The organism is Mesorhizobium captivum (assembly GCF_033977165.1).
Taxonomy (GTDB): domain Bacteria; phylum Pseudomonadota; class Alphaproteobacteria; order Rhizobiales; family Rhizobiaceae; genus Mesorhizobium; species Mesorhizobium captivum.
On record NZ_JAVIJB010000009.1, the window covers coordinates 1 to 114,676 of the forward strand.

Annotated in this window: 100 protein-coding genes and 1 pseudogene (1 of these 101 cut by a window edge); 54 read left to right on the forward strand and 47 right to left on the reverse strand. The window is 63.8% G+C overall.

Translation table 11 applies throughout. The features are described from left to right. Positions 1-184: 184 nt before the first annotated feature. Both RFM40_RS10115 and RFM40_RS10120 read right to left on the reverse strand, forming a co-directional pair. A complete protein-coding gene (locus RFM40_RS10115) occupies positions 185-1,690 on the reverse strand; it encodes an HAL/PAL/TAL family ammonia-lyase (RefSeq protein ID WP_320277468.1) in 1,506 nt (501 codons plus the stop codon). Continuing rightward, a complete protein-coding gene (locus RFM40_RS10120) occupies positions 1,687-2,688 on the reverse strand; it encodes an ornithine cyclodeaminase family protein (RefSeq protein WP_320277469.1) in 1,002 nt (333 codons plus the stop codon). Before RFM40_RS10120 ends, RFM40_RS10115 begins: the two co-directional genes overlap by 4 nt. 112 nt (positions 2,689-2,800) lie before the next feature. Here RFM40_RS10120 and RFM40_RS10125 point away from each other — a divergent pair, with 112 nt between their 5' ends. Both RFM40_RS10125 and RFM40_RS10130 read left to right on the forward strand, forming a co-directional pair. Next, on the forward strand, positions 2,801-4,246 hold the full coding sequence (locus tag RFM40_RS10125; protein WP_320225349.1) for a DHA2 family efflux MFS transporter permease subunit: 1,446 nt from the start codon (positions 2,801-2,803) through the stop codon (positions 4,244-4,246). A gap of 58 nt (positions 4,247-4,304) precedes the next feature. After that, positions 4,305-4,550, forward strand: a pseudogene (locus RFM40_RS10130) (carboxymuconolactone decarboxylase family protein); the annotation flags it as partial. 170 nt (positions 4,551-4,720) lie between these two features. Here the strand turns inward: RFM40_RS10130 and RFM40_RS10135 are convergent. From RFM40_RS10135 to RFM40_RS10185, 11 genes are all read right to left on the reverse strand, one after another. After that, positions 4,721-5,608 carry an amidohydrolase family protein gene (locus RFM40_RS10135; protein WP_320277470.1) on the reverse strand — a complete coding sequence of 296 codons (888 nt, stop codon included), beginning with the start codon at positions 5,606-5,608 and terminating at the stop codon, positions 4,721-4,723. Continuing rightward, complete coding sequence (locus RFM40_RS10140) at positions 5,608-6,744, reverse strand: VWA domain-containing protein (protein ID WP_320277471.1); 1,137 nt, start codon at positions 6,742-6,744, stop codon at positions 5,608-5,610. The genes RFM40_RS10135 and RFM40_RS10140 overlap by 1 nt, the downstream gene beginning before the upstream one ends. 226 nt (positions 6,745-6,970) lie before the next feature. After that, positions 6,971-7,852, reverse strand: coding sequence for an AAA family ATPase (locus RFM40_RS10145; protein ID WP_320277472.1), 882 nt, complete (start codon positions 7,850-7,852; stop codon positions 6,971-6,973). 7 nt (positions 7,853-7,859) lie between these two features. Further along, a complete protein-coding gene (locus tag RFM40_RS10150) occupies positions 7,860-8,864 on the reverse strand; it encodes a xanthine dehydrogenase family protein molybdopterin-binding subunit (RefSeq protein ID WP_320277473.1) in 1,005 nt (334 codons plus the stop codon). Between the two features lies 1 nt (position 8,865). Next, positions 8,866-10,233, reverse strand: coding sequence for a xanthine dehydrogenase family protein molybdopterin-binding subunit (locus RFM40_RS10155; RefSeq protein ID WP_320272277.1), 1,368 nt, complete (start codon positions 10,231-10,233; stop codon positions 8,866-8,868). A 9-nt stretch (positions 10,234-10,242) separates the two neighbouring features. Further along, on the reverse strand, positions 10,243-10,725 hold the full coding sequence (locus tag RFM40_RS10160) for a (2Fe-2S)-binding protein (RefSeq protein WP_320219506.1): 483 nt from the start codon (positions 10,723-10,725) through the stop codon (positions 10,243-10,245). 59 nt (positions 10,726-10,784) lie between these two features. Then, positions 10,785-11,579 carry an FAD binding domain-containing protein gene (locus RFM40_RS10165; protein WP_320277474.1) on the reverse strand — a complete coding sequence of 265 codons (795 nt, stop codon included), beginning with the start codon at positions 11,577-11,579 and terminating at the stop codon, positions 10,785-10,787. 11 nt (positions 11,580-11,590) lie between these two features. Then, positions 11,591-12,034, reverse strand: coding sequence for an SRPBCC family protein (locus RFM40_RS10170; protein ID WP_320219504.1), 444 nt, complete (start codon positions 12,032-12,034; stop codon positions 11,591-11,593). A gap of 193 nt (positions 12,035-12,227) precedes the next feature. After that, positions 12,228-13,055, reverse strand: a complete 828-nt coding sequence (locus tag RFM40_RS10175) for a helix-turn-helix domain-containing protein (RefSeq protein WP_320277475.1) — start codon at positions 13,053-13,055, stop codon at positions 12,228-12,230. Between the two features lie 178 nt (positions 13,056-13,233). After that, entirely contained in the window at positions 13,234-14,232 is a 999-nt protein-coding gene (locus tag RFM40_RS10180) for an ABC transporter permease (RefSeq protein ID WP_320277476.1), read from the reverse strand. A 55-nt stretch (positions 14,233-14,287) separates the two neighbouring features. After that, the gene (locus RFM40_RS10185; protein ID WP_320272394.1) at positions 14,288-15,031 is read right to left on the reverse strand and encodes an ATP-binding cassette domain-containing protein; all 744 of its coding nucleotides are present in this window, start codon (positions 15,029-15,031) and stop codon (positions 14,288-14,290) included. 449 nt (positions 15,032-15,480) lie between these two features. On the opposite strand from RFM40_RS10185, the gene RFM40_RS10190 reads away from it, so the two are divergent. Together RFM40_RS10190 and RFM40_RS10195 are read left to right on the forward strand one after the other, a co-directional pair. Next, on the forward strand, positions 15,481-16,470 hold the full coding sequence (locus RFM40_RS10190; protein ID WP_320219502.1) for a sugar-binding protein: 990 nt from the start codon (positions 15,481-15,483) through the stop codon (positions 16,468-16,470). Positions 16,471-16,639: 169 nt separating this feature from the next. Then, the gene (locus tag RFM40_RS10195) at positions 16,640-17,404 is read left to right on the forward strand and encodes a FadR/GntR family transcriptional regulator (protein ID WP_320277477.1); all 765 of its coding nucleotides are present in this window, start codon (positions 16,640-16,642) and stop codon (positions 17,402-17,404) included. Between the two features lie 24 nt (positions 17,405-17,428). Here the strand turns inward: RFM40_RS10195 and RFM40_RS10200 are convergent, their stop codons facing one another. Next, a complete protein-coding gene (locus tag RFM40_RS10200) occupies positions 17,429-18,367 on the reverse strand; it encodes an NAD(P)-dependent oxidoreductase (protein WP_320277478.1) in 939 nt (312 codons plus the stop codon). A 159-nt stretch (positions 18,368-18,526) separates the two neighbouring features. On the opposite strand from RFM40_RS10200, the gene RFM40_RS10205 reads away from it, so the two are divergent. Beyond that, positions 18,527-19,423: an NAD-dependent epimerase/dehydratase family protein gene (locus RFM40_RS10205; RefSeq protein ID WP_320277479.1), complete on the forward strand. Its 897-nt coding sequence runs from the start codon at positions 18,527-18,529 to the stop codon at positions 19,421-19,423. 100 nt (positions 19,424-19,523) lie between these two features. After that, the gene (locus tag RFM40_RS10210) at positions 19,524-20,300 is read left to right on the forward strand and encodes a FadR/GntR family transcriptional regulator (RefSeq protein ID WP_320277480.1); all 777 of its coding nucleotides are present in this window, start codon (positions 19,524-19,526) and stop codon (positions 20,298-20,300) included. 195 nt (positions 20,301-20,495) lie between these two features. On the opposite strand, the gene RFM40_RS10215 is transcribed toward RFM40_RS10210, so the two are convergent. Next, positions 20,496-20,957, reverse strand: coding sequence for an Lrp/AsnC family transcriptional regulator (locus RFM40_RS10215; RefSeq protein ID WP_320219497.1), 462 nt, complete (start codon positions 20,955-20,957; stop codon positions 20,496-20,498). Positions 20,958-21,096: 139 nt separating this feature from the next. Between RFM40_RS10215 and RFM40_RS10220 the strand changes: the two genes are divergently transcribed. Next, positions 21,097-22,089, forward strand: coding sequence for an ornithine cyclodeaminase family protein (locus RFM40_RS10220; RefSeq protein ID WP_320277481.1), 993 nt, complete (start codon positions 21,097-21,099; stop codon positions 22,087-22,089). Here the strand turns inward: RFM40_RS10220 and RFM40_RS10225 are convergent. Beyond that, positions 22,086-22,373 (reverse strand): DUF3175 domain-containing protein, encoded by a 288-nt coding sequence (locus tag RFM40_RS10225; protein ID WP_126099173.1) that lies wholly within the window; start codon positions 22,371-22,373, stop codon positions 22,086-22,088. The genes RFM40_RS10220 and RFM40_RS10225 overlap by 4 nt on opposite strands. 217 nt (positions 22,374-22,590) lie before the next feature. Here RFM40_RS10225 and RFM40_RS10230 point away from each other — a divergent pair, with 217 nt between their 5' ends. From RFM40_RS10230 to RFM40_RS10275, 10 genes are all read left to right on the forward strand, one after another. Next, positions 22,591-23,760, forward strand: coding sequence for an MFS transporter (locus RFM40_RS10230; protein ID WP_320277527.1), 1,170 nt, complete (start codon positions 22,591-22,593; stop codon positions 23,758-23,760). 233 nt (positions 23,761-23,993) lie between these two features. Further along, positions 23,994-25,076 (forward strand): substrate-binding domain-containing protein, encoded by a 1,083-nt coding sequence (locus RFM40_RS10235; protein WP_292233035.1) that lies wholly within the window; start codon positions 23,994-23,996, stop codon positions 25,074-25,076. An 82-nt stretch (positions 25,077-25,158) separates the two neighbouring features. After that, positions 25,159-27,408, forward strand: a complete 2,250-nt coding sequence (locus RFM40_RS10240; protein ID WP_320277482.1) for an ABC transporter permease — start codon at positions 25,159-25,161, stop codon at positions 27,406-27,408. Beyond that, entirely contained in the window at positions 27,401-28,183 is a 783-nt protein-coding gene (locus tag RFM40_RS10245; protein WP_320225363.1) for an ATP-binding cassette domain-containing protein, read from the forward strand. The genes RFM40_RS10240 and RFM40_RS10245 overlap by 8 nt, the downstream gene beginning before the upstream one ends. Before the next feature lie 193 nt (positions 28,184-28,376). Then, positions 28,377-29,405 carry an HTH-type transcriptional regulator GntR gene (gene gntR / locus RFM40_RS10250; RefSeq protein WP_320277483.1) on the forward strand — a complete coding sequence of 343 codons (1,029 nt, stop codon included), beginning with the start codon at positions 28,377-28,379 and terminating at the stop codon, positions 29,403-29,405. A gap of 284 nt (positions 29,406-29,689) precedes the next feature. After that, positions 29,690-30,814: a sugar ABC transporter substrate-binding protein gene (locus RFM40_RS10255; RefSeq protein WP_320225365.1), complete on the forward strand. Its 1,125-nt coding sequence runs from the start codon at positions 29,690-29,692 to the stop codon at positions 30,812-30,814. Positions 30,815-30,887: 73 nt separating this feature from the next. Next, positions 30,888-32,435, forward strand: a complete 1,548-nt coding sequence (locus tag RFM40_RS10260) for a sugar ABC transporter ATP-binding protein (RefSeq protein ID WP_320277484.1) — start codon at positions 30,888-30,890, stop codon at positions 32,433-32,435. Further along, on the forward strand, positions 32,432-33,412 hold the full coding sequence (locus RFM40_RS10265) for an ABC transporter permease (RefSeq protein ID WP_320277485.1): 981 nt from the start codon (positions 32,432-32,434) through the stop codon (positions 33,410-33,412). The genes RFM40_RS10260 and RFM40_RS10265 overlap by 4 nt, the downstream gene beginning before the upstream one ends. Continuing rightward, positions 33,409-34,395 carry an ABC transporter permease gene (locus tag RFM40_RS10270; protein ID WP_320225368.1) on the forward strand — a complete coding sequence of 329 codons (987 nt, stop codon included), beginning with the start codon at positions 33,409-33,411 and terminating at the stop codon, positions 34,393-34,395. The genes RFM40_RS10265 and RFM40_RS10270 overlap by 4 nt, the downstream gene beginning before the upstream one ends. Before the next feature lie 50 nt (positions 34,396-34,445). Then, the gene (locus RFM40_RS10275; RefSeq protein ID WP_320277528.1) at positions 34,446-34,913 is read left to right on the forward strand and encodes a gluconokinase; all 468 of its coding nucleotides are present in this window, start codon (positions 34,446-34,448) and stop codon (positions 34,911-34,913) included. Here RFM40_RS10275 and RFM40_RS10280 read toward each other — a convergent pair. The 10 genes from RFM40_RS10280 to RFM40_RS10325 all read right to left on the reverse strand — a co-directional run bounded on the left by RFM40_RS10280 (position 34,910) and on the right by RFM40_RS10325 (position 50,673). Beyond that, positions 34,910-36,058, reverse strand: a complete 1,149-nt coding sequence (locus RFM40_RS10280; RefSeq protein WP_320277486.1) for a hypothetical protein — start codon at positions 36,056-36,058, stop codon at positions 34,910-34,912. The genes RFM40_RS10275 and RFM40_RS10280 overlap by 4 nt on opposite strands. A gap of 95 nt (positions 36,059-36,153) precedes the next feature. Continuing rightward, positions 36,154-36,603: an RrF2 family transcriptional regulator gene (locus RFM40_RS10285; RefSeq protein ID WP_320225370.1), complete on the reverse strand. Its 450-nt coding sequence runs from the start codon at positions 36,601-36,603 to the stop codon at positions 36,154-36,156. A 247-nt stretch (positions 36,604-36,850) separates the two neighbouring features. Then, entirely contained in the window at positions 36,851-37,837 is a 987-nt protein-coding gene (locus RFM40_RS10290; protein ID WP_320225371.1) for a sulfate ABC transporter substrate-binding protein, read from the reverse strand. 202 nt (positions 37,838-38,039) lie between these two features. Next, complete coding sequence (locus RFM40_RS10295) at positions 38,040-39,083, reverse strand: sulfate/molybdate ABC transporter ATP-binding protein (protein WP_320277487.1); 1,044 nt, start codon at positions 39,081-39,083, stop codon at positions 38,040-38,042. Positions 39,084-39,096: 13 nt separating this feature from the next. Continuing rightward, the gene (gene cysW / locus RFM40_RS10300) at positions 39,097-39,981 is read right to left on the reverse strand and encodes a sulfate ABC transporter permease subunit CysW (RefSeq protein WP_320277488.1); all 885 of its coding nucleotides are present in this window, start codon (positions 39,979-39,981) and stop codon (positions 39,097-39,099) included. Next, positions 39,974-40,825 (reverse strand): sulfate ABC transporter permease subunit CysT, encoded by an 852-nt coding sequence (gene cysT / locus RFM40_RS10305; protein WP_320277489.1) that lies wholly within the window; start codon positions 40,823-40,825, stop codon positions 39,974-39,976. Before cysT ends, cysW begins: the two co-directional genes overlap by 8 nt. A gap of 109 nt (positions 40,826-40,934) precedes the next feature. Next, positions 40,935-41,963 carry a sulfate ABC transporter substrate-binding protein gene (locus tag RFM40_RS10310; RefSeq protein ID WP_320277490.1) on the reverse strand — a complete coding sequence of 343 codons (1,029 nt, stop codon included), beginning with the start codon at positions 41,961-41,963 and terminating at the stop codon, positions 40,935-40,937. 200 nt (positions 41,964-42,163) lie between these two features. Continuing rightward, positions 42,164-42,868 (reverse strand): M15 family metallopeptidase, encoded by a 705-nt coding sequence (locus RFM40_RS10315; protein ID WP_320277491.1) that lies wholly within the window; start codon positions 42,866-42,868, stop codon positions 42,164-42,166. Between the two features lie 40 nt (positions 42,869-42,908). After that, a complete protein-coding gene (pbpC, locus tag RFM40_RS10320) occupies positions 42,909-44,999 on the reverse strand; it encodes a penicillin-binding protein 1C (protein WP_320277492.1) in 2,091 nt (696 codons plus the stop codon). A 178-nt stretch (positions 45,000-45,177) separates the two neighbouring features. Beyond that, positions 45,178-50,673, reverse strand: coding sequence for an alpha-2-macroglobulin family protein (locus RFM40_RS10325; RefSeq protein WP_320277493.1), 5,496 nt, complete (start codon positions 50,671-50,673; stop codon positions 45,178-45,180). Between the two features lie 278 nt (positions 50,674-50,951). On the opposite strand from RFM40_RS10325, the gene RFM40_RS10330 reads away from it, so the two are divergent. The 6 genes from RFM40_RS10330 (at position 50,952) to RFM40_RS10355 (ending at position 65,551) form a co-directional block, all read left to right on the forward strand. Beyond that, positions 50,952-52,880 carry an autotransporter assembly complex protein TamA gene (locus RFM40_RS10330; protein ID WP_320225379.1) on the forward strand — a complete coding sequence of 643 codons (1,929 nt, stop codon included), beginning with the start codon at positions 50,952-50,954 and terminating at the stop codon, positions 52,878-52,880. A 2-nt stretch (positions 52,881-52,882) separates the two neighbouring features. Beyond that, the gene (locus RFM40_RS10335) at positions 52,883-58,942 is read left to right on the forward strand and encodes a translocation/assembly module TamB domain-containing protein (RefSeq protein WP_320277494.1); all 6,060 of its coding nucleotides are present in this window, start codon (positions 52,883-52,885) and stop codon (positions 58,940-58,942) included. A gap of 276 nt (positions 58,943-59,218) precedes the next feature. Beyond that, on the forward strand, positions 59,219-60,871 hold the full coding sequence (locus RFM40_RS10340) for an ABC transporter substrate-binding protein (protein ID WP_320225381.1): 1,653 nt from the start codon (positions 59,219-59,221) through the stop codon (positions 60,869-60,871). 220 nt (positions 60,872-61,091) lie between these two features. After that, positions 61,092-62,126 carry an ABC transporter permease gene (locus tag RFM40_RS10345; protein WP_320225382.1) on the forward strand — a complete coding sequence of 345 codons (1,035 nt, stop codon included), beginning with the start codon at positions 61,092-61,094 and terminating at the stop codon, positions 62,124-62,126. A 12-nt stretch (positions 62,127-62,138) separates the two neighbouring features. Then, positions 62,139-63,296 (forward strand): ABC transporter permease, encoded by a 1,158-nt coding sequence (locus tag RFM40_RS10350; protein WP_320219476.1) that lies wholly within the window; start codon positions 62,139-62,141, stop codon positions 63,294-63,296. A gap of 44 nt (positions 63,297-63,340) precedes the next feature. Next, entirely contained in the window at positions 63,341-65,551 is a 2,211-nt protein-coding gene (locus RFM40_RS10355) for an ABC transporter ATP-binding protein (RefSeq protein WP_320225383.1), read from the forward strand. A 33-nt stretch (positions 65,552-65,584) separates the two neighbouring features. Here RFM40_RS10355 and RFM40_RS10360 read toward each other — a convergent pair whose 3' ends face one another. Beyond that, positions 65,585-66,175 carry a transglycosylase SLT domain-containing protein gene (locus tag RFM40_RS10360; protein WP_126099198.1) on the reverse strand — a complete coding sequence of 197 codons (591 nt, stop codon included), beginning with the start codon at positions 66,173-66,175 and terminating at the stop codon, positions 65,585-65,587. Positions 66,176-66,196: 21 nt separating this feature from the next. Continuing rightward, entirely contained in the window at positions 66,197-66,478 is a 282-nt protein-coding gene (locus RFM40_RS10365) for a hypothetical protein (RefSeq protein WP_320225477.1), read from the reverse strand. Between RFM40_RS10365 and RFM40_RS10370 the strand changes: the two genes are divergently transcribed. Together RFM40_RS10370 and RFM40_RS10375 are read left to right on the forward strand one after the other, a co-directional pair. Further along, the gene (locus RFM40_RS10370) at positions 66,387-67,925 is read left to right on the forward strand and encodes a trimethylamine methyltransferase family protein (RefSeq protein ID WP_320225384.1); all 1,539 of its coding nucleotides are present in this window, start codon (positions 66,387-66,389) and stop codon (positions 67,923-67,925) included. The genes RFM40_RS10365 and RFM40_RS10370 overlap by 92 nt on opposite strands. A 244-nt stretch (positions 67,926-68,169) precedes the next feature. After that, on the forward strand, positions 68,170-70,596 hold the full coding sequence (locus RFM40_RS10375; protein WP_320277495.1) for a GcvT family protein: 2,427 nt from the start codon (positions 68,170-68,172) through the stop codon (positions 70,594-70,596). Between the two features lie 20 nt (positions 70,597-70,616). Here RFM40_RS10375 and RFM40_RS10380 read toward each other — a convergent pair whose 3' ends face one another. Then, positions 70,617-71,015 (reverse strand): DoxX family protein, encoded by a 399-nt coding sequence (locus tag RFM40_RS10380; protein ID WP_320277496.1) that lies wholly within the window; start codon positions 71,013-71,015, stop codon positions 70,617-70,619. Between the two features lie 197 nt (positions 71,016-71,212). Between RFM40_RS10380 and RFM40_RS10385 the strand changes: the two genes are divergently transcribed. Continuing rightward, a complete protein-coding gene (locus RFM40_RS10385; RefSeq protein WP_320272245.1) occupies positions 71,213-71,701 on the forward strand; it encodes a hypothetical protein in 489 nt (162 codons plus the stop codon). 37 nt (positions 71,702-71,738) lie between these two features. On the opposite strand, the gene RFM40_RS10390 is transcribed toward RFM40_RS10385, so the two are convergent. After that, on the reverse strand, positions 71,739-72,512 hold the full coding sequence (locus tag RFM40_RS10390; RefSeq protein ID WP_320277497.1) for a VOC family protein: 774 nt from the start codon (positions 72,510-72,512) through the stop codon (positions 71,739-71,741). A 335-nt stretch (positions 72,513-72,847) separates the two neighbouring features. Between RFM40_RS10390 and RFM40_RS10395 the strand changes: the two genes are divergently transcribed. From RFM40_RS10395 to RFM40_RS10415, 5 genes are all read left to right on the forward strand, one after another. Continuing rightward, positions 72,848-74,212, forward strand: a complete 1,365-nt coding sequence (locus tag RFM40_RS10395) for an NAD(P)-dependent oxidoreductase (protein WP_320225389.1) — start codon at positions 72,848-72,850, stop codon at positions 74,210-74,212. Positions 74,213-74,214: 2 nt separating this feature from the next. Then, complete coding sequence (gene preA / locus RFM40_RS10400) at positions 74,215-75,528, forward strand: NAD-dependent dihydropyrimidine dehydrogenase subunit PreA (protein ID WP_320225390.1); 1,314 nt, start codon at positions 74,215-74,217, stop codon at positions 75,526-75,528. Between the two features lie 114 nt (positions 75,529-75,642). Then, on the forward strand, positions 75,643-76,161 hold the full coding sequence (locus RFM40_RS10405; protein ID WP_320225391.1) for an RrF2 family transcriptional regulator: 519 nt from the start codon (positions 75,643-75,645) through the stop codon (positions 76,159-76,161). 41 nt (positions 76,162-76,202) lie between these two features. Beyond that, positions 76,203-76,661: a carboxymuconolactone decarboxylase family protein gene (locus RFM40_RS10410; protein ID WP_320277498.1), complete on the forward strand. Its 459-nt coding sequence runs from the start codon at positions 76,203-76,205 to the stop codon at positions 76,659-76,661. 175 nt (positions 76,662-76,836) lie between these two features. Continuing rightward, entirely contained in the window at positions 76,837-77,331 is a 495-nt protein-coding gene (locus RFM40_RS10415; protein ID WP_320272242.1) for a DUF3592 domain-containing protein, read from the forward strand. Between the two features lie 12 nt (positions 77,332-77,343). On the opposite strand, the gene RFM40_RS10420 is transcribed toward RFM40_RS10415, so the two are convergent. Continuing rightward, a complete protein-coding gene (locus RFM40_RS10420; RefSeq protein ID WP_320225394.1) occupies positions 77,344-78,066 on the reverse strand; it encodes an SDR family oxidoreductase in 723 nt (240 codons plus the stop codon). Next, positions 78,063-78,908, reverse strand: a complete 846-nt coding sequence (locus RFM40_RS10425; RefSeq protein ID WP_320225395.1) for an SDR family NAD(P)-dependent oxidoreductase — start codon at positions 78,906-78,908, stop codon at positions 78,063-78,065. The genes RFM40_RS10420 and RFM40_RS10425 overlap by 4 nt, the downstream gene beginning before the upstream one ends. A gap of 103 nt (positions 78,909-79,011) precedes the next feature. Between RFM40_RS10425 and RFM40_RS10430 the strand changes: the two genes are divergently transcribed. Then, entirely contained in the window at positions 79,012-79,884 is an 873-nt protein-coding gene (locus RFM40_RS10430) for a helix-turn-helix transcriptional regulator (protein WP_320225396.1), read from the forward strand. Between the two features lie 299 nt (positions 79,885-80,183). On the opposite strand, the gene RFM40_RS10435 is transcribed toward RFM40_RS10430, so the two are convergent. Continuing rightward, a complete protein-coding gene (locus tag RFM40_RS10435) occupies positions 80,184-80,813 on the reverse strand; it encodes a TetR family transcriptional regulator C-terminal domain-containing protein (RefSeq protein WP_320225471.1) in 630 nt (209 codons plus the stop codon). A 356-nt stretch (positions 80,814-81,169) separates the two neighbouring features. Between RFM40_RS10435 and aptA the strand changes: the two genes are divergently transcribed. The 4 genes from aptA to RFM40_RS10455 all read left to right on the forward strand — a co-directional run bounded on the left by aptA (position 81,170) and on the right by RFM40_RS10455 (position 85,718). Next, positions 81,170-82,498, forward strand: a complete 1,329-nt coding sequence (gene aptA, locus RFM40_RS10440) for an omega-aminotransferase AptA (protein ID WP_320225397.1) — start codon at positions 81,170-81,172, stop codon at positions 82,496-82,498. A gap of 69 nt (positions 82,499-82,567) precedes the next feature. Further along, a complete protein-coding gene (locus RFM40_RS10445; RefSeq protein WP_320225472.1) occupies positions 82,568-83,818 on the forward strand; it encodes a Zn-dependent hydrolase in 1,251 nt (416 codons plus the stop codon). Positions 83,819-83,886: 68 nt separating this feature from the next. After that, positions 83,887-85,338: a dihydropyrimidinase gene (hydA, locus tag RFM40_RS10450; RefSeq protein WP_320225398.1), complete on the forward strand. Its 1,452-nt coding sequence runs from the start codon at positions 83,887-83,889 to the stop codon at positions 85,336-85,338. A gap of 2 nt (positions 85,339-85,340) precedes the next feature. After that, on the forward strand, positions 85,341-85,718 hold the full coding sequence (locus RFM40_RS10455) for a hypothetical protein (protein ID WP_320225399.1): 378 nt from the start codon (positions 85,341-85,343) through the stop codon (positions 85,716-85,718). 23 nt (positions 85,719-85,741) lie between these two features. Here the strand turns inward: RFM40_RS10455 and RFM40_RS10460 are convergent, their stop codons facing one another. Next, positions 85,742-86,146, reverse strand: coding sequence for a cupin domain-containing protein (locus RFM40_RS10460; protein ID WP_430691659.1), 405 nt, complete (start codon positions 86,144-86,146; stop codon positions 85,742-85,744). Positions 86,147-86,265: 119 nt separating this feature from the next. Here RFM40_RS10460 and RFM40_RS10465 point away from each other — a divergent pair, with 119 nt between their 5' ends. From RFM40_RS10465 to RFM40_RS10490, 6 genes are all read left to right on the forward strand, one after another. Beyond that, positions 86,266-87,057: an ABC transporter ATP-binding protein gene (locus RFM40_RS10465; RefSeq protein ID WP_320225401.1), complete on the forward strand. Its 792-nt coding sequence runs from the start codon at positions 86,266-86,268 to the stop codon at positions 87,055-87,057. Further along, the gene (locus RFM40_RS10470) at positions 87,047-87,562 is read left to right on the forward strand and encodes an endonuclease domain-containing protein (RefSeq protein WP_320277499.1); all 516 of its coding nucleotides are present in this window, start codon (positions 87,047-87,049) and stop codon (positions 87,560-87,562) included. Before RFM40_RS10465 ends, RFM40_RS10470 begins: the two co-directional genes overlap by 11 nt. Next, positions 87,563-88,441: an ABC transporter permease gene (locus RFM40_RS10475; RefSeq protein WP_320277500.1), complete on the forward strand. Its 879-nt coding sequence runs from the start codon at positions 87,563-87,565 to the stop codon at positions 88,439-88,441. Beyond that, positions 88,438-89,592 carry an ABC transporter permease gene (locus RFM40_RS10480; RefSeq protein ID WP_320277501.1) on the forward strand — a complete coding sequence of 385 codons (1,155 nt, stop codon included), beginning with the start codon at positions 88,438-88,440 and terminating at the stop codon, positions 89,590-89,592. Before RFM40_RS10475 ends, RFM40_RS10480 begins: the two co-directional genes overlap by 4 nt. Positions 89,593-89,631: 39 nt before the next feature. Beyond that, a complete protein-coding gene (locus tag RFM40_RS10485; protein ID WP_320219452.1) occupies positions 89,632-90,603 on the forward strand; it encodes an ABC transporter substrate-binding protein in 972 nt (323 codons plus the stop codon). Positions 90,604-90,768: 165 nt separating this feature from the next. Continuing rightward, positions 90,769-91,215 (forward strand): CHRD domain-containing protein, encoded by a 447-nt coding sequence (locus tag RFM40_RS10490; RefSeq protein WP_126099220.1) that lies wholly within the window; start codon positions 90,769-90,771, stop codon positions 91,213-91,215. A gap of 48 nt (positions 91,216-91,263) precedes the next feature. On the opposite strand, the gene RFM40_RS10495 is transcribed toward RFM40_RS10490, so the two are convergent. The 3 genes from RFM40_RS10495 to RFM40_RS10505 all read right to left on the reverse strand — a co-directional run bounded on the left by RFM40_RS10495 (position 91,264) and on the right by RFM40_RS10505 (position 95,160). Next, complete coding sequence (locus RFM40_RS10495; RefSeq protein WP_320225405.1) at positions 91,264-92,913, reverse strand: thiamine pyrophosphate-binding protein; 1,650 nt, start codon at positions 92,911-92,913, stop codon at positions 91,264-91,266. After that, positions 92,910-94,085 (reverse strand): CaiB/BaiF CoA transferase family protein, encoded by a 1,176-nt coding sequence (locus RFM40_RS10500; protein WP_320277502.1) that lies wholly within the window; start codon positions 94,083-94,085, stop codon positions 92,910-92,912. The genes RFM40_RS10495 and RFM40_RS10500 overlap by 4 nt, the downstream gene beginning before the upstream one ends. Before the next feature lie 142 nt (positions 94,086-94,227). Next, entirely contained in the window at positions 94,228-95,160 is a 933-nt protein-coding gene (locus RFM40_RS10505; protein ID WP_320277503.1) for an alpha/beta hydrolase, read from the reverse strand. Between the two features lie 194 nt (positions 95,161-95,354). Here RFM40_RS10505 and RFM40_RS10510 point away from each other — a divergent pair, with 194 nt between their 5' ends. The 6 genes from RFM40_RS10510 to RFM40_RS10535 all read left to right on the forward strand — a co-directional run bounded on the left by RFM40_RS10510 (position 95,355) and on the right by RFM40_RS10535 (position 101,506). Continuing rightward, positions 95,355-96,071: an alpha/beta fold hydrolase gene (locus tag RFM40_RS10510; protein WP_320225408.1), complete on the forward strand. Its 717-nt coding sequence runs from the start codon at positions 95,355-95,357 to the stop codon at positions 96,069-96,071. Next, a complete protein-coding gene (locus RFM40_RS10515; protein WP_320225409.1) occupies positions 96,068-96,517 on the forward strand; it encodes a MarR family winged helix-turn-helix transcriptional regulator in 450 nt (149 codons plus the stop codon). Before RFM40_RS10510 ends, RFM40_RS10515 begins: the two co-directional genes overlap by 4 nt. A gap of 129 nt (positions 96,518-96,646) precedes the next feature. Further along, a complete protein-coding gene (locus tag RFM40_RS10520; protein WP_320225410.1) occupies positions 96,647-97,657 on the forward strand; it encodes a ribonuclease T2 family protein in 1,011 nt (336 codons plus the stop codon). Between the two features lie 151 nt (positions 97,658-97,808). Then, positions 97,809-99,458, forward strand: coding sequence for an energy-dependent translational throttle protein EttA (ettA, locus tag RFM40_RS10525; protein WP_320225411.1), 1,650 nt, complete (start codon positions 97,809-97,811; stop codon positions 99,456-99,458). A gap of 36 nt (positions 99,459-99,494) precedes the next feature. Beyond that, positions 99,495-100,262 (forward strand): trans-aconitate 2-methyltransferase, encoded by a 768-nt coding sequence (gene tam / locus RFM40_RS10530; protein WP_320225412.1) that lies wholly within the window; start codon positions 99,495-99,497, stop codon positions 100,260-100,262. A 122-nt stretch (positions 100,263-100,384) separates the two neighbouring features. Next, positions 100,385-101,506 (forward strand): beta-ketoacyl-ACP synthase III, encoded by a 1,122-nt coding sequence (locus RFM40_RS10535; protein ID WP_320225413.1) that lies wholly within the window; start codon positions 100,385-100,387, stop codon positions 101,504-101,506. 7 nt (positions 101,507-101,513) lie between these two features. Here RFM40_RS10535 and RFM40_RS10540 read toward each other — a convergent pair whose 3' ends face one another. From RFM40_RS10540 to RFM40_RS10550, 3 genes are all read right to left on the reverse strand, one after another. Then, positions 101,514-102,080 (reverse strand): methyltransferase family protein, encoded by a 567-nt coding sequence (locus RFM40_RS10540; RefSeq protein WP_320225414.1) that lies wholly within the window; start codon positions 102,078-102,080, stop codon positions 101,514-101,516. A 111-nt stretch (positions 102,081-102,191) separates the two neighbouring features. Then, positions 102,192-102,590 (reverse strand): VOC family protein, encoded by a 399-nt coding sequence (locus RFM40_RS10545; protein WP_320225474.1) that lies wholly within the window; start codon positions 102,588-102,590, stop codon positions 102,192-102,194. A gap of 29 nt (positions 102,591-102,619) precedes the next feature. Next, positions 102,620-103,039: a tautomerase family protein gene (locus RFM40_RS10550; protein ID WP_320225415.1), complete on the reverse strand. Its 420-nt coding sequence runs from the start codon at positions 103,037-103,039 to the stop codon at positions 102,620-102,622. 102 nt (positions 103,040-103,141) lie between these two features. Between RFM40_RS10550 and RFM40_RS10555 the strand changes: the two genes are divergently transcribed. Then, the gene (locus tag RFM40_RS10555; RefSeq protein WP_320225416.1) at positions 103,142-103,831 is read left to right on the forward strand and encodes a TetR/AcrR family transcriptional regulator; all 690 of its coding nucleotides are present in this window, start codon (positions 103,142-103,144) and stop codon (positions 103,829-103,831) included. After that, positions 103,806-104,423, forward strand: coding sequence for an MOSC domain-containing protein (locus RFM40_RS10560; protein WP_320277504.1), 618 nt, complete (start codon positions 103,806-103,808; stop codon positions 104,421-104,423). The genes RFM40_RS10555 and RFM40_RS10560 overlap by 26 nt, the downstream gene beginning before the upstream one ends. A 96-nt stretch (positions 104,424-104,519) precedes the next feature. Here RFM40_RS10560 and RFM40_RS10565 read toward each other — a convergent pair whose 3' ends face one another. The 3 genes from RFM40_RS10565 to tsaA all read right to left on the reverse strand — a co-directional run bounded on the left by RFM40_RS10565 (position 104,520) and on the right by tsaA (position 106,418). Further along, entirely contained in the window at positions 104,520-105,383 is an 864-nt protein-coding gene (locus RFM40_RS10565) for an aminotransferase class IV (protein WP_320277529.1), read from the reverse strand. Positions 105,384-105,600: 217 nt separating this feature from the next. Then, positions 105,601-105,915 (reverse strand): DUF2293 domain-containing protein, encoded by a 315-nt coding sequence (locus RFM40_RS10570; RefSeq protein WP_320225418.1) that lies wholly within the window; start codon positions 105,913-105,915, stop codon positions 105,601-105,603. After that, positions 105,912-106,418 carry a tRNA (N6-threonylcarbamoyladenosine(37)-N6)-methyltransferase TrmO gene (gene tsaA / locus RFM40_RS10575; protein ID WP_320277530.1) on the reverse strand — a complete coding sequence of 169 codons (507 nt, stop codon included), beginning with the start codon at positions 106,416-106,418 and terminating at the stop codon, positions 105,912-105,914. Before tsaA ends, RFM40_RS10570 begins: the two co-directional genes overlap by 4 nt. 150 nt (positions 106,419-106,568) lie before the next feature. On the opposite strand from tsaA, the gene RFM40_RS10580 reads away from it, so the two are divergent. Both RFM40_RS10580 and metF read left to right on the forward strand, forming a co-directional pair. Further along, positions 106,569-107,576 carry an ArsR/SmtB family transcription factor gene (locus tag RFM40_RS10580; RefSeq protein WP_320225420.1) on the forward strand — a complete coding sequence of 336 codons (1,008 nt, stop codon included), beginning with the start codon at positions 106,569-106,571 and terminating at the stop codon, positions 107,574-107,576. Then, positions 107,576-108,493: a methylenetetrahydrofolate reductase [NAD(P)H] gene (metF, locus tag RFM40_RS10585; RefSeq protein ID WP_320225421.1), complete on the forward strand. Its 918-nt coding sequence runs from the start codon at positions 107,576-107,578 to the stop codon at positions 108,491-108,493. Before RFM40_RS10580 ends, metF begins: the two co-directional genes overlap by 1 nt. 423 nt (positions 108,494-108,916) lie before the next feature. Here the strand turns inward: metF and RFM40_RS10590 are convergent, their stop codons facing one another. Continuing rightward, positions 108,917-109,837: a DMT family transporter gene (locus RFM40_RS10590; protein ID WP_320277505.1), complete on the reverse strand. Its 921-nt coding sequence runs from the start codon at positions 109,835-109,837 to the stop codon at positions 108,917-108,919. A 210-nt stretch (positions 109,838-110,047) separates the two neighbouring features. Between RFM40_RS10590 and RFM40_RS10595 the strand changes: the two genes are divergently transcribed. After that, complete coding sequence (locus tag RFM40_RS10595) at positions 110,048-111,268, forward strand: alanine racemase (protein ID WP_320225423.1); 1,221 nt, start codon at positions 110,048-110,050, stop codon at positions 111,266-111,268. A gap of 98 nt (positions 111,269-111,366) precedes the next feature. Here RFM40_RS10595 and RFM40_RS10600 read toward each other — a convergent pair whose 3' ends face one another. Next, on the reverse strand, positions 111,367-112,098 hold the full coding sequence (locus RFM40_RS10600) for an SDR family oxidoreductase (RefSeq protein WP_320225424.1): 732 nt from the start codon (positions 112,096-112,098) through the stop codon (positions 111,367-111,369). Between the two features lie 85 nt (positions 112,099-112,183). On the opposite strand from RFM40_RS10600, the gene RFM40_RS10605 reads away from it, so the two are divergent. Then, positions 112,184-113,122, forward strand: coding sequence for a LysR family transcriptional regulator (locus tag RFM40_RS10605; protein WP_320225425.1), 939 nt, complete (start codon positions 112,184-112,186; stop codon positions 113,120-113,122). Positions 113,123-113,164: 42 nt separating this feature from the next. On the opposite strand, the gene RFM40_RS10610 is transcribed toward RFM40_RS10605, so the two are convergent. Further along, on the reverse strand, positions 113,165-114,343 hold the full coding sequence (locus RFM40_RS10610) for a lytic murein transglycosylase (RefSeq protein WP_320277506.1): 1,179 nt from the start codon (positions 114,341-114,343) through the stop codon (positions 113,165-113,167). A 181-nt stretch (positions 114,344-114,524) separates the two neighbouring features. Next, positions 114,525-114,676, reverse strand: the 3' portion of a protein-coding gene (locus RFM40_RS10615) for a glycoside hydrolase family 25 protein (RefSeq protein WP_320225427.1). The gene runs 640 nt beyond the window's last position; the window shows 152 of its 792 coding nt (coding positions 641-792); its start codon lies off the right edge, out of view — the gene reads right to left on this strand; it ends in the stop codon at positions 114,525-114,527.

Here is a 114,676-nt window from a genome sequence, read left to right on the forward strand (position 1 = left end):
CTAAAGCAGGTCGCGTGAAAAAGGATTCACGCGACCTGCTTTAGGTTCTTGATTTTAAGCATGTCTTTGTCCCGAAACCGGGCCCACTTTCGGGAGACATGCTTTAAGCTGTGAGTGCTTTAGGTTTTTGATTTTTACGCATGTCTTTGTCCCGGAACCGGTTTCCGCTTTCGGGAGACATGCTTTAGACGCGCAGCGTTTGGTGCACCGCAGGGTGCCAATACCCGTCGGCGAGCACCGAGTGCAGCGCATCGGCATTGGGGCCGAGCGGCCTGTCTTGCTTGAGCGTCGGCACGTGGGCGCGGACAGCCGCGTGGATCGCTTCGGTGGCGGACCCCAGCGTCAGCCCTTCGCGCAGGTCGATCGCCTGCGCCGCCGCCATCAGCTCGAAGGCGATCAGCCGCCGCCACAGCACGGTCATCTCGGCGCATTTCGCCACGGCGAGGGGAGTCTGCGTCGCATGATCCTCGACGCCTTCGGATACGGGCAGGAAGTCGAGCATCACCGGATTGGCCTTGTGGCGGATCGCGGCCAGGATCGCCGTCACCGTCTTCTGCAGCGGCACGAAGCCGGCGGAAGCACCGCCGACCGGCGAGAGGTATTTCGGTAGGCCGTTACGGCCTGAACCGGTGAGCTGGACGAAACGGGCGGCAGTAGCCGCCGCGCACTGAGCGATCGCCAGCCCCAAAGTCTCGAAAGCCAGCGCGAGCGAGGCGGTGTGGAAATTGCCCGTCGACAGCACCAGCGCATCGTCGGCGAGCACCAGCGGATTGTCGGCGGCCGCGTTGAGCTCGATCTCGACGGCGAGCCGCGCATGATCGATCGCCTGGATCAGCGCGCCATGGATGGAGGGCATGCAGCGGATCGACAGCGGATCCTGAATGGTGGTCGGTGCCGGTGCGTCGTCGCGGGCGAGCAGGTCGCGCAGCGCCTTTGCCGCCGCTTGCTGGCACGCCGCGGGCCGCGCGGCATGGAGGCGCGGATCGAGGATAGTGCGGTTAGCGCCGAGCGCCTCCATGGTCAGCGCGGCGGCCTGCTGCTGCTGTTCGAGCGCCGACAACGCGTCGACAAGCGCCAGCGCGGCGGCGCCGGTGGAGACTGCCGAGGCGTTGATCAGCGACAGGCCGTCCTTCGGCGCCAGGCTGACCGGGGCAAGACGCGCCATCATTAGCGCCTTGGCCGACGGCATGCGCCGGCCCTGGTAGTCGGCATCGCCTTCGCCGATGAGCGTGTGGGCGATCGCCGCCATCAGCACCAGGTCGCCGGCGCCTATCGAGCCGAGCGAGGGCATCGCCGGATGGACGCCGGCGTTGAGCGCATCGACGAGCGCGGTGAAGACATGCGGGGACAGGCCGGAACCACCCGCCGCAAGCATTGCGATGCGGGCAAACATCGCCGCCCGCACGATCTGGATAGGCAGCGTCTCACCCACCGCAGCGCCGCGCCCGTCGAGAAGCTGGCGCTGGAAGGCGCCGGCATCGCCTTCGACGGCCGTGCCGAGATTGGCGCCAAGCCCGGTGTTGAGCCCGTAGATATGCTGGCCACCGGCGGCGGCGTCATCCAGCGCCTTGCGCGCCTTGCCGAGCTTCTCGATGACCGTCGGCGTGACCTCGATCTTGCCCGCATCGCGCGCGACAGCCGCCACGTCCTCGATGCTGACGCCGGCGCCGGTGAGAACGAGCGGGGTCATGCGAAGCGCAGCCTCTGGCCGATACCGTTTTCGCCGGCCTTGGCGAGCATCGCCTTGCCCAGCGCGATATCGGAGAGCGACAGGCCGCGGTGCCAGAACAGGATCGTCTCGCCATCGCTTTGTCGGCCCGGCTTGAGGCCGGCGGCGATCTGGCCGAGTTCGGCGTGCAGCGTCGCCTCGCTCAACCGCCCCGTCTCGACATGGGCGCGCAGCGAGCCGAACTTGCCGGTCTTGCACTGGCCCCAATCGTCGACGACGATCTTTTGCATGATGTCGGTGAGCGACAGTTCGACCGCGCTCATCGTGCCATAGGGCACGACCAGCGCGCCGCGCTTGATCCACTCCGTCTTGAGCAGCGGCTGCGGATCCGGCAACCGCGAGGCCTCAACGACGATGTCGGCGCCTTCGACGCAACTTTTCCAGTCAGCCACGGCCATGATCGGCTTGCCGAGATCGGCGGCAAGTTTCGCGACAAAGGCGTCGCGACTTTCCGGCCGGCGCGAATGGACGCGGATCTCATCGAAGTCGAAGAGATGGTCGAGCAGCCGCACGTTCCAGTAGGCGGTGCCGCGCGCGCCGATATGGCCGAGCACCCTGGATGACTTCTTCGCCAGATGCTTGGCGCCGATGGCTGTGACCGCGCCAGTGCGCATGTCGGTGATGACGGTGGCGTCGAGGATGGCGCGCGGCGTGCCGGTGCGCGGGTCGAAGAGGTTGAGCATACCGAATTCGGACGGCAGCCCGTGCAGGTAGTTGTCGACATAGTCGCCGACGATCTTCACGCCGGCCGCATCGAGCGGCGCCACATAGCCGCGCAGCACGTTGAAATGGCCATGAAAGGACGGATCCGGCTCGAGATGGACACGCGGCTCGATCACGGTCTGGCCGTTGCCCTGGGCGACGAGCCCGGCTTCGACGGCGCCGATTATCTCGGCATCGGTCATCGCCAGCGCCTCGATGTCGAGGGCGTTGAGATAGTCGATATAGATGGGTTTCATCCCGTTTTTCCCCTCCCAAGCCCACCTCTCAATAACAGGCGGCGAGGCGACACGAAAGTTTGTTGGTTAAACTCTGGACCGGCTCAGCCTTTTGCTGTTCAACCTGCGCGTCATGAGCAGCATTCCCGACAACGAGGCATTGTCCCAGTCCGTGCCGATGGCGGCGCGCCAGGCGCGGCGCGTTGCGCTGATCGTCGCCGTCGCCTTCTTCATGCAGCTGCTCGATTCGACGATCATCTCGACGTCGCTGCCGCAGATGGGTCAATCCTTCGGCGTGCCGGCGGTGGCGATGAGCATCGGCATCACCGCCTACATGCTGACCATGGCGGTGTTCGTGCCGCTGTCGGCCTGGCTCGCCGACCGGTTTGGCGCGCGCAACATCTTCCTCGGGGCGATAGCGCTGTTCACACTGGCGTCGATTGGCTGCGGCTTCTCCCAGAGCCTAACCGAGTTTGTGGCTGCCCGCATCGTGCAGGGCCTGGGCAGCGCGCTGATGACGCCCGTCGGCCGCATCCTGGTGCTGCGCAACGCCGCCAAATCGGAATTGCTGAACGCCACAGCGCTGATCACCTGGCCAGCTCTGTTCGCCCCGGTTGTCGGGCCTGTGCTCGGCGGTTTCATCACCACCTATCTCTCCTGGCACTGGAATTTCTTCATCAACGTCCCGCTGGGACTGGCCGGACTGCTCTTGGTCGCGCGCTTCGTTCCGGGAGATCGCGACTCCGAGGCAAGGCCACTCGATTGGCCGGGCTTCTTCGTAACCTCGCTCGGCCTCGCGGTGATGCTCTACGGCCTGGAGCGCCTTGCGCATCCCGAAAACGGCATGCTGCCGACAGCGGGTCTCATTGCCGCCGGCGTTGCGATCGGCTGGATGGCAGTGCGCCAACTCCTGCGCACGCCGCATCCGCTGCTCGACCTCTCCGCCTTCAAGGTGCTGACCTTCGCCGTCTCGACGCTGTCGGCAGGCACGATCTTCCGCGTCGCGATCAATGCCACGCCCTTCCTTTTGCCGCTGCTGTTCCAGGTGGGCTTCGGGATGCGGCCGGTCGATGCCGGCTTGCTGATCCTGGCCTATTTCCTCGGCAATCTCGGCATGAAGGCGGTGACCACGCCGACGCTGAGGCGCTTCGGCTTCCGCCGCGTTCTGATCGTCAACGGGCTGATCGCCTCGCTGGCGATCATGGCTTGCGGGGCGATCTCGCCGCAGACGCCGCTGGCGCTGGTGGTGGCGCTGATGCTGGTAGCCGGGCTTTCGCGCTCGATGCAGTTCACGGCGCTGAACACGCTTGCCTTCGCCGATATCGGCGGTGCGCAGCGCAGCTCGGCAGCAACGCTTTCCAGCATGCTGCAGCAGATATCGATGCTGTTCGGCGTGGCGATAGCGGCGGCGGTCCTCAACCTGTCGCAGATCGCCAGAGGCGAAGAGGCGCTCGATCTCGTCGATTTCAGAATCGCATTCATCGCGATCGGCCTGATCGGACTCGTGGCGTCGTTCCGGTTCATGGTCCTGCCGCCATCCGCCGGAGCCGAGGTCTCGGGTCACTCGACGGACAATTGACATCGCGCTTACCGCGTTTTGCAGATGTAAATTCCGCCGGCCTCGCAGGCTCGAACACGAGCAGCTCAAGGCGGTGATGGTCGCCGACAGCGATCCGCTGACCAAGGAGATGATCTATATCGCGGTCTCGACCGCCAACGGCTGTTCTTATTGCATCCATTCACACACGGCTGCCGCCCGCGCCAAGGGCATGACCGATGCGCAGCACGGAGAGTTGGTGTCGATCATCGGGCTCGCCGGCCAGACCAACCATCTCGTCACCGCGATGCAGATTCCGATCGATCCGCAGTTCGAGGTGAAGTGAGGCGCGCCGGCTCTCCCTTCTCCCCTTGTGGGAGAAGGGAGAGCCGAAGGCGACGGATGAGGGGTGTTCCAGGGAACGCCAGCGTCTCACTCCGCTGGAACACCCCTCATCCGTCTCGGCGCTGCGCGCCGATCCACCTTCTCCCACAAGGGGAGAAGGAGAGGTCTGTGCTACACCGGCCGATACACTCTTTCCGCTGTGTTCCAGAAGATGTCCGCCTCGGCCGCCACTCCATGCCTCGCCACCGCCGCCCTGTGTGCCTTGATCAGCTCGGCATGGCTGGTCCAGAGCTTCTCGATCGGGAAGTTCGAGCCGAACATCAGCCGATCGCTGCCGAGGATTTCGATCGCGTTGTCGACGATGTAGCTGATCAGTTCCGGATCGTTGGCATGCGCGAAGGTGCCGAGCCCCGACAGCTTGGCGTAGAAATTTGGTGCCGCCGATAACGTCTGCAAGCCGGCTTTCCACGCTTCGGTGGTTTCCGGCTCCATACCGGTCAGCATGCCGGCATGGGTGAGGACGAAATTCGTCTGAGGGTTTTCCCCGACCAGCGCCAGCCCGTCCTTCATCTGCGCCGGGAAAAGCTGCAGATCAAAGGAGAGGCCATAGTCCTTCAGCCGCGCCACGTTGGCGCGCACCTTGGGATCGATCACCTGGTCGGCCGAGGCGGCGAAGCGGAAGGCGGGCGTCTCATGCCAGTGGAGCTGCATGCGCACGCCGCGCAGCATCGGATAGTTTTTCAATCGGTCGATCTGTGGCCGGACATCATCGACCGTCATGTCGGCATAGCCGACGATGGCGTGCGGCCAGCCGGTTTCGTCGGCGGTCTGTTGCAGGAAGGCGACCTCTTTTTCGAAATCCTCCTTGGCCCAGTTGGTCTGGACGTAGACGGCCTTCTCGACGCCGGAGCCCTTCTGGTCTTCGAGGAATTCACCGATCGGATAGTCGCGGCGGATCGGCTCGTAAGGGCCGAAGATGCGCGGCACCATCGGCCCGACCAGCCAGGGCTGGTCCTTCTGGCGCCAGATATGGAAATGCGCGTCGATCGCTTTCTGCATCACGATACCCTTTGCCAGATGGCCGCGGCCGCCGGAGCAGGGCGGGCGAGCGACAGAATGAAATCGGTCAGACTCCTGAGCGACGAGCCGTCGATCAGATCGTCGAGCACCGGCAGGATGGCGCGGAGCGCTGCGGTCGCCGGCCGGAAGCGCGGGTCGCTGGCGAGCGGCGTCGCCAGCGACAGCCGGAAGGCGCGGGCGCGGAAGCGCCGCATCGCGGTTTCGAGATCGGAATGGTCGCCGCGCTCCAGAGCATCCGACAGGATCACCACCGCAGCGCCGCGCGCGAAGGCGGAGAAGCGCGGCACCGAGAGGAAGGCAAGCAATGTCGGCCCCATGCGGGTGCCGCCGTCCCAATCGTCGACCAGCGCTGCCGCGCGCGCCAGCGCCTGGCCGCAATCGCGGTTGCGCAGCGCCGAGGTGATGCGCGTAAGCCGCGTGCCGAAGGTGAAGACTTCCGCGCGGTCCGCGCCTTGCACCACCGCGTGCGCGAGCTTGAGGTAGTCGGCGGTGTGCAGCTTCATCGAGCCGGATACATCGATGAGCAGTAACAGCTTGCGCGGCACGGTCTGGCGGCGGCGGAGCTGTGGCAAGGGGATGTCGCCATCGGCGCTGACGATCTCGCTCAGCGAGCGGCGGAGGTCGAGCGTGCCACGCGAACGGGTGCGCGCGGTGCGGAAGGAACGGCGCGCGGGGAGGGCGGAGGCGAGCCGGCGACGGAACGAGCCGAGGCCGTCGGGATCGCGCTGGAAATCGCGGCTGCTCAGCTGCTCGAGCTCCGAGGATAGTTCGCCGCCTTTCTCCTGGCGAACGGCCTGGCTTTCTTCCTCGCGCATGCCGCGATCGTCCTTGATGCGGGTTTCGACGTCCTCTTCACCGCCGATGGAAGGCTCGGCATCGCCGTAGAAATGGTTGCGGAAATGCGCGTCGAATTCGCCGCGACGATCGGGCGGGGGCGCCAGCGTCGCAAGTGCTGCCTCAAGGATGTCGTTCATCGAGCGCGGGCCGAGCAAGGTGACCGCTTGCATGAAGCTGGTGATCTGTTCCGGCGCGATGGCGAAGGCGTGACAGCGCAACAGCCGGGCAAAGCCCAGGAACGGCATGGTGGGATGGGGCAAGCTTTCCCCACGCATCATTCCTTCGCGCCCCCCTCTGTCCTGCCGGACATCTCCCCCTCCAGGGGGGAGATTGGCAGCTTGGGCGCTCCGCTCAATCCTGCGACGTTGAAGATTGGCGAAAGCCGGCGGGACGTCTGATCTCCCCCCTTGAGGGGGAGATGTCCGGCAGGACAGAGGGGGGTGCTGTCCCGCCAGCGTCGCGCATTAACCCTGGGGTATCGCGCTAGTGCGTTGCGATTGCTCATCACGCCAGCGCCTCCTCGACAATCCTGCCGAGTTCCGGCGCGATCGAGGACAGATCCTCCTCGTCCTTGATCAGCACGCCGATGGCGCGGCGGAAGGCTTCCGGCCACGGGCTGCCGCCTTTTTCGAGAATGGTCGCGGCATTCGCCCATTCGACGGCTTCGGCGATGCCCGGCGGCTTGGCCAGCGGACGGGCGCGGATCTGCTGCACGGCCTTCGCCACCGCGCGCGCGGTCGCCTCGACGACGTGGCCTGAGCGCAGCATGATGATCTCGGTCTCGCGCGCGGCGTCGGGATAGCCGATCCAGTGATAGACGCAGCGCCGGCGCAGCGCCTCGGCAAGCTCGCGGGTGCGGTTGGAGGTCAGGATGACGATCGGCTGCGTTGCGGCGCGGATCGTGCCGCGCTCGGGAATGCTGATCTGGAAGTCGGAGAGGAATTCGAGCAGCAGCGCTTCGAATTCATGGTCTGAGCGGTCGATCTCGTCGATCAGCAGTACGCGTTGCTCCGGCGCGCGCAGCACCTGCAGCAGCGGCCGCGCGATCAGGAAGCGGTCGTCATAGATGTAGATCTCGTGCTCGCCGGCGTGGCGGATGGCAAGCAGCTGGCGCTGGTAGTTCCATTCGTAAAGCGCATGCGCGGCATCGATGCCTTCATAGCATTGCAGGCGCACCAGTTCGCGGCCGAGCAGTTCGGCAACAGCCTTCGCGGCCTCCGTCTTGCCGACGCCCGGCGCGCCTTCGAGCAGCAGCGGCTTGCCGAGACGGATCGACAGGAAGATCGCGGTGGCGAGGCTATCGTCCGCCAGATAGCGCGAAGCGGCAAGGCGCGCGGCCACCGCTTCCGGCGAAGCCGCGACCTCTACGGCGTCGGCGCGGGTCATCGTCTGCTCACCCCGCGGCCTGCGTCTTCAGCGCGCGCAGGATGCGTTCCGGCGTGATCGGCAGCGTGTCGATACGCACGCCGACCGCGTCGAAGACGGCGTTGGCCACCGCCGGGATTTGCGGGTTGGCGCACATCTCGCCCGGTCCCTTGGCGCCGAACGGCCCGTCGGCCGACGGGCGCTGCAGCACGATGATTTCGGTCTCGGCGAGATCGCCAGGCCCCGGCATCAAATACTGGTTGAAGTCGGTGCCGCCATGGTCGCGGCTTGGGTAATAGGGTTCGGTCGTCTCGTAGAGCGCGTGGCTGATGCCCATCCAGGAGCCGCCGACCAGCTGCTGCTCGACCATCTTCGGGTTGAGCGCGCGGCCGATCTCGAAGACGTTCTTCACGGTCAGCACCGTCACCTCGCCGGTCTCGTCGTCGACCTCGACCTCGGCCATGGTGCAGGCATGGGCATAGCAGGTGGAAGGCTTCATCGCGCCGGTCTCCTTCTCCGGATAGGAGCGCGGGATCAGGAACATGCCGCGCCCGGAGATCGAACGGCCGAGTTTGAAATGCGCGGACAAAGCGACATCGAAGATCGAGATCGACTTCTGCGGCGCGCCCTTGACCAATATGTTGCCCTCGCCGTCGGTCTCGAGGTCCGAGGCGTTCACTTCCAGCTCCTCGGCCGCCACTTCCAGCATCACCTGGCGGGCTTCCTTGGCCGCCTGGATGACGGCGTTGCCGGCGCGGTGCGTGCCGCGCGAGGCGAAGGTGCCCATGCAGTGGGGGCCGGTGTCGGTGTCGGCGGTGTCGATGACGACGCGGTCGGTCGGCACGCCGATGGTCTCGGCGCAGATCTGCGCCATGATCTGCTTCATGCCCTGGCCGAGATCGACGCTGGACAGCGTGACCATGAAGTTGCCGGTCGGCGTCGAGTGCACCAGCGCCTGGGTCGGATCGCCGCCGAGGTTCATGCCCGTCGGATAATTGATCGCGGCGACGCCGCGTCCGCGCCGTATCGCCATCTCAGGCTCCCTTCTTGTAGGAGGACATCGCCATGTATTTCTCCGCCACCGGCCAGTTGGCGGCGCGCGAGGCTTCCTGCATGCACTCGATCAGCGCCGCGCCCTCGGTCGGCTGGCGATGTGCCTTCATGTCGCCGTCACGATAGGCGTTGATGAAGCGGAATTCGAGCGGATCCATGCCGATCAGCCGCGCCAGCTTGTCCATCTGCACCTCCAGCGCAAAGTCGCCGATGGTGACGCCGAAGCCGCGCATGGCGGAAGAGGGCGTGCGGTTGGTGTAGACGCAATAGGTGTCGATCCAGACATTCGGGATCGTGTAGGGCCCGGGATAATGCGCGGCACCCTTCTGCGCGCCATAGGGCGAATGGCGCGAATAGGCGCCGGCATCGGTGTATCCGGTGACCTTGCGGGCGACGATGCGGCCATCCTTCATGACGCCGTCCTTGATGACGACCTTTTCGGCGGCGCGGGGCGACGAAATCTGCATCTCCTCCTCGCGGCTATAGATGAAGGAGATGGGACGGCCGGTGAGCTTGGCGGCGAGGATGGCGATCGGCTCGACGATGACGTCGACCTTGCCGCCGAAGCCGCCGCCGACGGTGCCGCCGACGAAATGCAGCTTGCTGCCCGGCATCTGCAGTATGATCGAGGTGTTGTCGAGGGTGAAAAACATCGCCTGCGTGTTGGTGTAGCAGGTGAAGCGGTCGTTGCCTTCGGGCGCGACCACGCAGCCCGTGGTCTCTGTCGGCGCATGCTCGATCGGCGAGGATTGGTAGCTTTGCTCCAGGATATGGTCGGCCTGGGCAAAGCCTGTCTCGACGTCGCCGAAGCGCACCTTGCGGCACTCGCCGCTGTCATAGAGGTAGTAGTTCTGGCCGTGATATTCGTTGACGAGCGGCGCGCCGGGCTTCAGCGCTTCCTCCATATCGAAGACGGCCGGCAGCACCTCGTAGTCGACCTTGACCTTGGCGGCGGCTTCCTGCGCCGCGCGCTCGGTCTCGGCCAGTACCGCCACCACGGCCTCGCCTTTCCAGCGCACCTTGCCGTCGGCAAGCACCGTCTCGTCCTCCGGGCCGATCTGGATCAGGATCAGGATGGTGTAGACATTGTGCGGCACGTCCTTGGCGGTCAGCACGCGCACAACGCCCGGATGTTTTTCCGCCTCGGAGGTGTCGATCGAGCGGATGCGGGCATGGTGGTGCGGGCTGCGCACCATTTTCAGATGCAGCATGCCGGGAAAATTGCGGTCGGCGAAATAGGCTGTCTTGCCGGTGACGTGTCCGGGGGAATCGAGCCGCGGTCTGGGCTGGCCGATCTCGTGGAGGCCGTCCTTGCGGACGTCGGCGAAATAGTCTTTGCGCAGTTCCATGGCTAGTCCTCAGGCGGCGTTCTGCGAGTTGGCGCGCGCGGCGGTCAGCACCGCCTGGATGATCGGCTCGTAGCCGGTGCAGCGGCAGATGTTGCCGGACAGCGCTTCGACCACATCCTCGCGGCTCGGGTTCGGCGTGCGGTCGAGCAACACCTTGGCTGCCATGATCATGCCCGGCGTGCAGAAGCCGCATTGGGTGGCGAAGGCATCGAGGAAGGCGCGCTGCAGCGGATGCAGCACGCCGCCTTCGGCCAGGCCGGCGGTCGTTTTGATCTCGGCGCCGTTGCAGGTCTCGGCCAGCGTCAAGCAGGAGAGCTTCAGCTCGCCGTCGATGATGACGGAGCAGGCGCCGCAGGTACCCTGATGGCAGCCGCCTTTCGGCGAGGTGTCGCCGATCTTGTCGCGCAGCGCGTTGAGCAACGTCGTGCCGCTCTCGACGAATTCGGCCTTTTCGGAGCCGTTGAGCGTGAATTGAACCGGAACCTTCGCCATTCTTTCCTCCTTGCGCGCCTGCCCGGATGGCCGGACAGACGCGCATCCCCCAACGGTGGTTAACTCAGCAGCAGCCGACCGAGGTGGACCGGCAGGACCTCGGCGCGATACCAGGCGCTGGCGATCGGATCGGTGATCGGCGCAATACCTTCGCCCGCGGCAGCCAGCGCCGGTGCGATCTCGTCAGCCGTGAGCTTGCAGCCAAGCAACGCCTTCTCGGCTGCGTGGGCGCGCATCGGGCGATCAGCCATGCAGCCCAGCGTGATACGTGCGGAGGTTACCGTACCGTCGGCCGTGCTTTGCAAGAACGCCGCGATGCTTAGCACCGAGACGCCCTTCGGCTTGATCCGCGACACTTTGAGGAAGCGGAAGCTCTCCGCCTTGGGCAGCGAAAAGCCGACAGCGGTGACGATGGCGCGGCTGCTATCGCGGCCCGCCAGGAAGGTCTCGACCGGCATCTCGCCGGCTTCGGTGGCGACGGTGGCGTCCAGAGCCAGCAGCGCCACGGCGAAGTCGCCGTAAGGAGCGGGCGCGAACAGATTGCCGCCGACGGTCGCCATGTTGCGGATCGCCGGCCCACCGACGGCGCGCGCGGCCGGCGCGAGCGCGGCAAGCTCGCGATGACGGGCGATCGCGGCCATGGTGACGGAAGCGCCGAGCCGGGCCCTGCCGCCGGAAACGGTGATCTGCGACAGGCTCGGCTCGATGACGCGCACGAGGCTGGAGACAGAGATGTCGCCCTCATTGGCGGCGCGGACAACCAGCGTGCCGCCTCCAAGGTAACGCGTGCCCGATGAGTGCAGGGCCGTATTGGCGTCTTTCACGGTCGAGAAGGTCTGCAGCGCAAGCGACATGGCCTGCTCCCTTAGCCCTGGCCGGCGAAATGGCTCTTCAGGGCGTTGAAGCCGCCCTGGAAGACATTGGCGCCCATGCCTTCGGCCAGCTTGTCGGCTTCCTCGGGCGCGGCGTCGAAGCTTGCGCTCCATTCGGCATAGGTGCGGTTGCCGTCGGTGACGCGCCGCAATTGCAGCGTCGCCTTGTGATTGGTGAGCGGCTGCGGCGTTTCGAGGATGGAGTAGCTGACCAGGAAATTCTCGTCGGAGAAGTCGAGCAGTTTCTCGCGCAGCCGCGCGCCGCTGACCAATTGGAAGTTGCGCACGCAGCCGATCGCTGCGGGGTCCTTGCCGTCCTCGATGTGGCTTTCCACCATGCGCGGGTGCCAGCTCGGCAGACCGTTGAAGTCGCGGATGCGCGCCCAGACCTGTTCGACTGGCGCGTCGATGACGCTGGAGATGGTGACTTTCGCCATAAGCTCGTTCCCTTGCAAAGATGACAAGAGGCTAGGGCGGTCGGTGCGCCGGCGCTTATCAATGCGTCTTGAGCGCGTATCAATCAGTCTGAAAAAAGAGCGGCCTTGTGCCGCTCAGGCAGTCTGAAAAAAGAGCGGCCTTGTGCCGCTCAGGCAGACTGAAAATGGCCTTGCAAGATAAGCCGGCGCCGGCTCAGGACATCGCCCGCGCCGCCACGCGGTAGAGCGTCGGCGGCACGCCGACATGATCGCGGAAGAAGCGCGAGAAATTGCCCTGGGTGGTGAAGCCGAGATTGCAGGCGACCGAGATCAGCGGCTCCTGTGACCACTGCAGCTGACGCACGGCTTCCTCCATGCGCAGCGTGTTCCAGTAGACATTCGGCGTCAGGTTGGTCTGTTCCTTGAACAGCGCGAAGAAATGCGGCCTGGAAAGGCCGACCGAACGGGCCACGTCGTCGAAGGAGATGCGCTCGCAGACATTGGCCTTCATCAACTGGATCGCCTTGCGTACGCGGAAATCGAGCATCGTGTTCACGCGAGCGCGCTCGGCCCGGGGCGCCGAGGCATCGGCGGCATCGAGCACGCTGTCGATGAAGCGTTCGATCTCGTAGTTGGCGATATCGTCGATGCTCTCATTGTCTTCCAAGTGATCGAGCAGGTTCGCCGCTGCCTGATGCAGCCACGGTTCCAGCGTGATTGCCGCCTGCGTAAACAGGGGCGCCGACGAGGGTAGGTCGCGGCGCCGGCGTGCCCAGTCGGGATCGATGTAGAAGGCGAGGAAAAGGCCGGGCTTGCCGTCGCGGGAAAGCGCGTGGCTGTGCGGCTGGAATGAATTGATGCCGGCGGCGGTGGTAGGTCCGAGCCGCACAGTCTCGCGGCCGATGGTCATTTCCCCGGCGGTGCCTTCCAGCCAGATGATGAGATGCGCCTCGCCATGGGCGTGGGTGACAAAGTCGTTGGCGACATTCAGGACAGAGACATGTCCGAACCGGCCCCAATAGAGCCTGATCGCGTCCGTCATGGGTATAGTTCCTCCCGCAGGCGACTGGCCTCCCTTCGCCTGCCAGGGGATTGTGCGGCCGGCGTCCGGCCTGCGTCAAGGCGCGGCGAAACGACGAGCGTCTCGCGTCGTCCATCGGGGCGGATTTTCAGACTGAGCGATAGGAACCAATCGGAACCATACCGACCGGCATCCAGTCTCAGTCGTTGCGCCGAAAGTTGCGGATACGGTCGAACAATACCGCAAGGATGATCGCGCCGCCGATGAAAGTGCCTTGCCAGAAGGCATTGATGCCGAGCAGGCCAAGGCTGTTGCGGATCACTTCGATGAGGGCAGCACCCACCATGGCGCCCAAGGCCGTCCCGACGCCGCCCGCCAGATTGGCGCCGCCAATGACGGTGGCGGCGATCACCTGGAGTTCCATGCCGGTGCCGAGATTGGTGGTGACGGCGCCGAGCCAGCCGGTCTGGATGATGCCCGCCAGGCCCGCCGAGAGCGCCGAGATCATGTAGACCACGACTTTGATCTGGCGCACGGGAACACCGGTCAGTGTCGCCGCATGCTCATTGCCGCCGATGGCGAAGATATGCCGGCCGAACTTGGTCCAGCGCAGGATGAAGCCGGTGATCAGCGCCAGGATGATCATGTAGAGGACCGGGTTGGCGATGCCGAATACCCAGGCGCCGCCGCCCAGCGCCAGAAGCTCGTCGTGGTCCGGCCCGAACTGGAAGACGACGGTGTTGTTGGAGGCGACCATGGCGAGGCTGCGGGCGACCGAGAGCATGCCGAGCGTCACCACGAAGGGCGGGAAGCCGAGATAGGCAATGAGCGCGCCGTTGAAGGCGCCGATGGCGAGCGCGGTGGCGATTGAGGCAAAGATGCCGACCTCGATCGAATAGCCTGCGTGCATGGTGACGGCGAGCACCATCGAGCAAAGGCACAGCACCGAGCCGACCGAAAGGTCGATGCCGCCGGTGATGATGACGAAGGTCATGCCGAGCGCGACGATGGCGACGAAGGTGATGTTGCGGGTGATGTTGTAGAGGTTCTTTTGCGTGGCGAAGGCGTCGGTGGCGAAGGACAGGAACAGACAGGCCAGAATGACCGCGATCACCACCCAGAACGTCTGGCTGGACAGCATGCGCGACAGGAAAGTGTGCTGCTTCTGCGCTATCGTCTGGTCAAGGGTGACTGCCATTATCGACCTTTCCTGCCGGCGGTGAGACGTGCGAGCGTCACTGGTTTCGGCGCTGTTATGCTACTTGTTCGATGGCGCCGGTGATCAGCCCGGTGACTTCCTCTGGCGAACTCGAGGCGATCTTCTTGTCGGCGACCTTCCTGCCGCGCCGCATGACGATGACGCGGTCGGCGACGTCGAAGACGTCGGGCATGCGGTGGCTGATGAGCACCACGGCGATGCCCTGGTCACGCAGATGGCGGATCAGGTTCAGCACTTCGGCGACCTGCCTGACCGAGATCGCCGCCGTCGGCTCGTCCATCAGCACGATCTTGGCCTGCGACAGCATGGTGCGGGCGATCGCCACAGCCTGGCGTTGGCCGCCCGACATTTGCTTGACGAGGTCGCGCGGCCGCGTTTCGGATTTCAGCTCGGCGAAGATCTGGCCGGCACGCTTGTACATCGCGGCATAATCGAGAATGCGGAACGGGCCGACGCCGCGGCGGAGTTCCCGGCCGAGATAGACATTGGCGGCTGCCGTCAGATTGTTGCAGAGCGCCAGGTCCTGGTGGACGATCTCGATGCCGTGTTGGCGGGCTTCCACCGGCTTGTGCAGGATCAGCTCGTTGCCGTCCATGCGCATCGTACCATGGCTGGGGCGGAAGTTGCCGGCGATCATCTTGACCAGCGTCGACTTGCCGGCGCCGTTGTCGCCCATCAGGCCGACGACCTCGCCAGCTTCCAGCGTGAACGAAACATCGTTCACCGCCTGGATGGCGCCGAAATGCTTCGAGATGTTGGCGAGTTCGAGAACCGACACCAGCCTTAAGCCTCCCCGTTTGCGTCCCGCCAGTGCCGCCGCCATCATGCCGGCGTCCGGACCTCGCACGCCCAGCTCCTCCCGGGCGGGTGCGATCGATGCATTTAGGCGAAAGCCTGCATGGGCGTCAATCAACTGTCGGACGATTAATTTCGAAACTCGTCGAAAAATCTGTTTTGTAGGACAAATAGGAATTGACGTTGGCGGCAAGCCGTTATTAGCTAGCTTTGGAGGAAGAGCTTGCCCTCGCAAATCGCCTTTCGGAGGAAGCGGCGGGCACGATCAAGGATCCGGCGATGCCAGCGTCCATTCGACCTGGAACGGATCGGGAAATGCTTATCGGCCCGGCTTGAGACACGAACGTTCGAGGCGCTTCTCGTGTCCCCTGCATCCTGGTCGATCGGTATGGCGGGCACGTCGTGTCCGTCTGTTTTCAAGGGAGGACTGATATGAGGAAATCACTTTTGCTCGCCGCCGTCGCCGCCATGGCGTTGAGCGCCGGGCCGGCTTTGGCCAAGAAACAGCTCGTCATTGTCGTCAAGGGTCTCGACAACCCGTTCTTCGAAGCCATCCATCAGGGCTGCGAGAAGTGGAACAAGGAAAACGCCAGCTCGGAATATGAATGCTTCTATACGGGCCCGGCGTCGACCTCCGACGAGGCGGGCGAAGCCCAGATCGTTCAGGACATGCTGAGCAAGCCCGACACAGTGGCAATGGCGATCTCGCCATCCAACGCGCCGCTGATCGCGCAGACGATCAAGAGCGCCAATCCGTCGATCCCGATCATGACGGTCGACGCCGACCTTGCCAAGGAAGACGCAGCGCTTCGCAAGACCTATCTCGGCACCGACAACTATCTGATGGGCAAGAAGATCGGCGAGTACATCAAGAAGGCCAAGCCCAACGGCGGCACGATCTGCACCATCGAAGGCAATCCGGCCGCCGACAACATCCTGCGCCGCGCGCAGGGCATGCGCGATGCGTTGTCGGGCAAGGATGGCCTGTCGGCGCTTGCCGGTGAAGGCGGCTGGACCGAGGTGGCCGGTTGCCCGGTGTTCACCAATGACGACGGCGCCAAGGGCGTGCAGGCGATGACCGACATCCTCGCCGCCAATCCGAAACTCGACGCCTTCGGCATCATGGGCGGCTGGCCGCTGTTCGGCGCGCCGCAGCCCTATCGCGACCTGTTCAAGCCGATGGCCGACAAGATCGCCAAGAATGAATTCGTCATCGGCGCCGCCGACACGATCGGCGACGAGGTGGCGATCGCCAGGGACGGCCTGGTGACCGCGCTCGTCGGTCAGCGGCCGTTCGAAATGGGCTACAAGGCGCCGTCGGTGATGATCGACCTGATCGAAGGCAAGAAGGTCGACGATCCGGTCTTCACCGGTCTCGACGAATGCACCAAGGACACGGTCGACACCTGCATCCAGAAGTAAGGCTTCTATCCCGGGGCGCCCTTCGAAGGGCGCCCCTCCACCTTTCGCCAGGAACATGGACGCGGCCTTGCCGGGGTGGCGGGCCAAGACTTTTCCGCGCCCAGAATTCTCTTGTCCGGCAGAGTTTTGCGGGCGTCTTGGAGCTCGCGACAGGAGGCACCGAACGCGGATGCCACGGGAAAAGTCAGCGAAGCGCTTAGCCGAGCCAGCGGCGGTCGTCATACGCGGGCCTGAGGCGACGCGGATCTCCGGCCTCAGCGTGCATGCATCGCTCGCCGGCGAGATCGGCCTCAGGATCGTACGCGGCGACTATCCGCCCGGCACCATCCTGCCCAATGAAGCCAAGTGGTCGCAAACCTTCAACGTCAGCCGCTCGGCGGTGCGCGAGGCCATCAAGATGCTGATGGCCAAGAGCCTGCTGGCGTCGCGGCCGAAGATCGGCAGCTGGGTCGAGCCGCGAGAGCGCTGGAACCTGCTCGACCGGGACGTGCTCGCTTGGTATGCGACCTCGCCCGACCGCGAGGTGTTCCTGAGGACGGTGCAGGAGTTCCGCCACATCATCGAACCGGAGGCGGCCGCCTTCGCGGCGATCCGGCGCTCCGACGAGCAGATGGTCGAGATCAGCCAGGCCTGCCGCGAGATGGGCGAAGCGACGCATATCCAGGAGCGCACGCGCGCCGACACGCGGTTTCACCTCGCCATCCTGCGGGCTTCCGGCAACGATCTGCTGGTGCCGCTCGGCGTGCTGATCGAATCGGCGCTCGACCATCTCTTCGTCTTCGTCACGCGCGAGCACAGCGACCAGCGGCGGGCCCAATCCCTGCACGAGGCGATCGAGCGGAACATCCGCCTGCGGCGCCCGGCGGCCGCCAGGAGCGCGGTGCACAAGCTGCTCGCCAACACCGACGAGGTGATCGAGCTGTCGCGGCGGTGAGAAGGGAACTCGCGCCGATGGCTGTCAGATCTTCTGCTTAACCCCGTCCTTCGACGGTATCAGGTCGACACCGTTCAGCTTGCCGATATGTGTGGCGAGCATCGGCACATACTGCTCGGCCGGCCCCGCGGCAAAGGCGGTCGCGAACGAGTTCTTGGTGGCGTTGCCGAGCGGATTGGCGATGCCGGCAGCGCCCGCCATCGATTCCAGATAGGTCAGATCCTTGAAGGCATTGGCGATGGAGAATTTGTGCGCGTCGCGGTCGCCGTCCAGCGTCCAGCGCATGAAGGTCTGGTAGAAGCCGCAATCCATGCGGCCGTTGCGGATCACGCTGTCGAAGCGCGGCGGCGAAATGCCGACCTTCTCAGCCAGCGCCAGCGCTTCCGAATAGATTGCGGCATAGCCCAGCGAAATGAAGTTGTTGAGCAATTTCATGCGGTGGCCGTCGCCGGTGTCGCCGATATGGACGATGCGTCCGGCCCAGGTTTCCAACACGGGCTTCAGCCGGGCGAACACCGTCTCGGGGGCGCCGACCATGGCATCGAGCGTGCCTTCCCAGGCTTCCTTCGGCGTGCGGCTGAGTGGCGCGTCGACATAGTCGACGCCAAGCGCCTTGAGTTCGGCGGCCAGTGCCACGGTCGAGACCGGATCTGAGGTCGAGCAGTCGACGACGACCGAGCCCTTCTTCAAGCCCTCCTTGAGGCCACCGGCTCCACGGATGATGGCTTCCACCTCGCGTGAGCCGGTGACGCAAATGAAGACGATGTCGGACGCCGCCGCCACCTCGCGCGAGGTCGCCGCTTCCTTGGCGCCGCGGCCGAGCAGGTCTTCCGCCGGCTTGCGGTTCTTGCGGCCGAGGAAGGTGAGCGGATAGCCCTTGTCGACGATGTTCTTGGCGATGCCGTGCCCCATCAGCCCAAGACCGATGAAACCGATATTCTCGCGGGCAGCGGTGGTGGTCATGTCGTTTCGTCCCTGTCGTTGTTTGATGATCGGGGCCGGCGCGACCGGCCGGCGAGCGATTGCTGGAGAAAGGTTTTCGCGGATCGCGGTTGGCAGGCGATTGCGGAACGCCATATTGTCTGACAATACACATAATTTCCGAGTAATGTGGAGAGTAAAATGACGAAGCGGATCATGTTCACCGGCGGCAGCGGCAAGGCCGGCCGTCATGTCGTGCAGTACCTGGTCGAGCATGGCTGCCAGGTGCTCAACATCGACACCAGGCCGCTCGACAACCCGAAGGTGCGCACTTTAATCACCGACATCACCGACAGCGGCCAGGTGTTCAACGCGCTGTCGAGCTATGCCGGGCTGCATGAGTTCGACCCGTCGCTGCGGGCGCAGCCGGTCGATGCCGTTGTGCATTTCGCCGCCATCCCGCGCATCATGATCACGCCCGACAACGAGGTGTTCCGCATCAACGCGATGGGGACCTACAACGTCATCGAGGCGGCGGTGAAGCTCGGCATCCGCAAGGTGATCGTCGCTTCCAGCGAAACGACCTACGGCCTGGTCTTCGCCAACGAGCCGCGCAATCCGACGCATTTCCCCCTCGACGAAGATTATGACGTCGACCCGATGGACAGCTATGCGCTGTCGAAGATCGTCAACGAGAAGACCGCGCGCGCCTTCGCGCTGCGCAGCGACTTCGACATCTATGCGCTGCGCATCGGTAACGTCATCGAGCCGCATGAATATGCCCTGTTCCCGAAATGGTTCGCCGATCCGGGTTTCCGCAAGCGCATCGCCTGGAGCTACATCGACGCCCGCGATCTCGGCCAGATCACCTTGCGCGCGATCGAGAAGGACGGGCTCGGCTACCAGGTGTTCAACGCGGCCAATGACGATACCTCGTCCGACCTGCCGACGGCCGAGCTCCTGAAGCGGTTTTATCCCGGCGTGCCGGTGAAAGCCGAGCTCGGCGAATTCGAGACGCTGCTGTCGAACCGCAAGGCGAGGGAGGTGCTGGGTTTCCGACCCGAGCATAGCTGGCGCAACTATGTCAAGACGGCATGAGAGGAGACAAACGCTGGCTGAGCTGTGCAGATCCGCGCGGTTTGCGGCAAAGCTGGCTTGCCGCGCTTGACAGCTTCTGAAAACCGGACTTTGTGGATATATGCGGGACGCGAAGCCGAACAACGAAAATAGGCCGACGACAGCGGCATCCGCCGAGCGTCCGGCCGGTGCTCGCCGGCCCAATGCGCCGCGCATTCCGGGCGCCAGCGTGCATGCCTCTTTAGCCAGCGAAATCGGCCTTCGGATCGTGCGCGGCGACTATCCGCCGGGCACCATCCTGCCCAACGAAGCGAAATGGTCGGAAACCTTCGACGTCAGCCGCTCGGCGGTGCGCGAGGCGATCAAGATGCTGATGGCCAAGAGCCTTCTGGCGTCGCGGCCCAAGATCGGCAGTTGGGTGGAGCCGAAGGAGCGCTGGAACCTGCTCGACCGCGATGTGCTTGCCTGGTACGCGACGTCGCCCGACCGAGAAGTCTTTCTGCGAACGGTGCAGGAGTTCCGCCACATCATCGAGCCGGAGGCGGCGGCGTTCGCCGCGATGCGGCGTACCGATGAGCAGATGGCCGAGATCAGCCAGGCCTGCCGCGAAATGGGCGAGGCGACCAACCTTCAGGAGCGCACCCGCGCCGACACGCGCTTCCATCTCGCCATCCTTAGGGCCTCGGGCAACGACCTTTTGGTGCCGCTCGGCGTCCTGATCGAATCCGCCTTCGACCATCTCTTCGCCTACACGACACGCGAATTGGATGATCTGCAGCACGCCCAGAAACTGCACGAAGCGATCGAGAGGAACATCCGGCTGCAGCGGCCGGACGCGGCGCGCAACGCCGTGCGCAAGCTGCTTGCCAATACCGACGACGTCATCCGCTCGCGTTAGGTGGCGTGGACACTTGTCTGATCGATAAGACGATGGCGGCGTCGCGCGCCTACCGACGGGCCCGCAAACCGGCGCTCCCTCCCGGTAGTCCGCAGAATGAAGGCGATCTGCACTTCCGTGGGCTTCGACTTTTCATGCCGAAACTCCGTCTAGACTGGAATTTTCCGGTCTCAACCGGTGCAGAAACCGGTAGCGTCAAAGCGGCAACAATGCGTCAGGCTTCACATCACCGATTGATGCGTAAGTGTGGGTTTCTCTGACACCAGGAAGCGGCAGAATCACCCGCTGCAGGAATTCCTGAAACGTCGCCATGTCAGCTATTCGTGCTTTGACCAAGTAGTCGAAACCACCAATCACCATATGGCATTCGATGATTTCGGGTGCCTTCGCAACAGCCTCTGCAAAGCGGTCGAAGACGTGCGGCGCGGTGTGATCGAGCCTTACCTCGATAAAGACGAGGGTGCCGCGTCCGATCTTCGAGGGTTCGAGCACAGCCCGGACGGCGCGGATAAAGCCTTCACTGAAAAGGCGCTTGATGCGCTGGGATGCGCCGGTCGGTGACAGCCCAACGCATTGGGCGAGGTCAAGTACGGTTCGGCGACCATCTTCCTGCAAAAGCTTGAGCAGCATCCGGTCGACGCGGTCTAGATCATTCATTTCGGATTCACACTTTCTCTTGCCAGAATGCGCGATAATCACGCAAAGAAATCGAAATTAGCATATTTCATCACGCCAGTTTGCCACAATACGTTTGGAAGGCACCGAGCGCCAAACCGGAACGAAGGCAAGCAACATCATGGACAGCACACAGCCCGCCTCGAGCAGTCACGCAAAGGGGAAGATCAAGGTTCTCTCGTTGAGCGAAGCGGAGGTCAAAAAATGTATCGACCTGCGCAAGCTGCTCGACGCGCTAGCGGACGGGTTCAAAGCGCTTTCCGACGGTCGTGTCGTCAATCCAGCGCGGCCACAACTCGATATTCCTAATGCAGGCTATTCGTTGGCGATGCCGGCCTGGATGAAGGGGATGCATTTGACCGTGAAACTGGTCAACGTCTTCGAAGGCAATATCGCCCGGGCCATCCCAAGTCACCTCGCAACAATACATCTCTTCGATCCAGAAACAGGAATGCCTGTTTGCATCATGGATGGCACCTACATCACGGCTGTACGTACGTCTGGCTCGGCCGTCCTCTCGGTGCGAGAGCTCGCCAGGCGCAATGCCAAGGTCGCGACAGTCGTGGGCGCCGGCGTTCAAGCCAGCCAGCATCTTCATCTGTTGCCGCTCGTTCGCGACTTCCAAGAAATCCGCGTTTTCTCGAAGGATTTTGCCGAGGCGCAGACGTTGGCTTCACGTCATTCAGGTATCACTGCCGTCGAGGACCTCAAGGCTGCGGTACGCTCTTCGGATGTCGTATGCCTCGCGACGCATTCTTACGTCCCCGCGATATCAGCGGAATGGGTTCAGCCAGGAACGCACGTGTCCTCGGTTGGCGTCGCGCCACCCGGCGGCGAACTTCCGATCGATTTGATCGCTCGCGGCAACCTCTTCGTTGAAACGCGGGACTCCTTCTCGCCAACACCCGTGGGCTGCTGCGAACTTGCAAATATTGATCCCGAGTCAGGCACCGACCTTGGTACGATGTTGCTGGGACAGCGACCAGGTCGGACGTCAGATGAGCAGATCACAATCTACAAGGCCATGGGCGTCGCCATGGAAGATATGGTGGCAGCCGACCTCGCTTACCGCGAGGCCAAACGCCTGGGGGCGGGCCAAGCTATTTCTCTCTAGTCCTGCTTTTCGCGCCCGAAGGCGACGCGCAGTTCGTCCTTCGCCTTTTCCAGCACACGCTTGCGCTGCTCCGGCAGGTTCCTGCCGGCGCGGTTGATGTAGAAATTCAGCATCGACATCGCGGACCGGAACGGCTCCGCCTTGCGGCGGTGGCTATGCTCGGCCGAGCGCTTGAGCGAGGCGGCGATCTTCTTGGCATCGTCGGATTCGAAGACGTGCTCTTCGAGATCCAGCGCGTCGCTGTGCTCGGTCACCTCGGCCGACCATTTCTTTTTAGCGGTCATGGTGAAGCTCCTTCCATGGGCACAACTCCGGGCGGCAGGGCCGGTTCCCGGTTGCTGGAGCCACGCATTTGTCCGTCGTGGCGCTGCTCGGCAGCAGAAATGCGCCGATACTGGGCTGAAACCGCCCGGTCTCGAAGAATCGCGAACAGGAAACGCCTTGACGACAATCCCTGGAAACGCGGCAAACGACGCCGGCATCGACAGCTTCTATGCGTGGATGCGGCTCGGCATTTCCTTGCTGCTGGCGACGATAGGCGGCGCCGGCATGTGGGCGGTGGTCGTGGTACTGCCCGCCGTTCAGGCCGAGTTCGGTGTCGACCGGGCCGCCGCGTCGATGCCCTATGCCGCGACCATGGTCGGCTTCGCCGCAGGCAATGTGCTGGTCGGGCGCGCCATTGACCGCATGGGTTATTGGATACCGGCACTCGCCTCCGCGGCGGCGCTGAGCGCGGGCTTTCTTCTCGCTTCGCTCACCACCTCGATCCTCGGCTTCACCCTTGCCCAGGGGCTTTTGGTCGGCCTCGGCACCTCGGCGATTTTCGGGCCGCTGATTGCGGATATTTCGCATTGGTTCAACCGCCGCCGCGGGGTCGCCGTGACGGCCGCGGCCTCCGGCAGCTATCTGGCCGGTGCGGTCTGGCCGATCGTGATTCCCTACATCATGCGAGGTGAAGGCTGGCGTTTCGCCTATGCAGCGATCGGTGTGTTCTGCCTTGCGACCATGGTGCCGCTGGTACTGATGCTGCGGCGCGGCGCGCCGCGCGAGGCCGCCGGCTCATCCGGCAGCCGGCCGGTTCAGCCGATCTCATTGTCGCCGTCAGCGCTGCAGATGCTGCTGGTCGTCGCCGGCTTCGGCTGCTGCATGGCGATGTCGATGCCGCAGGTGCACATCGTCGCCTATTGCATGGATCTCGGCTATGGCGTCGCGCGCGGCGCCGACATGCTGTCGATCATGCTGGCGGCGGGCGTCGTCAGCCGCATCGGGTCGGGTTTTCTCGCCGATCGCATCGGCGCGGTGAAGACGCTGCTCATCGGCTCGGCGCTGCAATGCGTGTCGTTGTTCTTCTATATCCCCTTCGACGGGCTTGCCTCGCTCTATGTCGTCTCGCTCATCTTTGGTCTCTCGCAAGGCGGCATTGTGCCCTGCTATGCGATCATCGTGCGCGACTACATGCCGGCCAAGGAAGCCGGCCAGCGCGTCGGCATCGTCTTGATGGCGACCATCTTCGGCATGGCGGTCGGCGGCTGTATGTCGGGCTGGATCTACGATCTCACAGGCTCCTACGCCGCGGCATTCCTCAACGGCATCGCTTGGAATCTGGTGAATCTCACAGCCGTGTTGCTCCTTATGTGGAAGGCGAGGCGAGGCGTGGAAGCGCTGGCCTGATGTCCGCCGGCAACTTGGCCATGGCCAGGTTGTCTACCGGCGCAAAGGGGTGGGGCGGCCGAACTCGTCCGCGCTCTTTCGCATGACGTCGCGCCCGAATACTGGATGCAGCAGGCTATTTACTTGGACAGGCTTTGGGCGGAATATTGCGAAGTGGGAGGAAGCACTCGGAAAATCTCCTGAATAAATGCGCTCGAACGGCTTCCGCCCGTTGAATGCAAGGGAGGATAATCATGAGACGTACTTTCCCGCTCGCGGCATCCGCCGCGGCGTTGTTGCTCGGCGTGCCCTCCGCCTTCGCGCAGTCCGGCGGCGTCGAGAAAGCAGTCGGCGGCTACAGCTTCGAGGAAGCCGCAAAGGAAGCCCCCACCACCAAGGATTTCCATTCGGCCGATGGCCATCTCACCTTCGCCATCGTCACACATACGGCCGGCAACGGCTTCTTCGATCCGGTCTATGTCGGCGCAACCGCCGCCGGCAATCTGATCGGCGCCAAGATACTGCTGCTCGGCTCGGAATCTCCGACCGACGACCCGGCCCGCGAGATCGAAATCCTGAATCAGATCGTGCAGGATCCGACGATCGACGGGCTGATCATGACAACGCCCCAGGTCGGCGCCTATAACGACATCGTCAAGGCCGCAGAGGCCAAGGGCATACCGGTAGCAACGACCAATTCCTTCGACGGCACGATCCTCGACCGCAGCGGCATCAGCCACACCGGTCAGGACGCCTCCGCCGCAGCGATCGCCGGCGAGGCACTCGTCAAGTGCCTGGCGGACAAGGGTATCGAGAAGGGCTCGATCGTTCTGCCGTCATCGACCGCGATGGGCAACATCGAAGTGAACAATCGCGTCACCTCGGCCTTCAACGCGATCGTCAAAGGCCTGAAGGACGCCGGCAAGCTCGAGGCCTTCAAGGTCGACGCAGGTCCCGAGAACACCGGCATCGACACCAATCCGAACGATCCGGTGAACGGCATCGTGACGCTGTTCGAATCGCGCGGTGACGTTGTCGGCGCCTTCGCCGGCAACAACGTGTTTACGCCTGCGCTGGCCAAGGCCGTCGCCCAGACCGGAAAGGCCGGCAAGATCTGCGCCTATGGCTTCGACCTCGGTCCGGCGCAGCAGGATGCGTTGAAGAGCGGCGACCTGACCGGCGCGCTCGGGCAGCAGCCCTTCTTGCAGGGCTTCTATCCGGTCATGCAACTCTATCTGCAGATCGATCGTGGCATCGCGGCCGCCAATCTCGACACGCGCGCCCAACTCGTGACGCAGGAGACCGTTGGAAAGGTCGGCAAGCGTTTCGAGAACTGAATGTCAAAGCGATACTGAACCCAGCGCGGGAGGGCTGGTATCCTCCCGCGCATTTTGGCCTTCGGAACCCTTTTATCAAAGAATGCCCGCTGAAGCTCTCGCTCGTCGCCTTCCACCCCAGCTCGTCGGCGGCTGGGAAATGGGATTGCTTGCTCTGCTGGCGCTGATCTATCTCGGCGGCGCTGCCGTCAATCCGACGTTCTTCGGCTCGCCGGATGCGTTTCATGCACTGCTTCGCGATACCTCGCGAGTCGCCATCATCGCCGTCGGTATGACCTTCGTCATCGTCAACAAGGACCTCGACCTTTCGGTCGGTTCCATCTACGGCCTTGTGGCCGTCGTTTTTGCCAGGCTGTTCGCGCCAAGCTTCGCCGATCTCGACATCGTCACGTCGGTAACCGTCTGCATCCTTCTTGGCATGGTGATCGGCCTCGTCAACGGCGTGCTCGTAACCATCTTGAAAGTGCCGGCGTTCATCGCCACCTTGACCACGCTTTTGATCGGCCGCGGCTTCGTCCTCGCCCTGACGCACGGTCAGGCGATTTACTATCCAGGCAAAGCGAAGGAGGCCCCGCTCTTCTTCCATCTCGGCGAGACGAACGTCTTCGGCTTCAACAACCAGATCGCGATCTTCGCGGTCGTTGCCGCGATCGGCGCCTACGTGCTCGCCAACACTCGCTGGGGCTACGAGACCTTTGCGACGGGCGGCAACGAGCAGGCAGCGGTCTATGCCGGCATACCGACGAACTGGGTGCGCATCCGTGCCTATCTGCTCTCGTCGCTCTGCGCCACCGTTGCCGGCCTCCTGTCGGCCGCTCAGGACAAGGGCGTGACCCCGCTTTACGGCGTCAGCGGCGAACTGACCGTCATCGCCGCGGTGATCATCGGCGGCGCTTCCATTCTCGGCGGTCGCGGCCGAGTCGCCGGGTCCTGCCTCGGCGCCACGCTGGTCGTTCTGCTCGACAAAGTGCTGCGCGAGGGTTTGCCGATCACGCGCACCATCAAGATCGGCGAGGAGGAGGTGACGGTCAACGCCGTCTACTCCCTGCCAGTAGGGGCGGTGCCGGTCTTCCTCGGGCTGCTGCTCGTCATTGCCGTGCTGATTGAACCTTACCTCATCCGCCGCCAGGTCGCGGCGCGCCTATGGGCATGGCTGCGCGGCAGGCCACCGCCGCCGGCCTTCGAGATCGGCGGCGTCGCGCTCGAGGGCGTGGTGACCAAGGGCGCAATGGCGACCGACATCGCGCTGTCGGCGACCGGGTTCGGCAAGTTCCTCGCCCGGCGCGATGCCCTCGCCGTCATCCTGACCGTGGTGCTGTGGCTTACGGGTCTTTTGCTCAGGCCGGATTACTGGTGGAACCTGTCCAACACTTTCGCGATCCTGCTCAACTATACCGAGCTCGCGCTGATCACGGTCGGGCTTACCTACGTCATCGCGGCCGGCGATATCGACCTCTCCGTCGGAGCCGTCCTGGCGCTCGCCGGCAGCGCGGCGGCCTATTTCCTGAAGGTCCTGGGCGCCGATCCCGTCACCGCTGTCGCGATGGGCCTAGTTGCGGGAATGCTCGCCGGCCTCGTCAACGCCATCGTCGCCGTCGGCTTGAAACTCCCGGCCTTCATCGCAACGCTTGGCATGTTTTACATCGCCCGCGGCCTCGCGGCGTGGTTCGTCGCCGGCCAGCAGCTTACCGGTTGGCCGGAGGGCTACAATTTGCTCGGCCGCAAGGTGAACGACATCCTCCTTCACTTCCACATCGTGCTTCCGGATGGCATCCTCAAAACACTGGCCGAGGTGGTCAGTGTGCAGACGGTTTGGATGATCTTCGTGGCCCTGATTGCCGGTATCGTGCTCGCCTATACGCCGTTCGGGCAAAAGGTCTATGCAACCGGCGGCAACATCCGTGCCGCCGCCTATGCCGGCATCAACACCAACCGGGCGCGTTTCGTCTCGCTCATGCTGGCGGCGTTCTGCGCGACGATGGCCGGGATCATCAACGTCGCCTATTTCCGAAGCTTCAACCCCGTTGCAGGCCAGTTCCGCGAACTCGACGCCATCGCGTCCGTGATCATCGGCGGCGGGTCGATCTTCGGCGGCTACGGCACTATGCTGGGTTCTCTGGCCGGTGCAGCCGTGATCACTCTCGTTCGGTCGCTCCTGCAACTCAATGTCCAGGGCTTCAGCATGCCGCAGCATTGGATCAACGTCTTCATCGGCGTCATCCTCATTGCCGCGGTGCTGATCGACATCTGGGTGCGCCAGGCCAACATCTTCGGTCGCCTGCGAGCCCGCCTCGCGCGACGCGCACGAACCCGGAAAACCGTTCATGCCTGATGCTGCGTTGCCTCAACCGATCGTGGAAATGCGAAGCATCGAAAAAGCCTTCGGCGCCGTTCAGGCGCTTCGGAAAGTCGATCTGGTGCTCTATCCCGGAGAGATCCTTGGACTGGTCGGCGACAACTCGGCCGGCAAGTCGACGCTCATGAAGATCCTGACCGGCGCTTATCAGCGCGACGCCGGAGAAATCCTCGTCGCCGGCCAACCGGTGCACTTCAAGAGTCCGCATGAGAGCCGCGATGCGGGCATCGAGATGATCTACCAGGATTTCGCTCTTTGCGGGAACATGGATGTCGGCCAGAACATCTTTCTTGGCCGCTGGCCCCGCAAAGGCCCGTTCGTCAATCGCCGCAAGATGTACGCCGAGGCCGACCGCGTACTGAAGCGGCTCAAGGTCGACGTGAACTCCGTTTTCCAGAAGGTCGAGAGTCTGTCGGGCGGTCGCCAGCAATCCGTGGCGATTGCCCGCGCGATTTCGTTCGAGCCACGCGTCGTGATCCTCGACGAACCGACCGCCAATCTCTCGGTGATGGCGACCGAGCGGCTCCTCGAGACCATGCTGGAACTGAAAAGGCAGGGTGTTGCCCAGATCATCATCTCGCATCGGCTGGTCGACATTTTCGCCGTAGGCGACCGTGTCATGGTGCTCAAGCGCGGCGAGAATGTCGGCGACCGTCACGTCAGGAACACCGACGAGCACGAGGTCCTAGAGATCATAGTCTCAGGCACGCGGGAGCAGGCGCTTACGGCCGATCAGGCGAGGGCGGTCTGACCACCGAGGCGTTGGCCTGAGGGCTTATCGGCCCTACCGGGGATGGGCTGAACCAATAGTCGTCGGCTTGACAATGGCCATGGCCTGCGCGACCCAGACCGGAATGGGACGGGCTGCGAAATATGATTGCTGTGGCTAAGATGCTGGTGGTCGGCTCGCCGCTGTTTTCCCTTCGCACAAGAAGGGCTGGGCCGTGACCAGGCCGCGCTCGCGGCGCGGCGGCGGCCGCCCGACGATTGCCGATGTAGCGCGCAAGGCGGGGGTAGGCGCCATCACCGTGTCGCGCGCCCTGCGCGAGCCCGGGCGGGTTTCGGAAGATCTGCGCCGGCAGATACAGGCTGCCGTCGACGAACTCGGCTATGTGCCGGATCCCAACGCGCGGGCATTGGCCTCGGCGCGCGCGGAGGTCTTCGGCGTGCTGGTGCCTTCTCTCACCAACAACGTCTTTGCCGAGGTGGTGCGCGGCATCTATGACAGCCTGTCGGACAGCCCGTTCCGCATCCAGCTCGGCAACACGCATTACTCGGGTCTGGAGGAAGAGCGGCTGCTGCAGGTATTTGCCCTGCAGCGCCCTGCGGCGCTGATCGTGGCCGGGATCGACCAGACGCCGCTGTCGCGAAAGCTGCTGGAGACGGCCGGCTGCCCGGTGGTGCAAGTGATGGAAACCGGACCCGATCCGGTCGACATGCTGGTCGGTTTCTCGCATTTCGACGGCGGCCGGACGGCCACCGAGCACCTGATCGAAATGGGCTACCGGCGGATCGCCTTCATCGGCGCGCGCATGGATCCGCGTTCGCAGCGGCGCCTTGCCGGCTATCGCGCGGCGATGGAGGCGATCGGCTTGTTCGATCCGCGTCTGGTCACAACCACGCCGCTCTTGTCCAGCGTGAGCCTTGGCCGCGAGCTTTTGCGCGATGCGCTTGCCAAGATGCCGTCGCTCGACGGCGTCTTCTGCAACAATGATGATATCGCGCTTGGCGTTCTGTTCGAATGCCGCCGTGCCGCGATCGCGGTGCCGAAGACAATCGGCATCGTCGGCTTCAACGACCTCGACATGATGCAGGCGGCGTTCCCTTCGGTCACCAGCGTCCGCACGCATCGCTACGAAATCGGCCGCAGGGCGGTGGCGATGGCGCTTGCCGCGATCGCAGGCCAGAGGCCGCAGCAGCGGGTTGTCGACCTCGGTTTCGAGCTCATACGCCGCGAGAGCACCGCACGTTGAAACACGCAGCGGCGACTGTGCGAATGCCGGTTTACACTATAATATGGTAGCGCTACCATATTTCCCGCCAAGTATGCGATTTGGGAGCAACAAGGCTGTTTATTATACATAAGCAACAGCTCATGCTTGTTTATTATGTATAATATGATAGTTTTGTAAGCCGGCGGAGAGGGGAGGAAGAGGGACAGCGCAAGTCACCTCGGAAGCGTATCGGACTGGCGTGAGGGAGCCGGCCGACAGCGCGGATCCATCGACAAGCAGAACTGCAACTGGGAGGAATATCGATGATCAAGTCACTCGTTGGCGGCGTCATTGCCGCCACTGCATTCGTCATGCTGAGTTCTTCGGCGATCGCCGATCCGGAAATCGTCAAGGGGCCGGCCGCCGAGCCCGACTGTTTCGCGCCCTGGGCGGCCGACACACAGTTCTTCAAATATCCGAAGAAGGATGGGCCGTACCGCATCGCGCTCGCCAACGGCTATATCGCCAACACCTGGCGCATCCAGATGATCCAGACCGCCAAGGCCTATGCCGCGCAGCCGGACGTGGCTAAGAAGCTGAAGGAATTCAAGGTGGTATCGACCGGCGAGGATGTGCCGGCGCAGATTTCGGCGATCAACAACTTCATCGATTCCGGCTTTGACGCTATTGTCGTCAATGCCCAGAACCCGACTGCGTTCGGGCCGGTGATCAAGCGCGCCAAGGAAGCCGGCGTCATTCTCGTCGCCTTCGACAACATCCTCGACACCAAGGATGCCATCAACGTCAATGTCGATCAGAAGGGCCTCGGCGAGTTGTGGGGCAAATGGCTGGTCTCGCATGTGCCGAATGGCGGCAAGGTGCTTGAGGTGCGCGGCGTGGCGGGGACCTCTGTCGACACCGACCGCCACAACGGCATCCATGAGGTGCTCGATGGGTCCGGCAAGAAGTGGGATGTCACCGAGGTCGTCGGCAAATGGGATGACGGCGTGGCGCAGAAGGCAACGGCCGATGCGATCGCCACCAGTGGACCGTTCGACGGCATCACGGGACAGGGCGGCGACACCGGCATTGTGCAGGCGATGATCGACGCCAAGCATCCGTTCGTGCCGTTCGGCGGCGAGACGGAAAACGGCTTCCGCAAATACTGCGCCGCGCATGCCGGCGACGGACTGAAGTGCTCTTCGGCAGGCACCGGACCGGCCCAGGTCGCGGTCGCCATCAAAACGGCGATCGCCGCGCTCGAAGGCAATGTCGTACCGCAGTCGGTCAAGCTGCCGTTAGCCATCGTCGAGGATCCGAACTTCAAGGCGGGGCAGGATTTCTTCCCGGACCAGTCCGACAATTTCTTCGTCGGCAACTCCTTCCCGACCTGCGGCATCAATTTCACCGCGCAGGAAATCATGGGCCAGACCAAGGAAAACAAGTAGCCTTATCCGGCGCCGCGAGATGGTCGCGGCGCCGGTTGCTTGACGCCAATCGCGAACTGGCCTGGGAGGGCTGATGGACGGCGCGGCACCGCTCTTCCACATGGAAGGCATATCCAAGCGCTATGGCGGCGTTCGGGCCCTGGAAAAGGCCGACCTTACGGTGACGGCCGGCAGCATCCACGCCATCCTCGGCGAAAACGGCGCCGGCAAATCGACCCTGATCAAGGTCATGGCCGGCGTCGTCGCGCCCGACGAAGGCACAATGACACTGGAAGGCCGCGAGGTGACTTTCGCGTCGCCGGCCGCCGCCAACCAGGCAGGCATCGTCTGCATCTTCCAGGAACTGTCGCTCATCCCGGAACTCAGCGTCGCCGACAACATCGTCATTTCCGACCCACCCAAGCGCTTCGGCATGATCGACCGCAAGGCGCAGCGGCGCATCGCCGAAGAGGCGCTGGCGCGAGCCGGCGCCTCCGACATCCATCCACTGGCGCTGGTCAAGGATCTGCCGCTGTCGCGCCGGCAGATGGTCGAGATCGCCAAGGCGCTGGCCAGGAAGCCGCGCATCCTGATCCTCGACGAAGCAACCTCGGCGCTGACGGCGGCCGACGTCGCCAAGATATTCGGCGTGTTGAAGCGGCTGCGCGGGGAAGGGCTGGCGCTGCTCTACATCTCGCATCGCATGAACGAGATCGCCGAGCTGGCCGACCAGTGCACGGTGTTCCGCAACGGCCGCAATGTCGCCAGCTATGCGGCGGGTTCGAAGAGCGACAACGAAGTCGTCGAACTGATGATCGGCCGCGAATACAGCCACATCTTCCCGCCAAAGCCGGTCCGTCACCAGTCCGGCGCGGTTCCGGTTCTGGAGGCGCGCAACCTCTCTTGGAGCGGCCGGCTGGACAATATCTCGATGTCGATCGGAGCCGGCGAGGTTGTCGGACTCGGCGGTCTCGACGGCCAGGGCCAGCGCGAGCTGTTGCTTGCGTTTTTCGGCGTGCTGCGCGGCCTTTCCGGGCAGATCCTGGTCGACGGCAAGCCGGTTTCGATCGCAAGCCCCGCAGCCGCGAGCGAAGATCGCGTGGGCATGGCGCTGATTCCGGAAGACCGCAAGACGGAAGGGCTGATGCTGCCGATGACGGTGCGCGAAAACCTGTCCTTCGCGGCGCTCGACAGGCTGTCGAAGGCCGGGGTCATCGACCGTGGCGCCGAGCAGCGGCTGATCGACGACATGGTCGGGCTTCTGGCCATCAAGACTGCGGGCCTCGACATTCCGGTCGGCGCGCTTTCCGGCGGCAACCAGCAGAAGGTGGTCATCGCCAAATGGCTGATGCGGCAGCCGCGCATCATCCTTCTCAACGATCCGACGCGCGGCATCGATGTCGGCACCAAGCAGGAGCTCTACCAGTTGATGCGCAAGCTTGCGGATGCAGGCGCCGCGATCCTGTTCTACTCGACCGACTATGACGAGCTGATCGGCTGCTGCGATCGCGTGCTTGTGCTTTATGACGGCGCGGTCAAGCGCGAGCTCGTCGGCGCCGAGATCACCGAGCATGCGCTGATCGCCAGCGCGCTCAACATCCACGGCGAAGGTTCCGGGTCGAGGCAAGGAGAGGGCGCGTGAGGGATTGGCGCTACTGGCTGGCCGAACAGCGCGGGACGTTGCTGGCCTTCGCCATCTTCATCGTCATGTTCGCGATCTACAGCGCAAACCATCCGGCAGGCTTCACCGCCAATGTCGTGCAGACGGCCGCCAACAAGGGCGTGCTGCTGGCCTTCGTCGCCATGGCGCAGACGCTGGTGGTGATCACCGCCGGCATCGACCTGTCGGTCGGCATGATCTTCACGCTCACCAACTGCATGGCTTCCTGGCTGGTGATCGGCACCGGACTCGAAACCGCATTGGGCGTGGTGGCCGTGCTCGGCACCGGGCTCATCTGCGGGGCGGTGAATGGCGCCATCGTGATCTATGGCCGCCTGCAGCCGATCGTGGCGACCATCGCCACGGGCGCTGTTTATTTTGGGCTAGCGCTGCTGCTGCGGCCGGTGCCCGGCGGATCGGTCAACGAAGATCTCGCCGATTTCCTGACCGGGCGCTTCTTCGGCGTCGTGCCGGCGAGCCTTGTGGCGCTGTTCGTCGTGGTGCTCATCGTCTGGGTGCCGTTCAGCCGATCCGAACTCGGCCGCGCCGCCTATGCCGCGGGGTCCTCGGAGACGGCGGCCTATATGTCGGGCGTGCCGATCCGCAGGGGCAAATTCCTTGCCTATACGCTTGCTGGGCTGCTCGCCGCGATCGGAGGTTTGTTCCTGACCTTTTTCACCTACACCGGCGAGGCCGCCTATGCGAGCGGCAACGCCTACACGCTGTTTTCCATCGCTGCGGTCGTGCTCGGCGGCGTGTCGCTGTTCGGCGGCAAGGGCAGCGCCATCGGCGCGATCTTCGGCGCGCTCGCCTTCCGCACCATCGGCGACCTGTTGTTCGTCTTCGATTTCGATCCGCTCTGGCAGCCGCTGTTCCAGGGCGTTATCCTGTTGATCGCGGTCAGCCTCGGCGCCTTCGCGCTGTTCAGGGTGCGCAACCGGCTGGAGTGGTTCCTGTGAGCGAAACGACGCTTGGCGGCATCGCCGGCCGCATGCCGAAATTCATCCGCCGCGCCGATCCCGCGGTGGTCACCGCCTTTGCCTGCATCGTGCTCCTGCTTCTGGTCGGCAGCCTCTATTCGCGCAGCTTCCTGTCGCCGGAATATCTCCTGCAGCAGCTGAAGGTCGCTTCGTTCCTCGGCGTGATCGCCACCGGCATGATGCTGGTGATCCTGCTCGGCCAGATCGACCTGTCCGTGCCGTGGGCCGTGGCGACCGGCGCCATGATGGCCTGCGCGGCCGCGGCCTATGGCCCGGTCGGCGTGGCTCTCGCCATCCCGTTCGGCATCCTGTGCGGGGTGGCGATCGGCATCGTCAACGGCATCGGCGTCGCGTATCTGCGCATTCCTTCGATGATCATCACTTTGGCCACCAATGCCGTCGCGCAAGGTTTGATGGTGGTCTATACGGGCGGGTTCTCGCCGCAGGATTCGGCGACGGCGGCGATGCGCTACCTCGCAACCGGTTTTACCATTCCTGGGGTGCCGAACGCCGTCATCATCTGGGCGCTGATAGGGGCTGCGATGGTCTTCGTGCTGACACGCACCAGCTTCGGCCGCGCCGTCTACGGCATCGGCAATCGCGAGCGCGCCGCCTATCTGTCCGGCATCGACACGCGCCGTGTGGTGATGATCGCCTTTGCCGTGTCCGGCGGGCTCTCGGCCTTCGGCGGCGTCCTGCTCGCGGGCTACGCATCGAAGGCCGCGCAGTCGATGGGCGACGCCTATCTCCTGCCGTCGATCGCCGCGGTGGTGCTCGGCGGCACCTCGATCCTCGGCGGACGCGGCTCCTATCTCGGAACCGTCGCCGGCGTGATCCTGATCACGCTGCTGCAGTCGATCCTCTCGGTCATGCAGATGCCGGAGGCGGGGCGGCAGATCATCTATGGCGTCGTCATCGTCGCCATGCTTTTGCTCTATGGCCGCGCGCCGGCAAGTCGCTGATCGTGGATGAAGGATTGAACGACATCCGGTCAGCGCCGGCCATCGTCGTGATGGGAGCGGCCGGCTGCGGCAAGACGGTCGTCGGCGAGGCGCTGGCCAAAGAGCTGGGCGCGATCTTCATCGAAGGCGATCGACTGCATCCGCCGGAAAACGTGGCGCGCATGGCGCGGGGAGAGCCGCTGACGGATGCCTTGCGCGAAGGCTGGCTCGAGGCCATCGGCGAGCGCATCGCGGCCTCCGTCACCGACGGACAGAAGGCGGTGGCGGCCTGCTCGGCGCTGAAGCGCAGCTACCGCGACCGGCTGCGCGGCTTTTGTCCAGGTGTCGCCTTCCTCTACCTCAAGATCGATCGCGAGACCGCCTGGCGGCGGGTCGCGGGCCGCAAAGGCCATTTCATGCCGGCGAGCCTGGTCGACAGCCAGTTCGCGACCCTGGAAGAGCCGGGCGCGGACGAGTCGGCGGTGACAGTGGACGGGGCGCATACCATCGCCGCGATCGTCAAAGAAGTACTTGACTAGACGGCGTCGTTACCGATCGCGGGTTGATCCTGCTGCCCGGTGAGCCGATTGGCGCCGGACCAGGCCATCATCTGCTCCGGATATAATTTGACCGCTTCCAACAGACGGTCGCGCTTGAGCAGGATGTAGCCCGCCTGCAGGACCAGGTTCTTTACCGCCACGTCCCTTGCCGGCAGGGACGCCGGCTGGGCAGCGACGGGTTTCAGTTCAGGGCTGACGATCGCCCGGTATTCACGGAAGGGCACGGTCTCCAGGGTCGACATGGCAAACAGCGCAGCACCTGCGCGCGCCGCGAAATTTGCCGGCGCCGAGGCGAGGTGGGTCCAGCCGTGCTCGCCCATCGCGATTTCGGTGAAGGTGGAGCCCGCATGGATGGTGTTGGTCATCAGCACGACGCCGTTCTCCTTCAGCGTCTTCTGGATGCGCGCGGTGACCTGGTAGGCATCGGCGCGCTCGAAGACGATGCGGCTTTTCAGGAAGCGGTTCTCGACCTCGACCAGCGGCCTGTTGATCACGTGCAGGCCGAATTTGCTTTCCGAGAAGCCATGGAAATTGACGCTCACCTGGTGCGCTTCGATGCCGGCCTCGAAGAGGGCGCGCTTGCCGATGATGGTCTGGGCGATGAACTGATCGCACCAGACGATGGCGCCGCGGCCGCGCTGCAAGGCCTCGCGTAAGCCGTCGACGCCTTCCAGCCGGATTGCCGGCGACCAGCGGCGGGGAACGAGATGCGCGGCAAGCATCAGGCGGCGGCGATGCGCGGCCGCGAGATGGCCCCTGAAAAGACTTTGCGTGTCAGCGCCATCGCCAAGCACCGCTTTGATCGCGACGTCATAGCGCCCGAATTCCTTGTGAAAATGACGCTTGCGCCGAAGCGTCGACACCCGATCGCAGACGGGCGCCCACCAGGCGACCGGCAGGAGCGCCGCCACGCCGAGATAGAACAAGAAGAGCAGGCCCTCGCGCAGATCCTTGTTTGAGACGCTGCGCAATTTGCCGGGGCGGACGAGCTTGCGGCTGAAGAAGCGGACGGTTTCGCCACGCTCAGGCACCGCCACGTCGGCGATGATCTCGGTGTGATAGATATTGGCGGATGACGGTTGCCGTTTGGCCCTGCGGGACTTGCCAAGCCAAGGCAGCCTCATGCGTCGGATACCCCCAGACCTCGTTGCCATCCTTCAGCCGCTTTACTGCGTCCGTCGCGGATAGACAACTACGGTATGGCGCCGCGGCTGGGCGGTCAGATCTGCGAGGTCAGCTCGGCCGGGAAATCGTCGTTGTCGGCATCGCGCATCGCGGCGAGGCTGCGATTGTCGAGAACCTCGGCGATCGCCTGGCGCACCTCCAGCATCATGTGGCGGACCTGGCACGTCGCCTCGTCGCAATCCTCGCAGCGCTGGTATTGCGTGCGGCTGGCGCAAGGGATTGGCGCCAGCGGTCCGTCGAGCACGCGCACGACATGGCCGATCTTGATCTCGGAAGCGGGCCTGGCAAGGCGGTAGCCGCCTTCCTTGCCCTTGCGGCTCTGCACGAAACCGGCATTTCGCAATTCGCCCAGGATGGCATCCAGGAACTTCTTCGGGATGTTGTTGGCGACCGCTATGTCGTTGACGAATGCAAGCTCGCCGGCCGGCAGGCCGGAAAGATGCACGAGGGCCTTGAGGCCGTATTTGCCTTTTTTGGTCAGCATGCCCGATTCAGTTCATCAAACCCCAATCGCCTGCATCTGGCGGTTGTTTGTGTGCAAATCATGACAGTTTGGCCGCAGAACGCCGTTTGGCCCAACAATTCGCCAATAGAGGTTAGGCACAAACGCGTTGATTCTTCGTAACGTTTTTCACATTGGCTGCCATCATTTCGGCGTCAAGCCGATGCCGGCGCCAGATATGAAGAAAGCCGGCAAAGCCGGCCTTCCTGCACTTTCCCGATAAGGCAGCCTACCGGCTGCCGTAGGCCTGGTCGAGCAGGCCGCCGGCTGCGAAATGCTCTTTCTGCACCTTGTCCCAGCCGCCGAAGACCTCGTCCACCGTCAACAGGCGGACGTCGGGAAAATCGGCCTTGTATTTGGCGGCGACTGCGGCGTCGCGGGCCCGCAGGCCGTTGCGGGCGGCGATGTCCTGTCCTTCCGCTGAATAGAGGAAGTCGAGATAGGTCATGGCGAGATCGCGGCTGCCGTGCTCGTCGGCGACCTTGTCGACGATCGCCACCGGGAACTCGGCCAACAGGCTGACCGAAGGCGTGACCTGCTCGAACTTGTCGTCGCCATATTCCTTGCGGATACCGCGTGTTTCCGACTCGAAGGTGATCAGCACGTCGCCGATCTCGCGCTGCACGAAAGTGGTGGTGGCGGCGCGGCCGCCGGTGTCGAAGATCGGCACGTTGGCGAACAGCTTGGCGATGAACTCCTTCACCTTGGCATCGTCGCCCTTGAAGGCCTCCTTGGCGTAGGCGGTTGCCGCCAGATAGGTGTAGCGCGCATTGCCGGAAGTCTTCGGGTTGGGGAAGATCACCTGCACATCGTCGCGCACCAAATCGTTCCAGTCCTTGATGTGCTTGGGATTGCCGGCGCGCACCAGGAAGGAGGGCAGCGAATAGAAGGGCGAGGCGTTGTCCGGGAAATCCTTCTGCCAATCGGCTGAGACCAGCCCCTTCTTGACCAGGAAGTCGACATCAGTGACCTGGTTGAACGTGACGACATCGGCGGCCAGGCCTTCGGCAATGGCGCGTGCCTGCGCCGAGGTTCCGGCGTGGGATTGATCGACAGTCACGCCGGGGTGCCCGGCGATAAAGGCCTTGTTGACCTCTGCGAACAATTCCCGGCCGACGTCATAGGAGGCGTTCAGCAGCCTGTCGGCCGACCAGGCTTGGGAGGAGGCGAGGACGAGGCCGGCGAAAGTGGCGATGCCAAGCAATAAGCGCTTCACGACAATAGGCTCCCTTGAGAATGGATTGAGACTATAGCACGACCTTAATGGGGAAGGCCTGGCCCGACGAGGCACACGCAGCGGGAGGAGTGGGGTCGCCCGGAAAAAGCGTCGCCCAAACAGCCGCCTAATAGGATTTTCTTCCAAGCCGATTCATCGCGGGACCGCGGCGGACTCCGGCAACGCCAGGCGTAACGAAGCGTCAGGACGCCGGAAAAAGTTTCCAGCGTCGCGGCCTGAAGGCCACTCGGCTCTTCTGCGCCGCCGGATGGTCGACCGGCAGCTCGATCTCGACGCGCTGGCGCTCGCCGCCGACCTCGAGCTCGACCCGTCTTGTGCCGGCGACGCGGCGGCTGGCGGCGACCGTGCCGGCGATGCAACCGCTGCAGCCGTCGAGCAGCTCGACATCGTGCGGACGGAAGTAGAGCAACGCTTCGCCCGGAGCCGCTCCCTGCGGCGCCTGCAGGCCGATCGGCCGGTCGGCGAGCCAGATTTCGCCATTGTCGACCTTGACCGGCAGCGAGCTCGATTCGCCGACGAAGCTATAGACGAAGGGCGAGTTTGGGATGTCGTAGATTTCGTCGGCCGAGCCGACCTGCTCGATGCGGCCCTGGCTCATGACGACGACGCGGTCGGCAAGCTCCAGAGCCTCTTCCTGGTCGTGGGTGACGAAGACCGTGGTGTGGCCGGTGGCGTCATGGATCTCGCGCAGCCAGTGGCGAAGCTCGCGGCGCACCTGTGCGTCGAGGGCGCCGAACGGCTCGTCGAGCAGCAGCACCTTGGGCTCGATCGCCATGGCGCGGGCAAGCGCCACGCGCTGACGCTGGCCGCCGGAAAGTTGCGCCGGATAGCGTTTTTCCAAGCCCGACAACTGGACGAGGTCGAGAAGTTCCGAAGCGCGGCGGCGGATCTCCTGGGCCGAGGGGCGGGATGCTCCGTGCCGGACCTTGAGGCCGAAGCCAATATTGTCGGCGACCGTCATATGCCGAAACAGCGCGTAATGCTGGAACACAAAGCCGACATTGCGCTCCTGGATCGACTTCTGCGAGGCGTCCTCGTCGCCGAAGAAGATTGCGCCCTTGGTCGGCCGTTCCAGCCCGGCGATCAGCCGGAGCAAGGTCGTCTTACCGGAGCCGGACGGCCCAAGCAACGCGATCAGTTCGCCGGACTTGATGTCGAGCGATACGTCGTGGAGGGCCGGAAACCGCTCAAACTCCTTGCGCACATTGGCAATGCGAACTTCCATAAACCCGCCCTTTTCAATGTCCGCGTGTCGCGGCGATCTCGGCGCCGTAGCGCATCTCGAGCAGTGTTTTCAAGACCAGCGTGACCAGCGCCAGGCCGGCAAGCAGCGAAGCCACGGCGAAGGCGCCGACAGCGTTGTACTCATTGTATAGGATTTCGACATGCAGCGGCATGGTGTTGGTGAGGCCGCGTATGTGGCCCGATACGACCGACACCGCGCCGAACTCGCCCATGGCGCGCGCGTTGCACAGAAGCACACCGTAGAGCAGCCCCCATTTCACATTAGGCAGCGTCACGTACCAAAAGGCCTGCCAGCCATTGGCGCCGAGCGAAAGGGCCGCCTCCTCATCGCCACTGCCCTGTTCCTGCATCAGCGGGATCAACTCGCGGGCGACGAAGGGGAAGGTGACGAAGATGGTGGCGAGCACAATGCCCGGCACGGCGAACAGAATAACGATGCCATGGCCCTTCAGCCATTCGCCGAGCAGGCCTTGCGCACCGAAGAGGAGCACATAGACAAGGCCTGAAATGACGGGCGACACCGAGAAGGGCAGGTCTATGAGGGTGGTCAGAAACGCCTTGCCCTTGAACTCGAACTTGGCGATTGCCCAGGCAGCCGAAATGCCGAAGACTGCGTTGAGCGGGACCGAGATCGCCGCTACCAGCAGCGTCAGGCGGATCGCCGAGCGCGTGTCGGGGCTGGAGAGGGTCTCCGTATAGGCGGCGATGCCTTTGGCAAACGCCTCATGAAAGACGACGATCAGCGGCAGAAGCAGGAAGACGGCGAGGAAGGCGAAGGCTATTCCCATCGCCACCCAGCGCGCCGGCTGGCTTTCGGTAACCGCAGCCGATTGGCTCTCATGGTGCGGTTCGTAGGTTTTGATCTCGGGGTCAGCCATAGCGCTTGCGGCTCCATGTCTGGACGAGGTTGACGACCAGGAGCATCGCGAAGGACAGCGCCAGCATGATCGCGGCGATCGCGGTCGCCGCCGAGTAATTGTATTCCTCGAGCCTGATCACGATCAGCAACGGCGCGATCTCGGACTTGAAGGGCAGGTTGCCGGCGATGAAGATGACCGAACCGTATTCGCCGACACCGCGCGCGAAAGCGAGCGAAAAGCCGGTGATGATGGCCGGCGCCAGTCCCGGGAAGAGCACGCGGGTGATGGTCTGGAGGCGGCTGGCGCCCAATGTGGCGGCGGCTTCCTCGACCTCCTTGTCGATCTCCTCCATGATCGGCTGAACGGTGCGCACGACGAAGGGCAGGCCGATGAACACCAAGGCGACGACGATGCCGAGCGGCGTGTAAGCGACCTTGATGCCGAGCGGCATCAGAAGCTGTCCGATCCAGCCATTCGGCGCATAGAGCGTGGTGAGCGCGATGCCGGCAACTGCGGTGGGCAAGGCGAAGGGCAGGTCGACCATGGCATCGGCGATGCGGCGGCCGGGGAAACGATAGCGGACCAGCACCCAGGCGACGATGGTGCCGAAGACGACGTTGACGGCAGCGGCCAGGAAGGCGGTGCCGAAGCTGATCTTCAGCGCGTTGAGGGTGCGCCGGTCGACGGCGATCGCCCAGAAATCGGTCCAGCCGAGCGCGGCCGAACGCCAGACCAGCCCCGAAAGCGGGATGAGGATGATGAGCGTGAGGTAGGCAAGCGAGAAGCCGAGCGTCAATCCGAAGCCCGGAATGACACTCGGCTGTCTGAACCGCCACCCCGCCTTAGCGGGCGCTGTGGTCATGCTGTTCTGGATCGTCCCTTCTTACTCAGACCGGATTGCCCTTAGCCTCGGCTCGGGCATTCGTACAATAGACCCAATCAGGTTTCATCCGGCCTATGGCCACCATGCTTCATTGGGCTGGCTTGTAAATCTGGTCGAATATACCACCATCGCCGAAATGATAAGGCTGCGCCTTCTTCCAACCGCCGAAAATCGGGTCATCGATCGAGACCAGCTTCAGTTTCGGCTCCCACGCCAGGAGATCGGGCGGCACCAACTCCGGCTTGGCCGGACGGTAGTGGTTCTTGGCGATGATCTTCTGGCCTTCTTCGGAGTACAGGTAGTTCAGATAGGCCTCTGCCACCTTTCGGGTACCCTTCTCGTCGACATTGGCGTCGACCACCGCGACCGGGGGCTCGGCGAGAACGGACTGCTGCGGCACCACGATGTCGAACTGGTCGGCGCCGAACTCCTCGAAAGCCAGGTAGGCCTCGTTCTCCCAGCAGATCAGAACGTCGCCAAGACCCCTCTCGGCGAAGCTCACGGTCGAGCCGCGTGCGCCGGTGTCGAGCACGGGGACGTGGGTGTAGAGGTTAGCGATGTATTCCTTGATCTTGGCGTCGTCGCCGCCGTACTGGCTGTGAGCCCAGGCCCACGCAGCGAGATAGGCCCACCGGCCACCGCCGGAAGTCTTGGGATTGGATGTGATGACCTCGACCCCGTCCTTCACGAGATCGCCGAAATCCTTGATTCCCTTCGGGTTGCCCTTGCGGACCAGAAGCACGATCGTGGACGCGTACGGCGCGGAATTGTTGGGCAGGCGGTTGCGCCAGTCGGGATTGATCTTTTTGGTCTTCTCAACGATCGCGTCGATGTCGCCCTGCAGGCCCAGCGTCACGACATCCGCCGGCAGTCCGTCGATCACCGCGCGGGCCTGCTTGCCGGAGCCGCCGTGCGATTGCTGGATGGTGACGGTTTCGCCGGTGTCCGCCTTCCAGTGCGCGGCGAAGGCTTCGTCATAGGCCTTGTAGAGTTCACGTGTCGGGTCGTAGGACACGTTCAGTATGGTCGTGTCGGCAAACGCGAAACCGAGCGTGCCGAACTGGACAGATGTGGCGACCAGCGCGCCGAGCAGTTTCCTGAAATGAGGATTGGTCATTTCCGCCTCCGTTGAACTGCACGAACTCTAGCGAGTTTATAGAAATTAGATGCATTGAATGTTGCCTTTTTCACCTCCTTGCAGCAATTTTTCGCCGAGCAATGGTCGATCGAGGAAATAACTTCCTCAATTTGCGTCGCTGGGGCTCCTCATCAGCCGGCGTAATTAGAAGCGGACCGCCTCCAGGCAAGTCCTGCGGCTCAGTTTGCGGTCACCGGAAAATCGAAGCGCTGTTTTGCGAAAGGCTCGTCGGCAAGCGTGAAATGCCACCATTCGCGCGCATAGTTGCGGAAGCCGGCGGCGCGCATGGCCGCCAGCAGCATCTTGCGGCTCGCCGCTGCTTTGGCGGGGAGAGGGCGGTGGGCTGTTTCACTAGAGGGGTCGAAACAGTCGAAGCCGGTGCCGAAGTCGAGCGTGCCGGCATCGGGCGCGCCGCAGGCGGGATGCGCCGCGCTTTTCTTGTCCACCTCTGCGACCGCCAGATCGACGGTCGAGCCGCGCGAATGGCTGGACAGTTCGCCGACATAGCCCTTGGCGATGAGATCGCCGCGCTCGACCTTCGGGTACCATCGCGGGTCGGGCGGGCCGCCTTCCCTCGTCCATTTCCCCATGTCAGCCACGGCACGCGCGGGGCGGTAGCAGTCGAAGACGACTAGCGTCAGGCCCTTGGCGGCGATCGCTTTCTGGACGCTGGAAAGCGCCTTTGCCGCCTGTTCGGTCAGGATGCAGACCGGCGCGTCATAGCCATCGGCCTTGCGGTGCAGGAAGTTTTTCGCGCCGGCGTAGCGGATGTCCTGGCGGATGCTGGGATCGACATCGGCCAGCCTGACGAAGCCGGCGGGGAGGGGATCGGCGCGGGCGGGGTAGGCGATTGCGGTCAGGAGAGCTAGCGTTGCGCCGGACATCAAACTAAGAAGCGCAATCCTCTGAATCGCTTGCCGCATTCTATTCAACGAAAACCTTCACGCTGGCCGCGCGTCCGGCGGCGTCGATCACGGTCAGTGTCGAGTAGCCGGTGCCGTCGGGCTGCCAGGTCGCGTTGCGGCGACGGTCGATGCCGGCGAGCGGCTTGCCATTGGCCAGCCAGCGGAACGGCGCGCGGCCGCCCTGCAGCTTCAGCACCAGCGGCGTGGCGTCGGCAGAATTGGTGCCGAGATCGACGCGGGCGCCGTTGGGCGGAAACACGATAGTCGGCGCCGGCTCCGTCGGCGTCGCCTGAACCAGCCCGTCCGAGCCGGCGCCGAAGCGGGCGAGCGTTACCGGCAGTTCCTCGCGTTTGGGATTGAAGACGCCCGGCGGCCGGCTGGGCAGCGGCACGCTGGCCAGACCCGAGCGGACGAAGCCTTCGAACAGGATGGGCGCGGCCGAAACATAGCCCGAGAGGCCCGGGATCGGACCGGCGTCGGCGCGACCGACCCAGACACCCAGCACATAGCGGCCGTCGAAACCGACCGACCAGGCATCGCGATAGCCATAGGAGGTGCCGGTCTTGTAGGCGATGCCTCGCTGCATGGCTCCTTCCGGCGGCTTGACGCCGGACAGGATGTCATTGATCTGCCAGGCGGCCTGGTCGTCGAGGATGGTGGCGGTGGTGCGCTCGGCATTGGCCGGCTCGGTGCCGTCATGCAGCGTATGCATCTTGCCGCCATTGGCGAGCCCCGTATAGAGCTGCACCAGATCGCGCAAAGTTACGCCAACGCCGCCAAGGCCGATCGCCAGGCCCGGCGCCTCGTTAAGCGGCAGCGTTGGGTTGACGCCAGCCTGGCGGAAGCGCGCGGTGAGCCGTGCGGGGCCGACGGCGTCGAGCACCCGGATCGCCGGCACGTTGAGCGACAATTGCAGTGCTTGGCGGATACTGACATCACCGTGGTAGCCCATGTCGAAATTCTTCGGCCGGTAGCCGCCGAAATCGGCTGGGCTGTCCTCGATGATGGTTTCCTGCGCCACCAGCCCCTGCTCGAAGGCGAGCCCGTAGATGAAGGGCTTCAGCGTCGATCCGGGCGAGCGCACGACCTTGGTCATGTCGATCCAGCCGGAGCGGCTGGCGTCGAAAAAGTCGGCCGAGCCGACTTCGCCAAGAATGTCGCCTGTGCGCGCATCCGCCATCACCATGGCGACGGAGAGTTTCGGGCCGAGCTTCCTGGCAGCCTCCCTGGCCACCTGTTCCAGCCCTTGCTGGACGCTTCTGCGGATGGTGAGTTGCAGCGGCTTGCCGGGTTCCGCCTTGGGCAGCATGGCGTAGGAGGCATGCGCGGCCAGCGCCGGCAGCTTGCGGCGCAGGCCGGAGACGTCGTCGAGGGCCGCGCGGGCAGCCTCTCTTTCGCCGAGCAGGCCGGCCGAGACCATGCGGTTGAGCACGCGGTCGCGCGCGGCATGCGCGATGTCGAGGTTGCGGTCGGGCCGGCGTTTTTCGGGCAGTTGCGGCAGGGCGACGAGAAGGGCGGATTCGGAGACGGTCAGCCGCTTCGGCTCCTTGCCGAAATAAGCGAGCGAGGCGGCGCGCACGCCTTCGAGATTGCCGCCATAGGGCGCCAGCGTCAGGTAGCGCTCGAGGATCTCCTGCTTGGACAGCCGCCGCTCGATCTGGACGGCGCGCAGGATCTGCTTGAGCTTGGAGCCGAGGCTGCGGCTGTCGCGCGGCTCGATCAGCCGGGCAAGCTGCATCGACAAGGTCGAGCCGCCCGACACGATATGGCCGCTGGTGGCGAACTGGCCCGCGGCGCGGCAAAGCGCCAGCACGTCGACACCACCGTGATCCCAGAAGCGCTTGTCCTCATAGGCGACGAGCATGTCGACGAACTGCTTATCGACCTGGTCGAGGCGAGTTTCGAGCCGCCAGTAGCCGTCCGGTGTCGCAAAGGCGCGCAAGAGCTGGCCGTCGCGGTCCTGCACCTCGGTCGTGACCGTCGGCGTTGCCGGTAAAGGCGGCGGGAAGGCGCGGTCGAGCTCCCAGAGAGCGGCGATGGAGAGGGCGGCAAGGCAGGCGAGGGAGATGCCTGCGATCGCCGTTCGCCGGAAGATTTTTCTTGAGAGCATGGCGCTGCCCCTCATCCGCCTGCCGGCACCTTCTCCCCGTATAGTGACGGGGAGATGGGAGTTGGCCGCAGCGCTGGCGACCCCTCTCCCCGTCGTTCACGGGGAGAGGGTAAGGGTGAGGAGCCGCGCGATGTTGCGTGGTTAGCTTCAGCCGCGCAGGTGGCGATCTCTTTCATCGCTACTCCGCCTTGACCTCCATCATGCCGGTGGACGTGCGGGCCGAATATTGCGGCCGATACATGTCCTCCACCGTCGCCGCCGGATGGGCATAGGTGCCCGGCGTCACCGCGCGCACGACATAGGCCAGCGTGATGTTGCGGTCGCCATCGCCTTCATTGGGGTTGAAGGCGGCGACGAAACGGTCGTCGCGGAACTCCAGATGCGCGGCGTCGGTCTGCGCCAGCCAGGAGAAGTTCGACAATTGCGCGCTTGAAACCAGGCTCGGATTGTCGATCTCGAAACCGGCCGGCAGCAGGTCGGTGACCAGGAGGCGCGATGGCCAGTTGTTCCGCTCATAGATCTTGAGCACGACCACATAGCGTTCGTTCTGCCTGGCCTCGGTGATGTTGGCCTCGGTGCCGTCGAGCCTGTAGTAGGTGCGCTCGATGGTGAAGCCGTCGCCGCCTGCGGGCAATGGCTCGACCGGCGCGGCCACCGCGGTGACCACCGCCTGCAGCGGCGTCTTGCCGGTGTTGGCGATGGTGAGCGGGCTGCCCTCGAGCTCATTGCCGGCGACCTGGTCGGAGTAGCCGCCCGAATGCGGCGCGCCGTTGACGGAAAGCGTGATGGAATCATTGCCTTCCTTCAGCGCCCTTGCCGCCAGCAGCATCCAGGATTCGTCCTGGGTGCTCGTCCAGCGGGCGTCGGCGCGATCCCGCGCCACCAGCTTGATCAGCTGCGGCACGATGCTCGGCACCGGCTTCGATTCCGCGGCCATCGCCAGGATCGCCGCGCCATCGCGAAGCGGCGAGCCGTAGTCCGAGCGATAGTAGTCGTACTCGGTGCTCGCCTGGGCCAGCCGAAGCGCTGTCTGGAAGGTGGCTTCCGAACGCTGCGTGTCCCCATAAAGTGCAAGGCTCGCCGCCAGTTGCGCGACGGCCATCGGGCTGGAGAAGGCTTCGAGCTGCGTGTCCACATAGTAGCGCAGATCGCCGATCGAGGCCTTCTTGTTGCGGGCCAGAACATAGAGCGCATAGGCGATCTCGCTGCCGCGATCCTGGACGTCCTGGTCGTAGCCCAGCGAGTTCTGCAGGTTGTTCAGCGCCTGGTTCATCGCCTGCGCCGGCACATCGTATTTCTGCTCGCGCGCCCGGGTCAGGAACTCGGTGACATAGGCGTCGAGCCACAGATCGCCGGAGCCCGGGCCCCACAGGCCAAAGCTGCCGCCCGAGGCCTGGTAGCTGAGCACCTTATAGATGGCGTCCTGGATGCGGCCGTGCAGGTCGGGATCGCTCTCCATGCCGATGCTGGTGGCCATGTCATTGACATAGAGCAGCGGCATGGCGCGGCTGGTGGTCTGCTCGGCGCAGCCATAGGGGTAGTGGTCGAGCGTCATCAAGAGCGAAGGCACGTCGAAGGCGGACGCCTGCGAGACGCCGACGCTCACTGAAGCGCCATCGAGCACGCTTGCGGCGAGAAGCTCCTTGTCGACGCGCAGCGAACCGCCACTGGGCTTCAGGTCGACCACCATGCGGTTGGTGACCGGAAGCTGCGCCGGGCGAACCGGCAGATAGAGCGTCTGCTCGACCTCGGCGCCGCTGTCATGCGCGAGCTTGACAGTGATCGACGCATCGCCCGCCGTCCGCGCGACCAGCGGGAAGGAGAGCGACTGCCGCTTGCCCTGGGTCAGCGTCAGCTTCTCGGGCAGGGGCTTGTCGCCGGTTGAAAGATCGCCAGTGGTGGTGACCGAGAGCTTGTAATCGCCGGCAGGTCCGTCGGTGTCGGCGATGTCGAGGCGCATGGTGGCGGCATCGCCGGGCGCCAGGAAACGCGGCAGGCCGGCGGTGATCACCACCGGATCGCGCACGATCACGTCGGTCTGAGCATGGCCGACGGCTTCCTTGGTCCAGGCGACGGCCATGACGCGCACGGTGCCGTTGAACTGCGGGATGTCGAAGTCGACCCGCGCCTTGCCGTTGGCGTCGAGCTCGACCGGGCCGGAGAAGAAGGCGACCAGCTTTTCGGTCGGCGGACTGCCTTGCGACTGCATGTTGGCGCCGTCGCCGCCGGTCCGCAATTTGCCGGTGGTGCCGAGTGAGCCGTCGATCAGGCGGCCGTAGAGGTCGCGGATCTCCAGCCCCAGCATGCGCTGGCCGAAGAACCAGTCCTCCGGATCGGGCGCCTTGTAGTTGGTGAGGTTGAGGATGCCGAGATCCACCGCCGCGACCATCACATAGGCATTGCTGCCGGGTTGTGCGCCGTTGACGGCGACCGGGATCGACAGCTGCTGACGCGGTGCGGTCTTTTCAGGCGGCGTCAGCGCGACTGCGAGCTTCTTCGAGCCTGGATCGACGGTCAGCCATTTGACGCCGATGGCGCGGGCGGGCATGCGCGATTGCTCAGCATCGCCCGGCCGGAACAAAGTCGCCGTGACATAGGCGCCGGCGCCCCAATCGTCGCCGACCGGGATGTCGACAGTGCTGCCGCCGGCCGGCACCGAAGCGGTAACGGTCTTCAGCAGCTTCTCGGCGCCGATTGTGACGAGCAGTTCGCCGGCAAAATGCGGCGAGACTTTCAGCTTGGCGACCTCGCCGGCGGCGTAGGAATCCTTATCGAGGGCGATTTCCAGCCCGTCCGGGGTTTCGGTGGTGGTCGAGGCGACGTACCACCCGGCATCGAACTCGTAGCTGGTCGCTGGACCTTCCGCGTCAGCCGTCTCGACTTCGAGCCGATAGCGGCCCCAGCCCACGGGAAGCGACACGGTTGCCTCGCCGTCGGCCTTCAGGTCGATCTGACCGTTAGCGACGGCTTTGGTGAGGTTCACCGCTTCATAATTCCAGGAATTGTTCGAGCGATACCACTGGTAGTTGCGCTCGACCTTGACCAGCGACCACTGCGCGCCCTTCAGCTCCTCGCGCTTGCCGTTCGGATCGACGGCGATGATGCTGAACTTCGCCGTTCCGCCTTGCGGCACTTCATCGCCTTCGAAATCCGGACGGATGCCGATCATCTCCTTCTCGGGATGGACGGCGATGTCGAGCGAGCGCTCGACGGCGCGGCCGCCGGCCTCCCGCATGCGGACGGTGACCTTGGCGTTGACCAGCTTGGTGGTCGAAGGCAACTGGTCGATCGAGACCGGGAAGGTCGCCTTGCCGTCATCGCCGACGACGGGAAGGTTGGCCAAAGGCGTCACCGAAGGCTCGGCCGACTGCTCGTCGGCGAGGCCGAAGGTGAAGTCCTTGAACCGGTCCCAGCTGCTCGTCGTCGACAGCGTCATCTCGCCTTCGAGCGCGAGGCCGGCGGCCGGCGCGCCATAGAGGAAGCGGCCGTCGACGCTGACATTGGCGGTCTCGCCCTGGGCGATCTCCTTCTTATCGGCCGTCAGGTCGAACTCGATGCGATCCGGCACGAAGTCTTCGACGAGGAACATCTGGCTCGCCACCGGCGCCTGCTTGGGATCGGTGTAGATCGACACCGTCCAGGTGCCGCGCATGGCGTTGGGCTCGAGCGGCAGATCGACGGCATGACCGCCGGCGGACGCGCCGTCGCTGACGACGCGGCGGCCCTCGACGCCGTCTGGACGGGTGAAGATGAAGGTCAGCGGCAGGTTCTCGACCGCCTTGGCTGCGCCGTCGCGGGCAAGGGCTGCGACATGCACGTCCTCGCCGGCGCGGTAGATACCGCGCTCGGTCCAGGCATAGACGTCGAGCGCACCGGGCGCGGCGCGCCCGGCAACGCCGCGGTCCGACAGATCGAAGCCGGCGCGGCCCATGTCGAGAAAGACGAAGTCGTTGTCGCCCCGCTTGGCCATCAGCACGGCCGGCACCATGCCACCTTCGCCGCGCGTCAGGCCCGGGTTGAAGACGGCGTGGCCTTCGGCGTCGGATGTCGCCGTGCCAAGAATTTCATTGTTCTTGGCAAGCAGCGTCAGTTCAGCGCCGGCGATCGGCTTGGCGGAGCCGAGCGAGCGGGCAAAGACATTGAGCCCATCCTGGCCGGTATAGGTGGACAAGCCGATGTCGGAGACGACGAACCACTGGGTGGCGCGGGAATTATAGTCATCGCTCTTGTCATCGACCGGCTGCGCGGTGAGCACATAGACGCCAGCCTTGCGCTGCGGGATCGCCTCGTCCACCGGGAAGGAGGTGGTAACCTCCTTGTTGAGGTCGTTGGCGATGTCGAGCGTGCCTTCCCAGACGGGCTCGCCCATCTGGTCGGAAATGGTGGAAATGTCATAGCCGTCGAGCTGGTGCAGGAACTGATAGCCGGACAGAAGCTGTGCCAGCGAACGGTCGCCGATGCGGTAGAGCTTCATCTTGGCGGCGTTCATGTTGACGGTGACGACCGGAATGCCGCGGCGGGCGCCGGCCGGCAACACGAAGCTGTCGCCGGTGAAGCGGGCGGACGGGGCGCGGTCCTGGACATAGATCGACAGCACGACCGGGGCGGCGATCGTCTCGCCTATTGCCGCCGGCAGGCCGGCGCGGAACGTCACGTCATAATGCTGGCCATGTTCCAGCCCCTCGACGCAGATCTGCTTGTCCTTGGCCTCGACGGCCTTGGGGGCGGCGTTGTCGACGGTGACGAACTGCGAATAGTCGACACCGGTCTTGACCAATTCTTCGGAGAACTGGGCGCAGATGCGCGGCGAAGAGGAATCGGCATCGACAGTGTGCTCGATAACGCGGAAACCCTTGCGCGCCTTGAGGTCGGCATAGTCGGCCTGGACAGCGGGCGAGCTTACCAGCGCAAGGCTCGCCTCATAGGCCTGAATGGCCGGCCGGAAGAGGTCGCGCTTGTCGAGGCCGGCGGCAAGCAGCGCCAGCGCCTCGGCGCGGGTCTTTGCGGTGCGCACCAGCTTGTAGGCGTTGAAGGCGGCCGAGGTGACGTTTGCCGGCAAGGTCGAGGGTTCGGTGGTGTTGGAAGCCGGCTGCACGCCAAGCGTTTCGCGCGCCAGCGCCAGCCAGAGCGCGCCGTCGTCCGGCAGGACGGACAGCGCCGCCTGGTATTTCTGCATGGCGAGGCGATGATCGCCGGTGAGCGCGGCCTGCTCGGCAGCGGCCTGAAGCGCGGCCAGCCCTTCGGTCGGCTTGTCATAGGCCGGGTCGGTCAGCTTGTTGCGGAACTGTTGGGCTTGGTCGGCCATCCAGTTGGGGAAAAACGCAAGCGCCGGAGGAGCGCCGATATCGGGGTCGCCATCGACATTGGCGACTTTGCCGGCTATGGCGCCGCTGAAGGGTTTCAGCTGGTTATAGTCGGATTTGAGAAAGCACCATTTGGCCTTGGTGTTGTAGGTGAAGGCGCGGCAGGCGGGGTCGCCGAGGCATGTGGTCTTGCACTGGTCGAGGCTGACATTCTGATCCGACCTGAGGTCGAAACCGAAATAGTCGGAATTGTCCGTCGTCACGATTCGCCGGGCTTCGGCCGCAAGTGCCGCGCCGCTCAGGGCGAGGAAGACAGGGGCGAAAAAGATAAGGAGAAGGAAAGAGAGACCACGAGCCGCGCGCATTGCCATATCACCCTCCAGACATTGCCAGCGTCCGGGCATGATCAAGCATCGAGCGGGCTTGTCAACGCCGGAACGCGGCAGGTTTTTCAACCCGCCAACGGTTTCCTTGCCGGCCAAAGGCCGGTATTTCGACAGAACCTCTATGAGATGGATCACACATTCTTGCGAAGGTGCAAAAGGTGTGAATTCCAAGCCCGGTCTATTTCAGACAATTGGATTGTGGCCCCTTTACGAGCGTTTCAGAACTTCATTCCAATTTTAGTTTTGTCGACTAGGTTGTGTTAATGCCGGCGTATGAAACGCAGATGTCAGGAGGGATCGCGCCAGGGCGCGGGCTTCCGCGCGCCCTGCTTTTCGCGCTTGTCTGCTCTACCATGCTTGCCGGCGAAGCGCGCCCGGCGGCTGCCTTCGAGATTTTCGGCATCAAGCTTTGGGGTTCGTCCAAGGACGAGGATGCCGACATCGTCGATCCGCTGCGCTATTCCGTAACCATCGACGCGCCGGACGCCGACAAGGATCTGGTCGAGAGGCTGGAGAATGCCTCGGCGCTCAAGAGCGACGAGGAGCATCCGGTGTCGGGGTCGCTCGGCCTGATGGCCAAGGCGCGCAGCGACCGCGAACAGCTCGTTGCCGCCCTTTACGCCGACGCCCGCTACGAAGGCGTGGTCACCATCACCATCCAGGGCAAGTCTATCGACGAACTGCCGCCGGACGCCGAATTCAAGGGGCCGCAGCCCATTCCGGTGGTCGTCAGCGTTGCCGCCGGGCCGAAATTCACACTGGGCGACATCAGGCTGAAAGGCGACGCGGCCGGGCTGGCGAGCGCCGATTTCGGCCTGATCGCCGGCGGCGATGCCGGGTCCGGCGCCGTTCTCAAGGCCGAAGCGGCGATCGTACGCGCGCTGAAGGAAGAGGGCAGGCCGCTCGCCAAGGTGACGGACCGCGAGATCGTCGCCGACCACGCCACCTCGACGCTCGACGTTACGCTGACGGTGGCGGCCGGCCCGGTCGCCGGCTATGGCGGCACCACCGTGGAGGGCACCGAGAAGGTCGATCGCGACTTCACCGAATACATGACCGGGCTGAAGCGCGGCCAGCAATATTCGCCACAAGAGATTGACGATGCCCGCGATCGGCTGCTCGGGCTCGAAGTCTTCAACAGCGTGACCATCAAGGAAGGCGACAGCCTCGACGCCCAGGGCAACATTCCGATCGACGTCCAGGTGAGTGAGCGCAAGCCGCGCTTTTTCGGCATCGGCGGCACGTTTTCGAATACGGAAGGGCTGGGGCTCGAAGGCTATTGGGGTCACCGCAACCTGTTCGGCCAGGCGGAGAAGCTGCGCATCGACGGTTCCATCAGCGGCATCGGCAGCAACAGCATTTCCGCGCTCAACTACAATGCCGGCATCATGTTCGAGAAGCCGGGCGTGCTCGGGCCGACATCGAAGTTCTTCACCGGCATCAAGACGGTGTTCGAACACCCGGACGCCTACGACCATTTTTCGGTCAAGGGCAATATCGGCGTCTCCTACGATCTCGACAAGCAGCAGAGGGTTTCGGCCGAATTCGCCCTCGACTATTCGAGGATCACCGACACGTTCGGCAAGCACACCTATCTGATCGCCAGCGTTCCGCTGCAATATGTCTATGACAGCCGCGACAACAAGCTCAACCCGACCAGGGGTTTCCGGGCGCTCGCCTATGCCGAGCCGAGCTACGACATCCTGAACGGCGCGACCTTCCTCAAGCTGAAGGGAGAAGGCTCCGCCTATCAGTCGCTCGACACGGCAAGCAAATTCGTGCTCGCCGAGCGCGCCGTGCTCGGCTCGATCGTCGGCACCGGCCTCCAGAACGTTCCGGCCGACCGACGCTTCTATTCGGGCGGCGGCGGCTCGGTGCGCGGCTATGCCTATCAGGGCATCGGCCCGAAGGACATCGACGGCCAGCCGATCGGCGGCCTGTCCTTCTTCGAGACCTCGGTCGAGATGCGCATCGCCATCACCGACACGATCGGCGTCGTGCCTTTCGTCGATGCCGGCACGGTGTCGACGAAATCCTTCCCCGATTTCTCGGACGTCAAGGTCGGCGCCGGCGTCGGTTTGCGCTATCTTACGCCTTTCGGGCCGCTGCGCATCGATGCCGCCGTGCCGCTCAACCGCGATCCGAGCGATCCGCATTTCGGCATCTATGCCGGCATCGGCCAGGCGTTCTGACGATGAAGATATTCCGGCGCATCCTTCGCATCTGCCTTTACGCGCTGCTCCTGCTGCTGGTGGTGGCGATCGGCGCGATCGTGGTGCTGACCGGCACGGAGGGCGGCCGGCAAAATCTCGCTGGTCTGATCTCGAAGATGGCTTCGACCGAGGACCGCAAGATCACCGTCAGCGGCATCGAAGGCATCTGGTCCGGCGCCTTGCGGCTGGATCATGTCGTGCTGCAGGACCGCGCCGGGCCTTGGCTGGTGGCGCGCAAGGTGGCGCTCGACTGGTCGCCGACGGCGCTCTTGTCGCGCAATTTCAACGCCGACCGCATCGCCGCCGAGCGCATCGAACTGGCGCGATTGCCGCAAGCCAGCCAACAGCCATCGCAAGGCGGATCGACCAGCCTGCCGGTCTCGATCGACGTCAAGCAGATCGAGTTGCCGGAGATTGCGCTCGGGCAGCAGCTTGCCGGCAGCGGCATTGCCGAGCTTGCCGCCAAGGGTTCGCTCAAGGCCGATCCATCGCCGCTGGCGATCGAGACGGTGCTCAACGTCGCCCGTCACGACGGCAGAGAGGGCAATGTCGACGCCAAGGTCCATTTTGCGCCGGCCGACAACAAGCTCGACCTCGATCTCAAGGCATCGGAGCCGGCGGGCGGCATCATCGCCAATTTGCTCAAGCTGCCGGATGCGCCGCCGATAGACATCGTCGTCACTGGCACTGGGCCGCTCGCCAATTGGAGCGGCATCGGCACCTTCGTGGTCGACCGCCAGATCGTCACCCAGCTCACCGGGCGCCACCAGCTCAGCGACAAGGGCCACTATATCGAGGCCAAAGGCGACGGCGAATTCGAGCGCTTCCTGCCGGAAAAGTTCAAATCGCTCTTTGCCGGCAAGACGAGCTTCGACGTCGCCGGGACGGCGACCACGACTGGCGGGGTCGATATCGAGCGCGCCACCATAGAAAGCGACGCCGTGCATGGAACGGCCACCGGCAATGTCGACCCGAAAGGCGCCAGCGACCTTGCCGTCGAGCTCTCCGCCAAGGAAAAGCCCGTCACGATCGATGTCGGCACCAGCGCGGTGCCGATCCTGGTCGCGATCGAGAAGGCGACGGCGCGCGCCTTTGGCGATGGCAAGGCGCCGATGGTCGATATCGGTACCTCGCTGGCCTCGGTCGCCGTCGGCGGCACGCAGCTCAACACTGTGACGGGAGAGATCCATTCCGACGGCTTCGATGTCGAAAACCGCAGCGGCCCGGTCAGCGTCAAGCTCGCCGCCGCCGGCCTGAAGACCGATGTGGCGACGCTGGCGCCACTCGTCACGGGCAAGCTCGCGGCCGATCTTTCCGGCACGATCAGCCGCGATAACGTGGCCATCGACAAGGGCACGCTGCGCAGCGATGCGCTCAATGCCGCGCTGACGGCCGGCGTCTCGCTCGCCGATCTGTCGATGACGCTGAAGATGAACGCCGACGCCGTATCGAAAGCGCTGCCGCCGCAGATCAGCTCGCTGCTCGGCGAACGGGTGAAATTCTCGGCCACCGCGACCCGCGACCCGGAAGGCGCGTTCGCGGCCAACGAGCTGGAACTCACCTCCGGCTCGCTGAGCGCCAGCGGCACGGCCAGCGCGCAAGGCTCGGACATCCAGGCCAACGTCAAGGGAACGCTGGGCGACGTCTCGGCGCTGTCTTCTCTGGCCGGCACACCGCTCGCCGGCGGGATCAACTTCGCGCTGAGCGCGAGCGGTCCGCGCTGGGCGCCGGACTTCTCGGTCTCGGCCGACAGCGCCAGCCTGACGGCGGCCGGCCGCACGGTGAAGGACATCAAGCTCTCGGCGAAGGGCAAGGCCGACATCGCCAATCCTTCGGCCGACGTCTCGCTGACGGGCAGCGCCGAAGAGCAGCCGCTCGATATCCGGGCGTCGCTGGTGACCGCCGCCGGCAAGCGCTCGATCAGGGGGCTCAGCCTTGCGCTCGGCGACAACAAGGTCTCGGGCGATCTCGCGCTCGACGATCAGCTCCTGCCGCTCGGCACGCTGACGCTGGCAGTGCCGGACATCGGGCCGCTTGCGGCACTCGGTAACCAGAGTGCGACCGGCGACATCAACGGCACCATAGCCTTCGCCAAGGACGGCGCGGCCCCGACCGTCACCATCAATGCCGCCAGCACCTCGATTGCGCGCGGCGAGCTGGCGGCGAAGACGATCACCGTCAACGCGCTGATCGCCAACTACCTCAAGGGCCCGGCAATCTCGGGCACGATCAAGGCCGACAGCGTGACCTCCGGCAGCACGGTGGTCAGCGGCATCGGCATCGATTTGAAGCGCGACGGCGACTGGACCAATTTTGCCGGCGGCGCGACGGTGTCCGGTATTCCGGCCACGGCAACCGGGCGCGTGAAGATCGCCGACGGCAGGACCAGTGTCGAGATCGCATCGGGCGAGGCGACCGTGCGCGGCATCAAGGCGGCGATCGCCGAGCCGTCGAGCCTTGCGATCGCCAATGGCGTCACCAGCATCGAAAAGCTCGCGCTCAATCTCGGCGGCGGCTCGGCGACGGTTTCCGGCAGCGCCGGCCAGACACTCGACCTGACCGCCAACCTTGCCAGTCTGCCGGCGGCACTTGCCAACGACTTCGTGCCCGGCCTCGATGCGGCCGGAACATTGAACGGCACGGCGCATGTCACGGGTGCGTCGACCAACCCTGAGGTCCAGTTCAGCGCTCAACTCGCGGGCGCCGAGACCAGCCAGACCCGGCAGGCAGGGGTTGGGCCGCTCGATCTAGACGCAGCCGGCAGATATAGCCTGGCGGGCGGCGTAGCTCTGGACCACGCAACGCTTTCGGGCGACAAGATTTCCGGCAACGCCGCCGGCACATTAAATCCGAACGGCGTCAGCGATTTTTCCCTCGATCTCACATCATCCGGACCCAGCCTGCCGCTGACAATCGGCAGCGCCGAGAGTCCGGTCAAGATCGCGGTCCAGTCCTTGTCGGCAAAGATGGCGGGCGAAAGCACGCAAGCCCGACTGGATGTTTCCGCGATCCTGCCTTCCGTTGCCGCCAGCCAGGTGAATGTGGACGGCCTTGCGTTGGCGCTGCATTCGGATGCGTTCGATCTCAAGGGGCGGGCAGGTCCGGTTTCCGGCACGGTGTCGGTGAATAGGGTCGGTCTCGACAATCCGATGATCGCGCCGCTGGTTGCCGGCAAGGTCACGGCCGAGGTCAACGGCCGTCTGACGACCGATGCCGTTGCCGTCGACAGGGGCGCGCTGATGAGCGATGCGCTCAACAGCCAGATCGCCGGCCTGATATCGCTGCGCGACGGCGCCATCGACCTCAATATGAAAGCCAATGTTGCTTCTTCCGCCTTGCCGGCGGCGGTGCGCGGCATGCTGGGCGAGAGCGCGCAGTTGAGCGCCGCGCTGAAGCGTGACGCCAATGGCAACGTCCATGTCGACGGCTTGAAGCTCAACTCGGGCGCGCTGAGCGCCGACGGGCAGGCGAGCCTTGCCGACAGCAAGCTTGCCGCCGACATCAAGGGTGCGTTGAGCGACGTTTCGCTGCTGTCGAAAGATGCCAGGGGCGCCATCGCTTTCGCCCTGAATGCGCAAGGTCCGGTCATGGGGCCCGACCTGTCGCTGACGGTGAACAGCGACCGGCTTTCGGTGGCGGCGCGCGAAATCACGGGACTTAAACTCACCGCGACCGGCAAGGCGGATGCCGCCAATCCGGCTGCCAATGTGCAATTGACCGGCAATGTCGCCGGGCAGCCGCTGCAGGGCAGCGCCGTGCTGGCCACGACCAACGGCAAGAGCGCGATCAACGGGCTTTTGCTATCGTTGGGGTCGAACAAGATTTCCGGCGATCTTGCTCTCGACGGGGCCTTCGTGCCGGAGGGAACCGTGTCGCTCGACCTGCCCGATATCGGACCGCTGGCGGCGCTTGCGCTGGAAAAGGCGGAGGGCGATGTGCGCGGCACGATCGCTTTCTCGAAAGCGGCCGATGGGCCAAACGTCGTCGTCAAGGCAAGCACGGCGGCGATCAGGCGCGGAGATCTATCGGCCAAAAACGTCGCCATCGATGCACAGATCGCCAACTACCTTGCAGCCCCTGTCATCTCCGGCAAGGTGCGCGCCGACAGCGTGATCTCGGGCGGCACCGCCGTCACCGGCATCGATGTCGACCTGAAGCGTGACGGCGACTGGACCGGCTTTTCCGGCGGCGCCACCGTCAAGAACATTCCGGCCAGGGCGGCCGGCCGGGTGAAAGTGGCGAACGGCACGACGACCGTCGAGCTGGCTTCGGGCCAGGCGACGGTCCAGGGGATCAAGGCCGCGATCGCGCAGCACTCGACCGTGACCATCGCCAACGGCGCGACCACGCTCGACCGGCTGGTGCTCAATCTCGGCGGCGGCACCGCCACGGTGACGGGCAAGGTCGCACAGACGCTCGACATCAACGCCAACCTGGCCAGGGTGCCGGTCTCGCTCGCCAACAGTTTTTCGCCGGGTCTCGACGCGGCCGGCTCGATCTCGGGCACTGTCAAGGTGTCCGGCGCGCCGGCCACTCCGGCCGTCACCTTTAAGGTCGATGCTTCCGCCGTGCAGACCTCGCAGACGCGCGGCGCCGGGCTCGGCGGCATGAACGTGTCGTCGTCGGGCACATTTACCGGCAACAAGCTCGTTTTCGACGCCAATATCAGCGATGGCGCCGGGCTTGGCCTGAAGGGCGGCGGCACGGTGACGACAGCAGGCGGGCCGACATTGGCACTCGACTTCAACGGCAAGGTGCCGTTTTCCTTCCTTGCCGCAAAGCTTGCTGCTCAAGGCCTGGCGCTTAACGGCACCGCCAATGTCGACGTGCAGGTGCGCGGTCCCGCATCGTCGCCGGTGATCAGCGGCAAAGTCACCACATCCGGCGCACGCCTTATCGACGCGCGTTCCGGGCTTGCGGTCAACGACATCGCGGCCGACGTGTCTATCGGCAGCGGCGTTGCCAGGATCAACCGCCTGACCGGCACATTGTCGACGCGCGGCAGCCTTTCGGCCAGCGGCACGGTCGGCATCACGCCGGCGCAAGGCTTTCCGGCCGACCTGTCGATCAGACTCACCGACGGCCGCTACACCGACGGCAGGGTGGTGACCGCCAATCTCGGCGGCGATCTGACCATCAAAGGACCGCTCGTCTCGGCGCCCGTTATCGCGGGCACCATCAATCTGGCGAAGACGGTCATCACCGTGCCGGAAAAGCTGCCGGGCTCGCTCTCGGCGCTCGACGTCAAGCATAAGAATGCGCCGCGCGCGGTGCGGGCGCAGGACAGGGCGCTGAACCCGCCGACATCCAGCGGCAGTAGCAACGGCGGCGGCGGCGGCGGTCTCGTCCTCGACGTGACGGTCAACGCGCCGAACCAGATCTTCATCCAGGGCAGGGGCCTTGATGCCGAACTGGGCGGCTCGCTCAAGCTGACCGGACCGGCGTCGTCGCCGCAGGCGGTCGGCACCTTCACCCTGCAGCGGGGGCGGCTGACGATCCTTGCCAAGCGGCTGACCTTCACCGAGGGCACGGTCGGGTTCCAGGGCTCGCTGGTACCTTACCTCAACATGACGGCGACCACGACGACCAGCAGCGCCACCGTCACGATTGTCATTTCCGGCGAGGCGACCAATCCGAAGTTCATCTTCTCTTCCGTGCCGGCGTTGCCCGAGGACGAGGTGCTGGCGCAACTGATCTTCGGCCGTTCGATGTCGAATCTGTCGCCATTGCAAATCGCCCAGCTCGCCGATGCGGCCGCGCAATTGGCGGGGGTCGGCGGCTCGACCTCGCTGCTCGACAATCTGCGCAGCGCCATCGGCGTCGACGATCTCGACGTGACGACCGACGAAAAGGGCGGCACCGCCGTTTCGGCCGGCAAGTACCTCAACGACCGCACCTATGTGACAATCCAGAAGGGCGACAAACCGGGCTCCGGCAAGGCGACAATCGACCTCGATGTCGGGCGCGGCGTGAAGCTGCGCGGCGAGGCCAACGACGCAGGCGAAGCCAAGGGCGGCGTCTTTTACGAAAGCGAATATTGACGGCGCGGTGCTCGCCCCCGGCGGGGCCAAGAGGATTTTCGCCGCGCGCGCGGGGCCCTTATCCACCTAGAATGTCTCGATTTAATTGCCCCGTTCGATTTTTTCAGAAATGTGCGGTGCACTAACAAATTTGCGTCAAGACTGTCGCTATCACGCCAACCGGCCTCATTCCAAAGTTGCACATTCCCCACCATGTTCCCATTCCAAACCGTCTTTTGACATCACGGTCCGGATGCGGAATGTTAAAAGGCAGAAAGCCAACAATGGGAGTTAGTCATGGCAATCTATAAAAGTAATAGCGACCTCGTTCCGGACCATATCCTGGCCCTGGCCGAAGAAGCCAAGGCAGGAAAGGTCGATCGCCGCGAATTCCTGGCTCTAGCCAGCGTCTTCGGAGCATCCACGGCGATGGCCTACGGTCTGCTCGGTCTCGCTGATCCGACCCCGGCGAGAGCCGAGGACGTTCAGGGCAAGAAAGGCGGCACGCTGAAGGTTGCTCAGTGGGTCAAGGATCCGAAGGATCCGCGCAAGGCCGACTGGTCGGAGATCGCCAATGCCGAGCGCCAGGCGCTCGAGCCGCTGGTCAAATACACCACCGAATATACCTTCCGCCCCTATCTGCTGGAAAGCTGGGACGTAAACGACGACGCCACCGAGTACACTCTGCATGTGCGCAAGGGCGTGACCTGGTCGAACGGCGATGCCTTCACGGCGGACGACGTCATCTTCAACCTCAAGCGTTGGGCCGACAAGAAGGCCGAAGGCAATTCGATGCCTGGCCGCCTCGGCACGCTGGTCAAGGACGACAAGCTCGACGAGAGCGCTGTCACCAAGGTCGACGACATGACCGTCAAGCTGAAGCTTGGTAAGCCGGACATCGCACTGATCCCGAATATGTGCGACTATCCGGGCCTGATCGTCCACAAGAGCTTCGACGAGAAGGGCGGCGACTTCAAAGCCTGCCCGATCGGCACCGGTCCGTTCGAGCTCGTCTCCTACGATGTCGGCCAGAAGGTGGTCTACAAGCGCCGCGCCGACAACAAGTGGTGGGATGGCGAAGTCTTCCTCGATGGCATCGAATTCATCGACTACGGCACCGATCCGGGCGCCATGGTCAGCGCCTTCGAGGCGGGCGAAGTCCACACCAATTTCGAGACCTCGGCCGACTACGTATCGATCCTCGACGGCATGGACCTGGTGAAGTCGGAGATCGTCACTGCCTCGACCATCGTCTGTCGCACCAACGTCAATAACAAACCGTACGACAACCAGAAGGTCCGCAACGCCCTGCAACTTGCGGTCGACAACAGTGTCGTCCTGCAGCTCGGCTACGGCAATGCCGGCACGGTCGCCGAGAATCACCATGTCTGCCAGATTCACCCGGAATACTACGAACTGGCGAAGGTCGCTCGCGATCCGGCCAAAGCAAAGGCGCTGCTGGCGGAAGCCGGCCAAGCCGACTTCGAGCATGAGCTGATCACAGTCGACGAGGACTGGCACAAGAACACCGGCGACGCGATCGCAGCGCAGATGCGCGACGCCGGCATCAAGGTGAAGCGCACGGTGCTGCCGGGCTCGACCTTCTGGAACGACTGGACCAAGTATCCGCTGTCCATGACCAACTGGAACATGCGGCCGCTCGGTGTCCAGGTGCTGGCGATCGGCTATCGCTCCGGTGAAGCCTGGAACGAGACGGCCTGGTCGAATCCCGATTGGGATGCCAAGCTCAATGCCGCACTCGCTGTCGCCGACGCCGCTAAGCGCAAGGACATGATGAAGGACATCGAGCAGATCCTGCAGGATTCCGGCGTCATCATCCAGCCTTACTGGCGCAAGCTCTACAGCCACTCTGTCAAGGCGGTGCAGAACTACAAGATGCATCCGACCTTCGAACGCGATTACGGCAAGGTCTGGCTCGACCAGGCATGATCGGACCCGATCGGGAAGGGGCCCTTGCCCCTTCCCCAAACTACCCACACAATGCTGCACCGGAAGCCCCCGCCCTAAGAGCGCGCGGGTCTTCCGGTAACGGCATGTAACAGAACAGGGTTGATCGCATCCGAGGGTCCGTTGACGATCAGCCTGGCCGCTAACGGCCGGGTTGATTTCCAAACAGGCTCCAACCCCAACCAGACCGGCAGGGGCCGCCATGCTATCTTTCATCCTCAGACGCCTTGGCACGATGGCATTGACGATGCTGTGCCTGACATTGGTCGTTTTCTTCCTGATCAATCTCAATCCGAACCTGAAGAAGCTGGCGATCAGCCAGACCGAAATGCACACATCGGCCGAGCAGCTCGAGGACTGGCTGGTCAACCATGGCTACCGGCAGAATTTCTTCGCCCGCTATGGTCAGTGGCTGGGCCTGCTGCCCAAGCAGCCGGCGACCGATCCGGCGACGGGCAAGCCGGCGCAGCGCTTCTCCTTCTGCAACGACCCGGTCGTGCCGAAATTCTCCGGCGTGCTGCAGGGCGATTTCGGCTGCTCGACCAAGTTCAAGACGACGGTCGCGGCCAAGCTGTTTCCGGCGCTCGGCGCCACGGGGCTGCTGATGTTCTGGGTGCTGGCGGTCATGGTGCCGATCTCGCTGCTTGTCGGCATCCTTGCCGGCATGCGCGAAGGTTCGCGCACCGACCGCACGCTCTCGGTCGCCTCTATCGCCTCGACGGCGACGCCAGAATATGTGTCGGGCGTCATCTTCACCGTCATCTTCGCCTCATGGCTCGGCTGGCTGAACGGCTCGGCGGCCTCGGCAAGCCAGGGCCTTACCTTCTACAATTTCACGCTTCCGGTGATGACGCTGGCGATTTACGGCACCGGCTACATTGCGCGCATGACGCGCGCCTCGATGGTCGAGGTGATGACGCAGCAATATATCCGCACCGCCCGCCTCAAGGGCCTCTCCTTCGGCGGCGTGGTGATCAAGCACGCGCTTCGCAATGCGCTGATTGCGCCGTTCACCGTCATCATGCTGCAGTTCCCGTGGCTGCTCACCGGCGTCGTCATCGTCGAGGTGATGTTCCGCTACCAGGGCTTCGGCTATACGCTGGTCGAAGCCGCGGGCAACAACGATATCGACCTTCTGCTTGGCTGCTCGCTGGTCTCGGTGTTCATCGTGCTGATCACGCAGCTCATCTCCGATGTCGGCTACGCGTTTCTCAATCCGCGTATCAGGGTTCAATAAGAGGCAGGGCGGATGCAGATCGAATATATCGGCGCCTTCAATGTCGTGGTCGGCGTGCTCTGGCGTTTCTGGCCGGTATGGGCCGCGCTCGTCCTGGTGATGGGCGTGAGCTTCGCCTACAAGAAGAGGCTCGGCCTCTACGGACAGCTTTTCGACAGCGGCGTCGGCATTGCCGGTGTCGGCATCTGCCTGTTCTGGCTGTTCACTGCAATCTTCGCCTCGACCATCTCGCCTTTCGATCCGCTGGCGCAGGTATCGATCATGAAGGACTCGCTACCCGGCGCGATCGAGCCGACCTCGAAGCTCGTCTATTATTTCGGCGGCGACAAGCTGGCGCGCGACGTGTTCTCGCGCATGGTCTACGGCAGCCAGATCGTGCTGATCATCGCGCCGGCCGCGACCGGCTTTGCGCTGATGGTCGGCATCACGCTCGGCCTGCCGGCCGGCTATTACGGCGGCAAGATCGACACTTTGCTTTCGTTCCTCGCCAATCTGGTGCTGGCCTTCCCCGTGATCCTCTTGTTCTACCTCCTGGTGACGCCAGGCATCATGGATACGCCGATCCCTTATGCGATGGCCGGGCTGTTCTTCCTGTTCCCGATCATCTTCTTCAGCGTGCTGTTCTGGACCCGCTTCAAGAACCGGCCAGACCGCCTCTACATCCTGCTTGGCGTGACGCTCGTGGTCGGCGGCTGGATCTATATCGGCCTAGTGTTCGATAGGGACCCGCTGCACATCGTGCACATCGATCCCAACCAGCTCAACATCTTCGTGGCTGTGGTGTTCGCTTCCAGCCCGGGCGTGTTCCGCATCGTGCGCGGTCTCACCATGGACATCAAGACGCGCGACTATGTGGCGGCCGCGCAGACGCGCGGTGAATCGCCCTGGTACATCATGCTGTGGGAGATCCTGCCCAATGCGCGCGGACCGCTGATCGTCGATGCCTGCCTGCGCATCGGCTACACGACGATCCTGCTCGGCACGCTCGGCTATTTCGGCCTGGGGCTGGCGCCCGAAAGTCCCGACTGGGGCACCGCGATCAAGGATGCCAGCCGCCTGCTGCGCTCCTTCATCCATCCGGCGCTGCCACCGACGATCGCGCTGATGTCCTTCGTGCTGGGACTGAATCTTTTGGCGGATTCGCTGCGCGAACAGTCGATGAAGGATTGATGGCGGGGTCCCAGACCCTACTATAATAAGGATTGGAGCGACCCATGAACGAGGCAGTTCGAGATCCAGCCAAGGCGACCAATGGGCCGATCATCGAGATCGAGAACCTCTCGATCTCCTTTTTCACCCGCAAGGGCGAGATCCCGGCGGTGATGGATTTTTCCTGCACGGTCATGCCCGGCGAGGCGATGGGCATCGTCGGCGAATCCGGCTGCGGCAAGTCGACGGTGTCGCTCGGCATCATGCGCGACCTCTCCAACATCGGAAAGATCGTCGGCGGCAAGATCAAGTTCCAGGGCAAGGATATGGGCGAATTGTCCGAGGAGGAGCTTCGCGCCATCCGCGGCAACAAGATCGCCATGATCTACCAGGAGCCGATGGCGAGCCTCAATCCGGCGATGAAGATCGGCCAGCAATTGATGGAAGTGCCGCTGATCCACGACAAGGTGTCGAAGGACGAGGCTTACAAAAGGGCGCTCGACATGGTGCGGGCGGTGAAGCTGCCCGATCCGGAGCGCATGATGCGCTCCTATCCGCACCAGCTTTCCGGCGGCCAGCAGCAGCGCATCGTCATCGCCATGGCGCTGCTGTCGAAGCCGGCGCTGCTTCTGCTTGACGAGCCGACGACGGCGCTCGACGTCACCGTCGAGGCCGGCATCGTCGAACTGGTCAAGGGGCTGGGCGAGAAGTTCGGCACCTCGATGATCTTCGTATCGCACAATCTGGGCCTCATCCTCGAGACTTGCGACAAGATCACGGTGATGTATTCCGGCGAGGCGGTCGAGACCGGCAAGATCGAGGACGTCTTCGACCGCATGCGCCATCCCTATACGCAAGGGTTGTTCCGTTCGATCCCGCTGCCCGGCGCCGACAAGAATTCGCGGCCGCTGATCTCCATTCCGGGGCAATTGCCGCTGCCGCATGAACGGCCCAGAGGCTGCAATTTCGGCCCGCGCTGCCACCATTTCGTCGAGGGCGTCTGCAACGCCGCCGAAATCCCGATGATCCCGGTCGAGGGGCACGAGGGTCATTTCTCGCGCTGCGTGCGCTTCAACGAGATCGACTGGGAAGCGCTGCCGCCCGGCGCCAAGAAGGTCAATGAAAAGGTCGAGCCCGGCGCACCGGTGCTCAAGATCGACGATCTCAAGAAGTACTACAAGGTCGGCGGCAGCGAGGTGTTCGGCTCCAGCGAAGGCCGTGTCGTCAAGGCCAACGAGACGATCTCGTTCACCGCGCGTGAATCGGAAACGGTCGCGATCGTCGGCGAATCCGGCTGCGGGAAGTCGACGCTCGCCAAGGTGCTTCTGGGGCTCGAGACCGCAAGCTCCGGCACGGTGACGCTGGGCAACAAGGAGATCCAGTCGACCGGCATCGAGAGCCGCAATGTCGAGACCGTGTCGTCGATCCAGATGGTGTTCCAGAATCCATTCGACACGCTGAACCCCAGCCACACGGTCGGCTCGCAGATCATCCGCACGCTGGAGAAGTTCAATGTCGGCAAGACGGTCGCCGAGCGGCGCAAGCGGATGCTGGAACTGCTCGATCTGGTGAAGCTGCCGCGGGCCTTCGAGAGCCGCAAGCCGAGGCAGCTTTCTGGCGGCCAGAAGCAGCGCATCGGCGTGGCGCGCGCCTTTGCCGGCGATGCCAAGGTGGTGGTGGCCGACGAGCCGGTCTCAGCGCTCGACGTCTCGGTGCAGGCGGCGGTGACCGAGCTCTTGATGGACATCCAGCGCAAGAACAAGACGACGATGCTGTTCATCAGCCACGATTTGTCGGTGGTGCGCTACATCGCCGACCGCGTCGTCGTCATGTATCTCGGCTATATCGTCGAGCAGGGCACGACGGACCAGATCTTCTCGCCACCCTACCATCCCTATACGGAGGCGCTTCTGTCCGCGATCCCGATCGCCGACACCAGTGTGGTCAAGAAGCATATCGTGCTCGAGGGCGACATTCCGTCGGCGATGAACCCGCCGACCGGTTGTCCCTTCCAGACGCGCTGCGGCTATAAAAAGCTGGTGCCGGACAATCTGTGCGAAACCAAGGTGCCGCCGCACAAGAACCTCGGCGACGGCCATATGAGCCTGTGCTGGCTTGCCGACGACGTGCTGGCGAAGATGGAACCGGTCATCAAGTTCGACAAGCAGCACGCGGCGCATGAAGGTGTGCCGGATGACGCGCCGCATGTCGCTGGTCCGGGCTTTGCCGGTACCCCGCCGAAGCGTCCGCGCGGCAAGAAGCCGAAGCCGAATTAAGAAAGCGGGGCTGACTTCGGTTCCGCGCCGCCATCAGCTGCCGCACTGCCGCAGCTGTGCGGCGTAGTCGCGGGCCATCTGGTCGGTGGCGCGCGCGTAGTTCTGTACGCCGGCATCACCGCGATTGCCGCGGCCGTAGGCGGTCCAGCCGAGATAATAGGCAAGATAGAGGTTGTAGGTGTCGTTGCGGGCGACGCCGAACGTGTCGACGGTCTTGGAATGATACCAGCCGACGAAATCGACGGCGTCGGCAAAACGGCTGCGGCGCGCCGCCCAGTTGCCGGTCTCCATCTGATATTGCGACCAGGTGCCGTCGAGCGCCTGCGAGTAGCCGGCAGCGCTGGAGACATGCTTCCAGGGAATGAAGCCGAGCAGCTTGGTGCGCGGCGGCCGGGCGTTGCTCTTGAAGCCGGATTCCTTGCGCACAGTCGCCATCAGCACCGGAACGGGAATGCCGTATTTCTGCTCGGTGCGCTCGGCGGCGGACTGCCAATTGTCGAACCAGCCGTCATTCTGATCGAAGACGGCGCAGACATTGTTGATATGGCTAGGCGCCGTCGCGCAGGCCGAAAGCGCCAGCAGCACGGAGACAGCGACAATTTTACTAAAACTCGACCTACGCATTGGGCAACGAATAGGCGGAAATCATAAAAGGAGTCTTTCGAGCTTCCTTAACGTCGGCCAGGGCGCCTTGATCTTGGTCGTATCTATATTTCGACCAAATGCGTCGTATTTCTTTTCATCGATTTGAAAAAATGCCGCCGTGGCTAAAATCACGTCGATAAATGACGAATTCCTGACAGCTGCCACGCCATGCCGGCGCTCTGATGCGCGCATGACCGAACCAAGACGAAAACGCGGCGCCGAGCGAACCAGCAACCGGGGGCCTGCGGCCATTCCCCAACTGCCGCCGCGGCGCGTGGTCAATCCCTACCCGCCGATGGCGTTGCTGTCGCCGGACCAGATCGAGGCCATCCATCAGGCTTCGATGCATATCCTGGAAAATTTCGGCATCGAGGTGATGAGCCCGCGGGCGCTGTCACTGTTCGAGCGGGCTGGCGCCAAAGTCGATCACGGATCGATGAATGTGCGCGTCGATCGCGGCATGGTCGAGGAGGCGCTGAAGACGACGCGCTCTTCCTACACGCTGACCTCCCGCAATCCAGCCCGCGCCATCCATCTCGGCGGCAACACCATCAACTTCACGCTGGTCGCCGGGCCGCCCAATGTGCACGACATGGAACGCGGCCGCCGCGCCGGCAATCTCGCCGACTACTCGGACCTCGTGCGGCTGGCGCAGCATTTCAACTGCATCCACATGCTCGGCAATCAGGTCTGCGCGCCGATCGAGCTGGCGGCGAACTCGCGCCATCTCGACACCTATTTCGCCAATCTGACGCTGGCCGACAAATGTTTTCATGTCTCGGCGATCGGCCGGGGCAGGGCGCTGGACGGCATCGAGATGATGGCGATTTCGCGCGGGCTGACGCTGGAGCAGATGGCCGAGGATCCCGGCGTCACCACCATCATTTCGGTCAACTCGCCGCGCCGCTTCGACGAGATGATGGCCGAGGGGCTGATGACCATGGCCGAGTTCGGCCAGTCGGTGGCGGTGACGCCGTTCACGCTGATGGGGGCGATGAGCCCGGTGACGCTGGCCGGCGCGCTGGCGCAGCAGAACGCCGAGGCGCTCTTCGGTGTGGTGCTGACGCAGCTGGTGCGCCTTGGCGCGCCGGTGATGTATGGCGCCTTCACCTCCAATGTCGACATGAAGTCGGGCGCACCGGCCTTCGGCACTCCAGAAAACACGAAAGCCAACATTGCCTCCGGCCAACTGGCGCGGCGCTACAATCTGCCCTACCGCACGACGCCGGGCTCTGCCTCCAATGCCGCCGACGCGCAAGGCGCCTATGAGACATTGATGGCGCTGTGGGGCGCCGTGCTCGGTCACGGCAACCTCGTCTACCATGCCGCCGGCTGGCAGGAGGGTGGGCTGACGGCGTCGTTCGAGAAGCTCATCATCGACGTCGAGATGATGCAGCACATGATGGAATTCCTGCGGCCGATCGTGGTCGATGAAGGCGAATTGGCCGTGGAGGCGCTGGGGGCGGTGCCGACCGGCGGCCATTTCTTCGGCGAGCCGCATACGCTGGAGCGCTACGCCACGGCCTTCTACCAACCCATGCTTTCCAACTGGCAGAACTACGAGGCATGGCAGGAAGCCGGCGCGCTCGACACCACGGCACGCGCGACGCGGCTTTGGAAGAAGGCGCTGGAGGAATATGTCCAGCCGGCCATGGACCCTGCCGTGCGCGAGGCGTTGGAGGCTTACATGGCGCGGCGCAAGGAAGCGATCGGGCAGGGCGAGCCGTGATGTGCAGAGGTTTGCGCGCGTGCACCCCCCTCTGTCCTGCCGGACATCTCCCCCTCAAGGGGGGAGATTGGCTGTCACGTCTGTCTTCGCAAATCGCCAAAGTTAAAAAGATTGCTGCGGCGCTGCCGCTGCTGATCTCCCCCCTTGAGGGGGAGATGGCCGGCAGGCCAGAGGGGGGGTGGCTTGGCGCTGCCCTTTCGATTCACTTTGTCATCCAACTCACTGAAATAACGAGAAAAAGCCCATGAAGTCGCACGCAAAGGTCGTGGTCATCGGCGGGGGTGTCGTCGGATGCTCGGTGCTGTTCCATCTCGCCCGCCACGGCTGGACCGACGTCGTGCTTCTGGAGCGCGATGAGCTGACCTCCGGCTCGACCTGGCACGCGGCGGGCGGCATGCACACCATCAACGGCGACCCCAATGTCGCCAAGCTGCAGAAATACACGATCTCGCTCTATAAGGAGATCGAGGAGCTTTCTGGCCAGGCGACAGGCGTCCATCTCACCGGAGGCGTGCTTTTGGCGGCGACCGAGGCGCGGCTCGACTGGCTGCGCGGTGTCGTCTCCAAGGGCCGCTATCTCGGCATCGATCTCGAGGTGATCTCGGCGAAGGAAGCTGCTGAACTGATGCCGCTGCTCGACCCAAAGCAATTCGTCGGCGCGGTGCGCAACAAGGAGGATGGCCACCTCGACCCGTCGGGCGTAACGCATGCCTACGCCAAGGCCGCGCGCAAGCTCGGCGCTGAAGTCGAGCGCTTCACCAAGGTCGAGGATATCGTGCGCCGGTCCGACGGCCTGTGGCGCGTCATCACCAACAAAGGTGACGTGGTGGCCGAGCATGTCGTCAATGCCGGCGGGCTGTGGGCGCGCGAAGTCGGCCGCATGGTCGGGCTGGAACTGCCGGTGCTGGCCATGGAGCACATGTACCTGATCACCGAGGACATGCCGGAGGTTGCCGACTGGAACAAGAAGACCGGCACCGAGATCATCCACGCCGTCGATTTCGACGGCGAGCTCTACCTCCGCCAGGAGCGCGGCGGCATGCTGATGGGCACCTATGAGAAGGCCAACAAGGTCTGGTCCGAATTCCAGACTCCGTGGAACTTCGGCCATGAGCTGCTGGAACCGGACATCGATCGCATCGCGCCGTCGCTGGAGGTCGGCTTCCGCCATTTCCCGGCCTTCCAGAAGACCGGCATCAAGCAGATCATCAACGGCCCCTTCACCTTCGCGCCGGACGGCAATCCACTGGTCGGCCCGGTGCGCGGCCTGCCAGGCTTCTGGGTCGCCTGCGGCGTCATGGCAGGCTTTTCGCAGGGCGGCGGCGTTGGTCTCGCGCTCTCCAACTGGATGATCGAGGGCGATCCCGGCGCCGACATCTGGGCGATGGACGTGGCGCGCTACGGCGACTGGGCCACGATGGCCTACACCAACGCCAAGGTGCGCGAGAATTATTCGCGCCGTTTCTCGATCCGCTTCCCGAACGAGGAATTGCCCGCCGGACGTCCGCTCAAGACGACGCCGGTCTATGACGTTCTATCGGCCAAGGGCGCGCAATGGGGCGTCGCCTATGGGCTGGAGGTGCCGCTGTGGTATGCGCCCGAAGGCGTCAAGGACGAGTTCTCGTGGCGGCGCTCGAGCGATTTCGACCATGTCGCGAAGGAGGTCGCGGCCGTTCGCAACGGCGTCGGCCTGTCGGAGATTTCGAGCTTCGCCAAATACAAGGTCGCGGGCGAGGGGGCCAAGGCCTGGCTCGACCGCATGCTCGCCTGCAAACTGCCCAAGCCCGGCCGCATGACGCTGGCGCCGATGCTGAAGGAAGACGGCAAGCTGATCGGCGACTTCACGCTTGCCAATATCGGTGACGGCGAGTGGTTCATCGCCGGCTCCGGCGTCGCCGGGCAATACCACATGCGCTGGTTCGAAGCGCATCTGCCCAAGGACGGCTCGGTGCGCATCGAGGCGCTGGGGCAAAAGCTTGCCGGCCTCGCCATCGCCGGCCCAAAGGCGAGGGAGGTGCTGGCCAAAGTCAGCCGCGCCGACGTCGCCAATGCCGCGTTTCCCTTCATGGCGGTGGCTAGGATGGATATCGGCATGGCGCCTTGTCTCGTCGGCCGCGTCAGCTACACCGGCGACCTCGGCTACGAGATCTGGGTGGCGCCGGAATATCAGCGTGCCGCATACCAGGCGCTGATGGCTGCCGGCGAGGAATTCGACATCGGCCTGTTCGGCTCGCGCGCGCTCAACGCGCTCAGGCTGGAAAAGAACTACGGCTCGTGGGCGCGCGAATACCGGCCGATCTACGGACCGGCCGAGGCGGGGCTCGACCGTTTCGTCGCCTATGGCAAGGAGGCGGATTTCATCGGCAAGGAAGCGGCGCTCGCCGAGCGCAAGCAGGGCGGCAAGCTTAGGCTGCGCGCCTTCATCGTCGACGCCACCGACGCCGATGTCATCGGCGACGAGGCGATCTGGTATGACGGCGTCGTGCGCGGCTGGGTCACCTCGGGCGGCTATGCCCATAATTCGAAGAAATCGGTGGCGATGGGTTATGTACCGAAGGAGATCGCCGACGAGCCGGACGGCTTCGAGATCGAAATCCTCGGCAAGCGCCATGCGGCGCGCATTCAGCCCGCACCGCTGTTCGATGCCAATTTCGAACGGATGCGCGCCTGAACCGGGCGCGTATCCTGCTCTCAAGCCCTGGCGTTGTTGCGATTGTCCAGCGCGAAAGCGCCGGGTCCGGCAAAGATCAGATAGAGGAAGATGAAGCAGAAGGAGATCGCCGAGTCGCCGCCATTGTTGACGGGGAAGAAGTCGCGCGGCGCGTGCGCCATGAAATAGGCGATCGCCATTTCGCCGCAGAGCAGGAACGCCACCGGCCGCGTCAAGAGCCCAAGCGCCAGCAGGATGCCGCCGGCGAATTCGAGGATTCCGGCCGCTAGCGGCAGCCCGCTCAAACTGCCGGCGTGCTCGCCCACCGGGAAATTGAACAGTTTCTGAGTGCCGTGCTCGACGAACTGCAACGCGGTCATGATGCGTAGCGCAGCCAGCGCCTGCGGTTGATAGCGGGCGAGACCTTCAAAAAGCTTCATCTAAAACTCCATTTTACCCCCGGTCCGGCCATACATTATCGCCCTGCAATGGACCACTCACTTCCCATGGCCTTCCATCAACAATCAGTGGGTGGAAATGGTTTCACCCTCCCATATTTATTCTCGCCATGGTTGCAATAGTGCCGCTAAGGTTGTATCAATGTATGGATACACCAAACCACGCGAGTCCCACTGCCATGAACAAAGTCATAATCAGCCTATTCGCATTCCTTGCAGGCACGAGTTTCGCGCTGGCCGGCGACGCCGGCTGTGATGCTTTCAAATGGCCGGTCACACGCGAGCAGGCCCTGTTTCCGGCGGCGCCCGCCGCACAGTCCGGCGCTGCCCTGACGGTCGGGCAAGCGGTCGATTTCTCACTCGCAGCGGTCGACACGATCAGCTTCGATGTGCCGCCGCAACGCGCTCCGGCGGCTGGCACGTTCGGTGCGACGGCAAGCGTGACCGTACCACCTGAAGGCGAGCTCCAGTTCAGTCTGTCCGATGAGGCCTGGATCGATGTCGTGCAGGACGGCAATGCCGTGAAGTCGGCGGCTTTCAGCGGCGTGAAGACCTGCCCGGGAATTCGCAAGAGCGTGCGTTTCAAGCTTTCCGCCGGTCCTGCCACCGTTCAGCTCAGCGGCGCCAAAAAGGCCGACCTCAAAGTGGCGGTGCTGACGCCGGAGTGATGCCGGCGCCAGTTTTTCGAACGATGGGGGCCGACGATCACCGCACCGGCGCCAGCAGCGCGAAATGCGCGCCTTGCGGGTCCTGGCATTGGACGACCCACTGCGCGCTCGGCACTTCCATCGGACCCATCAGGATCTTACCGCCATTGTCGGTGACGCGTTTGGCAGCGGCGTCGATGGCATCGACGTTGAAATAGAACAGCCAGACCGGGACTAGAATCTGCGGCGGCTTGTTCATCATGCCGCCGCCGGATTCAGGGCCGGCGCCGAAGGTCTTGTAAATGCCCATCTCGCCCATGTCGAACTCGCCGGCGCTCTCCCAGCCGAACTGGCTCGAATAGAAGTCGAAGGCCGCTTTCCAGTCCGAGGTGTAGAGTTCGTGCCAGCCGATATGGCCGGGCGTGGTGGCCGGCACCGGCGGCTGCTCGGGCTGGTTGGGCTGCAGGAACATGAAGGTGGCGCCCTGCGGGTCGGCAACCACGGCGAAGCGGCCGACGCCCGGAATGTCGTCCGGCGCGCGGTGGACCGTGCCGCCTGCTTCTTGCAGCGCCTTGGTCGAGGCATCGGCATCCTTGGTGTAGATGTAACCCAGCCATGCCGGCGGCATGCCCATCTTGGCGGCATCTTCCGGCATCGTCATCAGCCCGCCGACGCCGCGTACGCTGGAATTCATCACGATGTAGCGGGGCATGCCCGGCGCCTTGTCGAAGGGCTCGGCCCTCCAACCGACGACGGCGGTGTAAAAGGCCTCGGCGGCATCGAGGTCGGTGGTCATCAGTTCGTACCAGAAGAAAGGTTGGGAATTCGGCATGGTCGGTCTCCTCACCGGTTCAGGCAGCGATCGCGGTTCGATCCATCCTAGGACGATCTCGGCGACAGAAATCCGACATCTGGGCCGCAAATCGACGGCGGCAAGGCACTTTCGTCCGCATTCTTGCGCGCTTTGTCGTTTTCGACTTCCTTGCCGTCGACAAAGGGTTGTCGATTCATGCGCCGGATATCGCCTAAGCCGGGTCTTGTTATTATAACATGACTACAATTATCATGTTTTTATCCAGCCATTACAGTGGCTTGGCCGAAAATTGACCAATTGATAAAAAAATAAAACGTGCTAGCCTTCCCCAAAACAAAACAAGGGGAATTGGAATGGCGACTGGTCATTTCATCGAAGGCATTGCCGGCGGCCGGCTGTCGGCCGAGCAATATGCCGACAATTTTTCCGACCTGCACCCACCGCTCGATCATCACGAGGCGCTGGTCGAGGCCGACCGCTGCTATTTCTGCTACGACGCTCCGTGCATGAATGCATGCCCGACCTCGATCGACATCCCGATGTTCATCCGGCAGATCGCGACCGGCAATCCGCTGGGCTCGGCCAAGACCATTTTCGACCAGAACATCCTCGGCGGCATGTGCGCCCGCGTCTGCCCGACCGAGACGCTCTGCGAAGAGGTCTGCGTGCGCGAAGTGGCGGAGGGCAAGCCGGTGCAGATCGGCCGGCTGCAGCGCTACGCGACGGACGTAGCGATGGATGAGAACAAGCAGTTCTACAAGCGCGCCGAGCCGACTGGAAAAACGGTCGCCGTGGTCGGCGCCGGGCCTTCGGGTCTCGCGGCGGCACACCGTCTCGCCCGCCATGGCCACGACGTCACCATTCTCGAGGCCCGCCCGAAAGCCGGCGGCCTCAACGAATACGGCATCGCCGCCTATAAGAGCGTCGACGATTTCGCCCAGGCGGAGGTCGACTATGTCACCTCGATCGGCGGCATCGACATCCAGAACGGCAAGGCGCTCGGCCGCGACTTCCAGCTGTCCGATTTGATCCGCAACTATGACGCGGTGTTCCTTGGCCTCGGGCTTGGCGGCGTCAATGCGCTGCGCGCCGACGGCGAGGATGCGGACGGTGTCGCCAACGCCGTCGAGTTCATCGCGGAACTCAGGCAGGCGAGCGATCTTGGCAGCCTGCCGGTCGGCCGGCGCGTCGTCGTCATCGGCGGCGGCATGACGGCGATCGACGCCGCGGTGCAGTCGAAGCTGCTCGGCGCCGAAGAGGTGACGATCTGCTACCGGCGCGGCCAGGAGCACATGAACGCCTCCGGCTTCGAGCAGGATCTGGCCGCGGCCAACGGCGTCACCATCCGCCACTGGCTGCAGCCGAAGCGCGTCATTGCCGAGAACGGCAAGGTGTCGGCCATCGAGCTCGAATATACCGCCATGAATGGCGACAAGCTCGCCGGCACCGGTGAGCGGCTTACGCTCGCCGCCGACCAGGTGTTCAAGGCGATCGGCCAGAGCTTTGTGCCGGCGCATCTCAACGGCAGCGTTGCCTCGATGGAGCTCGAGGGCGGCCGCATCAAGGTCGATGCGGAAGGCCGCACCTCGCTGGCGAAAGTCTGGGCGGGCGGCGACTGCATCTTCGGCGGCGACGACCTGACGGTCTCGGCCGTGGCTCAAGGGCGCGACGCCGCCGAGAGCATCCACCGGGCACTGACCTCTAACGGGAGGGCATGAGCATGGCAGACATCCGCAACACTTTCGTCGGCATCAAGTCGCCCAATCCGTTCTGGCTGGCCTCGGCGCCGCCGACCGACAAGGCCTATAATGTCGAGCGCGCCTTCAAAGCCGGCTGGGGCGGCGTGGTGTGGAAGACGCTCGGCGAAGAGGGGCCGCCGGTCGTCAACGTCAACGGTCCCCGCTATGGCGCGATCTGGGGCGCCGACCGCCGGCTGCTTGGCCTGAACAACATCGAGCTGATCACCGACCGCGACCTGCAGACCAATTTGCGCGAGATGAAGCAGGTCAAGATGAACTGGCCGGATCGGGCGCTGGTCGCCTCGATCATGGTGCCTTGCGAGGAGGAGAGCTGGAAGGCGATCCTGCCGCTGGTCGAAGAGACCGGCGCCGACGGCATCGAGCTCAACTTCGGCTGCCCGCACGGCATGAGCGAGCGCGGCATGGGCTCCGCCGTCGGCCAGGTGCCGGAATATATCGAGATGGTGGTGCGCTGGTGCAAGCAGTACACGCGCATGCCGGTCATCACCAAGCTCACGCCCAACATCACCGACATCCGCAAGCCTGCGAGGGCGGCGAAAGCCGGTGGCACCGACGCGGTGTCGCTGATCAACACCATCAATTCGATCACCGGCGTCGATCTCGACAGTTTCGCGCCGCAGCCGACCATCGACGGCAAGGGCTCGCATGGCGGCTATTGCGGCCCGGCGGTGAAACCTATCGCCATGAACATGGTGGCCGAGATCGCGCGCGATCCGGAAACGCATGGCCTGCCGATCTCCGGTATCGGCGGCATCACCACCTGGCGGGATGCCGCCGAATTCATGGCGCTCGGCGCCGGCAATGTGCAGGTCTGCACGGCGGCCATGACCTACGGCTTCAAGATCGTGCAGGAGATGATCGCGGGACTGGAGAACTGGATGGACGAGAAGGGCCATGCCTCGCTCTCCGACATCGTCGGCCGCGCCACGCCCAACGTCACCGACTGGCAGTATCTCAACCTCAACTATGTCGCCAAGGCGCATATCGACCAGGACGCCTGCATCAAGTGCGGCCGCTGCCACATCGCCTGCGAGGACACCTCGCACCAGGCGATTACCTCAATGGTTGACGGCCAGCGGCATTTCGAGGTGATCGAGGCCGAATGCGTCGGCTGCAACCTCTGCGTCAATGTCTGCCCGGTGGAAGGCTGCATCACCATGGAGCCGCTGGCGGCTGGTGCGATGGACCAGCGTACCGGCAAGCCGGTGTCGCCGATCTACGCCAACTGGACGACGCATCCCAACAACCCGATGGCCAAGGTGGCGGCGGAGTAGGGAACGGGCATTTTGAACGAAAAGGCGGCGCCTTCGGGCGCCGTTTTTTGTTACTCCTATTGCGGATAAAAATTATCCATGATAATAACTATCCATGAATAGGAACGGCAAACCATGAAGCTGGGAGAGGGCGTCGAAGCGGCAATCCACTGCGCGGCCATGCTTGCCGGCGTCGACGGCAACAGCACCATGTCGGGCGCCGCCATGGCCGAGGCCTTCGGCCTGTCGCCGAGCTACCTCTTGAAACACCTCAATCAGCTTACGGCGGCTCGCATCCTGGAATCGGTGCCTGGACCTGCCGGCGGCTACCGGCTGGCGCGGGCTGCCGAGCGCATCACGCTGCTCGACATCGTGCTCGCGGTCGAAGGCAGAGAGCCTGCCTTTCGCTGCGGCGAGATCCGCCAGCGCGGACCGATCAAGCTCGACGCCTCGGCCTATGTGAAGCCGTGCGGCATCAACACCGCGATGCTGAAGGCCGAGCGCGCCTATCGCGCGGCGCTTGCCGAGACGAAGCTCTCCGACATCGTGGCGAACTACGCCGCGGAAGGCGATCCCCGTTCGATCGCGGCAAGCTGCGCCTTCGTCGAGCGTCACCAGCGGCCGCAGAAATCCGCTTCATCCAAGCAGATCTAGACCCACCTCTAAACCCACCCAAAAACCTGGAAGGAAAGACGATGAAACAGAGGCTGCAGTTCTTCGCCAAGGCGCCTGAAATCATGAAGGCGGTGATGGCGCTCGACAAGGCCGTCGAGGAGTGCGGGCTCGAGGCAAGCCTGATGCATCTCGTCAAGCTCAGGGCCTCGCAGATCAATGGCTGCTCCTATTGCGTCGAAATGCACAGCCGCGAGGCAAGGCGCGATGGCGAGACCGAGACCCGACTCTATCTGGTCGCGGCCTGGAAGGAATCGCCGCTGTTTTCCGAGCGCGAGCGCGCCGCGCTCGCCTGGACCGAGAAGGTGACGAACATCTCCGACAATGGCATTCCTGACGATCTCTACGCGAGCACGCTGGCGCATTTCTCGGAGGAGGAGCTGGTCAAGTTGACGGTGGCGGTCGGCATGATCAACACCTGGAACCGGCTCTGCGTGTCGTTCCACGCCATCCATCCGATGCCGGCCGCGAAGGCTGCTTAAACAGTAGTAAGGCGCGTCGACCGCGAACCAGTCGACGCGTCTTTCCACGGGAGATCGACAGAAAGTTCCCAAATCCCGGGAACGACTTTTGCTGCAATTGTCGCCCGCTTATTAATCGCGCTGTCGCGATTGTCCTGTATGTGAAAAGGGGTGCAGGTTCGCCGTCGGAGCGTTCATGGAGCAGAGCTGGACCGGTTTCTGGGCAGGCGTTTCGGAGGCCTTCCATCAGGCGCTGTCTCCGTTCCGGGCAATCGCCGAAGCCTTCGGCCGCCATCCGAGCGACATGCAGATATGGTGCTTCCTGTGCGGTGTCTTCTTCATGGCGATCATCGCCATGCAAAGCTATGGCGACATCGTGCTCAGGCGGCGCGGCGCCGTTGCCAGCGGCAAGGTGGTCGGTATCGACAAGTCCAGTGACGGCCCGGACACACCGATCATCGAGTTCGCCGACCGGCTGGGCAAAACCTGGCGGTTCAGTTCCTATTTGCCGGTCAACGGAACGACCGGGTCGATCGGCGCAGCGGTCGAAGTGATGTATGACCCTCACCACCCGAAGCGGGCGCGTGAAGTGGGCCGCCCGCTCATGAAGATGGTCCACCTGGTTGTCTGGTATGCGATCGTTGCCGGACTGATGGCGCTCGCCTTCTGGCCCGGCCTGATCTCCGACTGAGCTATTCGCCGCTCACGCTGCGAAGCGCAGGCCGCCGTCGCAGGTCAGCACCTGGCCCGTCATGAAGCCGTTGGAAACCAGGAAGGCTATTGCCGCAGCGACATCTTCGGCGCGGCCGATGCGGCCCACCGGCGTCTTGCCGGCATATTCGGCAAAGACCGCCTGCCGCTGTTCGTCCGGCAAAAAGTCCCACCAGGGCGTATCGATGACACCGGGCGCTACGACATTGACGCGCAGCGGCTTCAGCTCGACGGCGAGGATCGGCGCCACGGTCAGGAGCATGCCGTTGATGGCGCCGATGCCGGCGATGCCTGGTGCGGCGAGCTGCGCCGAGACTGCCGAAATGAATGTGACCGATCCGGCTTTGTTCAAAGTCGGCAGGGCCGCCTGCAAACAGGACAATTGCGGCCGGATCTTCTCGTCGACGCCGCTGCCGATGTCGGCAAGGTCGAGGGTCGCGAACGGCCCAAGCCCCTTGCCGCCGCTGGCGGCCAGAACGAGATGATCGAACGGTCCGAGGGCTTCGAAGAAATGCCGGACCTCTTCCGGCTTACTCGCATCGAAAGCGGCCTTGCCGACAGTGCCGCCAAGGCTCTTCCACGCGTTCTTCAGCTTCTCCTCGTTGCGGCCAGTGATCGTCACTTTCATCGTGGGGCTGACCAGCCGTTTAGCGGTGGCAAGGCCGATGCCGGACGTGCCGCCAATGATCACACAGTGTTCGATGTTCTCGCTCATGAATGCTGTTCCCTGGATGTCGAGGATTGGTGCCCGGTCAGTTCGAGGCTCAAGGTTCGCAGCCGACGGCGGGCCTTTTCGTCATAGGCCTGGGCATCGGCGCGCGATTCCCGCTGGCCGTCGAAATAGAGGCCGCTGCGCCCTTCGAGCGCCGGCGACGCCGCGAGGTTGAGGATGGCGTCGGCGCCGGTCTCAACGGAGCTCCATGGCGTGACGCCCGCCTGCCTGACCATGGTGGTGTCCATGTAGCTTGCCGGATGGAGCGCATTGACGGTGATGCCGGTGCCTTTGAGCTGCTCGGCCAGATCGATGGTGAACAGGATCTGCGCCAGCTTGCTCTGGCAGTAGGCACGCACGCCGCTATAGCCTTGGGTCAGCATGACATCGTCGAAGTCGATCGCCTGCTGGCCGGCCGAGGCGACATTGACGATGCGCGCCGGCGCGCTTTTCTTGAGCAGGGGCAGCAACTCAGACGTCAGCAGGAAGCCGGCGAGATAATTGACGGCGAAGCGCAGCTCATAGCCGTCGGCGCTCACCTGCCTTTTTGCACCCTGGCCGCCGGTGCCGACGCCGGCATTGTTGATCAAGATGTCGAGCCGGTCAGTCCATGCTCGCACGGCTTCGGCGAGGCGGCTCACTTCGGCAAGCGAACCGAGGTCGGCGGCAAGAAATTCGGCCTTGCCGCCCTTTGCCTCGATGGCGGCGACTGTTGCCTTGCCGCGGCCTTCGTCGCGGCCATGCACCAGCACGCGGGCGCCGGTGGCCCCGAGCCTTTCGGCGACCACGCGGCCAACGCCATCGGTCGAGCCGGTGACGAAAATGGTTTTGTTCTTGAGTTCCATGTTCAGAGCCTCCTTACGCTGCTCTGAACGAGAAGATGGGGCGCGGCACGCGCCCCAAACAGTTCAAACTTTATCCTGGTATCAATACTGCTATAATAATCTCATGGATGCCGTGACCCATTCCCCTGAGGACAGCCGCCGTCGTGAGCTCGGCGCCTTCCTGCGCTCGCGCCGCGAAAGGCTGTCGCCCGCGGACATTGGTATTGCCACCGGCGCCAGGCGGCGCACGCCAGGGCTGAGGCGCGAGGAAGTGGCGATGATCGCCGGCGTCGGCACCACCTGGTACACCTGGCTGGAGCAGGGCAGGGACGTGCGGCCCTCGGTGGAAGTGCTGACCGCGCTCTCGGAGGCGTTGCGCCTCGACGCTGTCGAGAAGCGGCATCTGTTCATCCTTGCCGGCCGCCAGCAGCCCGAGCGTCGTGTGGCGGCGCCCGAAAAGATCGATGGGACGCTGCTGCATATGCTGCAAAGCCTTGTCCTGCAGCCGGCCTATGTGGTTGGCCGGCGCTGGGACGTGCTGGCCTGGAACGATGCAGCCGCGGCCGTGTTCGGCGACTATGGCCTGCTGGAGGGCGACGCCCGCAACATCGTCCATCTGGTGTTCACCAGCCCGCACCACCGCCGGCTGCTCGTCGACTGGGAAGAACTCGCCCGCGTGGTGCTCGCTTCGTTTCGCGCCGAGAGCGCCAAATATGTCGGCGATCCGGATTTCGAGCGATTGATTGCGCTCATGATGCGCTCAAGCCCGGAGTTCCGCGATTGGTGGCCGCGGCGAGATGTGGCGCGGAGGCTGACGGGGATTAAGCATGTGCGCCATCCCACCGCCGGTGCGATGGCCTTCGAGCATATGAGCCTGTCGATCGACGACGGTTCGGACATGCGGCTGATCGTCTACACGCCGCTTGCCGAGCAGAACTCGATCGCCAAGCTCAAGCAGCTGCTCGAAGCGCAGCCGGCCGAGCGGCGCAGCGCGTGAGGTTGGTTGGTCGCGGGCCCATCAGCTTCGTCATCCACGGGCGGAGCAAGGAGCGTAGCGACGCAGCGCAGACCCGAGGATCCATTCCGTGACCTCGTAGCGCCGTTACCGTCCAGAATTCTGCACGGCTGCACCCCACGGCAAAGGTAACGGAATGGATCCTCGGGTCTCCGCGTCCGCTACGCTCCTTGCTCCGCCCGTGGATGACGAAACATCGAGCGTCTCGGCCAATCGCCGAGGTCAGCAACAGCCAAACGAGTGGAAAGCTGATCCCGTCCGTTTGCCATTTTGCCGAGTTGCTAGCCCTTCGGCTTCAGCCCGTCGAGGAACAGTTGCTCGAGGAACCGGGCGGCGTCCTCGAAACGCCCATCGCCGCCGCGGTCGGGACCGAGCACGGCGCGAACCTGCACATCGAAATCGGCATAATGCTGTGTTGTCGCCCAGATCGAGAAGATCAGGTGCCAGGGATCGGTGCGGGCGATCTTGCCGGCGCGCATCCAGCCCTTGATGACGGTGGCCTTCTCGTCGACCAGCGTCTTCAACTCACCCTTGAGCATCGGCATGATGCGCGGCGCGCCCTGCAGGATCTCGTTGGCGAAAAGCCGGCTTTCGCGCGGGAAGTCGCGCGCCATTTCGAGTTTGCGGCGAATGTAGCTTCTGAGCTCGGTCATCGGATCGCCGATGTCGTCGAGTTCCCGCAGCGGCGCCAGCCAGGTGTCGAGCAGCCGCTGCATCAACGTCTCGTGAATGTCTTCCTTGCGGCGGAAGTAATAGAGAAGGTTCGGCTTCGACATGCCGGCGGCTTCGGCGATCTGGTCGATGGTCGAGCCGCGAAAGCCGTTGGCGGAGAAGACTTCGAGCGCGGCTTCCAGGATGAGCTCGCGCTTTTCCTGCTGGATGCGGGTGCGGCGTGGAGCTGAGCCTTCCATCGTGTCCGTCATCCTTGCCGGTCGCTGGAGCAATTCCAGGAAAACTGCGCAGCGGTTTTCTGCCCGGAATAGCGTAAAAACAAAAAGTTGGAGCAGGCCGGCGGTTCTATCAGACGCTGAACTGCTCTGGCGTGCGGGCTTTCTGGACCAATTCTCTGGACCAGTTTTTCTCTGAGCCGTGGAGCGCGCATTTGATGCCGCATTTCCGCTAGTAGTCCCTTGACCGCCGACAGGGCGGTGCTAACGTTTGTCCAATCGGTCAAAAATTTGCGTAGCACGAAAACGCAGCGAAGACCAAGCCTTGGGAAGACCAAGCGTTAGCGCACCGAAACAGGTTACAAGGGGAAATCTTGGTCATGTCCAACCGGCTGAAAGTCACGCCGAACGATCTCAGCGCATTCTGGATGCCGTTCACGGCAAACCGGCAGTTCAAGCAGGCGCCGCGCATGTTCGTGTCCGCCAAGGACATGCACTACACGACGAGCGACGGCCGCAAGGTGCTCGACGGCACCGCCGGCCTCTGGTGCGTGAACGCCGGCCACTGCCGGCCGAAGATCACCGAAGCGATCCAGAGCCAGGCGGCCGAGCTCGACTATGCGCCGGCCTTCCAGATGGGCCACCCGATCGTGTTCGAGCTGGCGAACCGCCTGGTCGACATCGCGCCGAAGGGCATGGACCACGTCTTCTTCACCAATTCCGGCTCGGAATCGGTCGAGACCGCGCTGAAGATGGCGATCGCCTATCATCGCGTCCGCGGCGAGGGCTCGCGCACCCGCCTGATCGGCCGCGAGCGCGGCTATCATGGCGTCAATTTCGGCGGCATCTCGGTTGGCGGCATCGTCAGCAACCGCAAGATGTTCGGCACGCTGCTCGGCGGCGTCGACCATCTGCCGCACACTCATCTGCCGGAGAAGAACGCCTTCTCGAAGGGCGTGCCGGAGCATGGCGCGGAACTGGCGAACGAACTCGAGCGCCTCGTGACCTTGCATGACGCTTCGACCATCGCGGCCGTCATCGTCGAGCCGGTCGCGGGCTCGACTGGCGTTATCCTGCCGCCGAAGGGCTATTTGCAGAAACTTCGGGAAATCTGCACCAAGCACGGCATATTGTTGATTTTTGATGAAGTGATCACCGGTTTCGGCCGCCTCGGCGCGCCGTTCGCAGCGGACTATTTCGGCGTCACGCCCGATATCATGACCACGGCAAAGGGCGTCTCCAACGGCGTCATCCCGATGGGCGCAGTGTTCGTCAAGAAGGAGATCCACGACGCCTTCATGACCGGCCCGGAGCACATGATCGAGTTCTTCCACGGCTACACCTATTCGGGTAACCCGATCGCCTGCGCCGCGGCCCTGGGCACTGTAGACACCTACAAGGAAGAAGGCCTGCTCACGCGCGGCGAGGAGCTTGCGCCTTACTGGGAAGACGCGCTTCATTCGCTGAAGGGCGAGCCGCATGTCATCGACATCCGCAACATCGGCCTGATCGGCGCGATCGAGCTGGCGCCGATCGCCGGAAGCCCGACCAAGCGGGCGTTCTCGGCCTTCGTCAAGGCGTTCGAGCGCGGCGCGCTGATCCGCACCACCGGTGACATCATCGCGCTGTCGCCGCCGTTGATCATCACCAAGGGCCAAATCAACGAACTGATCGACCATGTCAGGGACGTTCTGCGCTCGATAGACTAAACTGCTTCGACCGGTCGGGCGGCGTCGGGAACCGCCGCCCGACCGGAGAAGTGAATGAGAGGACTTTCAATGGCCGCCCCCGGCGAGAATCTGCGAGTGAATTCAGATCGTTTGTGGGATTCCATCATGGAGATGGCGAAGATTGGTCCCGGCATTGCCGGCGGAAACAATCGCCAGACGCTCACCGATTCCGACAAGCAAGGCCGCGAGCTGTTCAAGTCCTGGTGCGACGAGGCCGGGCTCACCATGGGCGTGGACCAGATGGGCACGATGTTCATGACGCGTGCCGGCACCGATCCGGACGCGCTGCCGGTCTATGTCGGCTCCCACCTCGATACCCAGCCGACCGGCGGCAAATATGACGGCGTGCTCGGCGTGCTGTCGGGCCTGGAAGTCGTGCGTTCGCTCAACGACCTCGGCATCAAGACCAAGCATCCGATCGTCGTCACCAATTGGACGAACGAGGAGGGCGCGCGCTTCGCCCCCGCCATGCTTGCCTCCGGCGTGTTCGCGGGGGTGCATAGCCAGGATTACGCCTATGCCCGCAAGGATCTCGACGGCGCGACTTTCGGCGAAGAGCTGAAGCGGATCGGCTGGGTCGGCGACGAGAAGGTCGGCGCGCGCAAGATGCACGCCTATTTCGAATACCATATCGAGCAGGGGCCGATCCTCGAAGCCGAGAACAAGCAGATCGGCGTGGTGACCCACTGCCAGGGCCTGTGGTGGCTGGAGTTCACGCTGACCGGCAGGGAAGCGCATACCGGCTCGACGCCGATGAACATGCGCGTCAATGCCGGCCTCGCCATGGCCCGCATCCTGGAGATGGTGCAGACGGTCGCGATGGAGAACCAGCCCGGCGCCGTCGGCGGCGTCGGTCAGGTCAAGTTCTCGCCCAATTCCCGCAACGTTTTGCCGGGCACGGTGATCTTCACCGTCGATATCCGCTCGCCGGACCAGGCGAAGCTCGACGGTATGCGCGCCCGCATCGAGAAGGAAGCGCCGAAGATCTGCGAGCCGCTCGGCGTCAAATGCTCGGTCGAGGCGGTCGGCCATTTCGATCCGGTGACCTTCGATCCGACGCTGGTCGGCCGCGTGCGCACGGCCGCCGAGAAGCTGGGCTACAGCCACATGAACCTCATTTCCGGCGCCGGCCACGACGCCTGCTGGGCGGCCAAGGTCGCGCCTGCAACCATGGTCATGTGCCCTTGCGTCGGCGGGCTCAGCCACAACGAGGCCGAGGATATTTCCAAGGAATGGGCGGCGGCTGGCGCCGACGTGCTGTTCCACGCGGTGGTCGAGACGGCGGGAATCGTCGAATGATCGGCTAGACCAATCACCTCGCAAACACCGCTCGCAAAGAAGCGCGAAAAGATCAGGGGAACAAGAGAATGACCAAAGTCATCAAGAACGGCACCATCGTCACCGCCGACCGCACGTGGAAGGCCGACGTGGTGTTCAGCCACGGCAAGATCATCGCCATCGGCTCGGACCTGCATGGCGATCACGAGTTCGACGCCACCGGCTGCTATGTCATGCCGGGCGGCATCGATCCGCACACCCATCTCGAAATGCCGTTCATGGGCACCTATTCGGCCGACGATTTCGAATCCGGCACGCGTGCAGCACTTTCCGGCGGCACGACCATGGTGGTCGATTTCTGCCTGCCGGCGCCGCAGCAGTCGCTGCTGGAAGCGCTGCAGATGTGGGACAACAAGACTTCGAAGGCTGCCTGCGACTATTCCTTCCACATGGCGATCACTTGGTGGGGCAAGGAGGTGTTCGACGAGATGGCGACCGTCGTCGACAGGGGCATCACCTCGTTCAAGCACTTCATGGCCTATAAGGGCGCGCTGATGGTCGACGACGACGAGATGTATGCGTCGTTCCAGCGCTGCGCCGACCTCGGTGCGCTGCCGCTCGTCCATGCCGAGAACGGCGACGTGGTCGCGGCGCTTTCGCAGAAGCTGCTCGCCGCCGGCAACAACGGCCCCGAAGGCCATGCCTATTCGCGTCCGCCGGAAGTGGAAGGCGAGGCCACAAATCGCGCCATCATGATCGCCGACATGGCCGGCGTGCCGCTCTATGTCGTGCATGTCTCCTGCGAGCAGAGCCACGAGGCCATCCGCCGCGCCCGCCAGAAGGGCATGCGCGTCTTTGGCGAGCCGCTGATCCAGCACCTGACGCTCGACGAGACCGAGTATTTCAACAAGGACTGGGATCATGCGGCGCGCCGCGTGATGAGCCCGCCCTTCCGCAGCAAGTGGCACCAGGATTCGCTGTGGGCGGGCTTGCAGGCCGGCTCGCTGCAGGTGGTGGCGACCGACCATTGCTCCTTCACCACCAAGCAGAAGCGCAACGGCGTCGGCGACTTCACCAAGATCCCGAACGGCACCGGCGGCCTCGAGGACCGCTTGCCCATCCTGTGGACCACCGGCGTCAACACCGGCCGGCTGACGATGAACGAGTTCGTCGCGGTGACCTCGACCAACATCGCCAAGATCCTCAACATGTATCCGAAGAAGGGCGCGATCGTCGAAGGCGCCGACGCCGACATCGTGGTCTGGGATCCGAAGCGCAAGAAGACGATCACGGCCAAGAAGCAGCAGTCGGTGATCGACTACAACGTCTTCGAGGGTTTCGAGGTGACCGGCCTGCCGCGCTTCGTCTTCTCGCGCGGCGAGCTGTCGATCGAGGAGGCGGACGTCAAGGCCAAGGTCGGCCATGGCGAGTTCGTCGCCCGCGAGCCGAACGCGGCGGTCAACCGGGCGCTGTCGACCTGGAAGGAGATTTCCGCACCGCGCAAGGTGGAGCGGACAGGCATTCCGGCTACCGGAGTTTGAGCGTGCGCGCAGCTCACCTTTTCATCGCGGCTGCCATGCTGCTGGCCGCAGGCCAGACTTTCGCGGCCGGCGTCGACCTTTCCAAGCCTTATGGCAACAAGTCCGGCTGCATCAACAAGAACGGCCAGGAAGTCTATGCCGAGGACATGCTGCTGTTGACCGACGAGGCGTTCGTCACGGTGGCCAGCGCCTGCACCTTCACCGACAAGAAGCCTCAGGCCGACGGCTCCCTCCTGGTGACGGCGCAATGCGAGGCCGAAGGCGAGGAGGGGCAGACGCCCGCCAAGTTCGTCATCAAGCGTAGCGCCAAGAATCCGAAGAAGCTGGTGATCGCCGACGAGGACGGCAATGCGATGGGCGAAGTCTCCCGGTGCAAATGACGGCGAGAGCCCATCCTTCAGCTTCAGGCGACCAAGGCATCCAGTTCCGGCAGCAGGACGACGCTTTCCTGCTCGTTGGGATCGGTGCGGGCAATGACCGCAGAGGAAGGCGCGCCGCTCAGATTGGCGGGCAGGTGCGGCACGCCGGCTGGAATGTAGAAGAGGTCGCCGGCCTTGACGACGATGTGGTGCTCGAGCCGGTCGCCATACCAGGTGTGCACTTCGCCGGAGAGCACGTAGATCGCCGTCTCGTGGTTCTGATGCATATGCGCCTTGGCGCGAGCGCCGGGCGGCATGGTCAAGAGATGCATGCAGATACCGGAAGAGCCGACGGTTTCGGCGGCAATGCCGGCGAAATAGCTCAGCCCCTGCTTGCCTTCATAAGTGCTTTCAGGGCGAATAAGATGACATGTGGGTTTAGGCGACATCGGCAAGGCTCCGGGCGGCGTCGATCTGTTGGGACGAGACGAGTGGAAAGCAACATAATCGCAAAATCAACCGGATTCCGGCCGGCGCGGCAGCGGCTGCGAAAGGCAGGTTTCTGCCGATGAGCGGACAGTCGCCAGCCGTCGTTTCGGCAAGCAAGCTTGGCCTCACCTTCCAGACCAATGACGGTCCGGTGCAGGCGCTGTCCAATGTCGATCTCACCATCGGCAAGGGCGAGTTCGTCTCCTTCATCGGCCCGTCCGGCTGCGGCAAGACGACGTTGCTGCGCGTCATCGCCGACCTGGAGAAGCCGACCTCGGGAACGATCTCCGTGAACGGGATTTCGCCGGAGCAGGCGCGCGAGAAACGCGCCTACGGCTACGTCTTCCAGGCGGCGGCGCTTTTTCCCTGGCGCACCATCGAGCGCAACGTGGCGCTGCCGCTGGAGATCATCGGCCTCAGCCAGGCCGAGCAGTCGGAACGCATCAAGCGCACCATGGAACTCGTCAACCTCTCCGGCTTCGAGAAGAAATATCCCTGGCAGCTTTCCGGCGGCATGCAGCAGCGCGCCTCGATCGCGCGCGCGCTCGCCTTCGATGCCGACCTGCTTCTGATGGACGAGCCGTTCGGCGCGCTCGACGAGATCGTGCGCGATCATTTGAACGAGCAGCTTCTCTCGCTCTGGGACCGGACCGACAAGACGATCTGCTTCGTCACCCATTCGATCCCCGAGGCTGTCTATCTGTCGACGCGCATCGTGGTGATGTCGCCGCGGCCAGGCCGCGTCACCGACGTCATCGAATCGACGCTGCCCCGCAAGCGACCGCTCGACATCCGCGAGACGCCGGAATTCCTGGCGATCGCCGCCCGCGTGCGCGATGGGTTGAGGGCTGGGCACAGCTATGAGGACTGAGGGGGACGACTTTCCTCCTCTCCCCCACGGGGAGAGGGTGGCCGAAGCGAAGCGGAGGTCGGGTGAGGGGGCGTCTACAGGCCTGACCAAAAGAAAAGTGGGCGCAACGGCCCGAGCTCGAGAACTGCGGATTGATGAGACCGAAGCCGAATACAGACTTTGGGGCGAACTGAGAGGGCGGCACCTCAATGGCTACAAGTTCGTGAGGCAAGTGCCGCTTGGTCCTTTCTTCGCAGACTTTGTCTGTCGCGAGAAAGCGTTGATTGTCGAAATAGACGGTAGCCAGCATGCGGATTCTCCAACTGACGCGGCGAGGACCGCTTGGCTGAATCGCCACGGCTACTCTGTTCTGAGGTTCTGGAATCAAGAAGTTCTCGCCGAACGACGAGCGGTGCTGGATACGATCCTGGCCGTGCTCGAGGGGCAGATACACTCACCCTCACCCGGCCTTCGCTTCGCTCCGGCCACCCTCTCCCCGTGGGGGAGAGGAGAAGGGCAGCGCTAGATGGACTCCTTCCGTTCCAAGCTCGTCCCCGTCACCTCCATCCTCGCCGGAGTGGTCGTCCTCTGGTATGTCTTCGCCGTCATCCTCAACGCGCCGTTCCAGCGCGACCTCGATAGCAGAGCCAACCAGACTCCCGGCACGGTCGAATTCATCGGCAAGACCTTGTCGCAGCCGAAGCCGACGCTGCCGGCGCCGCACCAGGTGGCGGTGAACTTCTTCCAGAACACTTTTCTGCGCAGCGTCACCTCGAACCGCAGCCTGGTCTACAATGCCTGGGTGACGCTGTCCTCGACGCTGCTCGGCTTTGCCTTCGGCACGGCGCTCGGCATCGTCATCGCCGTCGGCATCGTGCATGTGGCCACGCTCGACCGCAGCCTGATGCCGTGGATCATCGCTTCGCAGACCATTCCGATCCTGGCGGTGGCGCCGATGATCATCGTGGTGCTGGCTGCCGTCGGCATCACCGGGCTGATCCCGAAGGCGCTGATCTCGACCTATCTGTCGTTCTTCCCGGTTGCAGTGGGCATGGTGAAGGGGCTGCGCTCGCCCGAGATCATGCATCTCGACCTCATGCACACCTACAATGCCAGCGCCTCGCAGACTTTTTGGAAACTGCGAGTCCCGGCATCAGTGCCGTTCCTTTTCACCTCGATGAAGGTGGCGGTGGCGGCAAGCCTGGTCGGCGCGATCGTCGGCGAACTGCCGACGGGCGCGGTCGCCGGCATCGGCGCCAAGCTGCTCTCCGGCGCCTATTACAGCCAGACGATCGACATCTGGTCGGCGCTGGTTGCGGGCTCGATCGTGGCCGCGCTGCTGGTCATGGTGGTCGGCATCGCCGGCCGCCTGGTCGACCGCGCCATGGGCGGGAGGCCGGCATGATCTGGCTGAAACCGTCCTGGCAACCAGTGCTGGCGATCCTCTTTTGCCTCGCCGCATTGGCGCTCGGCGCGATGTCGAAGCCGGAAGCGGCTGCGCTCGCGCAACCCACGGCGACGACCATCTACCCGTATATGGGCACGAAGGTGCTGATCCTCGGATTGCTGCTGATCGTGGCATTGGTCTCGGCGGTCAGGCTCGCGCCTGTCGTCGAGGCGGCCGTGCTGTTCATCGGCGCGCATATCGCGGCCTGGCTGCTGATCAAGGGCATCGCCGGCTTCGAGGGCACGGCACTGGCGCCCTATTTTCTGGCCCTCGCAGCCGCCTGGCTGTTGGCTTGGCGCTGCGTGGCTCTGTTATCCTCCCTACGATCCTCGGCCAGCGGGGTCAGGACGGCGCTGCGCCTGATCATCCCGGCGATCTTCGGCGCCTGGATCCTGATCATCTGGGAGGCGGTGACGCGGGGCGCCGGCATCCCGTTCATCCTTTTGCCGCCACCAAGCGCCATCGGCGCGCGCATCGCCAACTCGCTGCCGATCCTGGGGTCGGATGTTCGGCAGACCATCTTCAAGGCGGTGCTGATCGGCTACATCGTCGGCAACCTCGCCGGCTTCGTCGTCGCCATCCTCGCCGACCGTGTGCCGTTCCTGCGCCGCGGGCTGCTGCCGATCGGCAACATGGTGTCGGCGCTGCCGATCATCGGCGTCGCCCCGATCATGGTGATGTGGTTCGGCTTCGACTGGCCGTCCAAGGCCGCGGTCGTCATCATCATGACCTTCTTCCCGATGCTGGTGAACACGGTGGCCGGGCTCGCCGCCTCCGGTCATATGGAGCGCGATTTGATGCGCACCTATGCGTCGGGCTACTGGCCGACGCTTTTGAAACTCAGGCTGCCGGCGGCAATGCCGTTCATCTTCAACGCGCTGAAGATCAACTCGACGCTGGCGCTGATCGGCGCCATCGTCGCGGAGTTCTTCGGCACGCCGGTGGTGGGGATGGGATTCCGCATTTCGACCGAAGTCGGGCGGATGAACATCGACATGGTTTGGGCCGAAATCGCAGTTGCAGCACTGGCGGGTTCGGTCTTTTATGGCGTGGTCGCTCTCGTCGAGAGAGCCGTCACGTTTTGGCATCCCTCTGTCCGTGGTGGATAGGGGCGGTGGGTTTGGGTGATAACTTCAGAGGGTAAAAACATGAAAAGACTGGTAATTTCTGCTTTGGCCGGGGCGATGTCGCTGGCCGCTTTCCAGGCGATGGCCGCCGACAAGCTGACGCTGCAGCTGAAATGGGTCACGCAGGCCCAGTTCGCCGGTTACTATGTCGCCAAGGCCAAGGGTTTCTATGATGCCGAGGGCCTCGACGTCGACATCAAGCCGGGCGGTCCGGACATCGCGCCCGAGCAGGTGATCGCCGGCGGCGGCGCCGACGTGATCGTCGACTGGATGGGCGGCGCGCTGGCTGCCCGCGAAAAGGGCGTGGCGCTGGTCAATATCGCCCAGCCGTTCAAGAAGGCCGGCATGGAGTTGGTCTGCCCGAAGGACGGCCCGATCAAGACCGAAGCCGACTTCAAGGGCCACACGCTGGGCGTCTGGTTCTTCGGCAACGAATATCCGTTCTATGCCTGGATGAACAAGCTCGGCCTCAAGACCGAGGGCGGACCGGACGGCGTCACGGTGCTGAAGCAGAGCTTCGACGTGCAGCCGCTGATCCAGAAGCAGGCGGACTGCATCTCGGTCATGACCTACAACGAGTACTGGCAGCTGATCGACGCCGGCTACAAGCCGGAGCAGCTCACTGTCTTCAACTACTCGGCCATGGGCAACGACCTGCTCGAGGACGGGCTCTATGCGCTGGAAGACAAGCTCAAGGATCCGGCCTTCGAGGACAAGATGGTGCGCTTCGTGCGGGCCTCGATGAAGGGCTGGAAATACGCCGTCGACAATTCGGACGAGGCGGCCGGCATCGTCATGGACAATGGCGGCCAGGACGAGAACCACCAGAAGCGCATGATGGGCGAAGTGGCCAAGCTGATCGACAATGCCGACGGCAAGCTCGATCCGGCGACCTATGAGCGCACCGCCAAGGCGCTGCTCGACCAGAAGATCATCGCCAAGGAGCCCTCGGGCGCCTACACGACCGCGATCACCGACAAGGCGATCAAGTAAGATCGGGCCTTGATGGCGGCATCGAAAGGGGCGGGCGACCGCCCCTTTTTGTTGGCGCCGGTAAAATATGCGTGTGTCCGGATACAAAGCGCCTGCCAACCGTTGCAGTAGAGTCCGCGCGCCGGGGAGCGGTGGCGGACGCATTAGCCAAACGGAGGTCCTTCAATGCGCATCCAAGCCTTGCCGCTGCTTTCGGCGCTAGCCGTTTCGACCGCCTTCCTGCTCGCATCTCCGGCCATGGCCGAGACGATGAAGTTCAAGGCGACGCTCGATGGTGGCCAGCAAACCCCGCCCGTCACCACCAAGGGCAAGGGAACTGCTACATTCACCTTCAACACCACCAGCAAGAAGCTCAGCTGGAACGTCAAATATTCCGGCCTCAGCGGGCCGGCGGCGGCCGCTCACATTCACGGCCCGGCCGCAATGGGTCAAAGCGCGGATCCGGTAATCCCGTTCAAGAAGCTAAAGAGCCCGATCAAGGGATCGGCGACGCTGACCGACGCGCAGGCGGCCGACCTGGAGGCCGGCAAGTATTACGTCAATGTGCACACGAAGGCTAATCCGGACGGCGAGATCCGCGGGCAGATCGAAAAGGCTGGCGCATCGATGTAGCGGACTTTCCGCAGGCAGGAACGAGGCGGCAAAACCGCCTCGTTCGAGTCACGACTTGTCGCGGATCTGGGTCAGCGTGCGGGTCGGCGTGATCGCTTCGGGATCGAGCCTGATCTCGACGATTGCCGGCTTGCCGCTGGCGCGCGCACGTTCGAACGCTGGCGCGAAGTCTTCGGTCTTTTCGACCGTCTCGCCATGGCCGCCATAAGCGCGGGCAAGGGCGGCGAAGTCCGGGTTCTTGAGGTCGGTTGCGACGACGCGGCTTGGATATTCCCGCTCCTGATGCATGCGGATGGTGCCGTAGATGCCGTTGTTGACGACCACCACGATGATCGGCAGGTCGTACTGGACAGCGGTCGCGAATTCCTGGCCGTTCATCAGGAAGCAGCCGTCGCCGGCGAAGGCAACCACGGTGCGATCAGGGTACAGTGACTTGGCGGCAACGGCCGCAGGCGTGCCGTAGCCCATTGAGCCGGAAGTGGGTGCTGCCTGCGTACCGAAGCGGCGGGTGCGATAGAAGCGATGCACCCAGGTGGCATAGTTGCCGGCGCCGTTGGTCAGGATGGCGTCCTCAGGGAGCGTCTTGTTCAGATACTCCATGATCGGCCCCATCTGGACCGCGCCTGGGCCGGTCTGCGGCGGCGTCGACCATTCGAGATAGGCGGCATGTGCTTTTGCCGTCTCCTCCGCCCATGAAGGCGTGGCGGCCGGCCTGCGCTTGGCGAACGCCGTGACGAAAGCCGAGGGCGAGGCGTTGATCGCCAGCGTTGGGCGGTAGACACGGCCGAGCTCGCCGGCATCGGCATGGACATGCACCAGCGCCTGGTCGGGATAGGGGCTCTTCAGCAGCGTATAGTCGGAGGAAGGCATCTCGCCCATGCGCCCGCCGATCAGCAGCACGACGTCGGCGGCCTTGATCTGCGCTGCCAGCTTCGGATTGATGCCGATGCCGACGTCGCCGGCATAGTTCGGGTGAAGATGGTCGAACAGCATCTGGCGACGGAATGAGCAGCCCACCGGCAGCGACCATGCCTCGGCGATCGTGCGCATCTGCGCCACCGCTTGGTCATCCCAGCGCGTGCCGCCGAGAATGACGAAGGGGCGGTTCGCATTGCTCAACAACATTTCGAGCGCGTCGAGCTCGGCCTCGCCGGGACGAGTCTCGACCCGCGTATATGGAAGCGCTTCCGGCGCCTCGACTTCGCTGGTCAGCATGTCCTCAGGCAGCGAGATGACCACGGGGCCCGGCCGGCCGGATGTCGCCACCGCAAAGGCGCGCGTGACGAATTCCGGAATGCGCGAGGCGTCGTCGATCTCGACCACCCATTTGGCGATGTCGCCGAAGAAGCGCTTGTAGTCGACCTCCTGGAAGGCCTCGCGTTCCTTGGCATGGCTTGCGACCTGGCCGATGAACAGGATGAGCGGCACCGAATCCTGCATGGCGATGTGGATGCCGGCCGAGGCGTTGGTGGCGCCTGGGCCGCGGGTGACGAAGCAGATGCCGGGCTTGCCGGTCAGGCGGCCCTGGCAATCGGCCATCATTGCCGCACCGCCTTCCTGGCGGCAGACGATGGTGCGGATCGATGAATCATGCAGCGCATCGAGCACCGCCAGATAGGATTCGCCGGGCACGCAGAAGATGCGGTCGGTGCCGTTCGCTTCGAGCGCCTCGACGATCAATTGTCCGCCGGTCTTCATTTCGCTGATCTCTCCAGTTCGGCAAGGATTTCCTGCGTGTGCTCGCCGAGGCGCGGCGAGGGGCGCTCATAAACGAGCGGCGTGCCGGACATCACCATCGGCGCCCGCACCGAAGGCAGAAGATTGCCATGGCCGTCGTCGAGGTCGAGTCGCATGCCGCGCGCGATCGTCTGCGGGTCGGCGAACATCTGGCCGATCGTGTTGATCGGGCTCGCCGGCACGCTTGCTGCCTCGAGCTTGGCCAAAAGCGGATCGCGATCCCATGTGCTCAGCGTCTCGACGATCAGCTCGCGCAGCTTGGCGCGATTGGCGACTCGGGCGGGGTTGGTGGCGAAGTCAGGATTGGCGGGCAGGTCGGTGAGACCGACCACGTCGCAGAACTTGCCGAACTGGCCGTCGTTGCCGACGGCAAGGATGATGTGGCCGTCCTTCACCGGCAGCACCTCGTAAGGCGCAATGTTCATATGGGCGTTGCCCATCTGCACCGGCGACTTGCCGGAGACCAGATAATTGAGGTTCTGGTTGCCGAGCGCCGAGACCTGGCTGTCGAACAGAGCCATGTCGATGTGCTGGCCTTCGCCGGTCTTTTCGGCATGGCGCAGCGCCGCCTGGATGGCGACCACCGAATAGAGACCGGTGAAAAGGTCGGAGATCGCGACGCCCGCCTTCTGCGGCTCGCGGCCTGCTTCGCCGGTGATCGACATCATGCCGGCCATCGCCTGGATGATGAAATCGTAGCCCGCGCGCGGTGCGTAAGGGCCGTCCTGGCCGAAGCCGGTGATCGAGCAATAGACGAGGCGCGGATTGATCTTCTTCAGGCTTTCGAAGTCGAGGCCATATTTCTTCAGGCCGCCGAGCTTGAAATTCTCGATCAGCACGTCGGCAGTGGCGACGAGGCGCCGCAGCGTGTCGGCGCCCTCGGGCTTGGAGAAATCGATGGCGATCGAGCGCTTGCCGCGATTGCAGGAATGATAGTAGGCGGCCGACAGGTTCTCGCCGTCATGGCTCATGACGAAGGGCGGACCCCATTTGCGGGTATCGTCGCCGCCATCCGGGCTTTCGACCTTGATGACATCGGCGCCGAGATCGGCGAGCAGCTGCCCGGCCCAAGGCCCCGCCAGGATGCGGGCGAGCTCGATAACGCGGATGCCTTTCAGCGGAGGCTCTGTCATGGATCACCGTGGTTCAACGAAGCGCAGCCTCGAATCCTGCGTCGTGCATGTCGTCATCCCAAAACCGCTGCGCACTTTTGGGCGACATGCACTATCAATAGCAGCCGTCCCTGTCACGGCTCTTGCGGTGGGCCACGCCAGATCAGGATTTGAGCACGCTGTCGGCCCAGGCGGCGAAATCGTTCATGACGTCGTCGCGATTGATCTCGTTCAAGCTTTCGTGGCGAGTATCGGAGTAAACCTTTGAAACCAGATTCGAAAAGCCCATTCTATCCATGCGCCGGGCGAGGTGGCTGACCGCCTTACCATAGTCCGAGGCCGGGTCCTTCTCGCCGCCGGCCAGGTTGACGTGGAGGTCGCGGCGTACGCCGGCAAAGCTGGAATCCTTGCCGGCGTAAAGTGCCATGCTGACGACATCGCGCCACATCGAGATCGAGGCGTCCCAGCCACAGAGCGGGTCGGCGATGTATTTATCGACCTCGACCGGGTCGCGCGACAGCCAGTCGAACAGGGTCCGGTGGTTGGGCACCGCCTTGCCCCAGGCCTGGAAGGTCAGCCTCGGCAACAGGCGCGACGGCACGTCGGAGCCCAGCCGCATGCGTTCCCAGCCTAGGATGCCCAGTGCTGTCTGGCCGAGCAGCCATTGCGAGAAATTGCCGTTCCAGATCGCGGCGGCATGGACGCGCCCGGAATGGCGGAGCACGAAATTCAGCGCGATCGAAGCGCCCAGCGAATGTCCAAAAGCGATGACCGGCAACCCCGGATGCTCGGCGGCGATCAGGTCGTGGACCGCGCCGACATCGGCGATCACCTTGGCGACGCCGTCGGCATCGGCGAATCTGCCGAGCGGCGCGTTGGGCGCCTTTGTCGCGCCGTGGCCGCGATGGTCATGGGCATAAACATGAAAGCCGCGCGGGCCGAGGAAATCGGCAAATCGGGCATAGCGCGCCGCGTGTTCGGCGAGGCCGTGATTGATCTGGATCACGGCGCGCGGAGTCGTCTCCGCATGTTTCACATGGAGGTTAAGGTCGGCCCCGGTCGGTGAGGCCAGCCTGGTCTTTCTGTCGAATGGCATGTCTCGCTCCCTCCGCGACTGATGGGCGAGGGTTCCGGCGGCGTCAAGAGACAGTAGCGTTGACAGCATGCTGTCAATCGGTTATATGACAGTATGCTGTCAACTTGGAACCCTGGGAGAAAGTTATGAAGACGTCGACCATCGACGGCCCGCAGGGTCGGCTTGCGATTTACAGTATCGGAACCGGCAACGGCTTGCCGATCCTGTTCCTGCACGGCGATTGCAGCCGTGCATCGGCGTGGCAGCAGGTGATGCAAGCCACGGCCGATGACCGGCAGGCGGTTGCCTTCGACTTTCGCGGTCACGGCATCTCGGCGCCAGCCGCGGATGGCGACTATGGCTATGACGGGCGTGCGGCCGACGTCGAAGCGATCGCCGATGCGTTCAGCCTGAAAAGGTTTCTCATTGTTGCCCATAGCGGCGCGGCGGGGACGGCGCTCGCCTACGCCGCCAGCCATGCGAACCGTGTCGCCGGCATCCTGCTGGTTGATCCGGCGACCGATCCGCGTGCTTTGCCGAAGGACGTGCGCGAAGGGTTCATCCGTGATCTGGCCGGCCCCAATGCATCCGATGTGTTGAAGGCGTATTACACGTCCATCGCCGGCTCCAATCCTGCCGTCCGCGAGCGGGTGCTTGCCGACGCGTCGGTCGTCGATCCGGCGGCGGTGGCGGGTGTCGGCAAGGCGCTCGCCGAGTGGAATCCGGAACCGGCGCTCGATGCCTATCATGGGCCGCTGCTGGTGCTGGCGACCGAGTCCAACAACAATCCATCCGCGCTATATCACCTGCGAGCCGGCATTCCGCATCAAGTCGTGGCGGGCACCGGCCATTGGGTCATGCTTGACAAGCCCGAGGTGGTGGCGGCAGCCGTCCACACATTCATCGCGACCATCGGGGCCGGCCACGAATGACGACCAGGACCGAAGCCGCAGACACGCTTACCGAGCTCGTGCTCGCGGTGTTCAGGCTGAACGGCCGCTTCCTCGAAGCGGCTGATCGGCTGGCCGCTCCGGCGGGGCTGACCGCGGCGCGCTGGCAAGTGCTGGGAGCCGTTCTTAGAGAGCCGAAATCCGTCGCGGAGATCGGACGCGACATGGGTCTTGCCCGCCAGAGCGTGCAGCGCCTGGCCGACATACTGGCCGAGGACGGGCTTGCCGCCTATGCCGACAATCCGGCGCATCGCCGCGCCAAGCTTTTGTCGGTGACCGAAGCCGGCTGGACGGCAATCCGCCACATCGCCACCCGTCAACACGCATGGGCGAACTCTGTCTCCGAGGGCCTCGACCCTCAGGAGATCAAGGGTGCGCTGGCGCTGTTGCGGGTGCTGGCGCTGCGGGCGGAGCAGGCTGAGAGTTGACAAACGTTCAGGCCAAAAGCCTTCATCTGGGGATTATTTTCGCCTGGCGAAAAAGATCGCAATTCTGACACGTCGCCTGTTCTAGTGTGACGAATCCAATACGGTTCAATGATCGCCGGGAGAGCGGGAATGCGGGTTTGGGCACTATGGGGTTCGGTTGTTCTGGCCCTGGTTGGCGCCGGCACGGCGAATGCCGACGTGAAGATGAGCGGCACCTTCGTGGCCGACAGCGCCTGTCCGGCGACGCAAGCCATCAAGAGTGGCAAGAACCCGGGCAACATCTCCACCGAGGCAGGACAAAGCTATCAGCTTCTGGCCGGCAACAAGGACGAGCCCACCCACTACCTCATCCAGGTCCCGGGCGCCAATCCGGAACGACGCTGGGTGAAGATCAACTGCGGTCATGTCACCGGCGGCAGCGTGTCGGCCACGCCGGCGCCTGCCGACCAGGCCAGACCGTCGCAGCCGGCTTCCGGCAAGCCTGAATATGTCTTCGCATTGAGCTGGCAGCCGGCCTTCTGCGAGACCAAGGCCAACAAGCCCGAATGCAAGGCGCAGAATCCCAACGAGTTCGACGCTTCGCACTTCACCTTGCACGGGCTGTGGCCGCAGCCGAACGGCAATTTCTATTGCCAGGTACCCGCAAGCGACAAGGCCAACGACAATCCCGCGCATTGGGGGGATCTGCCAGCGGTCGACCTCGATGCCAATACGCGCGCCGAGCTCGACCAGGTGATGCCGGGTACTGCCTCCAAGCTCGAACGCCACGAATGGATCAAGCACGGCACCTGCTACGGCAAGAGCCAGCAGGAGTATTTCTCCGACGCGCTCAATCTGATGCGCGCGGTGAACGCCTCGCCGGTGCGCGACCTCTTCACCAAGAACATCGGCAAGCAGTTGACATCGGACCAGATCCGCGATGCTTTCGACCAGGCCTTTGGCGGTGGCGCCGGCGACCGGGTGCGCGTCTCCTGCCTTGTCGATCCGTCGAGCGGCAGGCGGTTGATCGGCGAACTGACGCTCGGCCTTTCCGGTCCGATCGGTCCTGACAGCAAGCTTGCCGACCTGCTGATGGCCTCGACGCCGACGGGCAAGGCCGGTTGCCCGAAGGGCACGGTCGACGCGATCGGGTTCCAGTAGGGGGCTGCGCGGGTTTAGCCGCCGGACCGGCAGTCCCGCGGCTTGGCGAAAGATCGCGATGTGCCGAAAGCGATTGCCGTTCGGCGCGTCATCGCCTACATAGCGCGCAACCCCCATCCAACCTGACACTCAGTTTCCAGGGAAAGCGCGCGTGGCTCGCCAGTTCATCTATCACATGTCCGGCCTGTCGAAGGCCTATGGCACCAAGAAGGTGCTCGACAACGTTCATCTGTCCTTCTACCCGGACGCCAAGATCGGCATCCTCGGCCCCAACGGCTCGGGTAAGTCGACCATCCTGCGCATCATGGCCGGGCTCGACAAGGAGTTTCAGGGCGAGGCATGGCTGGCTGAAGGCGCGACCGTCGGCTACCTCGCGCAGGAGCCGCAGCTCGACGCAAGCAAGACCGTGCGCGAAAACGTCATGGACGGCGTGGCCAGGAAGACCGCCATCATCGAGCGCTACAACGAGCTGATGATGAACTATTCCGACGAGACGGCCGACGAGTCCGCCAAGCTGCAGGACGAGATGGATCGCCTCAACCTGTGGGACCTCGAGCAGCAGGTCGAGATGGCGATGGACGCGCTGCAGTGCCCGCCGGCCGATTCCGAGGTGACCAACCTGTCGGGCGGCGAGCGCCGCCGCGTGGCGCTCTGCCGCCTGCTCCTGGAGCAGCCCGACCTGTTGCTGCTCGACGAGCCGACCAATCATCTCGATGCCGAGACCACGCAATGGCTGGAAAAGCATCTGCGCGATTATCCGGGCTCGGTGCTGATCATTACCCACGACCGCTACTTCCTCGACAACGTCACCGGCTGGATCCTCGAGCTCGACCGCGGCCGCGGCATCCCCTATGAGGGCAACTACACCAAATATCTCGACGCCAAGGCCAAGCGCCTGATCCAGGAAGGCCGAGAGGACGACTCGCGCCAGAAGGCAATCTGGCGCGAGCGCGAGTGGATCCAGTCCTCGCCGAAGGCGCGCCAGACCAAGTCCAAGGCACGTATCAAGGCCTATGAGGAGCTGGTCGAGCAGTCGCAGAACCGCAAGCCCACCGACACGCAGATCGTCATTCCGTCGAGCGAGCGCCTCGGCAACGTCGTCATCGAGGTCGAAGGCCTCAACAAAGGCTTCGCCGACGAGCTTCTGATCGAGGACCTGTCGTTCAAACTGCCGCCGGGCGGCATCGTCGGCGTTATCGGCCCGAACGGCGCCGGCAAGACGACGCTGTTCAAGATGTTCACCGGCCAGGAAAAGCCGGATGCTGGTTCGATCCGTATCGGTGAGACGGCGAGGCTCGGCTATGTCGACCAGAGCCGCGACGCGCTCGATCCGAACAAGACGGTGTGGGAAGAGATCTCCGGCGGCGCCGAGGTCATCAAGCTCGGCAAGCACGAGGTCAACAGCCGCGCTTACTGCTCATCCTTCAACTTCCGCGGCGGCGACCAGCAGCAGAAGGTCGGCAACCTTTCGGGCGGCCAGCGCAACCGCGTCCATCTGGCCAAGATGTTGAAGGGCGGCGGCAATGTGCTGCTGCTCGACGAACCGACCAACGACCTCGACACCGAAACGCTAAGCGCGCTGGAGGACGCGCTGGAAGCCTATGCCGGCTGCGCGGTCATCATCAGCCACGACCGCATGTTCCTCGACCGCATGGCGACCCACATGCTCGCCTTCGAGGGCGACGCGCATGTCGAATGGTTCGAAGGCAATTTCGAGGAATACGAGAAGGACAAGCTGCGTCGCCTGGGCGCGGAAGCGGCGACCCCGCACCGCATGACGCACAAGCGGCTGACGCGGTAGGATCAACCAGGGGGCGGCGAACAAAGAGGTTCTGAAATGGCCGACTGGTCCGCCGCCCAATATCTGAAGTTCGAGGATGAGCGTACGCGGCCCGCGCGTGACCTGGCGGCGCAGGTGCCTGTCGACTTCCCGCGCCGCGTCGTCGACATCGGCTGCGGTCCAGGCAATTCGACCGAGCTACTGGTCGAGCGCTGGCCGGATGCCGAGGTCAGCGGCTTCGACACCTCCCCCGACATGATCGAGAAGGCGAGGACGCGGCTGCCCAATGTCACCTTCGCGCTCGCCGATGCTGCCAAATGGCAGCCGGAGAACCCGGTCGACGTGATCTTCGCCAACGCCGTCTTCCAGTGGCTGCCGGAGCATCCGGCGGTGTTCCAGCGGCTGATGGGATTGCTCGCGCCCGGCGGCGCCTTGGCCATTCAGATGCCCGACAATCTCGCCGAGCCTTCGCATCAGCTGATGCGCGACACCGCGGCCGAGATGTCGTTCTCCGCCAAGCTCAAGGGCGCGGCGCGCGCGCCGCTGCCGCCGGTTTCGTTCTACTACGATCTCCTGTCGCCGCTCGCGGATCGGGTGGATATCTGGCACACGATCTACAACCATCCGCTGGCCGATGCCGAAGCGATCGTGGAGTGGGTCAAGGCGACGGGGCTGAAGCCATTCCTCGATCCGCTCGACGCGGATGAGAAGAAGCTGTTTCTCGAAAGCTATACCGCCAAGATCGCAAAGGCCTATCCCAAAACAGCGAACGGCAAGGTGCTGCTGCGCTTCCCGCGCATCTTCATCATCGCCAAGCGCGCCTGACTGCTTCCGGTCAACTCATCGCGATAGCAGCGCGCAACTGAGATTTAAGCTGGCATAAAGCGGACAAATGCGACAAGGGTAGCGCGCTCCGGCACAAAGGCCGTGCCTCGGACGGATTGGACATGCATCGCGTCATCATCAGCGGCATCGGCGCCGAAATCCCCGAGCCTGTCATCACCAATGAAGAGCTGGTCGAAAGCTTCAACAGCTGGGTCGACACCGAGAATGCGCGCCGCGCCGTCACGGGCGAGACGCCGCTGCAGAAGTCGGACAGCGACTTCATCGTCCACGCCTCGGGCGTGCAGACCCGCCATGTGATCGAGCGCGAGGGCATCCTCGATCCAACCCGCATGGCGCCGCGCATTCCGGCACGGCCGGACGACGCGCTGTCGCTGCAGGCGGAATTCGGCATCGCATCCGCCAAGAAGGCGATCGCCCATGCCGGCGTGGAACCGTCAGATATCGACCTGGTGATCTGCTCGGCCTCGCATCACCAGCGGCCCTATCCGGCGATCGCCATCGAGATGCAGGAGGCGCTGGGCACCAAGGGCGCCGGCTTCGACATGGGGCTGGGCTGCTCTTCCGCCGCGGCCGCGCTGCATATCGCGGTCAATCTGGTCAGGGCAGGGGCGCACAAGCGCATCCTGGTGTCGACGCCGGAAATCATCACCGGCCATCTCAACTTCCGCGACCGGCAGACGCATTTCATCTTCGGCGACGCTTCGGTCGCGATGGTCGTCGAAGGGCTCAACCAGGGCGAGAAGCGGCCGGGACGCTTCGAGGTGCTCGACACGCGCACCTGGACGCAATTGTCGAACAATATCCGCACCAATCTCGGCTACCACACCCGCACGGCCCAGGACGATCCCTACATGATCAAGCTCGAAGGCAATCTGATCAAGCAGGTCGGCAACAAGGTGTTCAAGGAAGTCACCGTCGCCGGCCACAAATTCATCGTCGAGTTCCTGGCCGAGCATGGGCTGACGCCGCAAGGCATCCGCCGCTTCTGGCTGCATCAGGCCAATGCGCGCATGAACGCGATGATCCTGAAACTCGCCTTCGGCCACGACGTCGACCATGACCGCGCGCCGATGGTGCTGGAGCGGCTCGGCAACACGGCCGGCGCCGGCGCTATCGTGGCGCTGTCGGAAAACCATGCCGACATGAAAGCCGGCGATTTCGGCCTGCTCTGCGCCTTCGGCGCCGGCTATTCGATCGGTGGCGCGCTGCTCAGGATGCTTTGAGAGGTCGTCAGGCTGGCGCGAAGGGCACCAGCATCGGCACGCGTCTGGCATAGTCGTCATAGACAGGGCCGAGCTCGCCGCGAAGGAAGCTCTCTTCCAGTCTGGCCTTGACGACGATGCCGACAAGCAGGTGCGCGGCGCCGGCGATGCCCCAGACCGTGCCTTTCACCGCCATGGTGGCGAGGATCGACAAAAGCAGACCGGTGTAGATCGGGTGGCGGACCAGCCGATAGGGGCCGGTGTCGACCACCCGGTGATCGGCCTTAGCGGTGATGGTGCCCGACCACAGCTTGCCAAGATGCAGGCGCGCCCACCAGGCGAAGGCGATGCCGATGGCGATCAGGGCGACGCAAATCCACGCCTCGGCAAGCGTCGGCGTCCACAGCCGCAGCCTGCCGGCATAGCCATGCGCCGGAACGAACAGCAGGATGGTGCCGGCGAGCCACAGTACCCGATATTGCGCCTCAGCCCTGAAGCCTGCGCGCTTTTGCGCGGGGTCGGCCCAGAAGGAGGCCAAAGCCCAGGATACGATCCAAGCCAGCCACAAGGCAGCGATTGCGGGTCCGGGATGCATGATCAACCCTTTTGTCTTGGCGCCGCCATCAAAGCGATGCCGCGGGGCGAAAGATAGTGGCGGCCAGTAAGAACGTCGTGATCGCAAGGCGAGCGCGAGCAGACACCGCTCCTATTCGCTCGAACAGCTAAACATCCACTGTACGCCAAAAGCATCGACGAGCATCCCGAAGCTTGTCCCCCAATATCGACGCGCCAGAGGCACGGTGATCCGGCCGCCTTCGGCCATGTTGCCGAACAGCGCCCGCATCGTGATGAGGTCGTCGAACTCCAACATCAGCGCCGAGCCTTTCATGGGCTCGGCGTCGTCATTGTCAGATGCGTGAAAAAGGATGCCAGGCCCCTCGAACCGGGCATGCAGTACTTTCCCTCGCATGGCCTCGGTTCGCACGGGCATATTGTTTTCGCCCCAACGCAGGAGGACTGTTCCCTGGCCGAGGCCACACCGTTCGTAGAAGGCGAGAGCCTCCTCGCAGTTGGTCGTGAAGAACAGCGAGGGAGAAAACCGCATCCCGTGCCCTTGCTTCTGAACCGTGGTCGTCATGCGGCGGTCATCGCCGCCGCGACCAACGCCTCGCCTGAATATTGCCGGCCGCCGATGCCCCAGCCGCCATCGGGCGCATTGAGAATGTTGATCCAGGTGTTTTCGGGCCTGTGGCCCGGCACGCAAAGGTCGGTGACGATCCTTGCGGCAGCCGTGATGAACGCCTCTCGTGCCTCGATGGAGGCGAGGCCGATGTTCGGCAGTTTCAGCTCCACCATGACGACAGGCCGGTTGGCGCCGCCCGCATAGATGCGATGGCCCGGCAGGACATGGACCGTTCCGCCGACGATTGCAGTGAAAAATGAATTCCCGGTGGCTCCGGAGGCCTCGATGAGCGCGGCGCTCAGGCGGGGAAGGATTTCGCGCTCCCCAGCTGCTGTCAGCACGCCTTCGGGCGCGGTCACGGTGATCGGCATGATGGTTCTCCCTTATCTGCTGCGGATGGCCCTGACGGCTCTGGTGCTTTGCGCTTGTCAGGTTACGTACTGATTGTTACGTTACCTCAAATCGGCAAGTCAATGGGTTTCGTATCGATCACTATGGAAAATTTCGAGAAGTCACGCGGCGGCAGGCCGCGCGCATTCGACCCGGAGGTTGCGCTCGACGCCGCGATGCATCTGTTCTGGGAGCATGGCTATGAAGCGACCTCGCTTGCCATGCTGCGCGAGGCCATGGGCCTGACGCCGCCGCAGATCTACAACGCCTTCACCGACAAGGAGACACTGTTCCGTCGGGCGCTGGCGCGCTACCACGAAAGGGAGATCAGGTTTGCGCTCGACGCGCTCAGCGCGCCGGTGCCGGTTAAGGAGGCGATGCGTTTGCTGCTGATGGGCGCGGCTGAGGCCTACACCCGGCCGGGCAAGCCCGGCGGCTGCCTTTTCATCAGCGGTGCGCTGGCGGCCTCGTCGCAGGCGCAAGGCATCGCGGACGAGCTCAGGACATATCGCAAGGCGACCGAAGCGGCGATCACGGCGCGGCTGGTCAAGGGCCGAGAGGCCGGCGAATTGCCGGCGGATCTGTCCGTCGAGCGATTGGCCAAATATCTGGCCGGCGTCATGCACGGAATGTCGATCCAGGCGCGTGACGGCGCTTCGGCGGAAGACCTCAGGGCTTTGGCCGAGACCGCTCTTGCCGCCTGGGCAGCCGAAGTGCGAAAAGCGGCCGACACAAATGGCGAAACCGATGCCGGACCTGTTCTCCACAATTGAAACGCCCGTCGAGATCGTGCCGGGCCGCAAGCTCGCGGCGATGGCCGCAGCACTTTACATGGCGGCTTCCGATCATTTCGAGACAAGGCGGGTAGAGGAATTGCGGCTCGGCTTCGACGGCATCGAGGGCGATTTCCATGCCGGCGCGACGCGGCGTTCGGGCGGGCGCGAGCCCTGGTATGCGCGTGGCACCGAGATGCGTAACGAGCGGCAACTGTCACTGGTCGCCGCCGACGAACTGGCCATCGTCGCCGAGCTGATGGCCATCGCAGAGATCAAGCCGGAGTGGATCGGCGCCAACCTGCTGATCGAAGGCGTGCCGCATCTTTCCATGCTGCCGGCCGGATCGCTGCTGTTTTTCAAGGGCGGCGTGACCGTCAAGGTCGATGCGCAGAACGGGCCCTGCCGCTTCTCCGGTCGCTCGGTGGCCGAGCATGCCGGCATGACCGATCACGAGGCTGGGGCATTGCTGTTTCCGAAAGCAGCCAAGCGCCTGCGCGGCCTCGTCGCCTGGGTCGAGAAGCCGGGCGTGATCAGGGCAGGCGAGGAGATCTCGGTGCGGGTGCCGGAGCAGTGGATCTATCGCGCTTAGAGCGGTTCACCGTTTCACAGGAACGGCGAACCGCTCTATCTCTTTGTTTTGGCGCAATTCCGGACGGAAAACCGCTTCACTTTTCCTGGAATTGCTCTAGTAGCGCACCGGGCTCGACCAGGCCGGATCGTCGTGCCTTTTCCAATAGAGCGCCATCAGACGCTCGGTGATCGCGCCGACCTTGCCGTCGGCCACCGGCGCGCCGTCGATCGTCGTGACGGGCATGATGCCGCCGGCAGTCGAGGTGATGAAGACTTCGTCGGCTGTCTTGAGCGCGGCCACGCTGACATCCGCCGCCACCGCGGAGAGTCCCGCCTCGGCGCATAGGTCAAACACGGTGCGGCGCGTGATGCCGGGCAGAACGCCGACGGCGGGCGTCGACAGTCTGCCCGCCTTGGCGCAGAACACATTGAAGCCCGGACCTTCGGCGACGTTACCGTTGAAGTCGAGGATCAGCGCGGTGTCGGCGCCGCGGTCATAGGCGTCGTAGAGCCCACGCACCAGGTCCAGCCAATGGTAGTTCTTGATCGAGGGATCGATCGAGGCAGGCGGGATGCGGACCTTGTCGCTGATCGCGACATGGAGGCCGCTTCGCAACTGCTCGGCATTGGCGACCGAGCCGAACGGGACGGCGAAAGCCATGAACCGGTTGATCGCCTGACGTGGATCGCGGCTGAAGGTCGGCGAGGCGCCGCGCGTGCACAGCATCTCGACATAGGCTGCTCGATGGCCGGACAGCGCGACGCAGTTGTGAAGGATTTCGGCGACGCCGTCGCGGTCGAACGGGATCGCCATGCGGAGCTTTTCCAGCCCGCCGAAGAAACGGTCGAGATGCAGATCGAGACGGAAAAAGCGGCCATCCCAAACATGGACCGTGTCGTAGGTGGCGTCGGAGTGCAGAAAGCCCCAGTCGAGTACCGAGACCTTGGCCTGCGACATCGGCAGATATTGTCCATCCAGGTAAGCCACCCCGTCCGGATAAGCGTGCGGGTCGAGGTAACGATCTGAAAGAACGGGGAGCAACCCGGCGGGCTTGGAGGTGGCTTGGCTCACTTCATTCCTCCCTCGTCGTTGCGGCAAAGCAGGCTAGCGTCCGGTCCCAAATGAAGTAGAGCCAGGCCGTCGGCGTTGCTTGGCCTGTGAGGCGGTTGCGCGGTCCGGGTGGTTCCCATCGGCCTCATTCCTCCTCGTCGCCTTCCTCCAGCAAGCGCGTCGCGCGCCAGCGGGTCAGCACCTCGTTGGTCTGCTCGATGACGAAGAAGCGCGCCGAGTCGCGGTCGTAGCCTTCGGCGAGCAATCTCTCGTAGTCGGTATGGGCGTGGCGGACATGAGCGATGGTTGCCAGCCACACCGCGATCGTCGGCGGCAAGGTCTTCATATGCACTGAACCGGCGTCGGCGCGGATCCTTTCCATGTCGGCGTAGGGAGCGAGCGGCAGGAGCGCGGTCAGCGCCTTGGCAATGGCGCGGCGGCGGCCGGTCGGCGCGCTCATTTCTCGTCGCGCCCCGCAATGGCCGCTTCAGGGAAGGCGTCGATCGAAGCGTAGTAGGGCTTGATGTCGATGACCGCCGTGCCGTCCAGCACATCGATGGCATCGATCTCGATCCGGCCAGCCTCAATATCGAGCGCGACGAGCTTCGCGACATGCAGGCCAATGGGGTTCGGCCGGGCAGGGGAGCGCAGCGAGAAAACACCTTTCGGTTCAGCAGCATGGCGTGGTTTCTGCACGATGAGATTCCGCGGCGCATGACCGAGCCAGGACAGGATGGCGATGTGGCTGGCGCGGTCGAGGTTTTGCAGACCCGGCCGGTAGGCCTCGTCGACCAGAACCGTCGCCGTCCGTCCGGTCTCGCGGGCTGCGCGCATGTTCTTCGGGCAATCCTCGCGACTGGTCCAGGGCGAGACGATATGGCCGATGAAGACGACATGGCCGTCCGGCGGCATATCAGCCGGGTCGATCTTCAGGAGCTTCTCGCCCTCGCGTGTCTCGAACATCGGCTTGGTCCCCGTCAGTCCGCGGAAGAACGGCCGAGCGCATGCCGATTGTGGCTGCGCCATTTTCTTGTCCGGAAGCGACATAGCGCTTGCCAGGGTTTCAAATTCGACATAAACATATCTTTATATCTTTCACCGAGAATCCCGCTCATGTATGTCACGCTCGACACGATGGTAGATACATTGAAGGCGGCGGCCGAATCTAGCCGCCTGCGCATCCTAGTGCTGCTGTCGCGTGGCGACCTCACAGTCTCCGACCTTACCGAAATCCTTGGTCAGTCGCAGCCGCGCGTCTCGCGGCACCTGAAGCTCCTGCTCGATGCCGGGCTGATCGGCCGCTACCAGGAAGGGTCCTGGGCCTTTTTCAGGCTGTCGGACACGGACGCTTCGCGCGATTTCGTGCAACGCTTGGTCTCGGGCGTGCGCGAGGCCGATCCGCAAGTGGTGCGCGATCTGGAGCGGCTGGCGGCGGTCAAGCGCAAGCGGCAGGACCGAGCCGCTGAATATTTTTCCGAGAACGCCGCAAGCTGGGATCGCATCCGCTCGCTGCATGTGCCGGACCGCGCGGTGGAAGCGGCGCTGCTCAAGCTCGTCGGCAAGCGGCCGTTCCAGTCGATGCTCGATCTCGGCACCGGCACCGGCAGGCTGCTGGAGATTTTTGCGCCGCTCTACCGGCGCGGCGTCGGCATCGACATGTCGCGCGAGATGCTGACGGTGGCGCGCGCCAATCTCGACAAGGCGGGCGTCGCCAATGCGCAGGTGCGCCATGGCGATATTTTTTCGCCGCCGGTCGAGCGCAACGCATTCGACCTCGTCACCATCCATCAGGTGCTGCACTATCTCGACGATCCGGCCCGCGCCATCGGCGAGGCGGCGAGACTGCTGCGTCCGGCGGGCCGGCTCATCGTCGTCGATTTCGCGCCCCACAATCTCGAATTCCTGCGCGACCAGCACGCGCATATGCGGCTCGGTTTTTCCGACAGGCAGATTGCCGACTGGTTCGAGGAGGCAGGGCTCGATCTCGAGGACAGCCAGGAATTCGAGCCGCGCGGGCAGGCCGAGGCCAGGCTCACCGTCAAGCTTTGGCTTGGTCGTGACCGCCGGCTGCTGATCGCCGATCCGTCCAATGACTCGCTACCAGCAAGGGAAACAGCCTGATGAACCAGTTCCGCTTTTCCCGCCGCCCGGACATTGGCGACAAGGTCCGGGTATCGTTCGAGTTCTTCCCGCCGAAGACGGACGAGATGGAGGCAAGGCTCTGGGACACCGTCACCCGGCTGGAGCCGCTCAAGCCGAAATTCGTCTCTGTGACCTACGGCGCCGGCGGTTCGACCCGGGAACGCACCGCACGCACGGTGAAACGCATTCTCAACGAGACGACGCTGACGCCGGCGGCGCATATGACCTGCGTCGACGCGGCCCGTCATCAGGTCGACGCCGTCATCCGGGAATTCACAGACATGGGCGTCACCCGATTTGTCGCCTTGCGCGGCGATCCGGCCGCGGGTGTCGGAACCGCGTACCGTCCGCATCCCGACGGCTATGCCAACGGCGCCGAACTGGTCGGGGCGCTGAAGAGCGTCGGCGATTTCGACATCTCGGTCTCGGCCTATCCGGAAAAGCATCCGGAAAGTCCGGATTTCGTCACCGACATCGACATGCTGAAGCGCAAGGTCGACAATGGCGCGACGCGGGCGATCACCCAGTTCTTCTTCGACAACGACCTTTACGAGCGCTATGTCGAGCGGGCGCGCCGCGCCGGCATCTACATCCCGATCGTGCCTGGTATCTTGCCTGTGCACAATTTCACCCAGGTCGCCAACTTCTCGTCGCGCTGCGGCGCGCTGTTGCCGGCGTGGCTGGCCGAGCGCTTCGAAGGGCTGGAGAATGATGCGCAGACGCATGCGCTGGTGGCGTCGGCGGTCGCGGCCGAGCAGGTGCACGATCTAGTCGAGCGCGGTGTCGGCGATTTCCACTTCTACACAATGAACCGCGCCGATCTTGTCTTTGCCGTCTGCCACATGATCGGCATCCGCTCGCATGAATCGGAGGCGGCCGGGTCGGCCGCAGCCTAATGCATGTCGCCCAAAAATGTGCAGCGGTTTTGGGAATACGACATGCATCAAAACAAAGACTGAAATGGAAAAGGCCGGGTAGAACCCGGCCTTTTCGAACTGTTTGAACTACTCTCGGTACTGATCTTCCCGGCTTTGGCGGGTCAGGGAAGAATGCCTATGATAAGGGCACCGATGAATGCGAATGCGGCACAAATCATCAAAGCGTTGATTGGCCTCGTCAGTCCCATGTCATAGCCTCCTCTTCAGAGCTATGGCCGGAATCTAGAGTCATTTGGGTCACAGGCAAGCGGAAAACGTGCTGCAATGCGACATGAATGTGGAATTTGCGACTTCTAATTTGCCGTTAGCCGTTGAAACTCTTCGGCAAAAACCAATTCAAGAGTTGTGAATAAATTGTGGCGGCGCTGTGGCATGACACCGCTACCATCGGCCGAACAGACGGCCGTCGATGGTGATCAGGCCGAGTCCGATCAGCGCCATGCCGCCGATCTCAAAGGCCGCCAACCGTTCGCCGAGGAACAGGAAACCGAGCAGCACGGCGCTGACCGGCACGATCAAAGTGACCAGCGAGGCATTGGTGGCGCCGGCCGAGGCGACGAGGTTGAAATAAAGGATGTAGGCGAATGCGGTGGACAGCAGCGCCAGCCCCAGCACCGCGGCCCACACCGGCGGCGAAGCCGAAAACAGTCCGGCCGGTCCATAGGCAATGAGCACGACGGGAATCATGATGATGGTCGAGGCGGTCAGCTGCCCCGTGGCGATGACCGGTGACGGCACGCCCTTGAAGCGGCGCGCGATCATCAGGGCGACCGCGTAGGACAGCGAGGCGCCGATCAGCGCGAACTTCGCCCACACCGGCCCGCCGAGCCCGGCAACCAGGCCTGGACCGATCATGACAGCAGTTCCTGCAACGCCAAGCGCGATGCCGGCCAGCTTGTTCCAGGAGAGCTTTTCGTCCGTGGTGAGCGCATTGGCGAATATCAGCGTCCAAAACGGCGTCGTGGCGTTGAGCACCGAGGCGACGCCAGCGCCGAGCTCGGTCTGGCCGGCGAAGATCAGCGAAAAAGGAATGACGTTATTGGTCAGCGCCAGCAGGAAGAACAGGCCCGCGTAAGGAAAGGCGAGGCGGAAGGACGGGCCGCGGATCGCCAGATAGAGCTGAAGCGCTGCCGCGGCGATGACGACGCGAAACAGCACCAGCGCCAGCGGATGGATTTCGGACACGGCAATGCGGGCAAAGAAGAACGAGCCGCCCCAGATCGCGCCGAGCAGCAGGAGCTGCGCCCAGTCCCTGAGCGTCATCGGTCCGCGCGTCGCCGCGGCGCCAGCCGTAATCGTCATGTAGTCACCCTCCCAGGCCGGACGCAATCTCAGCCCGCCGAACAGCTCCAACCGATATCCGGTCTGGCGGCAAGGGCCACCCGAAACCGGACTGGTGGTTTAGCGTTGGCGCAAAGGTGCGGCGAGTCGTGCGGGAAGGCGAGACATAGAACTGTTTTCTTTGGCGGCTAGCTAGGATTAATTGTGCGCAGCCAGGTCAGGGATTCGTCCATGCAGCGATTCGAAAATGCCCGCGAGGCGGCACTGGCGCTTCGCCCGGACGATCCGGTCTATTGCTTCCGTCCACAGGTGCTGAAGGCCGATGCCTTGCAGTTCATGGGCATGTTTCCCGGCAAGACCGCCTATGCGGTCAAGACCAACGGCGAGCAGATCGTGCTGAAGACGCTGGTGGAGGCCGGCGTCGGCGCTTTCGACGTGGCCTCGCCCGGCGAGTTCGCCGCCGTGCGCGCCGTCTCGCCGGACGCCGAGATGTTCTACATGCACCCGGTCAAGGCGCAGTCGGACATCAAGCTGGCGCTGGAAAAATACGGCATCCGGGTGATCTCGCTCGACCACGAGGACGAGATCACCAAGCTGACGCGGGTGGTGCGGGCGCTCGATATCGACCCGGGCGCGCTGACGGTGTTCGTGCGCATCCAGACCAAGGGGCACGCTGCCTATGAGCTGTCGAAGAAGTTCGGCGCCGGGCCCGCCAACGCGGTGGAGCTTGCCGAGCGGCTCAACCGGACCGGCTACAAGGTTGGCCTCTGCTTTCATGTCGGCAGCCAGATCGAGGACCCCGACACCTATGAGCGGGCGTTGGCCTCGGCCGACTGGGTGCGCAACCGGCTGACCTTCGATATTGCCGGGCTCGATGTCGGCGGCGGCTTTCCGGCCGAGTACGGCCACGACCCCAATCGCAGGCACATCGAGATGCCGTCGCTCGGCCAGCTCATGTCGCGGCTGGCCGGCGACCTCAAGGAATACCAGTTCGACGAGATGCCGCTGGTCGCGGAGCCAGGGCGCGTGATCGTCGCGCGCTGCCTGTCGCTGATCGTGCGCGTGCTGCTGCGCAAGGGCAAGCGGCTTTACATCAATGACGGCATCTGGGCGTCGCTCTCGGATTCATGGACCGGCAAGATCACACTGCCGGCGCGCTTCATCCCGGATCCCGCGATCCGCACGCGCAACGGCGCCGAGAAAAACATCGTGCCGTTCAAGGTCTGCGGCGCGACCTGCGATTCCGTCGACATCCTGTCCAGGCCGTTCTGGCTGCCGGAAACGGTCGACACCGGCGACTGGATCGAGATCGGCCACATCGGGGCTTACTCGCTGTCGCTGAGGACACGCTTCAACGGCTTCTACCCCGATACGTTCGTCGAGGTGACGACGCCCTTCGACGAAGGCGATGCACCGGTGGGGTTTGCCAGCCTGGAGACGATGGCAGACTAGAGTAGTTCAGCGTTAGGTAGAAACGCTGAACTATTCTAACTATTTGTTTTTACGCAATTCCGGACGGAAGACCGTTACACACTTTTCCTGGAATTGCTCTAGGCGACCCCGCCGCCGGCCTGGATGTTCTCGCCGGTCAGCCAGCGGGCCTCATCGCTGGCCAGGAAGACGGCGACGTCAGCAACGTCGCGCGGCGCGCCGATCCTGCCGAAGGGCGACATGCCGGCAGCAACGGCGCGGTCACGCTCGGGCAGCAGATCGGTGTCGGTGAAGCCGGGCGACAGGGCGTTGACGGTGACGCCGCGTGGCCCGAGTTCGCGCGACAGCACGCGCACGAACTGTTCGACGGCGCCCTTGCTGCCGAGATAGAGGGCGGTCTGCGTGAAGTACATCTTTGTCCCGCCAGTGGAGACTGCAATGATGCGGCCGCCGTCACGTACCCGGCGTGCCGCTTCCTGGAGCGTGAAGAAAGTGCCCTTGGCGTTGGTGCCGAAGACAAGGTCGAAATCGGCTTCGCTGGCCTCGACCAACGGTTTGATGACGGCGACGCCGACATTGGCGACGACGATGTCGATTGCGCCCAACTGGCTCTCGGTCTCGTCGAACAGGCGGCGAACGTCCGACACGCTGGATATGTCCGCCTGAATGGCGATCGCCTTTCCGCCCTTGCTCGTGATGGCGGCCACCACCTCGTCCGCGGCCTTGTTGTTGCTGACATAGTTGACGGCGACAGCGGCGCCGTTGGCTGCGAGTCCTTCCGCGATGGCGCGACCAATGCCGCGCGAACTGCCGGTGACGATTGCGGTTTTGCCCTGAAGCGCATGAGACATGTTCAGTTCCTTCAATTACTCCTTGCCGCATCGGTTGCGCGACGAGCAGGTAATTGAGAAATAGCGGTATACAATTGATCAGATAATGGCCTATTATCTGACTGGCTTGTTAATCCTGAGATACATAATGAGAGGGTCTGAATTCACCGAACTCAGGGCCTTTGCGGCGATCGTGGAGGAGGGCAGTTTCATCCGCGCTTCTGCTAGGCTTAGGATTTCACCGCCGGCTCTCAGCCAGACGATACGGCAATTGGAAGCTCGCCTCGGCGTCCGCCTGCTGAACCGGACGACACGCAGCGTCGCGCCGACCGCGGTCGGCGAGACGCTGTTTGCCCGCCTTGCGGTGGTGTTCGGTGAACTGGAAGGCGCTGTCGCGGACGTTCAGGCCGCGCGTGACAGCCCGACTGGTTCGCTGCGTATCAATGTTCCGCGCATTGCCGCAATGCGGTTCATCGCGCCGATCCTCGGCGACTTCCAGCGCGCTTATCCCGATATCGTACTGACGATCATTGTCGACGACCTGCTGACAGATATTGTCGAGGGGCGTTTCGATGCCGGAATCCGTCTTGGCGAACGGCTGGAGAGGGACATGGTTGCTGTCAAGCTGAGCGATGATTTGCAAATGGCCGCTGTGGCTGCTCCGGCCTACCTCAAGGGTCGCGCGATTCCGCGCTTCCCGCAGGATCTACACCAGCACCGCTGCATCAACTTTCAATGGCCCGGCGGAGGCAACATCTACCGATGGGAGTTCTCGCGCGGTAAGCGGTCGCTGGAAATCGCCGTCGAGGGAAGTCTCATCGTCAACGATACAGAGCTGATGCTCAAGGCGGCGCTGGACGGAGCAGGTGTGGCTTACATGCTTGATTATCAAGTCCAGCCATCGATCGAGACCGGCAAACTGGTTCGGTTTCTCGAAAACTGGTCGCCCAGTTTTCCAGGCTTTTATCTATATCATCCAAGTCGACGGCATGTGCCGCCGGCACTGCGTGTGTTCATCGATTTCATTCGGACGAATCGAGAGTAGAGGCACGGAGCTGGAAGGACCGACCTCCGTCCATCACAGGAATCACAGCTTCGCCAGCAGCTCCGGCGTCGGCCAGCCATCCACCGGAAGGCCAAGCCGCATCTGTTCCTTGCGGATCGCCTCGCGGGTGTTTGTGCCCAGGATGCCGTCGACCGTTCCCACATCGTAGCCTTTGGCTTCGAGCTTGGTCTGCAGCGCCTTCATCTGGTCGCCGCTGAGACCTTGCTCCGGCGTGCGCGGGTCGAATTGCGGGGCGCCGGCAAATCGCGTGGCGAGCACCGCGGCGGTCAGCGCATAGGTGAAGGACTGGTTCCACTCCAGGTAAACGTCGAAATTGTCGTAGGTCAGGAAGGCAGGACCCTTGCGACCCATGGGCAATGCGAGCCCGGCCTTCAGGCCATTGTCGACGAGCGGCGTGCCGTTCGGATTGGTCACGCCCCACTGAGCCCATTGCGAGATCGGCAACTTGTTGGTGCGGCCGGTCTGGTCCCAAGGCATATCGCCGGGAACGCGCACTTCCTCGACCCAGGGCTGGTCGCGTTTCCAGCCGCGCGACAGGATCTTGTCGGCCGTGGTCATGATCACGTCCGGCACGCTGTTCCTGAGATCGACCGTGCCGTCACCGTCGCCGTCGACGCCGCGGGCGAGGTAGTCGGTCGGCAGGATCTGCGTCTGGCCGATCTCGCCGGCCCAAGCGCCTTTGACGTCGGTCGGCAACACGCCGCGGTCGATCAAGGTCAGCAGCGGCACCAACTGCGGCCGGAAGAGCTGGGGGCGGCGGCAGTCATGCGAGAGCGTGACCAGCGCGTCCAGGGTATGGAAATCGCCCTGCACGGCGCCGAAATCGGTTTCCAGTCCCCAGAATGCGGTGATGACTGCCGGCTGCACGCCGAAGTCCTTGTCGGCGCGCGCGAAGACATCGGCATATTTCTGGAGGTTGGCCGCGCCCTGCTTGAGGCGATATGCCGAGATCATGCGGTTCGAGAATTGGATGAAGGTCTGTGCGAACACTCCTTGAGCACGGTCGCGCGCCAGCACCTTCTCGTCGATCGTGGCGGCTTCCAGCGCGTCCAGTCCAACGGCGCCGACGCCGGCCGCCTTGGCTTCGGCCGCGACGCCCTGTTTCCAGGTTTCGAAATCGCCGCCGCATTCCTGTGCCGCCGCCGGCCAGGCGAAAGCACCGAGGATCAGCGCCGCCAAAATTTCAACGCGCAATCGCATCGCTTCCCTTTCGAGACCGCCGCATGATCCGTGAAACCCGGCCGGGTCTGGACAGGATCATGCGTAGATTTCAAAGTTCAAGAGCGCCGTTCGGCACCCGGGCAGGGTGCGCCGCTCAGCATCACCGGCGGTTGCAACTATCGCCGCCTGCCGTGTCGAAAAGCAGGCACGTGGGCCGATGTCAACGGGTGTTCTGCCGCAGCCACTTGTTCCAGGCGGCTTCCGAGCCGTTGAAAACATTGATGTCGGACTTGCCGGTCAGGCCGGGCACGATGCCGGTGCCGGTGTACTGCCAGAAGGCGAAGGGGTGGCTGCCATACTTCTGACGCGGAT

Excerpts from the sequence above, each read along its gene's own strand:
- RFM40_RS10115 (WP_320277468.1), bottom strand. The coding sequence starts at position 1,690 with ATGACCCCGCTCGTTCTCACCGGCGCCGGCGTCAGCATCGAGGACGTG.
- RFM40_RS10120 (WP_320277469.1), bottom strand. The coding sequence starts at position 2,688 with ATGAAACCCATCTATATCGACTATCTCAACGCCCTCGACATCGAGGCG.
- RFM40_RS10125 (WP_320225349.1), top strand. The coding sequence starts at position 2,801 with ATGAGCAGCATTCCCGACAACGAGGCATTGTCCCAGTCCGTGCCGATG.
- RFM40_RS10135 (WP_320277470.1), bottom strand. The coding sequence starts at position 5,608 with ATGCAGAAAGCGATCGACGCGCATTTCCATATCTGGCGCCAGAAGGAC.
- RFM40_RS10140 (WP_320277471.1), bottom strand. The coding sequence starts at position 6,744 with ATGATGCGTGGGGAAAGCTTGCCCCATCCCACCATGCCGTTCCTGGGC.
- RFM40_RS10145 (WP_320277472.1), bottom strand. The coding sequence starts at position 7,852 with ATGACCCGCGCCGACGCCGTAGAGGTCGCGGCTTCGCCGGAAGCGGTG.
- RFM40_RS10150 (WP_320277473.1), bottom strand. The coding sequence starts at position 8,864 with ATGGCGATACGGCGCGGACGCGGCGTCGCCGCGATCAATTATCCGACG.
- RFM40_RS10155 (WP_320272277.1), bottom strand. The coding sequence starts at position 10,233 with ATGGAACTGCGCAAAGACTATTTCGCCGACGTCCGCAAGGACGGCCTC.
- RFM40_RS10160 (WP_320219506.1), bottom strand. The coding sequence starts at position 10,725 with ATGGCGAAGGTTCCGGTTCAATTCACGCTCAACGGCTCCGAAAAGGCC.
- RFM40_RS10165 (WP_320277474.1), bottom strand. The coding sequence starts at position 11,579 with ATGTCGCTTGCGCTGCAGACCTTCTCGACCGTGAAAGACGCCAATACG.
- RFM40_RS10170 (WP_320219504.1), bottom strand. The coding sequence starts at position 12,034 with ATGGCGAAAGTCACCATCTCCAGCGTCATCGACGCGCCAGTCGAACAG.
- RFM40_RS10175 (WP_320277475.1), bottom strand. The coding sequence starts at position 13,055 with ATGACGGACGCGATCAGGCTCTATTGGGGCCGGTTCGGACATGTCTCT.
- RFM40_RS10180 (WP_320277476.1), bottom strand. The coding sequence starts at position 14,232 with ATGGCAGTCACCCTTGACCAGACGATAGCGCAGAAGCAGCACACTTTC.
- RFM40_RS10190 (WP_320219502.1), top strand. The coding sequence starts at position 15,481 with ATGAGGAAATCACTTTTGCTCGCCGCCGTCGCCGCCATGGCGTTGAGC.
- RFM40_RS10195 (WP_320277477.1), top strand. The coding sequence starts at position 16,640 with ATGCCACGGGAAAAGTCAGCGAAGCGCTTAGCCGAGCCAGCGGCGGTC.
- RFM40_RS10200 (WP_320277478.1), bottom strand. The coding sequence starts at position 18,367 with ATGACCACCACCGCTGCCCGCGAGAATATCGGTTTCATCGGTCTTGGG.
- RFM40_RS10205 (WP_320277479.1), top strand. The coding sequence starts at position 18,527 with ATGACGAAGCGGATCATGTTCACCGGCGGCAGCGGCAAGGCCGGCCGT.
- RFM40_RS10210 (WP_320277480.1), top strand. The coding sequence starts at position 19,524 with ATGCGGGACGCGAAGCCGAACAACGAAAATAGGCCGACGACAGCGGCA.
- RFM40_RS10215 (WP_320219497.1), bottom strand. The coding sequence starts at position 20,957 with ATGAATGATCTAGACCGCGTCGACCGGATGCTGCTCAAGCTTTTGCAG.
- RFM40_RS10220 (WP_320277481.1), top strand. The coding sequence starts at position 21,097 with ATGGACAGCACACAGCCCGCCTCGAGCAGTCACGCAAAGGGGAAGATC.
- RFM40_RS10225 (WP_126099173.1), bottom strand. The coding sequence starts at position 22,373 with ATGACCGCTAAAAAGAAATGGTCGGCCGAGGTGACCGAGCACAGCGAC.
- RFM40_RS10230 (WP_320277527.1), top strand. The coding sequence starts at position 22,591 with ATGCGGCTCGGCATTTCCTTGCTGCTGGCGACGATAGGCGGCGCCGGC.
- RFM40_RS10235 (WP_292233035.1), top strand. The coding sequence starts at position 23,994 with ATGAGACGTACTTTCCCGCTCGCGGCATCCGCCGCGGCGTTGTTGCTC.
- RFM40_RS10240 (WP_320277482.1), top strand. The coding sequence starts at position 25,159 with ATGCCCGCTGAAGCTCTCGCTCGTCGCCTTCCACCCCAGCTCGTCGGC.
- RFM40_RS10245 (WP_320225363.1), top strand. The coding sequence starts at position 27,401 with ATGCCTGATGCTGCGTTGCCTCAACCGATCGTGGAAATGCGAAGCATC.
- RFM40_RS10255 (WP_320225365.1), top strand. The coding sequence starts at position 29,690 with ATGATCAAGTCACTCGTTGGCGGCGTCATTGCCGCCACTGCATTCGTC.
- RFM40_RS10260 (WP_320277484.1), top strand. The coding sequence starts at position 30,888 with ATGGACGGCGCGGCACCGCTCTTCCACATGGAAGGCATATCCAAGCGC.
- RFM40_RS10275 (WP_320277528.1), top strand. The coding sequence starts at position 34,446 with ATGGGAGCGGCCGGCTGCGGCAAGACGGTCGTCGGCGAGGCGCTGGCC.
- RFM40_RS10280 (WP_320277486.1), bottom strand. The coding sequence starts at position 36,058 with ATGAGGCTGCCTTGGCTTGGCAAGTCCCGCAGGGCCAAACGGCAACCG.
- RFM40_RS10285 (WP_320225370.1), bottom strand. The coding sequence starts at position 36,603 with ATGCTGACCAAAAAAGGCAAATACGGCCTCAAGGCCCTCGTGCATCTT.
- RFM40_RS10295 (WP_320277487.1), bottom strand. The coding sequence starts at position 39,083 with ATGGAAGTTCGCATTGCCAATGTGCGCAAGGAGTTTGAGCGGTTTCCG.
- cysW (WP_320277488.1), bottom strand. The coding sequence starts at position 39,981 with ATGGCTGACCCCGAGATCAAAACCTACGAACCGCACCATGAGAGCCAA.
- cysT (WP_320277489.1), bottom strand. The coding sequence starts at position 40,825 with ATGACCACAGCGCCCGCTAAGGCGGGGTGGCGGTTCAGACAGCCGAGT.
- RFM40_RS10310 (WP_320277490.1), bottom strand. The coding sequence starts at position 41,963 with ATGACCAATCCTCATTTCAGGAAACTGCTCGGCGCGCTGGTCGCCACA.
- RFM40_RS10315 (WP_320277491.1), bottom strand. The coding sequence starts at position 42,868 with ATGTCCGGCGCAACGCTAGCTCTCCTGACCGCAATCGCCTACCCCGCC.
- pbpC (WP_320277492.1), bottom strand. The coding sequence starts at position 44,999 with ATGCTCTCAAGAAAAATCTTCCGGCGAACGGCGATCGCAGGCATCTCC.
- RFM40_RS10325 (WP_320277493.1), bottom strand. The coding sequence starts at position 50,673 with ATGGCAATGCGCGCGGCTCGTGGTCTCTCTTTCCTTCTCCTTATCTTT.
- RFM40_RS10330 (WP_320225379.1), top strand. The coding sequence starts at position 50,952 with ATGCCGGCGTATGAAACGCAGATGTCAGGAGGGATCGCGCCAGGGCGC.
- RFM40_RS10335 (WP_320277494.1), top strand. The coding sequence starts at position 52,883 with ATGAAGATATTCCGGCGCATCCTTCGCATCTGCCTTTACGCGCTGCTC.
- RFM40_RS10340 (WP_320225381.1), top strand. The coding sequence starts at position 59,219 with ATGGCAATCTATAAAAGTAATAGCGACCTCGTTCCGGACCATATCCTG.
- RFM40_RS10345 (WP_320225382.1), top strand. The coding sequence starts at position 61,092 with ATGCTATCTTTCATCCTCAGACGCCTTGGCACGATGGCATTGACGATG.
- RFM40_RS10350 (WP_320219476.1), top strand. The coding sequence starts at position 62,139 with ATGCAGATCGAATATATCGGCGCCTTCAATGTCGTGGTCGGCGTGCTC.
- RFM40_RS10355 (WP_320225383.1), top strand. The coding sequence starts at position 63,341 with ATGAACGAGGCAGTTCGAGATCCAGCCAAGGCGACCAATGGGCCGATC.
- RFM40_RS10360 (WP_126099198.1), bottom strand. The coding sequence starts at position 66,175 with ATGCGTAGGTCGAGTTTTAGTAAAATTGTCGCTGTCTCCGTGCTGCTG.
- RFM40_RS10370 (WP_320225384.1), top strand. The coding sequence starts at position 66,387 with ATGACCGAACCAAGACGAAAACGCGGCGCCGAGCGAACCAGCAACCGG.
- RFM40_RS10375 (WP_320277495.1), top strand. The coding sequence starts at position 68,170 with ATGAAGTCGCACGCAAAGGTCGTGGTCATCGGCGGGGGTGTCGTCGGA.
- RFM40_RS10380 (WP_320277496.1), bottom strand. The coding sequence starts at position 71,015 with ATGAAGCTTTTTGAAGGTCTCGCCCGCTATCAACCGCAGGCGCTGGCT.
- RFM40_RS10385 (WP_320272245.1), top strand. The coding sequence starts at position 71,213 with ATGAACAAAGTCATAATCAGCCTATTCGCATTCCTTGCAGGCACGAGT.
- RFM40_RS10390 (WP_320277497.1), bottom strand. The coding sequence starts at position 72,512 with ATGCCGAATTCCCAACCTTTCTTCTGGTACGAACTGATGACCACCGAC.
- RFM40_RS10395 (WP_320225389.1), top strand. The coding sequence starts at position 72,848 with ATGGCGACTGGTCATTTCATCGAAGGCATTGCCGGCGGCCGGCTGTCG.
- preA (WP_320225390.1), top strand. The coding sequence starts at position 74,215 with ATGGCAGACATCCGCAACACTTTCGTCGGCATCAAGTCGCCCAATCCG.
- RFM40_RS10405 (WP_320225391.1), top strand. The coding sequence starts at position 75,643 with ATGAAGCTGGGAGAGGGCGTCGAAGCGGCAATCCACTGCGCGGCCATG.
- RFM40_RS10410 (WP_320277498.1), top strand. The coding sequence starts at position 76,203 with ATGAAACAGAGGCTGCAGTTCTTCGCCAAGGCGCCTGAAATCATGAAG.
- RFM40_RS10415 (WP_320272242.1), top strand. The coding sequence starts at position 76,837 with ATGGAGCAGAGCTGGACCGGTTTCTGGGCAGGCGTTTCGGAGGCCTTC.
- RFM40_RS10420 (WP_320225394.1), bottom strand. The coding sequence starts at position 78,066 with ATGAGCGAGAACATCGAACACTGTGTGATCATTGGCGGCACGTCCGGC.
- RFM40_RS10425 (WP_320225395.1), bottom strand. The coding sequence starts at position 78,908 with ATGGAACTCAAGAACAAAACCATTTTCGTCACCGGCTCGACCGATGGC.
- RFM40_RS10430 (WP_320225396.1), top strand. The coding sequence starts at position 79,012 with ATGGATGCCGTGACCCATTCCCCTGAGGACAGCCGCCGTCGTGAGCTC.
- RFM40_RS10435 (WP_320225471.1), bottom strand. The coding sequence starts at position 80,813 with ATGGAAGGCTCAGCTCCACGCCGCACCCGCATCCAGCAGGAAAAGCGC.
- aptA (WP_320225397.1), top strand. The coding sequence starts at position 81,170 with ATGTCCAACCGGCTGAAAGTCACGCCGAACGATCTCAGCGCATTCTGG.
- RFM40_RS10445 (WP_320225472.1), top strand. The coding sequence starts at position 82,568 with ATGGCCGCCCCCGGCGAGAATCTGCGAGTGAATTCAGATCGTTTGTGG.
- hydA (WP_320225398.1), top strand. The coding sequence starts at position 83,887 with ATGACCAAAGTCATCAAGAACGGCACCATCGTCACCGCCGACCGCACG.
- RFM40_RS10460 (WP_430691659.1), bottom strand. The coding sequence starts at position 86,146 with ATGTCGCCTAAACCCACATGTCATCTTATTCGCCCTGAAAGCACTTAT.
- RFM40_RS10465 (WP_320225401.1), top strand. The coding sequence starts at position 86,266 with ATGAGCGGACAGTCGCCAGCCGTCGTTTCGGCAAGCAAGCTTGGCCTC.
- RFM40_RS10470 (WP_320277499.1), top strand. The coding sequence starts at position 87,047 with ATGAGGACTGAGGGGGACGACTTTCCTCCTCTCCCCCACGGGGAGAGG.
- RFM40_RS10475 (WP_320277500.1), top strand. The coding sequence starts at position 87,563 with ATGGACTCCTTCCGTTCCAAGCTCGTCCCCGTCACCTCCATCCTCGCC.
- RFM40_RS10480 (WP_320277501.1), top strand. The coding sequence starts at position 88,438 with ATGATCTGGCTGAAACCGTCCTGGCAACCAGTGCTGGCGATCCTCTTT.
- RFM40_RS10485 (WP_320219452.1), top strand. The coding sequence starts at position 89,632 with ATGAAAAGACTGGTAATTTCTGCTTTGGCCGGGGCGATGTCGCTGGCC.
- RFM40_RS10490 (WP_126099220.1), top strand. The coding sequence starts at position 90,769 with ATGCGCATCCAAGCCTTGCCGCTGCTTTCGGCGCTAGCCGTTTCGACC.
- RFM40_RS10495 (WP_320225405.1), bottom strand. The coding sequence starts at position 92,913 with ATGAAGACCGGCGGACAATTGATCGTCGAGGCGCTCGAAGCGAACGGC.
- RFM40_RS10500 (WP_320277502.1), bottom strand. The coding sequence starts at position 94,085 with ATGACAGAGCCTCCGCTGAAAGGCATCCGCGTTATCGAGCTCGCCCGC.
- RFM40_RS10505 (WP_320277503.1), bottom strand. The coding sequence starts at position 95,160 with ATGCCATTCGACAGAAAGACCAGGCTGGCCTCACCGACCGGGGCCGAC.
- RFM40_RS10515 (WP_320225409.1), top strand. The coding sequence starts at position 96,068 with ATGACGACCAGGACCGAAGCCGCAGACACGCTTACCGAGCTCGTGCTC.
- RFM40_RS10520 (WP_320225410.1), top strand. The coding sequence starts at position 96,647 with ATGCGGGTTTGGGCACTATGGGGTTCGGTTGTTCTGGCCCTGGTTGGC.
- tam (WP_320225412.1), top strand. The coding sequence starts at position 99,495 with ATGGCCGACTGGTCCGCCGCCCAATATCTGAAGTTCGAGGATGAGCGT.
- RFM40_RS10535 (WP_320225413.1), top strand. The coding sequence starts at position 100,385 with ATGCATCGCGTCATCATCAGCGGCATCGGCGCCGAAATCCCCGAGCCT.
- RFM40_RS10540 (WP_320225414.1), bottom strand. The coding sequence starts at position 102,080 with ATGCATCCCGGACCCGCAATCGCTGCCTTGTGGCTGGCTTGGATCGTA.
- RFM40_RS10545 (WP_320225474.1), bottom strand. The coding sequence starts at position 102,590 with ATGCGGTTTTCTCCCTCGCTGTTCTTCACGACCAACTGCGAGGAGGCT.
- RFM40_RS10550 (WP_320225415.1), bottom strand. The coding sequence starts at position 103,039 with ATGCCGATCACCGTGACCGCGCCCGAAGGCGTGCTGACAGCAGCTGGG.
- RFM40_RS10555 (WP_320225416.1), top strand. The coding sequence starts at position 103,142 with ATGGGTTTCGTATCGATCACTATGGAAAATTTCGAGAAGTCACGCGGC.
- RFM40_RS10560 (WP_320277504.1), top strand. The coding sequence starts at position 103,806 with ATGCCGGACCTGTTCTCCACAATTGAAACGCCCGTCGAGATCGTGCCG.
- RFM40_RS10570 (WP_320225418.1), bottom strand. The coding sequence starts at position 105,915 with ATGAGCGCGCCGACCGGCCGCCGCCGCGCCATTGCCAAGGCGCTGACC.
- tsaA (WP_320277530.1), bottom strand. The coding sequence starts at position 106,418 with ATGTTCGAGACACGCGAGGGCGAGAAGCTCCTGAAGATCGACCCGGCT.
- RFM40_RS10580 (WP_320225420.1), top strand. The coding sequence starts at position 106,569 with ATGTATGTCACGCTCGACACGATGGTAGATACATTGAAGGCGGCGGCC.
- metF (WP_320225421.1), top strand. The coding sequence starts at position 107,576 with ATGAACCAGTTCCGCTTTTCCCGCCGCCCGGACATTGGCGACAAGGTC.
- RFM40_RS10590 (WP_320277505.1), bottom strand. The coding sequence starts at position 109,837 with ATGACGATTACGGCTGGCGCCGCGGCGACGCGCGGACCGATGACGCTC.
- RFM40_RS10595 (WP_320225423.1), top strand. The coding sequence starts at position 110,048 with ATGCAGCGATTCGAAAATGCCCGCGAGGCGGCACTGGCGCTTCGCCCG.
- RFM40_RS10600 (WP_320225424.1), bottom strand. The coding sequence starts at position 112,098 with ATGTCTCATGCGCTTCAGGGCAAAACCGCAATCGTCACCGGCAGTTCG.
- RFM40_RS10605 (WP_320225425.1), top strand. The coding sequence starts at position 112,184 with ATGGCCTATTATCTGACTGGCTTGTTAATCCTGAGATACATAATGAGA.
- RFM40_RS10610 (WP_320277506.1), bottom strand. The coding sequence starts at position 114,343 with ATGCGATTGCGCGTTGAAATTTTGGCGGCGCTGATCCTCGGTGCTTTC.